The organism is uncultured Tateyamaria sp. (assembly GCF_947497045.1).
Classification (GTDB): Bacteria; Pseudomonadota; Alphaproteobacteria; order Rhodobacterales; family Rhodobacteraceae; genus Tateyamaria.
Window position 1 is genome coordinate 1 of sequence record NZ_CANMEU010000005.1, and the last position, 111709, is coordinate 111709.

The 111709-nt window shown below is 58.6% G+C and carries 106 protein-coding genes, 3 tRNA genes and 3 rRNA genes; 58 read left to right on the forward strand and 54 right to left on the reverse strand.

The genetic code is table 11. The annotated features are described in order from the left end of the window. Positions 1 to 198 precede the first annotated feature (198 nt). From Q0859_RS11885 to Q0859_RS11895, 3 genes are read right to left on the reverse strand one after another with little or no spacing between them, the layout of a single operon-like run. The gene (locus Q0859_RS11885; RefSeq protein ID WP_299151512.1) at positions 199 to 615 is read right to left on the reverse strand and encodes an NUDIX hydrolase; all 417 of its coding nucleotides are present in this window, start codon (positions 613 to 615) and stop codon (positions 199 to 201) included. After that, positions 612 to 1508 carry a DMT family transporter gene (locus Q0859_RS11890; RefSeq protein ID WP_299151515.1) on the reverse strand — a complete coding sequence of 299 codons (897 nt, stop codon included), beginning with the start codon at positions 1506 to 1508 and terminating at the stop codon, positions 612 to 614. Before Q0859_RS11890 ends, Q0859_RS11885 begins: the two co-directional genes overlap by 4 nt. Next, a complete protein-coding gene (locus Q0859_RS11895; RefSeq protein WP_299151518.1) occupies positions 1505 to 2443 on the reverse strand; it encodes a DMT family transporter in 939 nt (312 codons plus the stop codon). The genes Q0859_RS11890 and Q0859_RS11895 overlap by 4 nt, the downstream gene beginning before the upstream one ends. A gap of 100 nt (positions 2444 to 2543) precedes the next feature. Here Q0859_RS11895 and Q0859_RS11900 point away from each other — a divergent pair, with 100 nt between their 5' ends. Further along, positions 2544 to 3014 (forward strand): Lrp/AsnC family transcriptional regulator, encoded by a 471-nt coding sequence (locus Q0859_RS11900; RefSeq protein ID WP_299151520.1) that lies wholly within the window; start codon positions 2544 to 2546, stop codon positions 3012 to 3014. Positions 3015 to 3066: 52 nt separating this feature from the next. Here the strand turns inward: Q0859_RS11900 and Q0859_RS11905 are convergent, their stop codons facing one another. From Q0859_RS11905 to Q0859_RS11915, 3 genes are all read right to left on the reverse strand, one after another. Then, entirely contained in the window at positions 3067 to 3867 is an 801-nt protein-coding gene (locus Q0859_RS11905) for an MFS transporter (RefSeq protein WP_299151522.1), read from the reverse strand. A 179-nt stretch (positions 3868 to 4046) separates the two neighbouring features. Then, positions 4047 to 4745 (reverse strand): PspA/IM30 family protein, encoded by a 699-nt coding sequence (locus tag Q0859_RS11910; protein ID WP_366523198.1) that lies wholly within the window; start codon positions 4743 to 4745, stop codon positions 4047 to 4049. 53 nt (positions 4746 to 4798) lie between these two features. Beyond that, a complete protein-coding gene (locus tag Q0859_RS11915; protein ID WP_299151524.1) occupies positions 4799 to 5404 on the reverse strand; it encodes a TetR/AcrR family transcriptional regulator in 606 nt (201 codons plus the stop codon). A 186-nt stretch (positions 5405 to 5590) separates the two neighbouring features. Here Q0859_RS11915 and Q0859_RS11920 point away from each other — a divergent pair, with 186 nt between their 5' ends. The 8 genes from Q0859_RS11920 to Q0859_RS11955 all read left to right on the forward strand — a co-directional run bounded on the left by Q0859_RS11920 (position 5591) and on the right by Q0859_RS11955 (position 12445). Next, positions 5591 to 6667 (forward strand): hypothetical protein, encoded by a 1077-nt coding sequence (locus Q0859_RS11920; protein ID WP_299151525.1) that lies wholly within the window; start codon positions 5591 to 5593, stop codon positions 6665 to 6667. 3 nt (positions 6668 to 6670) lie between these two features. Next, positions 6671 to 6814 carry a hypothetical protein gene (locus Q0859_RS11925; protein WP_299151528.1) on the forward strand — a complete coding sequence of 48 codons (144 nt, stop codon included), beginning with the start codon at positions 6671 to 6673 and terminating at the stop codon, positions 6812 to 6814. 21 nt (positions 6815 to 6835) lie between these two features. After that, complete coding sequence (locus tag Q0859_RS11930; RefSeq protein WP_299151531.1) at positions 6836 to 7951, forward strand: hypothetical protein; 1116 nt, start codon at positions 6836 to 6838, stop codon at positions 7949 to 7951. Between the two features lie 69 nt (positions 7952 to 8020). Beyond that, positions 8021 to 9955, forward strand: coding sequence for an ATP-binding protein (locus Q0859_RS11935; RefSeq protein WP_299151533.1), 1935 nt, complete (start codon positions 8021 to 8023; stop codon positions 9953 to 9955). Beyond that, a complete protein-coding gene (locus Q0859_RS11940) occupies positions 9955 to 10170 on the forward strand; it encodes a hypothetical protein (protein WP_299151536.1) in 216 nt (71 codons plus the stop codon). Before Q0859_RS11935 ends, Q0859_RS11940 begins: the two co-directional genes overlap by 1 nt. A 13-nt stretch (positions 10171 to 10183) precedes the next feature. Next, entirely contained in the window at positions 10184 to 11518 is a 1335-nt protein-coding gene (locus Q0859_RS11945) for a DUF6638 family protein (protein ID WP_299151541.1), read from the forward strand. A 3-nt stretch (positions 11519 to 11521) separates the two neighbouring features. Continuing rightward, positions 11522 to 11785 carry a hypothetical protein gene (locus Q0859_RS11950; RefSeq protein WP_299151543.1) on the forward strand — a complete coding sequence of 88 codons (264 nt, stop codon included), beginning with the start codon at positions 11522 to 11524 and terminating at the stop codon, positions 11783 to 11785. 12 nt (positions 11786 to 11797) lie between these two features. Beyond that, the gene (locus Q0859_RS11955) at positions 11798 to 12445 is read left to right on the forward strand and encodes a DUF1523 family protein (RefSeq protein WP_299151544.1); all 648 of its coding nucleotides are present in this window, start codon (positions 11798 to 11800) and stop codon (positions 12443 to 12445) included. A 35-nt stretch (positions 12446 to 12480) separates the two neighbouring features. On the opposite strand, the gene Q0859_RS11960 is transcribed toward Q0859_RS11955, so the two are convergent. Next, the gene (locus Q0859_RS11960) at positions 12481 to 13611 is read right to left on the reverse strand and encodes a class I SAM-dependent RNA methyltransferase (protein ID WP_299151546.1); all 1131 of its coding nucleotides are present in this window, start codon (positions 13609 to 13611) and stop codon (positions 12481 to 12483) included. A 46-nt stretch (positions 13612 to 13657) separates the two neighbouring features. Continuing rightward, positions 13658 to 15235, reverse strand: coding sequence for a DUF5928 domain-containing protein (locus Q0859_RS11965; RefSeq protein ID WP_299151547.1), 1578 nt, complete (start codon positions 15233 to 15235; stop codon positions 13658 to 13660). 141 nt (positions 15236 to 15376) lie between these two features. Between Q0859_RS11965 and Q0859_RS11970 the strand changes: the two genes are divergently transcribed. Continuing rightward, positions 15377 to 16195, forward strand: coding sequence for a sulfotransferase family protein (locus Q0859_RS11970; protein WP_299151549.1), 819 nt, complete (start codon positions 15377 to 15379; stop codon positions 16193 to 16195). Positions 16196 to 16270: 75 nt separating this feature from the next. On the opposite strand, the gene Q0859_RS11975 is transcribed toward Q0859_RS11970, so the two are convergent. Then, positions 16271 to 16951, reverse strand: coding sequence for an SGNH/GDSL hydrolase family protein (locus tag Q0859_RS11975; RefSeq protein WP_299151552.1), 681 nt, complete (start codon positions 16949 to 16951; stop codon positions 16271 to 16273). Between the two features lie 111 nt (positions 16952 to 17062). Here Q0859_RS11975 and smpB point away from each other — a divergent pair, with 111 nt between their 5' ends. From smpB to Q0859_RS11990, 3 genes are all read left to right on the forward strand, one after another. Then, a complete protein-coding gene (gene smpB / locus Q0859_RS11980; RefSeq protein ID WP_299151555.1) occupies positions 17063 to 17536 on the forward strand; it encodes an SsrA-binding protein SmpB in 474 nt (157 codons plus the stop codon). 68 nt (positions 17537 to 17604) lie between these two features. Further along, the gene (gene sseA, locus Q0859_RS11985; RefSeq protein WP_299151558.1) at positions 17605 to 18459 is read left to right on the forward strand and encodes a 3-mercaptopyruvate sulfurtransferase; all 855 of its coding nucleotides are present in this window, start codon (positions 17605 to 17607) and stop codon (positions 18457 to 18459) included. Beyond that, positions 18459 to 19640, forward strand: a complete 1182-nt coding sequence (locus Q0859_RS11990; RefSeq protein ID WP_299151560.1) for an amino acid aminotransferase — start codon at positions 18459 to 18461, stop codon at positions 19638 to 19640. The genes sseA and Q0859_RS11990 overlap by 1 nt, the downstream gene beginning before the upstream one ends. A 128-nt stretch (positions 19641 to 19768) precedes the next feature. On the opposite strand, the gene Q0859_RS11995 is transcribed toward Q0859_RS11990, so the two are convergent. Together Q0859_RS11995 and Q0859_RS12000 are read right to left on the reverse strand one after the other, a co-directional pair. Beyond that, entirely contained in the window at positions 19769 to 21106 is a 1338-nt protein-coding gene (locus tag Q0859_RS11995; RefSeq protein ID WP_299151563.1) for an ammonium transporter, read from the reverse strand. Between the two features lie 27 nt (positions 21107 to 21133). Beyond that, positions 21134 to 21472, reverse strand: coding sequence for a P-II family nitrogen regulator (locus Q0859_RS12000; protein ID WP_299151566.1), 339 nt, complete (start codon positions 21470 to 21472; stop codon positions 21134 to 21136). 253 nt (positions 21473 to 21725) lie between these two features. On the opposite strand from Q0859_RS12000, the gene Q0859_RS12005 reads away from it, so the two are divergent. Further along, complete coding sequence (locus Q0859_RS12005; RefSeq protein WP_299151569.1) at positions 21726 to 23912, forward strand: PBP1A family penicillin-binding protein; 2187 nt, start codon at positions 21726 to 21728, stop codon at positions 23910 to 23912. Positions 23913 to 23914: 2 nt separating this feature from the next. Here the strand turns inward: Q0859_RS12005 and Q0859_RS12010 are convergent, their stop codons facing one another. Both Q0859_RS12010 and Q0859_RS12015 read right to left on the reverse strand, forming a co-directional pair. Further along, entirely contained in the window at positions 23915 to 24502 is a 588-nt protein-coding gene (locus Q0859_RS12010) for a phospholipid-binding protein MlaC (RefSeq protein WP_299151570.1), read from the reverse strand. Between the two features lie 2 nt (positions 24503 to 24504). Further along, positions 24505 to 25272 carry a VacJ family lipoprotein gene (locus tag Q0859_RS12015; protein WP_299151572.1) on the reverse strand — a complete coding sequence of 256 codons (768 nt, stop codon included), beginning with the start codon at positions 25270 to 25272 and terminating at the stop codon, positions 24505 to 24507. Between the two features lie 163 nt (positions 25273 to 25435). Between Q0859_RS12015 and Q0859_RS12020 the strand changes: the two genes are divergently transcribed. From Q0859_RS12020 to Q0859_RS12045, 6 genes are all read left to right on the forward strand, one after another. Then, a complete protein-coding gene (locus tag Q0859_RS12020) occupies positions 25436 to 27172 on the forward strand; it encodes a type I secretion system permease/ATPase (protein WP_299151574.1) in 1737 nt (578 codons plus the stop codon). Then, positions 27172 to 28470 carry an HlyD family type I secretion periplasmic adaptor subunit gene (locus Q0859_RS12025; protein WP_299151576.1) on the forward strand — a complete coding sequence of 433 codons (1299 nt, stop codon included), beginning with the start codon at positions 27172 to 27174 and terminating at the stop codon, positions 28468 to 28470. The genes Q0859_RS12020 and Q0859_RS12025 overlap by 1 nt, the downstream gene beginning before the upstream one ends. Positions 28471 to 28544: 74 nt before the next feature. Next, positions 28545 to 29003, forward strand: coding sequence for a RidA family protein (locus Q0859_RS12030; protein ID WP_299151580.1), 459 nt, complete (start codon positions 28545 to 28547; stop codon positions 29001 to 29003). Next, a complete protein-coding gene (locus tag Q0859_RS12035; RefSeq protein WP_299151582.1) occupies positions 29000 to 29767 on the forward strand; it encodes a glycerophosphodiester phosphodiesterase family protein in 768 nt (255 codons plus the stop codon). Before Q0859_RS12030 ends, Q0859_RS12035 begins: the two co-directional genes overlap by 4 nt. Before the next feature lie 51 nt (positions 29768 to 29818). Continuing rightward, complete coding sequence (locus Q0859_RS12040; protein ID WP_299151584.1) at positions 29819 to 31030, forward strand: GNAT family N-acetyltransferase; 1212 nt, start codon at positions 29819 to 29821, stop codon at positions 31028 to 31030. Continuing rightward, positions 31027 to 31323, forward strand: a complete 297-nt coding sequence (locus Q0859_RS12045; protein WP_299151586.1) for a 4a-hydroxytetrahydrobiopterin dehydratase — start codon at positions 31027 to 31029, stop codon at positions 31321 to 31323. Before Q0859_RS12040 ends, Q0859_RS12045 begins: the two co-directional genes overlap by 4 nt. 42 nt (positions 31324 to 31365) lie before the next feature. On the opposite strand, the gene Q0859_RS12050 is transcribed toward Q0859_RS12045, so the two are convergent. Beyond that, positions 31366 to 32085: a hypothetical protein gene (locus tag Q0859_RS12050; RefSeq protein WP_299151587.1), complete on the reverse strand. Its 720-nt coding sequence runs from the start codon at positions 32083 to 32085 to the stop codon at positions 31366 to 31368. A gap of 203 nt (positions 32086 to 32288) precedes the next feature. Beyond that, positions 32289 to 32777 carry a peroxiredoxin gene (locus Q0859_RS12055; RefSeq protein WP_299151589.1) on the reverse strand — a complete coding sequence of 163 codons (489 nt, stop codon included), beginning with the start codon at positions 32775 to 32777 and terminating at the stop codon, positions 32289 to 32291. Between the two features lie 87 nt (positions 32778 to 32864). On the opposite strand from Q0859_RS12055, the gene Q0859_RS12060 reads away from it, so the two are divergent. Genes Q0859_RS12060 through Q0859_RS12070 form a run of 3 tightly spaced genes read left to right on the forward strand, consistent with a single transcriptional unit; the run spans position 32865 to position 35105 of the window. After that, positions 32865 to 34067 (forward strand): FAD-dependent oxidoreductase, encoded by a 1203-nt coding sequence (locus Q0859_RS12060; RefSeq protein WP_299151592.1) that lies wholly within the window; start codon positions 32865 to 32867, stop codon positions 34065 to 34067. Further along, complete coding sequence (rsmD, locus tag Q0859_RS12065; protein WP_299151594.1) at positions 34064 to 34621, forward strand: 16S rRNA (guanine(966)-N(2))-methyltransferase RsmD; 558 nt, start codon at positions 34064 to 34066, stop codon at positions 34619 to 34621. The genes Q0859_RS12060 and rsmD overlap by 4 nt, the downstream gene beginning before the upstream one ends. Continuing rightward, entirely contained in the window at positions 34608 to 35105 is a 498-nt protein-coding gene (locus tag Q0859_RS12070) for an N-acetyltransferase (protein WP_299151597.1), read from the forward strand. The genes rsmD and Q0859_RS12070 overlap by 14 nt, the downstream gene beginning before the upstream one ends. Before the next feature lie 19 nt (positions 35106 to 35124). Here the strand turns inward: Q0859_RS12070 and uraH are convergent, their stop codons facing one another. After that, positions 35125 to 35484, reverse strand: a complete 360-nt coding sequence (gene uraH, locus Q0859_RS12075) for a hydroxyisourate hydrolase (RefSeq protein ID WP_299151601.1) — start codon at positions 35482 to 35484, stop codon at positions 35125 to 35127. 71 nt (positions 35485 to 35555) lie between these two features. On the opposite strand from uraH, the gene puuE reads away from it, so the two are divergent. The 5 genes from puuE to Q0859_RS12100 all read left to right on the forward strand — a co-directional run bounded on the left by puuE (position 35556) and on the right by Q0859_RS12100 (position 40981). Further along, entirely contained in the window at positions 35556 to 36968 is a 1413-nt protein-coding gene (gene puuE, locus Q0859_RS12080; protein WP_366523201.1) for an allantoinase PuuE, read from the forward strand. Beyond that, on the forward strand, positions 36965 to 37768 hold the full coding sequence (locus tag Q0859_RS12085; protein ID WP_299151607.1) for a bifunctional allantoicase/(S)-ureidoglycine aminohydrolase: 804 nt from the start codon (positions 36965 to 36967) through the stop codon (positions 37766 to 37768). Before puuE ends, Q0859_RS12085 begins: the two co-directional genes overlap by 4 nt. Then, complete coding sequence (locus Q0859_RS12090; protein ID WP_299151610.1) at positions 37755 to 38243, forward strand: ureidoglycolate lyase; 489 nt, start codon at positions 37755 to 37757, stop codon at positions 38241 to 38243. The genes Q0859_RS12085 and Q0859_RS12090 overlap by 14 nt, the downstream gene beginning before the upstream one ends. A 44-nt stretch (positions 38244 to 38287) precedes the next feature. Beyond that, positions 38288 to 39607, forward strand: a complete 1320-nt coding sequence (locus tag Q0859_RS12095; protein ID WP_299151611.1) for a nucleobase:cation symporter-2 family protein — start codon at positions 38288 to 38290, stop codon at positions 39605 to 39607. A 459-nt stretch (positions 39608 to 40066) separates the two neighbouring features. Further along, positions 40067 to 40981: an AraC family transcriptional regulator gene (locus Q0859_RS12100; RefSeq protein ID WP_299151612.1), complete on the forward strand. Its 915-nt coding sequence runs from the start codon at positions 40067 to 40069 to the stop codon at positions 40979 to 40981. 75 nt (positions 40982 to 41056) lie between these two features. Here the strand turns inward: Q0859_RS12100 and Q0859_RS12105 are convergent, their stop codons facing one another. Next, on the reverse strand, positions 41057 to 41749 hold the full coding sequence (locus tag Q0859_RS12105) for an alpha/beta hydrolase (RefSeq protein WP_299151613.1): 693 nt from the start codon (positions 41747 to 41749) through the stop codon (positions 41057 to 41059). A 690-nt stretch (positions 41750 to 42439) separates the two neighbouring features. Here Q0859_RS12105 and Q0859_RS12110 point away from each other — a divergent pair. From Q0859_RS12110 to rmuC, 4 genes are all read left to right on the forward strand, one after another. Then, positions 42440 to 43342, forward strand: coding sequence for an AraC family transcriptional regulator (locus Q0859_RS12110; RefSeq protein WP_299151615.1), 903 nt, complete (start codon positions 42440 to 42442; stop codon positions 43340 to 43342). Positions 43343 to 44014: 672 nt separating this feature from the next. After that, complete coding sequence (locus Q0859_RS12115; protein WP_299151616.1) at positions 44015 to 45223, forward strand: urate hydroxylase PuuD; 1209 nt, start codon at positions 44015 to 44017, stop codon at positions 45221 to 45223. An 88-nt stretch (positions 45224 to 45311) separates the two neighbouring features. Continuing rightward, positions 45312 to 47120 (forward strand): DNA mismatch repair endonuclease MutL, encoded by a 1809-nt coding sequence (gene mutL, locus Q0859_RS12120; RefSeq protein ID WP_299151617.1) that lies wholly within the window; start codon positions 45312 to 45314, stop codon positions 47118 to 47120. After that, positions 47117 to 48352 (forward strand): DNA recombination protein RmuC, encoded by a 1236-nt coding sequence (gene rmuC, locus Q0859_RS12125; protein ID WP_299151618.1) that lies wholly within the window; start codon positions 47117 to 47119, stop codon positions 48350 to 48352. The genes mutL and rmuC overlap by 4 nt, the downstream gene beginning before the upstream one ends. 17 nt (positions 48353 to 48369) lie before the next feature. On the opposite strand, the gene Q0859_RS12130 is transcribed toward rmuC, so the two are convergent. From Q0859_RS12130 to Q0859_RS12160, 7 genes are all read right to left on the reverse strand, one after another. Continuing rightward, entirely contained in the window at positions 48370 to 48990 is a 621-nt protein-coding gene (locus Q0859_RS12130; protein WP_299151833.1) for an inositol oxygenase family protein, read from the reverse strand. Further along, complete coding sequence (locus Q0859_RS12135; protein ID WP_299151619.1) at positions 48990 to 49868, reverse strand: phytanoyl-CoA dioxygenase family protein; 879 nt, start codon at positions 49866 to 49868, stop codon at positions 48990 to 48992. The genes Q0859_RS12130 and Q0859_RS12135 overlap by 1 nt, the downstream gene beginning before the upstream one ends. A 136-nt stretch (positions 49869 to 50004) precedes the next feature. Beyond that, positions 50005 to 50742 carry an SDR family NAD(P)-dependent oxidoreductase gene (locus Q0859_RS12140; protein WP_299151621.1) on the reverse strand — a complete coding sequence of 246 codons (738 nt, stop codon included), beginning with the start codon at positions 50740 to 50742 and terminating at the stop codon, positions 50005 to 50007. Then, positions 50739 to 51317, reverse strand: coding sequence for a DUF3833 family protein (locus Q0859_RS12145; RefSeq protein ID WP_299151623.1), 579 nt, complete (start codon positions 51315 to 51317; stop codon positions 50739 to 50741). Before Q0859_RS12145 ends, Q0859_RS12140 begins: the two co-directional genes overlap by 4 nt. A 1-nt stretch (position 51318) precedes the next feature. After that, complete coding sequence (locus Q0859_RS12150) at positions 51319 to 52554, reverse strand: MFS transporter (RefSeq protein WP_299151624.1); 1236 nt, start codon at positions 52552 to 52554, stop codon at positions 51319 to 51321. Further along, a complete protein-coding gene (locus tag Q0859_RS12155; protein ID WP_299151625.1) occupies positions 52551 to 53309 on the reverse strand; it encodes a DUF1365 domain-containing protein in 759 nt (252 codons plus the stop codon). Before Q0859_RS12155 ends, Q0859_RS12150 begins: the two co-directional genes overlap by 4 nt. Further along, complete coding sequence (locus tag Q0859_RS12160) at positions 53306 to 54637, reverse strand: FAD-dependent oxidoreductase (RefSeq protein WP_299151626.1); 1332 nt, start codon at positions 54635 to 54637, stop codon at positions 53306 to 53308. Before Q0859_RS12160 ends, Q0859_RS12155 begins: the two co-directional genes overlap by 4 nt. Positions 54638 to 54837: 200 nt before the next feature. On the opposite strand from Q0859_RS12160, the gene Q0859_RS12165 reads away from it, so the two are divergent. Together Q0859_RS12165 and Q0859_RS12170 are read left to right on the forward strand one after the other, a co-directional pair. After that, positions 54838 to 55362, forward strand: a complete 525-nt coding sequence (locus Q0859_RS12165) for a sigma-70 family RNA polymerase sigma factor (RefSeq protein ID WP_299151834.1) — start codon at positions 54838 to 54840, stop codon at positions 55360 to 55362. 8 nt (positions 55363 to 55370) lie between these two features. Beyond that, positions 55371 to 56027 (forward strand): ChrR family anti-sigma-E factor, encoded by a 657-nt coding sequence (locus Q0859_RS12170; RefSeq protein WP_299151627.1) that lies wholly within the window; start codon positions 55371 to 55373, stop codon positions 56025 to 56027. Positions 56028 to 56054: 27 nt separating this feature from the next. On the opposite strand, the gene Q0859_RS12175 is transcribed toward Q0859_RS12170, so the two are convergent. From Q0859_RS12175 to Q0859_RS12195, 5 genes are all read right to left on the reverse strand, one after another. Then, entirely contained in the window at positions 56055 to 57197 is a 1143-nt protein-coding gene (locus Q0859_RS12175; protein WP_299151628.1) for a saccharopine dehydrogenase C-terminal domain-containing protein, read from the reverse strand. Between the two features lie 75 nt (positions 57198 to 57272). Beyond that, positions 57273 to 58328 carry a saccharopine dehydrogenase gene (locus Q0859_RS12180; protein ID WP_299151629.1) on the reverse strand — a complete coding sequence of 352 codons (1056 nt, stop codon included), beginning with the start codon at positions 58326 to 58328 and terminating at the stop codon, positions 57273 to 57275. Further along, positions 58328 to 58936, reverse strand: coding sequence for a glutathione S-transferase family protein (locus tag Q0859_RS12185; RefSeq protein ID WP_299151630.1), 609 nt, complete (start codon positions 58934 to 58936; stop codon positions 58328 to 58330). Before Q0859_RS12185 ends, Q0859_RS12180 begins: the two co-directional genes overlap by 1 nt. Before the next feature lie 12 nt (positions 58937 to 58948). Next, a complete protein-coding gene (locus Q0859_RS12190; protein ID WP_299151631.1) occupies positions 58949 to 59602 on the reverse strand; it encodes a histidine phosphatase family protein in 654 nt (217 codons plus the stop codon). Positions 59603 to 59703: 101 nt separating this feature from the next. Next, a complete protein-coding gene (locus Q0859_RS12195) occupies positions 59704 to 60747 on the reverse strand; it encodes an AbrB family transcriptional regulator (RefSeq protein ID WP_299151632.1) in 1044 nt (347 codons plus the stop codon). Positions 60748 to 60897: 150 nt separating this feature from the next. Here Q0859_RS12195 and fdhF point away from each other — a divergent pair, with 150 nt between their 5' ends. Together fdhF and Q0859_RS12205 are read left to right on the forward strand one after the other, a co-directional pair. Then, on the forward strand, positions 60898 to 63663 hold the full coding sequence (gene fdhF, locus Q0859_RS12200) for a formate dehydrogenase subunit alpha (RefSeq protein ID WP_299151634.1): 2766 nt from the start codon (positions 60898 to 60900) through the stop codon (positions 63661 to 63663). A 105-nt stretch (positions 63664 to 63768) separates the two neighbouring features. Next, positions 63769 to 64956, forward strand: coding sequence for a hydantoinase/carbamoylase family amidase (locus tag Q0859_RS12205; RefSeq protein WP_299151635.1), 1188 nt, complete (start codon positions 63769 to 63771; stop codon positions 64954 to 64956). Here the strand turns inward: Q0859_RS12205 and Q0859_RS12210 are convergent. The 4 genes from Q0859_RS12210 to Q0859_RS12225 all read right to left on the reverse strand — a co-directional run bounded on the left by Q0859_RS12210 (position 64947) and on the right by Q0859_RS12225 (position 68598). Continuing rightward, on the reverse strand, positions 64947 to 65669 hold the full coding sequence (locus Q0859_RS12210; RefSeq protein WP_299151636.1) for a hypothetical protein: 723 nt from the start codon (positions 65667 to 65669) through the stop codon (positions 64947 to 64949). The two genes, Q0859_RS12205 and Q0859_RS12210, sit on opposite strands and share 10 nt — an antisense overlap. An 81-nt stretch (positions 65670 to 65750) precedes the next feature. Beyond that, the gene (locus tag Q0859_RS12215) at positions 65751 to 65975 is read right to left on the reverse strand and encodes a WGR domain-containing protein (RefSeq protein ID WP_299151637.1); all 225 of its coding nucleotides are present in this window, start codon (positions 65973 to 65975) and stop codon (positions 65751 to 65753) included. A gap of 26 nt (positions 65976 to 66001) precedes the next feature. Beyond that, positions 66002 to 66703, reverse strand: coding sequence for a response regulator transcription factor (locus Q0859_RS12220; RefSeq protein ID WP_299151638.1), 702 nt, complete (start codon positions 66701 to 66703; stop codon positions 66002 to 66004). After that, entirely contained in the window at positions 66700 to 68598 is a 1899-nt protein-coding gene (locus tag Q0859_RS12225) for a PAS-domain containing protein (protein WP_299151639.1), read from the reverse strand. Before Q0859_RS12225 ends, Q0859_RS12220 begins: the two co-directional genes overlap by 4 nt. A gap of 202 nt (positions 68599 to 68800) precedes the next feature. Between Q0859_RS12225 and Q0859_RS12230 the strand changes: the two genes are divergently transcribed. Next, positions 68801 to 70756: an AMP-binding protein gene (locus tag Q0859_RS12230; protein ID WP_299151835.1), complete on the forward strand. Its 1956-nt coding sequence runs from the start codon at positions 68801 to 68803 to the stop codon at positions 70754 to 70756. A gap of 131 nt (positions 70757 to 70887) precedes the next feature. On the opposite strand, the gene Q0859_RS12235 is transcribed toward Q0859_RS12230, so the two are convergent. Further along, entirely contained in the window at positions 70888 to 71055 is a 168-nt protein-coding gene (locus tag Q0859_RS12235) for a hypothetical protein (RefSeq protein ID WP_299151640.1), read from the reverse strand. An 85-nt stretch (positions 71056 to 71140) separates the two neighbouring features. Here Q0859_RS12235 and Q0859_RS12240 point away from each other — a divergent pair, with 85 nt between their 5' ends. From Q0859_RS12240 to Q0859_RS12255, 4 genes are read left to right on the forward strand one after another with little or no spacing between them, the layout of a single operon-like run. Then, the gene (locus tag Q0859_RS12240; protein ID WP_299151641.1) at positions 71141 to 71959 is read left to right on the forward strand and encodes an ABC transporter ATP-binding protein; all 819 of its coding nucleotides are present in this window, start codon (positions 71141 to 71143) and stop codon (positions 71957 to 71959) included. Beyond that, positions 71952 to 72404, forward strand: a complete 453-nt coding sequence (locus tag Q0859_RS12245) for a hypothetical protein (RefSeq protein ID WP_299151642.1) — start codon at positions 71952 to 71954, stop codon at positions 72402 to 72404. The genes Q0859_RS12240 and Q0859_RS12245 overlap by 8 nt, the downstream gene beginning before the upstream one ends. Beyond that, on the forward strand, positions 72394 to 72981 hold the full coding sequence (locus tag Q0859_RS12250) for a hypothetical protein (RefSeq protein ID WP_299151643.1): 588 nt from the start codon (positions 72394 to 72396) through the stop codon (positions 72979 to 72981). Before Q0859_RS12245 ends, Q0859_RS12250 begins: the two co-directional genes overlap by 11 nt. 32 nt (positions 72982 to 73013) lie before the next feature. Continuing rightward, positions 73014 to 74045 carry a branched-chain amino acid ABC transporter permease gene (locus Q0859_RS12255; RefSeq protein ID WP_299151644.1) on the forward strand — a complete coding sequence of 344 codons (1032 nt, stop codon included), beginning with the start codon at positions 73014 to 73016 and terminating at the stop codon, positions 74043 to 74045. A gap of 36 nt (positions 74046 to 74081) precedes the next feature. Here Q0859_RS12255 and Q0859_RS12260 read toward each other — a convergent pair whose 3' ends face one another. Continuing rightward, complete coding sequence (locus tag Q0859_RS12260) at positions 74082 to 74414, reverse strand: SHOCT domain-containing protein (protein WP_299151645.1); 333 nt, start codon at positions 74412 to 74414, stop codon at positions 74082 to 74084. A gap of 191 nt (positions 74415 to 74605) precedes the next feature. Between Q0859_RS12260 and Q0859_RS12265 the strand changes: the two genes are divergently transcribed. From Q0859_RS12265 to Q0859_RS12285, 5 genes are all read left to right on the forward strand, one after another. After that, complete coding sequence (locus tag Q0859_RS12265) at positions 74606 to 75682, forward strand: branched-chain amino acid ABC transporter permease (protein WP_299151646.1); 1077 nt, start codon at positions 74606 to 74608, stop codon at positions 75680 to 75682. An 80-nt stretch (positions 75683 to 75762) separates the two neighbouring features. After that, positions 75763 to 77040 (forward strand): ABC transporter substrate-binding protein, encoded by a 1278-nt coding sequence (locus Q0859_RS12270; protein WP_299151647.1) that lies wholly within the window; start codon positions 75763 to 75765, stop codon positions 77038 to 77040. A gap of 75 nt (positions 77041 to 77115) precedes the next feature. Further along, positions 77116 to 77940 carry an ABC transporter ATP-binding protein gene (locus Q0859_RS12275; protein WP_299151648.1) on the forward strand — a complete coding sequence of 275 codons (825 nt, stop codon included), beginning with the start codon at positions 77116 to 77118 and terminating at the stop codon, positions 77938 to 77940. A 40-nt stretch (positions 77941 to 77980) separates the two neighbouring features. Beyond that, entirely contained in the window at positions 77981 to 79186 is a 1206-nt protein-coding gene (locus tag Q0859_RS12280) for a phenylacetate--CoA ligase family protein (RefSeq protein ID WP_299151649.1), read from the forward strand. A 207-nt stretch (positions 79187 to 79393) separates the two neighbouring features. Then, a complete protein-coding gene (locus Q0859_RS12285) occupies positions 79394 to 81040 on the forward strand; it encodes an iron ABC transporter permease (RefSeq protein WP_299151836.1) in 1647 nt (548 codons plus the stop codon). A gap of 7 nt (positions 81041 to 81047) precedes the next feature. Here Q0859_RS12285 and Q0859_RS12290 read toward each other — a convergent pair whose 3' ends face one another. The 3 genes from Q0859_RS12290 to Q0859_RS12300 form a co-directional block, all read right to left on the reverse strand. Then, on the reverse strand, positions 81048 to 81533 hold the full coding sequence (locus Q0859_RS12290) for an aggregation factor core (RefSeq protein ID WP_299151650.1): 486 nt from the start codon (positions 81531 to 81533) through the stop codon (positions 81048 to 81050). A gap of 144 nt (positions 81534 to 81677) precedes the next feature. Beyond that, positions 81678 to 82550: a glutathione-dependent disulfide-bond oxidoreductase gene (gene yghU / locus Q0859_RS12295; RefSeq protein WP_299151651.1), complete on the reverse strand. Its 873-nt coding sequence runs from the start codon at positions 82548 to 82550 to the stop codon at positions 81678 to 81680. Positions 82551 to 82638: 88 nt separating this feature from the next. Continuing rightward, entirely contained in the window at positions 82639 to 83511 is an 873-nt protein-coding gene (locus tag Q0859_RS12300) for a LysR family transcriptional regulator (RefSeq protein WP_299151652.1), read from the reverse strand. Between the two features lie 98 nt (positions 83512 to 83609). On the opposite strand from Q0859_RS12300, the gene Q0859_RS12305 reads away from it, so the two are divergent. Further along, positions 83610 to 84671, forward strand: coding sequence for a sodium-dependent bicarbonate transport family permease (locus Q0859_RS12305; protein WP_299151653.1), 1062 nt, complete (start codon positions 83610 to 83612; stop codon positions 84669 to 84671). 132 nt (positions 84672 to 84803) lie between these two features. Here Q0859_RS12305 and Q0859_RS12310 read toward each other — a convergent pair whose 3' ends face one another. The 3 genes from Q0859_RS12310 to Q0859_RS12320 form a co-directional block, all read right to left on the reverse strand. After that, positions 84804 to 85250 (reverse strand): hypothetical protein, encoded by a 447-nt coding sequence (locus tag Q0859_RS12310; RefSeq protein WP_299151654.1) that lies wholly within the window; start codon positions 85248 to 85250, stop codon positions 84804 to 84806. Between the two features lie 186 nt (positions 85251 to 85436). Further along, a complete protein-coding gene (ykgO, locus tag Q0859_RS12315; protein WP_005850168.1) occupies positions 85437 to 85562 on the reverse strand; it encodes a type B 50S ribosomal protein L36 in 126 nt (41 codons plus the stop codon). A 107-nt stretch (positions 85563 to 85669) separates the two neighbouring features. Beyond that, positions 85670 to 85744: transfer RNA gene (locus Q0859_RS12320), tRNA-Val, on the reverse strand. 168 nt (positions 85745 to 85912) lie between these two features. Between Q0859_RS12320 and Q0859_RS12325 the strand changes: the two genes are divergently transcribed. Next, positions 85913 to 86773 (forward strand): N-formylglutamate amidohydrolase, encoded by an 861-nt coding sequence (locus Q0859_RS12325; RefSeq protein WP_299151655.1) that lies wholly within the window; start codon positions 85913 to 85915, stop codon positions 86771 to 86773. A gap of 1 nt (position 86774) precedes the next feature. Here Q0859_RS12325 and Q0859_RS12330 read toward each other — a convergent pair whose 3' ends face one another. Beyond that, positions 86775 to 88028, reverse strand: coding sequence for a DNA polymerase IV (locus Q0859_RS12330; protein WP_299151656.1), 1254 nt, complete (start codon positions 88026 to 88028; stop codon positions 86775 to 86777). A 56-nt stretch (positions 88029 to 88084) separates the two neighbouring features. Here Q0859_RS12330 and Q0859_RS12335 point away from each other — a divergent pair, with 56 nt between their 5' ends. Beyond that, positions 88085 to 88519 carry an NUDIX hydrolase gene (locus Q0859_RS12335; protein WP_299151657.1) on the forward strand — a complete coding sequence of 145 codons (435 nt, stop codon included), beginning with the start codon at positions 88085 to 88087 and terminating at the stop codon, positions 88517 to 88519. A gap of 245 nt (positions 88520 to 88764) precedes the next feature. Here the strand turns inward: Q0859_RS12335 and pyrF are convergent, their stop codons facing one another. Further along, the gene (gene pyrF / locus Q0859_RS12340; RefSeq protein ID WP_299151658.1) at positions 88765 to 89463 is read right to left on the reverse strand and encodes an orotidine-5'-phosphate decarboxylase; all 699 of its coding nucleotides are present in this window, start codon (positions 89461 to 89463) and stop codon (positions 88765 to 88767) included. 205 nt (positions 89464 to 89668) lie between these two features. Next, the gene (locus Q0859_RS12345; RefSeq protein ID WP_299151659.1) at positions 89669 to 89980 is read right to left on the reverse strand and encodes an orotidine 5-phosphate decarboxylase; all 312 of its coding nucleotides are present in this window, start codon (positions 89978 to 89980) and stop codon (positions 89669 to 89671) included. Between the two features lie 443 nt (positions 89981 to 90423). Between Q0859_RS12345 and clpB the strand changes: the two genes are divergently transcribed. Beyond that, positions 90424 to 93039 carry an ATP-dependent chaperone ClpB gene (gene clpB, locus Q0859_RS12350; protein ID WP_299151660.1) on the forward strand — a complete coding sequence of 872 codons (2616 nt, stop codon included), beginning with the start codon at positions 90424 to 90426 and terminating at the stop codon, positions 93037 to 93039. A 51-nt stretch (positions 93040 to 93090) separates the two neighbouring features. Here the strand turns inward: clpB and Q0859_RS12355 are convergent, their stop codons facing one another. Next, on the reverse strand, positions 93091 to 93579 hold the full coding sequence (locus Q0859_RS12355; RefSeq protein ID WP_299151661.1) for a fasciclin domain-containing protein: 489 nt from the start codon (positions 93577 to 93579) through the stop codon (positions 93091 to 93093). 282 nt (positions 93580 to 93861) lie between these two features. On the opposite strand from Q0859_RS12355, the gene Q0859_RS12360 reads away from it, so the two are divergent. Continuing rightward, positions 93862 to 95325, forward strand: coding sequence for an FMN-binding glutamate synthase family protein (locus tag Q0859_RS12360; RefSeq protein WP_299151837.1), 1464 nt, complete (start codon positions 93862 to 93864; stop codon positions 95323 to 95325). A gap of 74 nt (positions 95326 to 95399) precedes the next feature. After that, positions 95400 to 96305 carry a protein-methionine-sulfoxide reductase catalytic subunit MsrP gene (gene msrP, locus Q0859_RS12365; RefSeq protein ID WP_299151662.1) on the forward strand — a complete coding sequence of 302 codons (906 nt, stop codon included), beginning with the start codon at positions 95400 to 95402 and terminating at the stop codon, positions 96303 to 96305. On the opposite strand, the gene Q0859_RS12370 is transcribed toward msrP, so the two are convergent. Beyond that, a complete protein-coding gene (locus Q0859_RS12370) occupies positions 96302 to 96664 on the reverse strand; it encodes a DUF2306 domain-containing protein (RefSeq protein ID WP_299151663.1) in 363 nt (120 codons plus the stop codon). The two genes, msrP and Q0859_RS12370, sit on opposite strands and share 4 nt — an antisense overlap. 67 nt (positions 96665 to 96731) lie before the next feature. Between Q0859_RS12370 and msrQ the strand changes: the two genes are divergently transcribed. From msrQ to rrf, 6 genes are all read left to right on the forward strand, one after another. Beyond that, entirely contained in the window at positions 96732 to 97355 is a 624-nt protein-coding gene (gene msrQ / locus Q0859_RS12375) for a protein-methionine-sulfoxide reductase heme-binding subunit MsrQ (RefSeq protein ID WP_299151664.1), read from the forward strand. 788 nt (positions 97356 to 98143) lie between these two features. After that, positions 98144 to 99603: ribosomal RNA gene (locus Q0859_RS12380) — 16S ribosomal RNA — on the forward strand. 137 nt (positions 99604 to 99740) lie between these two features. Continuing rightward, positions 99741 to 99817: transfer RNA gene (locus Q0859_RS12385), tRNA-Ile, on the forward strand. A 25-nt stretch (positions 99818 to 99842) separates the two neighbouring features. After that, positions 99843 to 99918 (forward strand) — tRNA-Ala (locus Q0859_RS12390). Between the two features lie 439 nt (positions 99919 to 100357). Beyond that, positions 100358 to 103186, forward strand: a 23S ribosomal RNA gene (locus Q0859_RS12395). Positions 103187 to 103302: 116 nt separating this feature from the next. Then, positions 103303 to 103417 (forward strand): 5S ribosomal RNA (gene rrf / locus Q0859_RS12400). Together the 16S, 23S and 5S rRNA genes with 2 tRNA genes alongside form the textbook arrangement of a ribosomal RNA operon. Positions 103418 to 103685: 268 nt before the next feature. On the opposite strand, the gene Q0859_RS12405 is transcribed toward rrf, so the two are convergent. The 8 genes from Q0859_RS12405 to truB all read right to left on the reverse strand — a co-directional run bounded on the left by Q0859_RS12405 (position 103686) and on the right by truB (position 111645). Beyond that, positions 103686 to 104669, reverse strand: coding sequence for a glycosyltransferase (locus Q0859_RS12405; RefSeq protein ID WP_299151665.1), 984 nt, complete (start codon positions 104667 to 104669; stop codon positions 103686 to 103688). A gap of 201 nt (positions 104670 to 104870) precedes the next feature. Continuing rightward, entirely contained in the window at positions 104871 to 107006 is a 2136-nt protein-coding gene (pnp, locus tag Q0859_RS12410; protein ID WP_299151666.1) for a polyribonucleotide nucleotidyltransferase, read from the reverse strand. Between the two features lie 184 nt (positions 107007 to 107190). Beyond that, the gene (locus Q0859_RS12415) at positions 107191 to 107709 is read right to left on the reverse strand and encodes an ASCH domain-containing protein (RefSeq protein WP_299151667.1); all 519 of its coding nucleotides are present in this window, start codon (positions 107707 to 107709) and stop codon (positions 107191 to 107193) included. Between the two features lie 170 nt (positions 107710 to 107879). Beyond that, positions 107880 to 108149: a 30S ribosomal protein S15 gene (gene rpsO / locus Q0859_RS12420; RefSeq protein WP_108839422.1), complete on the reverse strand. Its 270-nt coding sequence runs from the start codon at positions 108147 to 108149 to the stop codon at positions 107880 to 107882. A gap of 148 nt (positions 108150 to 108297) precedes the next feature. After that, positions 108298 to 109311 carry a calcium-binding protein gene (locus Q0859_RS12425; RefSeq protein WP_299151668.1) on the reverse strand — a complete coding sequence of 338 codons (1014 nt, stop codon included), beginning with the start codon at positions 109309 to 109311 and terminating at the stop codon, positions 108298 to 108300. Between the two features lie 115 nt (positions 109312 to 109426). Continuing rightward, the gene (locus tag Q0859_RS12430) at positions 109427 to 109933 is read right to left on the reverse strand and encodes a DUF1643 domain-containing protein (protein ID WP_299151669.1); all 507 of its coding nucleotides are present in this window, start codon (positions 109931 to 109933) and stop codon (positions 109427 to 109429) included. A 110-nt stretch (positions 109934 to 110043) separates the two neighbouring features. Beyond that, positions 110044 to 110547: a hypothetical protein gene (locus Q0859_RS12435; protein ID WP_299151670.1), complete on the reverse strand. Its 504-nt coding sequence runs from the start codon at positions 110545 to 110547 to the stop codon at positions 110044 to 110046. Positions 110548 to 110739: 192 nt separating this feature from the next. Then, positions 110740 to 111645: a tRNA pseudouridine(55) synthase TruB gene (gene truB, locus Q0859_RS12440; protein WP_299151671.1), complete on the reverse strand. Its 906-nt coding sequence runs from the start codon at positions 111643 to 111645 to the stop codon at positions 110740 to 110742. Positions 111646 to 111709: the final 64 nt, after the last annotated feature.

Consider the following 111709-nt stretch of genomic DNA (forward strand, 5'->3'; position numbering starts at 1 on the left):
GGACACATGACTGCTTCTGACAAATGCGCAAATCTGATCAAATATGTCTTGCTATGCAGGAGCCATCCACACATGACCTTTCGACGTGACGGTTGTGTGGCAGCTTTGTCCCGCACACCGGACCTCCATCGATTGGCTGAGCAACGACTGCAACCGGGACAAACTTGCCATTTATCTTCATGGGTTGAGTGACTGCATTCAGGGATCGACAACGAGGTGAACGACGCTATCGACATGCCTACTGCACGCGACCTGATTGCACAAAACATCTGCAACCGGCCACCAGCGGGCTTCACTTACATCGTCCTGTGCGATGGGTTCGCCGCACACGTATTCGCAAAGCACCGCTGCGAGTAGGAAGTGGAACTTGACAACACCCGTGTCGTCGCTCTCGATCACATCCACATTGGTCAGGTAGCGGACGGGACGGGCAACGATGGTTGTTTCTTCGCGAAGTTCGCGGATGGCTGCATCCATCGCGGTCTCGCCCAGATCGACGTGACCGCCTGGAAAGCCCCAGAGGCCAGCGTCAGGTTCGTTGCGCCGCTTGACGAGCAGGACCATGCCATCCCAGATCACAACAGCGAGTGCCGCCAGTTTGGGATGATCCGTCATGAGGCCGCCCTTTCCGGGCGCGGCTGAGAGAGGAACCCGGCAGCAACGATGATGAGAATGCCAACCAGAGACAGCAATACGGGCAGCTCGCCAAAGAAGATCAGGCCCCACCCCAAGCTGAAGACGAGATAGCTGTAGTCGAAGGCGGCCACAGTCGCGGGTGGTCCATTCTGGTACGCGATAGCCGCACCGACACTGCCGACTAAGATCACAGCGGCCAGCGCCGCGACCACGCCAATCAGTGCAAGATCGAGTGTCTGCCAAGGTCCGAAGATGAAGGACCCTTCCTGCCCCGAAAATAGACCAAGGCACGCACCCGCAACGATGAATGCGACATTCAGCGCAAGAGCGAGCGCGAACGGATCGTCGTCACGACATTTTCGGGCCGTCAGCACCATTGCACAGGCATAAAGAAACGCCGCCAACAGGGGAAGAAGCGTTGCCAGATCGAAGCCGGAGGCGTCGGGGCGCAGGATCAGGACAACGCCTGCGAAGCCCAGGAAGATCGCAAGTAAGACGCGGGGCACGGGCCAACGACAGGCGAGAAACGAGGCGACGAGAGTGATGAGAATTGGCGAGGTATAGTAAGCTGCCGCCGCAAGAGAGAGTGGCATCAGCGGCAACGCGGAATAATAGGCAAGCCACATGGCGACCAGCAGGGCACTGCGCAGGATGACCCAGCCAGGCGAGCCAAAACGCTTTTGCCTTTTTCGCCGCAAAAGCCACCAGAGCGGCGGAACGACAAGTGCGGAGCGCAGGATATACATTTGCCACAGAGGGAGATCGAGGCCGGTGGCCTTGATGATCGCATCGCCGAGCGACAGCGCAAGGACGGCGATGACGACCGCGCCGACGGCCAGGCCGGTACGGTACTGCGGTAAATCTCTCGTCATGTCTTTGCGGCCTTTCCTGTGCTGCGCCTCGCTCCGCCGAAGGCGGCGAGAAGTGCACCTGCGAAGTAGATCGCAAGGCCGTTCATCGTTGCGGGGGCATAGTCTACGCGACTTTCGACAATCTGGAACAGAAAGACAAACAGCGGGCCAAGCGCCGTAATGGCGGCAAGCGTGAGCGTGGACATCAGCGAGATCGCCTTTTGCATTGCGAAGACGGGGAATGCCATGATGATGAAGCCGATCAGTATGACGATGAGAAATTCCTGCAGTTCGACCGGGTCTTTCGTGTCGAGGCCGAACCCGGCTGCCACCAACGCGACGACCACATAGAGCGGAAAGCGCAGCCCGTATTGCGCAACGGGCGCAACGCCGAGGCGGTCGAGCCGCTGGCTGTAAATCATCATGGCCGCAAGACTGACTGCCGACACTCCGGTGAGCAGCAGCCCGCCAAGGGCAACCATCCAGCCGCCCCGGACGAAACCCGACTGCCCGAGCAAAGTGATTGCCGCAAGATAGATGACTGCGATTATGACAATGACGAGGCCAGCACCTTCAATCCTGTTCCGAAGCGGGGAGGCTTCCGGGACACCGAGGGCTGAAAAGATCAGGATCGCGACCGGGATCAGGCCGGAGAAGATCGTGAAAACGACTGCCGGTTCGATCACCTGGAGCGCGAAGAAATACGCAACCCAGACGAAGGCGGTCGAGAGGTTCAATCCCAGAAGGGCATGACCGTTGTTCCATGCGATGAGCAACTGATCCGGGTACCGAAAGTGTGTCCAGGCAAGCGTCCCAACTGCCGTGAAGCCGAAAACGGACGCTCCGATCAGGAAAGAGTCATAGTCCTGAAACACGCCGCCGAAGAAGACGGCCTGTGCAGCTTCGAGGATCACAAAGGAGAAGGCCCAGATCAGACCGAGGGTCGCGTTGTTCATCTTGAAATCCTGTCGTTTTCCAGATCCTTACGACATAATTGGTGGACGATGCGGTCAAATTCTCCGAGAATGTGGAGGAATGGACCATTCGAGAGGAAAAATGGACGCACTGGACTTTCGGATCGTTGCCGCCCTTCAGGAGGAAGGCAGTTTGACCAAGGCAGAGCTGGCCGAAGCAGTGGGATCAACGCCATCAACATGTCTGCGACGGGTTGCCGAGTTGCGGCGCTCATGCGTGCTTGCAGGCTGTGTATTTCTCGCTGATCCGGCGAAGCTTGGGCGCGGCATTCGCGCCATCATCGCCGTGACAACCCGCGACCACACCAAAGAGCTACGCACTTCATTCGCCAACCGCATCAACGAAGAGCCTGCAATCCTGCAAGCCTATGGCGTGACCGGGGAGCTGGACGCCGTTCTGATCGGAGTGTTTAGCGACATGGAAGAGTATCAGGCGCTCTGTGACCGACTGTTCGACAGCGACCCCGATGTTGTGCGCTATACGACATTGTTCGCTGTCGAGACCTATAAGGAGACAACGGCGATTACACCTGCAGATGGCGGTCGAGCGTGACGAAGAGTCAATTCGCTGCACGCGCTCCAATGACCGCTTCTCTTTGTCGGCTCTAAATCACTTCTCGCCTCAGCCACGCCGCGTAAACAGCGAACAATAGAGCCAGTACTGAAGCAGCGAGCATTAATAGCAGCAGCGCAAATGCACCGTTGGTCGGTGGCACGAAGTTGCCTGTCGCTGCAGTTAGAATAGCACCTCCCGCAACGATAAGCGCGCCGCTCAGCCCTGCTGCGCTTCCGGCAAGATCAGGTCGAACCGACATGGCACCAGCATTGCTTCCAGGCATGGTAATTCCGTTTCCTAAGCCCACGAAGATCGTACTCGCAAAGAATAGTTCTGCTGACGTTATCCCTGAAGAGAGGAACCCCAATCCACCGGCAAGACCCACACAGGCCACAACTCTTCCGGCAATCATCATGGTCGTAGGTTCGAAGTTCTTCCCAACTCGACCGGCCAGAAAGCCGCCGATCATGAAGCCAACGGTGATTGTCCCAATGTAGAAGCCAAGTTCGGCGGTCGTGACATTGAACGTGGACTGAGCAACAAGAGGAGCGCCCGTCAAAAAGATGTAGAACGCGCCGACGGAAAGCGTGCTGCAGAGCGCGTAAGCCCAGAACAACGGCTCACGGATCAGCGTCGTTGTACCCGGCACTGGCGCAGCGGCATCTGTTGCCCTTTGCGGCTTTGTCTCTCCAAGGTCGAACCAGCACAGACAGAGCAATCCGAAGCCCGCAACAGCATAGAAACCAAAGACGGATCGCCACCCAAAGAAGGTGTCCAGCACGCCTCCCAGCATGGGACCGATCATCGGGGCGATTGCCATTGCCATCCCGATGTAACCGATCAGGCTCACGGCCTCGCGCTCGGTCCTCGTGTCGCGCACGATTGCCAGTGAAAGCGCATAGATACAGCGACAGGGCGAGCAGCGCATAGGCGGCAACAACGCCCGCCAGGTTGAACATCATAATCACGGTGTTGTCGGATTTGTCGTTGTGCATTGGTGTATTCCTTTTTTGTAGTTTTGAAGTCGTGTTACTTGGTCAAACGGTCCAGCACATCGCGCGCCGTCACCTTGGTTGAGGGGCCAAAGCCGGCCTCTGCCATGCGATCCTCAAGCCCGGTGTGATCCAGGCCCGCGTTTATGTCCGCGAGGATCTCCGCCTGTTCCAGTGGGTCGTCCTTGCCCACAACACGGTCAATCAATGCCTGCGCTTCATCCGCTGCCGACTGCCCTTGGGCCGTGGTGTGCAGTTGTGATTGCATGGATTGTTCGCGGCGCATGGCACGGGCCTGCAAGGCTCCTTGCTTGAGGTCGATGACCTTGCGATGGCCGCGCTCGACGGAACTGCGCAAACGGGTGCTTTGGGTGTCCAGCCGATCAATCGTGCCCTGACGGACAAGGCTCTCGTTCTCCATTTCTGCAATAGCGTTGGCAGCCTCTTGGGCCAGCTCATCGTGCCCGGCCTTGATGGCCTCCTGTGCCCGCCCGGTCAGCGTCGCGGTTCGGGTGCGCAACATATCCAGCAGCTTTTGTTCTGACCTGCGCCGTTGGATCAGGCTGGCAAGCGTGGCCTTGGCGGCGTGAACCTGCCCTTCGGTCTCACGGATTTTCTGGCGATAAGCTCGATGGCATAGACATCGCGCACGCGGTCTTCGGCGCGTGCATTTGCCCCGGCAAAGAGTGTTCGGAACGTAGATAACATGGCATTTCCTTTTTTGAACATCGTTCACAATGGGATATAGGATAGCCTTGAACGCCGTTCAAGAAAAAATATGAACAACGTTCAAAATGCTGTGTTTCCAGTTGCAGAACGCAGCATCATTGCAATCATGCGGTGGATTTGGTCGCGTGGCACGCCGCTGATCCGGTTTTCGAGCCCGAGCATGACGATCCCGTGGATTGATGAAAACAGTGCTCGTGTCATCAGCCGCACCTCGCTTTCGTCCAAGGATGGAAAACACTCGCGGACTGGGTCATCGATGTAGTCGAACAATTGCCCCAGCTCGGCCAGGTACCATTCTGGCACGTCCATGTCCGTCGACATACGCAGATCAAACAGGGCGCGCCACAGCCGCAGGTGCATCACCGCATAGTCCAGATAAGCATAAGACATTTCGATCAGCCGGTCCGTCGCGGGCAACTCCTCTTTGCCTTGCAAGGCGGTTGCCACATGCTGGCCCAGCTTACCGAATGTGCGGCCGTTCACTGCAATTACGATATCTTCGAGGTCGTCAAAGACGTTGTAGATCGCACCCACCGAACATCCCGCCTCTTCAGCCAAGGCGCGCGCTTTGATCGCGGCAAGCCCGCTTGCTTCGATCTGTGTTTCGGCAACGGTGATCAGCGTATTGCGCAATGCGCTGCGACGTTCTGCGACCTTGGATCCCATGATTGCCCCTGTGTGAACTGCGTTCAAGCCATACAGGCCTGGGCAAGACACGAAAACCCCGGCTTGCCGCTTTATTTCTCGGCATGGTTTTGCAACAGTTCGGGGGAATTCGGGGCAGTAGGTGATGTAAATGCGTGTTACATCGCCTATATGTTTCTCAACACATTGATACGAGGGGAGAATTTTATGGCCGATTTTGACAGTCAGGTGCGCGAGTCCCAAGCCCAGGTGGCCGAGGCGCAAACCAAGATTGCCGAACTAACCAGCCGGATCAAAGCGGCGCACGCCAAGATGGAGGCGGGCAGCGATATCACCATGGACATCGAAAACGCCACGCTCGATGAGGTGCATGCCCATACCGACGTGATGAACGCCAATATCGCCGAGCTGATCATGGGACTTGATGACGTCACCGCAGCCTTCTCCAAAGACTTTGACGAGATGCGCAACAAGACGGGAATGGAATCCTTTATCGGGATATTCTCCAAGGCGAAATCGGACAGCATGCGGCAGGAACGGGTACGCACCGCGTCCATTGATGACAAGTTGCAGGACCTGATTTCGAAATCGGACGTGATTGTGCAGTTGTTGCAAGGTCAGTTGACCATGCTCGAAGAGCAGAAGGTGAAGGTCGAAGCCAACCTTACTGAAACGCTGGATGAGCGTGAGATGACGGTGCAGGAACTGGCCGCCTTGCAAAGTGACATTCAGGGGATGGACCCAAAGATCATCACGCTGGAAAACCAGATCGCGTCCGAAACCGATGCGGCCAAACGCACAGCGCTCGAGACTGAGCTGGCAGAGATGAACAGTGCCTATAACCAGATGGTGCAGGACGAACAGGTCAAGCTTGCCAAGTCCCAAACGCTGGAACGCTACATCGAAAAGGGCAAGACCTGGATCGACTCGTTGCAGAACCAAGCTGCGACCCAGATGGTGCTGATCAACAAGTTGCAGACGGACACCAAGCAGCGCGTGGTGCTCTATGACGCTCTCACCAAATCGCTGAAAACCGCGCAGCAGCAGGATGTGGCCCACCGCATCAACGAGATCGGCGTTCAGACGGACCAAGAGGCGCAGACGGCTATGGCCGGGATCGGTGCGGCCACCAACAAGCGGATGGCCGACATGCTTGAGGCGCACGAGGATCACATGGTGTTCGCCCGTGAGGTGCTGGAACAAAAGGCCAAGGCGGATGAACGCTTTGCCCGCCGCTTTGCCCAGATCGTCGAGAAACATGACAGCAACGCATACGGAGGCTAGGCCATGAAACTGGGTCTGATCTGCGTTGCGGTTTCGGTGTTGTGCCTTGTGGGGTCGATGGCCTTTGGCGCGCCCTTGTGGATGAACGGTGTAGGGCTGGTGGCCGGGGTTGCCGGGCTGTTTCTGCTCAGCCGGGGGCGCAAATGAGCGTGCAGGATCGTCATTGATATGACCAAATCCGAGACGATTGGCCTGACGGATCTGTTCGCCTCGCGCCGCTATTTCCGCAAGTTCGAGACTATCATCTCACATCTTGGCCGGGTTGCAGGCGTGATGGAAGCGGAGGGGGATCTGGACCGAGGTGAGGTCAAGATTCTGACCCGTTATATCGCCGAACTGACCTTTACGTTTCGTGCGCTCAGCCAGAAATACCTGCTGGTGGGGCGCGATACAGGCCGCTTTTTCGGATCACTGTCGATTGATGCCCACGAAAGCGGTTTTCCAGCGGCTGACGAGATCATCACCATGGCCAGCGACGCCCAACAGGCGGAGCGGCATTTGGCGGGCGTGCCCTCGGCCGACGCGTTGAAAAAGCAAATGGTCGAGGTAGTTGTCGGCGAACGCGCTGTGCCCACCAAGCTGCAATTTGCGATGTCACAACGGCTTTACTACGAGGAATTGCTGCGCGGGCAGTTGTTCTGGCCGCGCAATGATCCGCAGGCGGTCTGGACAGGGAATATCTCGGAAGAGCGGCGAACATTCCGGCTGCACTGGGCGGTCTATGACAGTCAGGTCAATCTGCCCGTGATCTACATGATGGAGGTCGAGGACAGCGGGCGCACTGCCTTGCCCAAGGATCAGCGCCGCTGGCCCGAGGCGCAGGCCCATCTGATGGCGCAGGCGCTTGGTGGGCTGAAGCTGGTGACGATTGCCAAAGGGTTTGACGAGGACTTTGACGACCTGCACCCCAAGCGGTTGCGCCGGTTTCATGTGGGGCCAATGTATTCCTCGGCCTTTACCAAGCAATCAGGGCCGATTTCGCAAGTGCTTGAGGCGGCGCGTGCGCCTGAAGGGCAGGATTGGTCGCTGGTCTGGACCGAAGAGGATTTGCTCTCCGAACGGGTTATGACCGAACGGTCTGGCTGGTTTTCATCCGTTGAACGAGAGGTCTTTGCGCTGGACCCGTTTGCGGGTCGCGGTGCCGAAACCGGTACGACCCGGATGGAGCGCAGCATCGTGTTGCCGGCACGCCCCTATCAGGCACTGGAGGAATTGAACCCGCCGGGGTTCGCATCGGTGCGTAAATTTGTGGTCAGCCCCGCAGGCCGGGTGTTGCGATATTGAAAGGGTGCGACGGCCGGGATGCAGAGCCTCCGGCGGGAGTATTTGAAGAACAATGAATGAGGAACAGAAATGAGCCAGACGTCGGATCAGATGGAGTTGCGCGAGGCGGAGATCGTTGCGCATTACCCGGTGGCTTTGGCGCTGTTGCAAGGGTTTGATCATGCGCCGCGGATCGGCAAGGCAGAGGTTGCTGCCGCGCCTGAGCGGTCGTCGGGCATCGGGACGCGCCGCCGATTTCGGACCACGACACCGGGTTTGGTGACCCGTCGGTCGGTTCCCACGGGTGCGGTGCAATTGATGGCAACAATTGAGGGCGCGGATGATGACGACGCCTTGATCTCTGCGGTGCAGGCGACGGTTTTGACTGCGCTGCGCCGGGCGGTGTCGATTGCGCTGGCTGTGGCCGAGAACTATGCGTCGGTGTCCAGGTTGGGTGATCTCAAACGCGCCAATCTTGAGGGGGCTTTGCCTGCCGCACGCAAGGCTGAGTTTGCCGAATTGCTGGCGGCGGAGGCGTTGATCACCCTTTATGTCTTTGCCAACGCAACCGCTTATCTGCTGTCGACACACCAGTCTGAAACGATCGTAGAGGTGGGCGAGGTCGAAGAGGTGCTGACCGACAACGGCCAAACCGCCCTGCATGGAGCCTTGTGGGAACTTGACCGCGATATTGAAACCCATGCGCCGGATGACGTGCATCTGGTGGCTTGCGTGGCGGCCTATGCCGAGGCGTTGATGGAAAAGGTTTCCTTGCGCGCCCAGACCGCCCCCCGGCTTGAGGCATTCCTGACTGCAAGCTGGCATGTCGAGGCGGATGATTTCACCGTTCAAGGGTTTTCGCCTGCCTCAAAGGCAAAGTCATCCACCCTGACCATGACCTTCAAGAAGCCCCACGAGGTCGTGGGCAACCACATCGCCAAATATCAGGCCATGAAACTGGCCAAGATGCTGATGGCCTACGATTTTGGTCGCCGTCTGAACCCGTTTGCGGAACTGGGCGGGTTCATCTTTACCTTCATGGGCGATGGCAAGCCGGGCACGGGCAAGACGACGCTGATCCAGATGATGGCCGGGTTGTTGAACGACTACTGTCAGGTCGCCGGCTATCCGTTTCGCTATCAGAACCTGTCAACCGACAACATTGACAGCTATCAGGGCAAGTCGGGTCAGAATGCCAAGGCGTTCATCAATAATGTGCTTGATCCGTCCGTGATTGGCTTTGGTACGATTGACGATATCGACCAGCTTGCGGGTAAGCGGGGGGACCGGCAATCCAGTGCCGGGCAACTCGAAATCACCGCTGTGCTGATGGAAAGCTTTGCGGGGGCCAACACCGTTGTGCGCGGCAATTGCACCTTTGGCATGTTCTCGAACTATCCCGAAAATGTAGATGATGCGCTGCGCCAGCGGGCCGGGGCGCGGTTTCTGGTCGACGGGCCGCAAACGCGTGAGGACTACATCGATATCCTCTATCTGTTGATGGGCAAGAACCACGACATCCCCTTGGGCGCGCATGAGGTATTTTCAGCGCAAGAGATCAAGAAGGCGGTCGCCGCCAGTTTTGACTCGCATTCCCGCCCGCATGAGCCGGGGTTGATGGAGGTGTTTGATCGGGTGGATGCACAGATTGGCACGCTTGATACGATTGCGAAACTGGGCACCTACCTGAAGGCGATCCAGGAAGCGGATGAACGGTTCACGGGCCGCGCGATCAAGAACATCACGGATGCAGTCAAGGTCAGGGCCATGGACTTTGAGTTGCCTGACGAGTGGATGGAGGACCCCGAGCTGTTCCTGTTCCGCGATTATGACACCAAGAAGTCAATGATTTCCGAGCTGCGGGTGCCAATTACCGTCGACATGGTGGTGCAGGAAATCAACCGCTACGCCGACAGCGAATTCCGCTATGCGGACAAGTCGGATGAGGTGGCGATTGATGCAATGGTGCGCGACTTTGGGCGGCAGGAAGAGGCGAAGAAACGGTGGCTGGGGGGCAAGGCGTGATGTCTGACTATGCGCTGCTCGCAGGTGTGACAGTTGCCGGCAAACAGGGGGCAAATAGAAAGACTGATCGCTTGTGGTTGCAATCGGGGTTCTGGGCCAGTGTCGGTTTTGCGGTATTGTACTCTGGCTTTCTATCACTGACGACCTTGATCCCGGTCGCTATCTGTTTGTCGCTATCTATTTTGCCGTTGAGATTGTTGAGCCCGGCAAAATGAAAGAATTTTCCAAATGATCCGCCTCATTCAATCCGGCCTGATGTATGGCAACCTGTTCCACGTCGCTTCGCCTGCTTTGGTGGACCGCTATAACCGTGCCCTCAAGCATCTGACGGGGCGGACAACCACGCTGACCGATTTCTATATTGATATCTCAGGCTTTTCGCCTGAGGTGGGGAATGATCTGAACGATCCGCTGTATCTCAACCACAATGGGGTCAATCGACAGTTCATCCTGCTGAGCACGGAGCAGCACAATTGCCCGCTGCTGGATGCCAAATTCTCGACCTCTCTGCCAATCCTGCAACGGTTCATTGCGGAAAATGAGGCAGCGTTGTTCGCGCTTACGGCCCGCGATGCAGTGGCCGGAGAGTTGATCAATTCGGTCTATGACCTGAAGGATCCCAAGCGGTTGTTTGACATTCGCGCCATCACGGTGGAGGCGGATACGACCATGGGCACGGTGCGCAATGCGGCTGATCTTGCGGCCAAGGTCGACACGTTTCTGACCGAAGAGGATGCGTGGTTTGACGATGTGCTGATCGGTGAGATGATCACGCTTGCGGGTCAAACCGGGGATGTGACGCGCAATCCTGTGAAGCTGAAACCGCTGAAGGTGGAGCAGGGTAATTTCTGGACGGCGCATTTCGGCGGGCTTTATGTGTTCCAGTCGGTTGATCACCCGGCCACCATCGCAGTCGGGGACAAGCCCGAGGACCTGCCCACCAAGTACACCTTCGATCTGACCCAGCGGAACCGGATCGCCAAATTCCTTGAGTTCAACGATCTGGTCGAGCCCGTGGTCAAGGCGCGCGGCATTGATGGGGCGGCGATCCTGCGCCAGAAGATGGACTTTATCCTTGTCGCGACCGTGACGGCGGCGGGTGTGGATCTGGCAGGCACCGCGCGGCGCGATATGCGGATGTTGGCGCGACGGTACTCGGATCTGTTGCCAGAGGCGTTTCACGGGTTGGCCGCGCTGGTGAACTGGGCGGAAAACGGTGGGTCGTGGCCGCGCATTTCCTCCGATCACCCGGCCTATTTCTATACGCTGCGGGCGGCGGATACGCCGGATCATGCGCTGGTGAACATGTTGTTGTCAGAGTTGTCACCGCTTGATGTGCGGCAGTTGTTCATCTGCCACAAACAGGCATTCTATGCGGCCTATGCCACATGGCCCGAGCGGCAGAAGGAATATGTCGCGCGCTATCTCGAAGCCGAGTACAAGGCCGACAAGGCGGGTGCGCGCGAGGCGTTGTTCGGTCACGACGCGCCTTTGTCGGAACCGCAACCCAAGTCTCGGGACCTGATCGAACGCGTCGGGCCATGGGGCGCTGTGAGGAGGTAGGATATGGCTTTGATCCGATTGTTTTTTATCGCCTTTGTGGTGCTCAGCATCGTTTACCTCAGCCTGTCGCTGTATTCCCGATCGCGGGCGCGTGACCGGCTGGAGGGTGAATGGGACGAAAGTGACAAGACTATGCCGCGCGACGCCTTTGTGCGCGAAGGTTTGCAGGACTATGACGGATCACTACGCCGTAAACTGATTTGGGGGGTTTATATCGTGCCTATGGCGCTGGTGTGCCTTACCATCTATCTCGTGAACTTTGCCTGATTGGGGACGTTGATGCGCTACATCGGTTGGACTTTGCTGATTATTTTCTGGGTCGGGTTGGGGGCATTTCTGCATTACACGCTGCCGCAGCGCGATATCGTGCGCTTCGTCAACACTTATGAGGAACGCCAGGATCTAAGCGATTGGACCCGCATGTTCTGGTCGCGCCCGGACGAACAGTCTGACACGCTGGTCAACCGCGATGTTCAGTTCCTGCAAGCGGTTCGTGCCAATGGTCAACCTGTTGTCTATCGCAACGAGGACACGGGCTGGAGCTGGCCGCCCTATTTCAAATTCGACACCGCCAACCTTTATACCGAGGCCAATGATGCGGTTTCGACGCGTGCTGCCCCGGAATGGTACGTCATCACCCATTACGGGTGGCGCAATGAATTCCTGACGGTGTTTCCCAATGCGATTTCGATCCGCGCGGTGGAAGGGCCGGATGCGTCCAAGGGTATCCTATGGGTGAACATTATTGTGCTGACCCTGCTGGCGGCCCTGTTCTATGGCATTTGGGTGCGTTGGCGTCGGTTCCGCCGCGCGCGGATCGACCCAAAGATTGAGGAATTGCAGGACAGTTGGGAGGCCGCAGGAGACGCGGTTCAAGATCGGCGCGGTCGGTTCCGTCGCTGGTTGGGGACGTGGCAATCCAAGTGACTGATGTGGGCGGAGGACACCTCCGCCTTACGGGTCTAGGGCAGTGGATCGGTGCGATACAATCGCACCCGCAAGCCGCCATGTGCGATTGTCGGCCCGTCCGGCAAGAACGGCAGATCGGTCGCTTTTGCCAGTCCGCCCTCGCTGGTTACGATACCAATCCGCCAGCCGCTGAACCGTTCGCGCAGAACTTGCCCGAGGCGTCCGTAAACGGGATACAACGCTTTTTTGTTGCCGATCCGCGCACCATAGGGCGGATTGACGATCACGATGCCGCGCGGCCCTTCAGGTGGGGTGATGTCGCCCGCGTTGGCGGTCTGGAACGTGACCAGATCAGAGACCAAGGCCCGTTCAGCGTTAGACGTGGCCATGCCTATGACACCTTGATCGCGGTCTGATCCGTAAAACCGCGCCTGCGGTGTGTTGCGTCGGTTGTGCATGCGCAGCGATTCCAATGCGGTGGGATCAAAGCCTGCGAACTGCTCAAACGCGAAGCTGCGTGCGCGGCCTGGCTGAAGGTTTACCGCCATCTCTGCCGCTTCGATTACGAATGTGCCGGACCCGCACATCGGATCAAACACGGGTTGTGTGCCGTCAAAGCCGCACTGGTGCAGGAACATCGCGGCCAGCGTTTCGCGCATCGGGGCCTTGCCCACCGCCGTTTTGTGGCCGCGCTTGTGCAGCGGGTTGCCGGACGTATCCACGCTGAGGATTACGCGATTGTCGTCAATGCGGATTTTGAGCGTCACGGGTGCATCCGCTGCGACCTGCATTCCGGCGGTTTCGATCAAGGCGGTTTCGATCCGTTTGGTTGCTGCACCTGCGTGGTAGATCTTGGACCTGCGTGAGGTTGCGACCTCGACCCGGATGGGGATATCTGCGCGCAGCACGTCACTCCACGGAAACTTGCGTGCGCGTTTGTCGAGCTGGGCCAGGTGAAAGGCCATGAAATCACCGATCCGCACAAGAATGCGGGTGGCACCGCGCAGCTCAAGGTTGGCGCGCCAGACCTCGGGCCAGCCCCCAACCAGCGTGACTCCGCCAGGGGTGATATCGCGAACATCAAAGCCTGCGGTGCGGGCCTCGTCAGCCAGCGTGCCCTCAAGGCCAGGCAAGGTGATCGCAAACAGGGTGAGGGGCGCATCAACAGACATGAGCGTCTGCATAAAGCGTCATGCGGCGGGGTTCGAGCGGTTTCTGGACCCGTCTCGGTCAGTCCGAAAACAGATAATCGGCTGATGCAACCTCGTGTGCCTTGTCGTCCGGCATCGTCAGGAAATTGGCCAACGCCTTGGTGTTGTCCTCAATGTCTGCGGATTCGCGGATACGGTTGAAATGTTCGAAATCGGCGTCGCGGATCCGGTCGGATTCAAACACCATGTCGTTGCGGATCGTTGGCAACAGCCGCTCAAGCGTTTCTTGCGAGGTCTGTTCGCCCGCCAGGCCGACGCGCATTGCATGGCCCACAAGGTAGTCGTCGCTAAAGTCGCACTGGATTTCGAGCATGCGCGTGATGGATCGGTCGCCTGCAAAATCCTGCAACAGATCAAGGTTGCTGGGGTCCATGCACACGATCAGGCGGTCGGTTTCGTAATAATCAAACAACATCCGCATCAAAGCGCGCCGGTGCCGGGTACGTTTTTCAAGTGTCTTTTGGATGCCGCCCAGATCGGGCAGGGGCGTGTGCTCTTCGTTAAAGAGATACTCCATCGCGGGCACATTCGTAACCTGCCGGATACGTTCCAACAGGCGTTTGGCGACGTGCCACTTCTTGCAAATGATCACCAGCAGCTCGCGTTCACGACCCAACGTGCTTTCGGTTTCCCAGAATCGAGTGGCAAAGCGACGCCCGATCCGGCCCCGCCCGGTGAGGAACTTGAACAGGCTCGCGCCCTCGTTCGAAATCTGGAACTGCACATTTTCGGCCGCATAGAGCAGGCCAAGACGACGCTTGAGGTCATTGCTTTCGGCGCTGATCTTGCGGGCGAACAGGAAGTCCTGACTGAGCAGCAGGTCGTAGTGATCGTCGTAAAACGTCACGGGCATCCCGTAATCCGTGAACAGTAAAAAAGTCAGGGTGCGAGTGCGGATTTCGTCTTCGGGCACCACATGGCGCACGATGGTCTGAAAGAATGTCTCGTCCGGAATCCAGGTGCTGCGAAAAAACCGCATCACGTCGCGGCGCTGGCGGGTGAATTCCAGGACCCATTCGATGGTACGGCGGCGCAGGCACCACCATTGGCTGCCGATCTGCACCTGAATGTCCGCCGGGATGTCACGGGTCAGGCCAAGGCGTCGTTGCGCGTTGAAGGCGGCGTAAAAGCGGCGCTTTTGGGTGCGTTCGTTGAAGAAATGGCGGTAGATCAACCGCTCTTCCTTCATGCCGGTCTTGATCCAGTCGCTTTCGAAATAATCAAAGCTCTCGATAAAATCGGCATCGTTTTCATCAAGAAACTGGTGGGTGTATTCGGCGGATTTGATAGCCATGCAGTCGCCCGACAGCATGTAAAAATGGGTCGCTCGCGGGAACGCCTCAACCGCGCTTTCGACGGCGTAAAGGGTGGCCTGCACCAGGCTCCACTCTCCCCAGCCACATCGGATGCGACGGTGGGCAAAAGTGACGTTGGCGTTGTCCTTGAGGGCGGCGTGGATCTTGGCAAACTGGGCACTGTCAGAGCGTGCATCGAAGTGGATCGACATGTAATCGCCGGCTGTCGTCAGCCGTTCCGCCTGTTTGATAATGGCGTCCGGGTCTTTGTGACACAGAAGGATATAGGCGATTTTTGCCATTTTGGAAACTTAACTGCCTCTTTACCTGCTATTGTCTACGTAGATAAAGCTAAGGAGAGATTGAATAAACCAGATTTCTTTGGTTTTTTGCGATCAGTGAAAGTCACACAGGGATGTGACGGTGTAAAAGGGACGAGCAGTATGGGATTTCCCGGCACTTGGATGACGGAAAGCGAGAGCGTAGTGTACCGGGTGGTGCCTAAATGCGCTTGCTCGACCATCGGGCAGATCATGTATTATTCGGATCATGGCACGTTTTTCGACGGTGACATTCACGATGCCAAGGGCGGCATGCACAAATGGGCTCTCGAGCAGAGCCAGCCGATCATCACCGAAAACGTGAAGGCCCACGAAAGCTACTCTTTCACCTGTGTGCGCAACCCCTACACGCGCATCCTCAGCTCGTTCTTTGATAAGATTTGCGGCATCCAGCGCAATGGCAAACGGTATCGGGGCAACCTTGTCCCGCTCTTGATCCAAAAGTACGGGATCGAAGTGGGCGGGGACGATGGCAAGCAGGAGTTTGATCAGGTCAAATCCTTCCGCCGGTTCCTGCTGTTTGCCCGTGACACCATTCGTTGGCGTCGCCCGATGGAGCCCGACATTCACTGGTCAGCCATGTCCGGCCATGTATCGACGTTCATCGTGAACGGTGGGCGCTATGACAAGATCATCTGGACCGAAAAGTTCAACGAGGGGATGGAGGATGTGATGTCTGCCATTGAAACACCGCACAGTGTGAACATCGCCGACATTCCCCGTTTCAATGAAAGCGAGGGGCACGGGCCCAAACGGGCCCATCCGGTCGAAGATTACTTTGACGATCTGTCGATGCATCTGGTCTATGAAATCTTCAAACGTGATTTCGACCTGTTCAAGTACGACTTTGAAGACCCCAGCAACAAGATGCCGATTGGCGAGATTGATCTTGAGGAAGTGCACAAGAAACTGGGGGATTAAGGCGTGAGACCGGGCGGACGACACGTCCGCCTTACGCGCCACATCAATCTGTAAGGCGGACGTGTCGTCCGCCCTCTAGGGTGCTGATGTGATGGTCGCCGCGATCCGCGCCGCGATTGCCGCACTGCCCTTGTGTGAGGGGTGGATCAGGTCCGGTCCGTGAAAACTGCGGTCCCCGTTGGGCACAAGATCGGCCATCGACACAAACCAGATACCACCGTCTTGGGCGGCCATGCGGGCCAGACGTGCCTCAAGAGCATCGCCATAGGCTTTGCAGTGGTCAATCGATGACGGCACACCCGGCGTGCGCAGATACCCTGCATAGACGACCTTCGCGCCCCCCGCCCGCGCGGTTGAGACCACATCGACAATCTCGCCCGTCTTTCCATCTGCCGAGATGAGCCGGTCAAGCTTGGCATTGCAGGCCCGGCATCCGCAGGTCAGCCACAGATCGTTGCCCCCGCCGTTGATGATCACCCAGTCCCAATCGCTGGCCTGATATTGCCGCCCAATGCGCAATCCAAGGCTCCCGCTGATCGGAAGTGCGTATAGATATTGTGCCCCGGACACGGATCGATCGACCACCGCTTCGCCCAAGCGCGCCTCAAGTTGGTGTGCAACGGATTTACGCGACGCGCCGTGGATTGCGAACATGCTGTCGCCCATCATCAGAAACCGGGCATTTGCATTGCTCGACACGCTTTCGGTGCACCCGGCCAAAGCTAGAAATACCAATAAACTCACCCAAACTCGCATCACATCGTCCCTTTTCCTGTCGCGGCCCAGTATCGCGCCAATATTCCTGCGATTCGGTAAAACCGCCGCAGCCCTTGCGTGCTCAAGGCCCACCCCCTACATCCCATCCCCATGGCCCAAGGTAAATCAGACCCCAACTACAAGATCGCCGCCGAAAATCGACGTGCGCGCTTTGATTATGCGATCGAGGATGATCTGGAATGTGGGATTATCCTTGAAGGCTCCGAGGTCAAGTCATTGCGCAAAGGCGGGGCGAATATTGCCGAAAGCTATGCCGCCGTCGAGGATGGTGAGTTGTGGCTCGTGAATTCCTATATCGCGCCTTATGAACAGGCCAAGATGTTCAAGCACGAAGAACGCCGCCGCCGCAAACTTCTGGTCAGCCGCAAGGAACTGGCAAACCTGTGGAATGCGACCCAACGCAAGGGCATGACCCTTGTGCCGCTGGTCCTTTATTTCAACCACAAGGGCATGGCCAAAATCAAAATCGGGATCGCGAAGGGCAAGAAATTGCATGATAAGCGCGACACCTCGGCCAAGCGCGATTGGGGTCGCCAAAAGCAGCGTCTGCTCAAACAGGGCTAAGCCCTTGCCTCAACCGTGCAGCGGCGTTACCCAAGGGCGTTTTTGTACCGCCCGAAGGGACTGCCCCGATGTCCGATGATCCTAAAACTCTTGTCTCAACTGACTGGCTTGCCAACCATCTCAAGGATCCCGATTTGCGGGTGCTGGATGCGTCGTGGTATCTTCCGGACGCTGGACGTGACGCTCGCGCCGAATATCACGCGGCCCACGTCCCCGGCGCGCGGTTTTTTGACATCGATGAGATCAGCGATGCCCGCTCGGACCTGCCCCATATGGCCCCACCGGTTGAAAAGTTCATGTCGCGGATGCGCCGCATGGGCGTGGGCGATGGGCACCAGATTGTCGTCTACGATGGTGCCGGATTACTGAGTGCCCCGCGCGTGTGGTGGCTGTTCAAGCTGATGGGGCACCGTGATGTGGCTGTGCTGGATGGTGGCTTTCCCAAATGGCAGGCCGAGGGGCGACCCACCGAAGACCTCGCCCCCGTTGTTAAGGATCGCCACCTGACTGTGCGCTATCAGAACCAGCTTGTGCGCGATGTGACCCAGGTCAGCCAGGCCTCCAAACTGGGCACCACCCAGATCGTCGACGCCCGCGCTGCCGCCCGTTTCCGGGGCGATGCGCCAGAGCCGCGCGAAGGCTTGCGGGCCGGTCACATCCCGGGCGCGCGAAATGTCCCGTTCAATACGCTTTTGAATACCGATCAGACCATGAAATCGCCCGATCAACTGCGCACCGTTTTCGAGGGCGCAGGCGTTGATCTGAGCGCACCCGTGATCACAAGCTGCGGGTCCGGGATCACAGCCGCGATCCTCGGCCTCGCCCTTGAACGGATCGGCCATGATCGCTGGTCACTTTATGACGGCAGTTGGGCCGAATGGGGCATGTTTCCCACCGTGCCCGTCGCAACCGGAGATGCCTGATGTTTGAACACCTGAGTGCCCAGAAACCCGATGCTATCCTGCAATTGGTGCAGATGTACCGTGACGACCCGCGCGACCAAAAGGTCGACCTTGGCGTCGGGGTCTACAAGGATGCGACCGGGAACACGCCTGTGATGCGCGCCATCAAGGCGGCGGAACAACAGTTGTGGCAGGCTGAAACCACCAAAACCTATGTGGGGCTCGCGGGTGATCCGGCCTTTGGCGATGCGATGGTGAAACTGGTCCTTGGCGCCAGTATCGCGCGCGACAAGGTTGCCGCGGCTGCCACCCCCGGCGGGACGGGTGCAGTGCGTCAGGCGTTTGAGCTGATCCAGATGTCGAACCCGGACGCGCGTGTGTTCGTGTCCAACCCCACATGGCTCAACCATTTGTCCATCCTCAGCTATCTGGGGATCGAGACGGTCCTTTATCGCTATTTCGACGACGCCACCCGCGGCGTTGATTTCGACGGCATGATCGAAGATCTGAAGACGGCCAGACCGGGCGATGTCGTGTTGCTGCATGGATGCTGTCACAACCCCACGGGCGCGAACCCGACGATGCCACAATGGCACGAGGTGATCAAAGTCCTGCAAGACACGGGCGCGACGCCCATGATCGATATCGCCTATCAAGGTTTTGGCGACGGTCTTGACGAAGACGCAGCTGCGACGCGCGCGGTCGCGGCGGCCATGCCTGAATGTCTGATCGCGGCAAGCTGCTCCAAAAATTTCGGGATTTACCGTGAGCGTACGGGAATCTTGATGATGGTGGCGAACGGCACTGACAAAGGAATTGCGCAAGGCACGCTGGCATTCCTCAACCGCCAGAATTTCTCCTTCCCGCCTGATCACGGGGCGCGGCTGGTCACCATGATCCTGAATGATGACACGTTGCGCGCCGATTGGCAGGCCGAGCTGGAAGAGGTCCGGCTGTCGATGCTGTCCCTGCGCGAACAGCTTGCACACGCATTGCAACAGCGCGCCGGGTCGGACCGCTTCGGGTTTCTCGCGCAGCACCGGGGCATGTTCTCGCGCCTTGGCACCACGCCCGAGATGGTGAAAAAGATGCGCGAAGATCACGGGATCTACATGGTTGGGGACAGCCGTATGAACATTGCCGGATTGAACGCACAGTCCGTGCCGATCCTTGCGGATGCGATCGTTCAATCGGGTGTCTGACCCTTTCATTGTTCCAGTAAATACTTAAAAAGCCCGGCCTGCCTATCTGCGCAGGTCGGGCTTTTCGCATAAAAGGACCGGGCGCGAACGCCCAGTCAGGTTTGTCTCTAAGGTTGAGAGGAAGGAGCTCAGCCTTTGGAGAATTCAGGATAGGCTTCCATGCCCAGTTCCGACATGTCGAGGCCGTTGATCTCGTCCTCTTCGCTAACCCGGATGCCAATGGTCATCTTCAGGATGAACCAGATGATGCCCGAAGCCACGACGGTGAACACGCCCACCACGAGGATCGAATAAAGCTGCACGCCGAGCGACGCATCACCATTGGTCAAAACGACCGCAATCGTGCCCCAGATCCCTGCGAAAAGGTGAACGGGGATGGCCCCGACCACATCGTCGATCTTGAGCTTGTCGAGGAATGGCACTGCAAAGACTACGATCACACCACCGACGGCACCGATTAGGGTCGCGGCCCCCAAAGACGGTGTCAGCGGTTCGGCTGTGATCGACACGAGGCCCGCAAGCGCGCCGTTCAGTACCATGGTGAGGTCCGGCTTCTTGTAGAGGAGCTGTGTCAGGATCAGTGCCGCAATCGCACCACCGGCAGCGGCGGTGTTGGTGTTGGCAAAGATGCGCGACACGTCAGCCACATCACCCACAGTACCCATCGCAAGCTGCGAACCACCGTTGAAGCCGAACCAACCCAGCCACAGGATGAATGTACCAAGTGTGGCCAGCGCCAGGTTCGAACCGGGCATCGGTACAACGCGACCTTCCTTGTTGTATTTGCCGATACGGGGGCCAAGGATCAGCGCGCCCACAAGCGCGGCCCAGCCACCAACCGAGTGCACGACAGTCGAACCGGCGAAGTCGAGGAAACCCATTTCGTCCAGGAAACCACCGCCCCATTTCCAGCTGGCTTGCAGCGGATAGATCACGGAAGTCAGCACGATCACGAAGATCAGGAAGGGCCACAGCTTGATCCGCTCAGCCACGGTGCCCGACACGATAGATGCCGTGGTGGCACAGAACATCAACTGAAAGAAGAAGTCCGAGCCGGTCGAGGCATAGCCGTAGTCGTCAGCCGCATCGGCTGTCACGCCAACCGCTTCCAGAACCCCGGGACCCCAGACGCCAGACAGTACGCCTTCCATCATCCATGTCCCAAGGGGGTACATGAGGTTGTAGCCGATCAGGTAGTAAAAGATCGCCGCCAGTGAAAAGAGCGCAATGTTCTTGGTCAGCTGCATCGTCACGTTCTTGCTGCGCACAAGGCCAGCCTCGAGCATGGCGAACCCGGCCGCCATCCAGAACACCAGAAAACCACCGATGAGGAACAACAGCGAGTTGAAGATGAAGACGCTGTCGGTCGAAGCGTTCACTCCGGGTGTTGGCCCGTCCTGAGCAAGCGCCAGCGTTGGCAGTGCGGTCAAGCCTGCGCCAACGAGGAGAGATGTCGTAAGTTTCATTGTCCGTTTTTCCCTTTGTTGGAGCGCTTAGATGGCGTCTTCGTTGGTTTCGCCGGTGCGGACGCGCACGGCCTGTTGCACATCAAGGACAAAGATCTTGCCGTCCCCGATTTTGCCCGTCTGGGCCGTTTTGGTGATGGTCTCGACGATCTGGTCGGCCATGCTTTCGGCGACGACGATCTCGATTTTGATCTTGGGTACGAAATTGACCGCGTATTCGGCACCGCGGTAGATTTCGGTGTGACCCGATTGTGACCCGAACCCTTTGATTTCCGTGACCATCATGCCGCGCACACCGGCTTCGGTCAGCGCTTCGCGGACCTCTTCCAGTTTGAACGGTTTGATCGTTGCAATGATGAGTTTCACCTCGTGTCCCCTTCTCGTAAGCAGGCTGTGCTGCAATATGGTTCGCAAAAGAGGGCATTGCGGCGGGCAGGCAAAGATTGGGCAGGTGAATATGGGCGCTGCGATCCGATGGCGTGCATAAAAAATGCGCAAACCCGCCTAAGTGCTTAAAAAGTAATCACCCGGGAATCGTCTATTGTTTGAATGCAGGACGTGGCAATGCGTCACAAACCCGATATGGTAAGCAAAACAAAAGGCCGGGCAGGGGTCAAAGATGAGTGATACAAGAAAAGGCAAACGGCCTTTGGTGGCGGATCGGCGCTATCCCAAAACCCGTGCCAAACCCACCGCGAAAAAGCCCGCGCCCAAGCGGCGCAAGGCGGCCAAACCCAAGCGTTCGGGCAATATTCTGACGCGGGCGTTTCGGTGGATGTTGCGCCTGATCTGGAAGATCACCTGGCGTGTCGCGTTTGTCGCCTGTGCGGGTCTCGCCTTGGCTGTCGGTTATTTCTGGACAACGCTACCGGATGTGGACCGCCTGCTGGATGGTCGTGCGCGCGGCTCTGTGACCTTGATGGATCAGGACAACGCGGTGTTTGCATGGCGCGGTGACCAGTTTGGCGGGGCTGTGACGACCCAGACTGTCGCACCGGGCTTGAAAAATGCTGTTGTGGCGACCGAGGATAAACGGTTCTACCGCCACTTTGGCCTCAGCCCGCGTGGGATTGCGAGCGCGGTGCGCATCAACCTGTCCGAAGGGCGGGGTGCGTTGCAAGGCCATGGCGGGTCCACGATCACGCAACAGACGGCCAAGTTACTGTGTCTGGGCGTGGAATATGACCCGCCCGAATGGAAAACCGAAGCGGCTTATGTGGCTGATTGTCGTCGTGGATCGCTGGCCCGCAAGGCCAAAGAGGCGGTGTATGCGCTGGCGATGGAGGTCAAGTATTCCAAGGACGAGATCCTCTCGATCTATATGAATCGCGCTTATATGGGCGGTGGGGCCTATGGGGCCGAAGCCGCCTCGCAGCGTTATTTCGGCAAACATGCCGCCGAGGTCACGCCCGCCGAAGGGGCGATGCTGGCTGGCCTGCTCACCGCGCCGTCGCGGCTTGCACCCACATCCGACTTGCAACGCTCGCAAGACCGCGCCGCAACTGTGCTGCGCCTTATGGGCGAGCAGGGGTATCTGTCGGATGCCGACGTGGCGAAATGGCAGGCCAATCCGGCCGTGCTGTCCGCTGCTGCGCGGCGTCAGGCGGGGGGGTATTTTGCAGATTGGGTCATGTCGACCGGCCCTGAGTTTTTTACCCGCAACACCACCGAAGACGTGATCATTCGTACGACCCTTGACCAGCGGATCCAGCGTAGCGCCGAAGAGGCGTTGAAATTCGTATTCGAAAACAAGGTGCGCGAAGGATCCAAGGCACAGGCCGCCATCGTGGTGATGAGCGCGGATGGCGCTGTGCGTGCCATGGTTGGCGGGCGCGAAACCCGCGTGTCCGGCGTGTTCAACCGGGCCATTCAGGCCGAACGCCAAACCGGGTCTGCGTTCAAGCCGTTTGTCTATGCCGCCGCGCTTGAGTTGGGGTACTCCCCTTATGACACGGTCGAGGACGTGCCTATGACCCTTGATATTCCCGGTTCGGGCCCCTGGTCGCCGCGCAACTACGACAACAAGTTCCGAGGTCGCGTGACACTGATGGACTCGCTGGCGCAATCGCTGAATATCCCCACCGTCAAGGTTTCCGAAAGTGTGGGGCGCGATCTTGTGCGGCGTGTGGCCAGTGACTTTGGCATTGAAAGCGATCTGGCCGCCGGGCCTGCACTGGCGCTTGGGGCATCTGAAAGCACTTTGCTGGAAATGACCGGGGCCTATGCGGGCATCCTGAATGGTGGATTCTCAGTGACGCCTTATGGCCTGATTGATCTGCGCCTTCAGGGGGATGATCAGCCGTTGATGGGCACCGGGGGTGGCATCGGTGAGCGGGTCATTCAGGAAAATGCCGCCGCCGAGCTGATCTGGATGATGGAAAAGGTTGTCAGCCAGGGCACCGGCGGGCGCGCCCAATTCGGCGGACGCGAGATTGCGGGCAAGACTGGTACGACACAGGCGGCGCGGGATGCGTGGTTCATCGGGTTCACGGCGGATTATGTCACCGGAGTCTGGATGGGCTATGATGACAACACCCCGCTGACGGGTGTGACGGGCGGTGGCCTTCCGACCGAGATCTGGCGCGAAACAATGGTGCGTGTGCATGACGGGTTGCCTGTGCACCCCTTGCCGATGCAGGCACCTGCGGGTGTTGCACCCCAACGGCAACAACCAGCTCCCAGCTCGCAACAGCGTGATGTCCCCCGCTCGACCGAGGGACTGATTCAGATGTTGTTGAACGATATTCTGGGTGGCGGTGGCGGCGGGTCCCGGACCAACGAAAACCGATCCGGGTCTGACCGTTAGTCTCAGCCCAGCTTGCGCAAATCCGCGATCATCGCGTCGATGTCGCCGCCATTGCGGTCGATCAGCGCGCCCACTTCTGTGCGCTCGGTCAGCAGCAGGTTCACCCCTTCGATAAACATGTTGAAAAACAGCTCTTTGCCGGAGCGGTCGGACACGTGGAATGTGACCGTAAACGGGGCCTCGCCGCGCAGGAAAGCGGTGGTTTCAACCTCGATCCAGTTCTTGACGATTTTGGCCCCTTTGACCTCAAGCCGCCCGCCGATGAATTCACGGAACCGTTTGCCGTATTTGCGCGCGATATATCCCTGAAAGGCAGTCGAAAAGGCCCGTTTTTGGGCCGCAGTGGCGCGCCGCCCGTCAACACCCATCGCATAGGCGGACACGTAGGATGTATCGCTGTAGCGGGCAAAGATCGCCTCGAAATCGCGGATCATCGCTGCTTCGCCCTTACCAGAGGCGATCACACGGTTGATCTCACCCACCAGTGCGTCCACGAGGTTGCCCGCACCCGCTTCGGTGAGGGCCAAAGCGGGGATTGCGGGCATAACCGCGCTGGCCCCGGTCAGTGCTAGAAAATGGCGTCGTTGCATCGTCAAAAACCCCTTGTATCCAGCGCAAACGGATCGATCTCCTGCGCCTGCGCTGACTGGTTATCACCCAATTTGAACCGACGGTTTTGCAGATATATCAGCCGTGCCTGTGCATAGCTGTCTGCACTGTCGTACAAGATCGAATCCACTGTATCGGAAAACCGCCCTCGCGTCCCAAGGCCGGCTGCCACACCTGCGATCGTGCCGTAATATGCCTCGGGACTGTCGAGGACATATGTGAGCGGGTTGGTGAACAGATCGACAACCTTGCCCACCGTGTTGCGGCTGGTCGAGGGGCCCAGCACAGGCAACTCAAGATAGGCCCCCTCGCCGACACCCCAGACAAACAGTGTCTCGCCAAAGTCGGTGTCATGCGGTGGCAGTTTCAACTCGGTTGCGGCATCAAAAAACCCAAGAAGGCCGATGGTTGAATTCGTCAAAAAGCGCACCGTCGAGACACCCGCACCGCGCAAATCCCCCTGTAATAGCGAGTTTACTGCGACGGAGGGCTCGCCCAGATTGGCCGCAAAATGGCCAATGCTGTCTTCGACTTCGTCCGGCAGTGCGGCGGAATATCCGATGGCGGCGGGCCGCACGATATTGCGGTCAAGGTTCCGGTTGAACCGGTGAACGCGGCGGTTGCGGTCCTCATAGGGGTCATAAACGCCGTCCACCACGCCCGGCCCGCTGTCGGGCACAGCACAGGCTGCAACCGACAGGCTGACAACACACAACAAGGCCACGCGGCACATACGAGTAAATAGAGGCACTTAAAATCTCCGAAACCAATTCATGCTTTACCTAAACCGTCTGCGCGAAATGCCCAGAGAAACCGACATAGAATTCATAGTTGTGGCAGTTGCGCGACAGGCAGAATACGCGGTTGGCGCGTGATGCCCAGCCAGACTGCTGCCCCAAGCAAAAAAGGTGCCGATGCAAAGCGATCCTAGACATACAGGCCGGGCCGAATTGCACGCCGCCCGAGCAGCAAGTCGTGGGCTATACTGGATCGTCGGTCTGTTCAGCCTGTTCGCAAACCTGCTAATGCTGACCGGACCGATCTATATGTTGCAGGTCTATGACCGCGTGTTGTCCAGCCGCAGCGAAGAGACGTTGATCGCGCTGTCGTTGTTGGTGGTGTTTTTGTACGGGGTCATGGGGATCCTTGACTTTGCACGGGGTCGCATCATGGCCCGCGTGGGGGCTCGGTTTCAGGCCGATCTTGACCGACGGGTGTTCGATGCAGTTGTGCGCAAATCCGCCCTGTCCCCTGATATGCAGTCGCAATCGGGCCTTTCCGATCTGCAAGCGGTGCAGCGTTTTCTGACCTCTCCGGTGTTGTTGGCACTGTTTGATCTGCCGTGGACGCCGATTTTCGTCGCGGCCATCTTTGTATTCCATCCGATGTTGGGGTGGCTGGCCGTGGCCGGAGGCGGGGCTTTGGTCTTGATCGCACTGGCCAACCAATTGCTGTCACGCAGGCCGCAGCAAATGGCCAATGATGCGGGTCAGTGGGCCAATACTCTGGCGGACGAAATCCGCAGCGAGGCTGAAATGGTGCAGGCCATGGGGATGCGTCAAGCGGCGTTTGATCGTTGGCAAAAGGCGCGGGGTGCCGCGCTTGAGGCCCAGATTGAGGCGACGGATGTCGGAGGCGGATTTTCGTCGCTGACCAAGACACTGCGTCTTTTTCTGCAAAGTGCGATGTTGGGGCTTGGGGCCTTTCTCGTGCTGCACAACGAGATGACACCGGGCGCGATGATTGCGGGCTCCATTCTGCTGGGCCGGGCGTTGGCCCCGATTGAAGCGATGTTGACGCAGTGGCGTGTGGCACAGCGCGCGGCTCAGGGGTGGACGGCGCTGGCGGATCTGCTCAGGGTGGTGCCACCTGAGGCGGCGCGCACGTCGCTGCCGAAACCAAAGGCGCATTTGAGCGTCAAGGACATGAGTGTGGTGCCGCCGGGCGAACGGTTGCCTGCGCTCAAGGGGGTGAGTTTCGAGTTGTCAGCCGGGCAGGCGCTTGGGGTTATCGGCCCATCTGGCGCGGGCAAATCCACCTTGGCGCGGTGCCTGACGGGGGTGTGGCGACCGGCTGCCGGGGCGATCCGGCTGGATGGTGCCGCGCTCGATCACTATGCGCAGGACGTCTTGGGGCGACATATCGGCTATCTGCCGCAGCGGGTACAATTGTTCGAAGGTACGATCAGCGAAAACATCGCACGTCTGTCGGGCACCCCCGACCCGCAAAAAGTGGTCAATGCGGCGCAGAAAGCGGATGCGCACAAGATGATCCTGTCGCTGCCGGAGGGCTATGACACCCGGATTGCGGCCACATGCCAGCGCTTGTCAGGCGGTCAGATGCAGCGCATCGGCCTTGCGCGTGCCCTTTATGATGATCCGGTGATCCTGGTGTTGGACGAACCCAATTCCAACCTTGATACGGCGGGTACGCAAGCGTTGAACACTGCAATCCGGGGGGCCAAGGCGGATGGGCGGTCCGTTGTAATCATGGCGCATCGCCCGGCCGCCATTCAGGAATGTGATCTGCTGCTGGTTATTGAGGCTGGGGTGCGATCCGCATTTGGTCCACGCGATCAGGTCCTGCGCTCCATGGTCAAGAATCATTCCGACATCAGCAAAGTGCCCGCCGACGCCCGGGGGGCTGCATGATGACGGGGCGCTGGTCAGCAAGGGTACCGGTTTTGGTCGGATTGCTTGGCTTGATTGGTCTGTTGGGCGGCATGATCCTTTGGGCAATGACAACCCAGATCGCCGGAGCGATTATTGCACCGGGACATGTCGAAGTGGATCAGAACCGCCAGATCGTTCAGCACCCTACGGGCGGCGTTGTCTCCAGCATTCTGGTGAAAGAAGGGGATGTGGTGCAGGCCGGTGATCTGCTGATCCGGCTGGATGATACACAGATGCGTACGGCTTTGGGGATCATTGAAGGACAGCTTCGTGAGTTCATGGCCCGCCGTGCCCGGCTTGAGGCTGAACGCGATGGGCGCGATACGATCACCTTTGATCCCGACCTGACACGGGCGCAAACCACGCGCCCCGAAGTGGCAGAATTGGTGACAGGACAACGCAATCTGTTCACCGCGCGGCGCGATTCGCTTGCAAGCCAGGCCAGTCAGTTGGGAAGGCGCAGCGCGCAGATCGAAAACCAGATTGTCGGGGTCACTGCGCAGGAACAGGCCTTGGCGCGCCAGCGGGGCCTGATCCAATCCGAATTGGATGCCCAGCAAAGCCTGCTGGAACGTGGGCTGACCCAAACCTCGCGCGTGCTGGCTTTGCAGCGCGAATCCGCGTCGCTGGATGGCCAGATTGGCGAATTGGCGGCCTCCAAGGCCGAGTCCGAACAGCGGCTGATCGAGATCGAGATCGAAGTGCTGCGGCTGACCACGGCGCGCCGCGAAGAGGCCATCACCCGGCTGCGTGATCTGCGTGCGCGTGAGATGGAGCTGGTGCAGGAACAGCGCGCCCTGCTGAGCGATATCGAGCAAATGACCCTGCGCGCACCGGTGTCGGGCATCGTTTACAATATGCGCGTCCAGACCATGCGTTCGGTCGTGCGTGGTGCCGAACCCGTCCTGTTTATCATCCCCCAGGACCGCCCACTTGTGATCGCCGCCCGCGTCGATCCGGTGCATGTCGATCAAATCGTGTTGGGCCAGCTGGTGAACGTGCGGTTTTCCGCGTTGGATCAACGCACTACCCCTGAATTGGTGGGGCGGGTGGTGTTGGTGTCTGCGGATGTTTTTGACGATGAGGCAAGCGGCGTGCGGTTCTACCAGATCGAAATAGCGCTGAACTCTGGCGAACTTGGCAAGCTGGCAAAGGGGCAGGTTCTGATCCCCGGTATGCCGGTCGAGGCGTTCTTGCGCACGGCAGACCGCTCGCCAATGGCATATCTGATGCAGCCGATGGCGGATTATTTCAATCGGGCATTTCGCGAATCCTGATCTTGGGCCTTTTACCTTTGCGCGCTGCGGTCTAGCGTCGGCGCAAACGCACAATCCACGAAAGGGATCGCCCCATGTCCATTGAAACCCGCCTTGCCGATCTTGGCGTCACATTGCCCGACGCCCCCGCGCCTGCGGCCAACTATGTCCCCTTCGTCCAGATCGGCGATATCGTCTATGTGTCGGGTCAAATCTCGAACGGGCCGGATGGGTTGGTCACCGGGAAGTTGGGCGCGGATATGGATATCGAGACGGGTGCCGCCGCGGCTCGCCTGTGCGCCATCAGTCTGCTGGCACAGGTCAAGGCGGCCTGTGGCGGCGATATCGACCGGCTGGTGCGTGTTGTAAAACTGACGGGTTTCGTCAATTCCACCGCCGATTTCACCAATCAGCCACAGGTGATCAACGGTGCGTCCGACTTTCTTGTCGAGGCTCTTGGGGATGCGGGCCGTCATAGCCGCTCGGCGGTGTCGGCGGCGTCGCTGCCTTTGGGTGTTGCGGTCGAGATCGAAGGCATCTTTCAGATCAAATGAGCCCGCGCTCGCCTGCCGATTTCCTCAGCGCCCCTTTGGCGCATCGTGCCCTGCATGATGTGACCGAAGGGCGCCCGGAAAACAGCCGCGCCGCGATCCGCGCGGCGATCAGCCACGGGTATGGCATCGAAATCGACGTGCAACTGAGTGCCGACGATCAAGCGATGGTGTTCCACGACTATGCGCTTGAGCGGTTGGCGGACGGGTCGGGACCTGTACGCGCGGTCGCCGCAAACGCGCTGTCTCAGGTGTCGCTATTGGGTGGTGCCGAAGGCATTCCAAAGCTGGACGAGGTTTTGCAGATTATTGCAGGTCAAGTACCCCTGCTGATCGAGATCAAGGATCAGGACGGTGCGATGGGTCCCGATATCGGCCCTTTGGAGGCGGCAACCGCCAAGGCGATCACCAGCTATCAGGGTCCGATTGCGGTCATGTCCTTCAACCCGCACGCGGTCGCGCGCATGGCAGAGTTGTGCCCGCACATCCCGCGCGGTCTGGTCACCAGCAGCTATGATCCCGATAATTGGCCGCTGCCTGTCGCCACATGCGAACATCTGCGCAAGATCCCCGACTTTGACCGGGTGGGTGCCACATTCATCAGCCACGAGGCCGCAGATCTGAAGCGTCCGCGCGTGGCGGAGCTGAAAACGTGCGGCGCGAATGTCTTGTGTTGGACCATCCGTTCGGCGCAACAAGAGGTTGAGGCCCGCCAGGTTGCTCAAAATGTGACCTTTGAGGGGTATCTGCCTCTACAGCCCGGTTGAACCTGTCCGGATTCGACACACATTCAGTCATCCAAGACAAGGAAGCCCCGCGTGCAGGATCACGAAACGGATCAACCCGCCGAGCAAGAGATCGAGATCCGGGTGCTGCCGTCACTGGACGCGATTGATGCGGCCACGTGGGATGCTTGTGCGTGCCCCGAGGCGGCGCAAGGGGGCCGCCCCAACGATCCCTTTACCACGCATCGGTTTCTCAAGGCGCTTGAGGACAGCAATTCGGTGGGGCCTGGCACAGGCTGGCAGCCGCAATACCTACACGCCAAGATCGGTGATCAGACCATTGGCGTGGCCCCGATGTATGCCAAGGGGCATAGCCAGGGCGAGTACATCTTTGATCACAACTGGGCCCATGCCTTTGAACGTGCGGGGGGGCGATATTATCCAAAGTTGCAAATTGCCGTCCCGCATACACCCGCTACGGGACGGCGGTTTCTGACCCATCCCGATTTCGCGCAAACGGGTTTGTCGGCCTTGGTGCAGGGCGCGGTGCAACTGGGCGCGACCAACAAGCTGAGTTCGCTGCATGTCACGTTTTGCACCGAAGCCGAGCGGGATGCGGGGGCCGCATTGGGCCTGATGCCACGCGCCACGCAGCAGTTTCACTGGCTGAACGCGGGGTATCACGACTTTGATGGGTTCCTGGCCACCCTCAGCAGCCGCAAGCGCAAGAATATCCGCAAGGAACGACGCCAGGCGCAGGGTTTTGGCGGCTCCATCCACACGTTTACCGGTGATGAATTGTGCCCCGAACACTGGGATGCGTTCTGGCGGTTTTACCAGGATACAGGCGCACGCAAATGGGGCACGCCGTACCTGACGCGCAGGTTTTTCGACATCGCCCAAGAGACCCTGCGCGATGACATGGCGCTGGTTCTGGCCGAGCGGGATGGGCAATATGTGGCCGGTGCGCTGAATTTTATCGGCGCGGGGTCCCTCTATGGCCGATACTGGGGATGTAGCGAACATCACCCCTGTCTGCATTTCGAACTGTGTTATTACCGCGCCATCGACATCGCGATCGCATATGGGTTGGACCGGGTCGAGGCGGGCGCGCAAGGCGAGCACAAGCTGGCGCGTGGGTATTTGCCAACGCAAACCCACAGCCTGCATTGGGTGGGCGATCCGGGCTTTGCCGATGCGATTGCGAGCTACCTTGAAGCCGAACGTGAGGCGGTGGAAGAGGAGATTGAGATTCTGACAGACTATGGCCCCTTCAAGCGGGTGCAAATCGAGGAACAGGAATGACCGAAAAGCTGAGTGATGAGACACGCGACACCCTGCTTGGTCCATTGTTGGACACTGGTTGGGCTGTGGCGGATGGGCGCGATGCGATCCATAAAACCTTTGAGTTTGCCAATTTTGTGGAGGCGTTCGGCTGGATGACCCGCGTCGCGATCTGGTCGGAAAAGTGGGATCACCATCCCGAATGGTTCAATGTCTACAAACAGGTCGAGGTCACGCTGACCACTCATGATGTGGGCGGGGTCAGCACGCTAGATCTGAAGCTTGCGCGCAAGATGGACAGCCTTGTGGGCTAGGGTGGGCCGGAACCCGAACGTACGCCGGGTTCCTCAGGGTGGCTATTTGGCGGCAGCCTTCTCGTATTTTTTGTTCTTCTTGAAGAACGCCTTGACGTATTTCCACCCTTCGAATTTCGGGTTTTTCGGCTTGCCCTTCATCCGCGTCAGTTTGGCGTAGTGATGCAGGCAGTCTTGGGTGAACTTACTGCCAGTTTCTGCTTTCTCGAATTCGATGTGGAACGGATCGCCGCCGTCTATTTCGAACTTCGGCTTGCCTTTGTGATTGTTCACACCCTGTTTTTTGAACGCTTTGCCAAACTCGATGACAAACCGTTCGTAAAGGACCGGGAAGTCCTTCTTGAGCATCTTTAGCCCGCCCGTATCCCACTTTTTGACGCCGTTTACCGTCAATTGAACGTGCCGCGCAGCGCCGATCATATGCGCAGATCGGCATGAGGACGTCTGCCCTGGTTTCGTGATGATCAATTCGGCCTGCTTTTTCGGTGTACGCTTGTTGGCGACGTCTGATTTTGAGACGACAACGCGCACGGTCGGATATTCTTTGAGCTTGTCGAATATGCCCGGCCCCTTGCTCTTGTCCGCTTTGCCACTTTCGAACAGGTCATAGACCGTGCCCATTCCTCCCTTGGGTCGTTTCTTGCTTTTGAGCCGGTCCTTGAGGGCGAGGAACTGGTTGAGGTCTTCGACCTTCATGGCGGCGTTGATGTCGTTGGCCATCAGGTTTGCAGCGGCATCAATGTCCTTTTCCACGGAAGCCATGTGCGATTCTCCTGTCAAATGAATTGCTGAAAATGTCTTTGTGTGCAGAGCCGGAAAATAACGACCCCATGATGGCAACAGCTTAGACTTTGCACGCATAGCGTGTCAGGTCTTGAATTCCCCACCTTTACAAGTCTTCCGAAGATCGCACAAAAAAGGCCCCCCGGTTACGGGAGGCCCAATCTGCGTGACAATGCCGGCGTTTACATCGCGGCAAGCAGTCCTTCACCACCCGATACGTCGCAGACGCCGGGGTTTTCTTCTTCCTGCAGCAGCGTGATCGTGCCGTCCTCGACCACCATCGCATAGCGGGTTGAGCGGTTGATCAGCCCCACGGGCGGTGCCGAGAATGTGCGCCCCATGGCGGTTGTGAACTCCGCCTCTGCGTCACCCAGTATGGTGATCCCGGCGTCACTGGCCCCGGTTGATTTGTCCCATGCGTCCAGCACAAACGGGTCATTGACCGACACGCAGATAATCTCGTCCACGCCCTTTTCGGCAAACTGATCCTTGGTGCGGATAAAGCTGGGCACGTGGGCCGTGCTGCACACGCCTGTGTAGGCCCCGGGCAGGGCAAAGATCACGACTTTGCGCCCTTTTGTCTTTTCGCTGAGTTTGATCGTGGCCGGGCCTTCGTCGCCCATATGAACCAGAGTTGCGTCGGGAAGTGTGTCACCTTGGGAAATTGCCATGGGATCGGGCCTTTCTTGGAATTGCGTGTGTCTTGGTCCGCGATATAGGTTGTTGATCGGAAAAGGGCGAGACCAAAGGGAAAAAATATGAGCCATGTTGTGGTGATCGGTGCGGGTCAGGCAGGTGCATCCTGTGTTGCAAAGCTGCGCAACGCGGGCTTTGAGGGGCGTGTGACCCTGATTGGCGCCGAGGCTGTGCCGCCTTATCAACGCCCCCCATTGTCCAAGGCCTATCTGATGGGCGATATGCCGCTGGAGCGGATGTTTTTGCGCCCCGAAGCCTTTTATGGCGAGCATGATATCGACCTGCGGTTGGGCCGTGTGGTGCGGCATGTCGATACAGCCGCACAGACCGTCGATCTGGGGGATGAGGTCTTGGAATATAGCGACCTCGTGTTCGCGACCGGGTCCGTTCCCCATCGGTTGCCTGCCGCCATTGGCGGTGATTTGGGCGATGTGTTTACAGTGCGCGATCTGGCTGATGTGGACGGTATGGCCCCGCGCTTTCGCCCCGGTGCATCCGTTTTGATCGTTGGCGGTGGCTATATCGGGCTGGAGGCCGCGGCCGTTGCCTCCAAACTGGGTCTGAATGTGGTCTTGGTCGAAATGGCGGAGCGCATCCTGCAACGCGTCGCGGCCCCTGAAACCAGTGCGTATTTTCGCCAGCTTCACACGGGCCACGGCGTCGATATTCGCGAAAGGGTCGGGCTTGCCCGGTTGTTAGGTGATGGGGATGTCACCAGCGCCGAATTGACGGACGGCACCACGCTTGAGGTTGATTTCGTGATTGTCGGCGTGGGCATCACGCCGGGCACCACTTTGGCCTCACAGGCGGGCATTGTCCTCGACAACGGGATTGCCACCGACGCACAGGGCCGCACGTCCGTGCCACATGTCTGGGCCGCTGGCGATTGCGCTTCGTTCCCCTATCAAGGGCGGCGTATCCGGCTCGAAAGTGTGCCCAATGCCATTGATCAGGCGGAAGTGGTTGCTGAAAATATCATGGGTGCAGGTAAGGATTACATCGCCCGTCCGTGGTTCTGGTCGGATCAGTTCGATGTCAAATTGCAGATTGCAGGGCTGAATACGGAGTACGACCGTGTCGTGACCCGCGATGGGGGCAAGGCCGTATCATTCTGGTATTACAGGGGGGATCGGTTGTTGGCTGTCGACGCGGCCAACGATCCGCGCGGTTATATGATCGGCAAGCGGTTGATCGAGGCGGGTAAAAGCGCGCCGCCCGAGTTGATTGCGGATCCTTCCAGCGATCTCAAGGCGCTTTTGAAGTGAGGATCATTGCAGGGCGATGGCGCGGCGTGCCTTTGGTCAATGTGGGCAAGGGGGACGTGAGCGCCCATCTGCGCCCCACGCCGGATCGCGTCCGTGAGGCCTTGTTTTCGATGCTTGGCAGTCGTGGTGCTGTTGAGAGCGCGCGCGTGCTTGATCTGTTTGCTGGGACGGGGGCCTTGGGGCTTGAGGCTTTGTCGCGGGGTGCAGCGTCGGCTGTGTTCGTGGAAAACGGGCGTGTCGGGCAGCGGCTGATTGCGGAGAATATCGCCAAGCTGGGTGCGGGGGACATCACCCATGTGTGGCGCAGTGATGCGACCAGGTTGGGTGCGTTGCCATCACCCTCTTTTGACCTCGTGTTCCTTGATCCGCCCTATGGCAAAGGTCTTGGTGCGCCGGCGTTGCAAGCGGTGCACGGGTCGTTGACCCTTGGTGCCCTGATTGTGTGGGAAGAAAGTACGACCATGCTGCCCCCGCCCGGATATGTGGCTGTCGATACCCGCAAATTCGGCACCGCCCATGTTACCTTGCTGGAGGCGACAAATGATCATCCGTGACGAACGGCCCGAAGAGATCAACGCCATCTACGACCTGACCCAAACCGCCTTCGCGCCCATGTCCTACAGCGATGGCAGCGAAGGTGGGATTATCGACGCGTTGCGCGCTGACAACGCGCTGACGCTGTCACTGGTCGCGATCGAAGGGGACGAGATCATCGGCCACGTGGCCTTTTCTCAGGTCATGGTAGATGGGCAAGACGGGCCGTGGTTTGGCTTGGGTCCCGTTGCGGTTGCCCCTGCCCATCAGTGCCAAGGAGTTGGCAGCGCGTTGATCCGCACTGGGCTGGAGCGCTTGAAGGGTATGGATGCTGCGTGCGTATTCCTGCTTGGCAATCCCGATTACTACGCCCGCTTTGGGTTTCAGGCAGTGGAGACGCTGTGGTATGGAGATAGACCCAGCCCCTATTTCCAGCGGCTTGTGCTGTCGGGGGCAGAACCGCGGGGACAGGTCGTCTTTCACACCGCATTTGAGTGCAGCTAAGGCGCAGGACACCTGCGCCTTAGCTGCCGCGATAAGTGGAATAGCCATAAGGCGACAACAGAAGCGGCACATGATAATGCGCCTCACCATCCGTGATCCCAAAGCGGATCGGAATATCCTCAAGGAATTTGACCGCATCGCCGCTTAGCCCATGCGCGTCCAGATACGGGCCACAAAAGAACACCAGCTCGTAGTGCCCAACCTCCATCTTGCCTGCGGGCAAAATCGGGGTGTCGGTCCGCCCGTCCGCATTTGTCTCGGCCTCGGCAATCTTACGATGGGAATTACCCGACACCCGATAGAGCGCGATCTTGATCCCCGCTGCGGGCATCCCGCGCGCCGTGTCCAATACATGTGTCGTCAGATAACCCGCCGCCATTGCATATGCCCCCCGTATCTTTCAAATTGCGCGCATCTCACTCTGATCTCAAAGGGAAGTCCATGGCCGAAATGCCGCCTCGTTATCCGCGCGACTTTTACGGGCACGGACCTGATCGCCCCGATGCGGCTTGGCCCGGTGGTGCGCGCATCGCAGTGTCCTTTGTGCTGAACTACGAAGAGGGGGGCGAGAACAATATCCTGCACGGTGATCCGGCCTCCGAGGCGTTTCTGTCCGAGATTGTCGGGGCAGCTCCTTGGCCCGGTCAGCGGCATTGGAATATGGAAAGCATCTATGACTACGGTGTCCGCGCCGGGTTCTGGCGATTGCATCGGTTGTTCGCCGAAACCCGGGTGCCTGTGACGGTGTATGGGGTTGCGACCGCCCTGGCGCGCAGCCCGGCGCAGGTTGAGGCGATGCAGGATGCGAATTGGGAAATCGCGAGCCACGGGCTGAAATGGATCGACTACAAGGACCACACCGCCGGGGATGAGGCCGCTGATATGGACGCGGCCATCGTGTTGCACACCGAGGTGACAGGCTCTGCGCCAAAGGGCTGGTACACGGGTCGCTGCTCGCAAAACACGGTCGCGTTGGCAGCCGCACGCGGGTTCGATTGGATCAGCGACACCTACGATGATGATCTGCCGTATTGGGCGCAAATCGACGGGCGCGATCAGTTGATCATTCCCTATACGCTGGATTGCAACGACATGCGTTTTGCCACGCCGCAGGGCTTCAACGCGGGCGATCAGTTTTTTGCCTATTTGCGCGACAGCTTTGATGCGCTTTATGCCGAAGGCGGGGCAGGGCGGCCTGCGATGATGAGCATTGGCTTGCATTGTCGGTTGGTGGGACGCCCCGGTCGGGTGCAGGCGTTGCGCAAGTTTATTGACTATGTGCAGGGGCATGAGGGTGTTTGGTGCGCGCGCCGTGCTGATATTGCGGCACATTGGGTCGAGGCTCATCCACCTCAACCGCGCACCAATTGGCACCTGCTGGACCGCGACGCATTTGTCGCCAAATTCGGCGGCATCTTTGAGCATTCCGCCTGGGTGGCCGAGGGTGCACATACGCTTGAACTTGGTCCCGCCCATGACACGCCTCAGGGACTTCACAATGCGCTGTGCCGTGTGTTTCGCGCGGCTCCTGAGGTCAAACGGATGGAGGTACTGCGTGCCCACCCTGACCTTGCCGGGAAGTTGGCCGCGGCCAAGCGCCTTACCGAGGACAGTACAGTAGAGCAGGCCAGCGCGGGCCTCGATGCGCTCACGGATGATGAACGCCACCGCTTTGACACCCAGAACAGTACCTATGTGGCCAAGCACGGCTTTCCCTTCATCATTGCGGTCAAGGATCATGACAAGGCGGGCATCATGCGCGCCTTTGATCGGCGCATCACCAATGATACCGCCACCGAATTTGCCGAGGCCTGCAAACAGGTCGAACGTATCGCCCGCCTGCGATTGGAGGCTTTGAGATGACCTATGCTTTCCCCCCTGGCGGTTTGCCGGATCAGACCGTATCGCCCGAGGGCAAAGCCGTGTTCACCACGGCCTATGCGGTGATCCCGGCGGTCACACAGCGCGATATCGTGACCTCATTCCTGCCCGGATGGGACGGGATGCGCATGTGGGTGCTGGCCCGCCCCCTGTCCGGCTTTGCCGAGACCTTTTCGCAATATGCGGTGGAATTGACGGCAGATGGCGGCAGCGAGACCCCGGAGGTGGACGAGGCCGCGCAGTCGGTCCTGTTTTTCGCCAGGGGTACGGCCACCCTCACCATCGGCGGGGATGTTCATTCTGTTGAGGCGGGCAGTTATGCGTTCATCCCGGCAGGGACGGATTGGGCCGTGCGCGCCGGTGGCGATGGCTGCCAATTCCATTGGGTGCGCAAGCGCTATGTGGCGGCGACGGAGGTTGCTGCACCGACGCCTTTTGTGACCCATGACCGCGATGTCCCGCCCACTGTCATGCCCAACACCGACAAATGGGCGACAACCCGCTTTGTCGATCCAGCGGATCTGCGCCATGATTTTCACGTCAATATCGTGACCTTTCAGCCGGGTGGGCGCATTCCCTTTGCCGAGACGCATGTGATGGAACACGGGCTTTATGTGCTTGAAGGGACGGCGGAGTATTTGCTGAACACCGAGTGGGTCAGTGTCGGTCCTGGTGATTTCATGTGGCTGCGTGCGTTTTGCCCGCAGGCCTGCATCGCAACCGGTGACGGGCCGTTTCGCTATCTGCTTTATAAGGATGTGAACCGGCATGTCCCTCTCTGAAATCCGCTGCCAACCGCTGACTGTTGCGAGTTTTGCGCCCTTTGGGGACGTGCTCGAATGTGCGGGTTTTCCTGACAAGATGATCAATGGCGGGATGTGTGGTCGTTACCATGATCGGGCACGGCTGGATTTTGGGGATGCGCGCGGCGGGATCAGCCTGTTTCAGGCGCGTCCGCGCAGCCTGCCCTACACCCTTGATCTGCTTGAGCGGCATCCCGAGGGCAGTCAGGCCTTTATCCCAATGTCCGAGCATGGGTTTCTGGTGACCGTCGCCCCGGATATGGATGGCAAGCCGGGTCAGCCGCAGGCGTTTCTGAGTACGCCGGGCCAAGGCATCAATTTCCACCGTGGCATGTGGCATGGGGTTTTGACCCCGCTGCATCTGCCCGGCTTGTTTGCGGTGGTGGATCGGATTGGTGAGACACCCAATCTAGAGGAGTTTTTCCTTGATCCGCCATATGTTGTGGTCTCATAGTCGCTGCCAGCCGCATCAAGACGGCTGAGAACAGGGACATATCCATGACTGATTTGACGACCGGGGCCTTTTCGGACCCCAATGACACGCCCCCCCTGCACGAAGCCGTGCCTCTGGGGTTGCAACATGTGTTGGCGATGTTCGCCTCAAATGTGACCCCATCCATTATCGTGGCGGGTGCGGCAGGTCTTGCCTTTGGCGGCCCTGAACAGGTGTACCTGATCCAGATGGCGATGCTGTTTGCCGGTGTCGCGACGCTGTTTCAGACCGTTGGGATTGGCCCCGTGGGCGCGCGTCTGCCCATCATGCAAGGCACAAGTTTTGCGTTTGTGGGCGTGCTGGCGGGAATCGCTGCGACCCAAGGGATGGGTGTCGCGTTGACCGCCTGTCTGATTGGCGGCGTGATCCACTTTTGCCTCGGTGCGTTCATTCAGCATCTGCGTTGGCTGTTTCCGCCACTGATCACCGGCCTCGTCATTCTGGCCATTGGTCTGTACCTGATACCGGTGGCGATCAAATATGCGGCAGGCGGGGCTGCCAGTTTCCAGATGGAGGCCGAGAGCTTTGGCTCGCTCATGCATTGGTCTGTCGCGTTGAGTGTGGTCATTGTTGCGCTGCTTTTGAAATTCTTCACCAAGGGCATTGTCAGCAATGCGGCGATCTTGATCGGGTTGGTCGTTGGCTACATCCTTGCGATGATCTTTGGGATGGTGAATTTTTCGGCGGTGGGCAATGCGGCGCTGTTTCTGGCACCACAGCCCTTGCCCTATGGGTTCGAATTCAGCCTTGGCGCTGTGATTGCCGTGACGCTGGTGTCCATTGTCTCCGCAATTGAAACGGTGGGTGATGCGTCGGCCACGACCAAGGCGGGCGCGGGGCGTGAAGCCACTGACAAAGAGATCGCAGGTGCCACCTATGCCGATGGTCTGGGTACTGCGGTGGCCGCGGTGTTTGGTGGTCTGCCCAACACCTCCTTCAGCCAGAACGTCGGTATTGTCGGCATGACCGGCATCATGTCGCGCCATGTGGTGACCATCGGCGCGCTGGTGCTTATCCTGTGCGGTTTGATCCCTAAGGTGGGGGCTGTGATTGCCTCGATGCCATTGCCCGTGCTGGGTGGCGGTGTGATCGTGATGTTTGGCATGGTGGCGGCCGCCGGTCTGAACGTGCTCAGCGAGGTCAAAATGAACCGGCGCAACATGGTCATCATTGCGGTGTCTCTGGCGGCGGGTCTGGGTTTGAACCTGGTTCCCACGGCGGTGCAGTACCTGCCCGGTGTTGTCAAAACGCTGATGACAAGTGCGGTCGCCCCGACGGCGATGGTTGCGATTTTCCTCAATCTGGTACTGCCGGACGAGGTGTGATCGCCTGTGGCAGGCGTTGACCGGGGGGCCAGCCCCCCCCCGCGGTATTTTCGGTCAAAAGAAGCAGGGCGCTTGTTCTGCTTCTTTTTTTATTTGAGCTGTTTGGCCAATCGGCGCTGTTGCCACAGCAGGGTTCGACCGCAAGTGTTCGGGCCGACTGCTTTCTAAGGGAAGTTATCTTTTTGCAGTCTGCGGGTGCCGCAGATATAGTGGAAATGAAACTTGGCGGCGGGCCTGACGACACAATCCGCCCCATCTCAAGGCAGGTGATGCAGTCGAACGCCTTAACCATCAGGTTTTGCCCGTTCCTGGCATATAGACACAAGAAAGCATAAAAACCGCACAAATTTGGAATCCGCATCAGTTACCGAGATGATACGGTTGGCTAGAATAAATAGGAATTCAGATATTATGAAATTTGAATGAGACCAGTTAAGCCGTGATCAGGACTTAAACCAGATGTACAACAAGCTCATAACCCCAAAGCACGCCAACGAAACCGGCAGTGCGGAGAACGTTCTCAGATATGGCGGTCCGGATGTCCGGATGTCGACGTCTCTGTCCGAAGGTCGAACGTGGTCTGGTGAGGGCCTGACGGTTGGCATCAGTTCCGCCTATAAACTGAGAGAGATTCATTTTTCAGCAGACACAGACATCGTGGTGTTTTTGCAACCGGGATATGGTGGCCAGCGCGCGGTCAACTCTGACAAAATTGAAGACTTCAAGATGGCGCCAAACGATCTTTATTGGCTGCCGACCGGCACCGATTTTTATTCACTCAGCACGAACGCCAAACCGCTCCTGTTTATCAATTTCGACCGTTCGATCAGGCAGCACTTTATCGATCAGGCGTCTGGTGGAACTCACCTTGATGAGGCGATTACACCGATCAGCAATCTGACACATCATGCACCGCTCTCCACATTGCTTCGCGATTTTGTCGAATCCGACGGGCTTGGTGGGCGGCTCCGGGCCGAAGCTCTTCTCAACGTAATCTTGTTTGAGATCTGCTCTCATCGCAGCGGCAACAAACCTCCGGAAGTAACCCGTACACTCGGGCATTCCGGTTTGGAGGATGTGACCGCGTTCATTGAAGAGAACCTGGATGCAGACGTATCACTCGAAGCTCTCGCAAGGCTTGCAGACACCGGCGTGTTTAATTTCTGCCGGATTTTCAAGAACACGACAGGGCAAAGCCCGCATCAATATGTGAACAAGCGCAGAGTTGCCCGGGCTCAGGAATTGCTCACGACAACGCAAGCCGGTATTGCAGAAATTGCCTACGAAGTCGGCTTCTCCTCTCAGAGTCATTTGACGACGGCATTTAAGAAGGCCACGGGAACGACGCCCGCGAAGTTCAGAAAATCACTCTGAGCTGATCCTGGCCTTCATCAAAAGTGCCCTGAGGTGTTTGGGGCAATGTGGAAACCTGTCAGGTCAGACATCAACCTATTTTTTCAGGAAGGGTAAAGCCCAGGACGCGATCTCGGTGCCAATATTTTGCGCGTCACTCGGGCACGACATCATGTGATCCAATGTGTCGACCGGCAAAAGCTTTTTTGGTTCCCGCGCGGCATCGAACAAGTCCATCGCATTATCGAAATCGACTACCTCATCAGCCAGGGAATGCACGATTAGATAGGGCTTATTGAGATAAGACAGTTGATGAGACAGTGACACTTTCAGGGCGCGTTCCACATTCAGGCGGACTTTATCCTGCTCTTCAGACTCGGTTTGCGCAACACCGAACAGATGCGAAATATGCGCCGGGTCAGCAGGCGCAGCTATCGTTGCAATAGCGGCAACATTTGGCATGTGTTGTGAGGCCGTCAAAACCGCAACACCAACAATCGAGTGACCGATAAGCAGAATTTTCGTTTCGTAATTTCTGCTTAAATACTCATATGTCATAATCAGGTCTTGGATGTAATCAGAGAGCATGAACGACTGGTGTGACGCATCGACGTGGTTGAAGTCGGAGAGGTTGATACAGAGCGTCGAGATATCCGCCTGCCCCAATTCGGCAGTGATCGCATGCGCTGCGCAATTTTCTTCCGAGCAATTGAAGGAATGAGCGAAAATTGCAAAATATTCTCCCCTTTCATAGGGGTAGGTAAGATGGGCAACGATTTTGGTATTCATGCGTCCTGGAAAAGATACCTTTCGGTTTGGCCTTGGCTGGGTCATTTAACCAGCCTCCGGGTTTCGCGATGATCTGCATTAGGCTGTTGCCTCGAAACCTGACCTGCCAATCGAGAACCTGTCGGCCTTTCAGGAGAACGCCTGAAGGCTGAAGGTTCCAAGAAGCTGAGCTCATTGTGTGGCCGACCCGAGAGACCGTTGATGCCGAAAACCGGGCTCCCGACGTTTTCACTGGAACACATGTCGAGGGGGTAGCGACGGGTCATTTTTAGCTCCTACCGTATGCGCAATGTCGAAACTGATTGTGACACCGGAGCCTGTGCCTTGATTTCAATATCGTGGAGTTCTTAACAGAATCCCCGGACAAATTTGGCTTGATAGGGTTACGTCGACTTCGACTCGGGGCGCGCGATTGAGGAAATTGTACCCAATCGGCTTTCGATGAGTTCACGCCAATGTGTAGCATTGAGTTGACACAAAAAGTGTAGCATGAAGTTGACACATGGTGCGGTACGATAGTATTTCTGACCTTCTCAGAGATGCTACGATGTTATCGAATAGGTAATGTTGGCAAGCGCTTGACGGTCTGGCCCAGGATATAAGGAGGCTAACATTTTCCGTTCCGTGTTGGTGGACGCTCGCGCGACTGATCAACGATCAGTGCGGCGGCGAAGGATGTAGCGATTAAATATGACAGACTTAATGATACACAGCCGCGGGTCAGATCATGCCGTTCGTTATGGCGATGCCGTGACAAAGCAGCATGAGTCTTTCTCGCAGGGCCGAAGCTGGTCAAGCGATGGGATCACAGTCGGGATTAGTCCACCATGCGGCTTTTGGGAACTGCATTTCAAGGCCGATACAGACATCATAGTCCTGCCCAAGGCAGGTTACGGTGGGCGACGAGCAATTAACTCGGACAAAGCGGCAGAATACGAAAATGCGCCGAATGATATGTATTGGTTGCCTACCGGAACGGACCTTTATTCGATTGGTCAGTCTGCGAAAGAAGTTGTGTATATCAATTTCGATCGCTCAGTCCGAATGGCATTTCTTGAAACGGTTCCGGAAGCCCCAAAACTTGATGATTCAATCACACCGATCAAGAATGTGCTTCGGCATCAGATCTTTACACTTTTGTTGATGAATTTCGTTAGCACAAAGGGAGAGTTCGGGGGGCGGCTTCAGGCTGAATCCCTGATCAATCTACTCTTGCTGGAAATTTGTATGTTCAATGGCATGCGAAGCAAAAGCGATGTGGCAAACCCGTTGTCCAAGCCAGTGTTGGCGCGGGTAAACGCCTTCATCGATGATAATATTGACGCAGATCTATCTCTTGCCGCGTTGGCTGACGTGGCTGGGATCAGCAAGTTCCATTTCTCGCGGATGTTTATGGCGGCAACTGATTTGTCCCCCCACAAATATATCATGCAGCGCAGAATCGTCCGGGTTCAGGAGAGTTTGGCAAACACGAATGAGTGTTTGTCCCAGATTGCTCTCGACAAAGGGTTTTCGTCGCAAAGTCATATGACTTCGGCTTTCAAGAGGTTGCTGGGTGTCACTCCGAACAACTACAGAAGATCGCTAAAGTGACCGGGAAATCAAGGTTGATGATCAGCAAACCCTTGGTCCAAAGGGCAAAATAGAATAGGGGCTCCGCTCGGGCCGACCGTTTCCCGAAGGGCGCTGCCCTTTTGCCGGTCTGCTAATTCTGCGGATACCCCCTGTCATATCGAGACCTAAGCGGAGGCTCTGACGGAAGGTGAGATCACGGTCGACTCCGTGACGATCTATCGTCGGGTTCAGAAATTCGGGCCCGTGATCCGCAAACGTACCTATGGTAGATGGCGGTCCTGACACGGCCCGCATTGGGATGTGTAAGCGACACACGTGCGGGTGAACGCCAGATGGTGCTATCTTGGGCGAGCGGTGGATCGGCGGGGCAGCTGATCGATTTTCGCCTGACTGCAATGCGACCCTTGCTACTACCTCTCAATAATCGGGTGAGGCAGGTCGCGCCGCGCTGAAACAGGGGTTCTGAGCGAAGCCGCATTTGTTGAAAACCTATTCAAGTGGTCATGTGACCCACACCAAAAAGCGCACTCCCCGTACCAAAATCATGCACTCAGCAAAGCCGTTTCTTTTGACCATAAATACCGCGGGGGTGAGCGCGCATGCGCGAGGGGGCTGGCCCCCTTCGTTCCCACCTTTCCCTTCCCGCACGCCGCCTCTATCCTGGCCCCCGGGACATAGGGGACTGGTGAGATGTACGACTTGGCCGCATTCGGAGCATGGATCGAATTTGCCGTGCGCTGGCTGCATGTGATCACGGCCATCGCATGGATCGGCTCATCGTTCTACTTCATTGCGCTGGATCTCGGATTGTACCGCGACCGCAATCTGAAGTCCGGCGCAGACGGAGAAGAGTGGCAGGTTCACGGCGGCGGTTTCTACCACATCCAGAAATACTTGGTCGCGCCCCAAGGCATGCCTGACGGGCTGATCTGGCACAAATGGCAAAGCTACTGGACGTGGATCAGTGGTTTTGTGCTGCTGGTGCTGGTCTACTACCTTGGGGCCGAGTTTTACCTGATCGACCCCGGCGTGATGGAACTGACAACGCTGCAAGCGGTTGGCATATCCTTGGCATCGCTGATCTTCGGATGGCTGATCTACACCCAATTGTGCAAATTGTTCGTGGATGCGGACCAGACAATCTTGATGATCGCGCTGTTTGCCGTCTTGATCGCTATGGCGTGGTTTTACACCCAGGTCTTCACCGGCCGTGCTGCGCTTCTGCATCTGGGCGCATTCACGGCTACGATCATGTCTGGCAACGTCTTTTTTGTCATCATCCCGAACCAGAAAATCGTTGTGGATGACTTGATGAACGGGCGCACGCCTGATGCGAAGTACGGAAAGATTGCGAAGCAACGATCTACACATAACAACTATCTGACATTGCCCGTGATCTTCCTGATGCTGTCCAATCACTACCCCTTGGCCTTCGCGAGCGAGTGGAATTGGGTGATCGCGAGCCTCGTGTTTCTGATGGGCGTCACGATCCGGCACTGGTTCAACACACATCACGCGCGCAAGGGCAATCCGCATTGGACGTGGGGCGTGACGGCGCTGCTTTTCATTGCGATTGTCTGGCTCAGCACCGCACCCATGGCCCAACGGGAAGCATCAGTTGTCGCCCGGTTTGCAGCAGCAGACGGGTTCAGCGAGGTGCATGATATCGTTCAGGGCCGGTGCAGCATGTGCCACGCTGCCGAACCGGTCTGGGCCGGGTTGTTGTGGGCACCCAAGAATGTGCGGCTCGAAACCGAGGCGGATCTGACCCGCAACGCACGCGCGGTTTATCTTCAGTCGGGCGTCGGCCATGCCATGCCCCCCGCCAATCTTAGCTATATGGAAGAGGACGAGCGGGCCGCCATCGTAACCTGGTATCGCGCCGCAATCGGTGGCTAGGCCACGTTGCGCTCATCCGTAAGGCGGACGTGTCGTCCGCCCGCTTTGCGGTGGTCGAATCGCGCCAGATCATGCTAGGTTTTGTGGCATGAACGACCAGACCCCCAACATAAGACCTGTGATCCGTCAATTGGACGATGCCGCCGTCAACCGTATCGCGGCGGGTGAGGTGGTGGAACGTCCGGCATCTGCGGTCAAAGAGCTTGTGGAAAACGCCATTGATGCGGGGGCACGGCGGATCGGCATCGACATCGCGGGCGGGGGCAAGACGCTGATCCGGGTCACGGACGATGGGTGCGGTATTGCAGCCGCCGACCTGCCCCTCGCGCTCAGCCGCCATGCGACATCGAAAATCGATGGCAGCGATCTGCTGAACATTCACACGTTCGGGTTTCGGGGCGAAGCGTTGCCCAGCTTGGGTGCGGTTGGGCGGCTCACCATTACCAGTCGCGTCCCCGGCGATACAGCGGCCGAGATTGTCGTGACCGGCGGTCAAGTCGGTGTTGTCAAACCTGCGGCACTGAACGGCGGCACCACGATCACATTGCGTGATCTGTTTTATGCGACGCCTGCACGGCTCAAATTCCTGCGCACGGATCGCGCCGAAACCCAGGCCATTTCGGATGTGATCAAACGGCTGGCCATGGCTGAACCCTTCATCCGGTTTGAGTTGCGCGATGTCTCTGACGCCCCGCGCACGATCTTCAGTGTCGAGGGGCAAAGCGGCGATCCAATGGTGGCGCTGCGCGGGCGTTTGGCTGACGTCCTAGGGCGTGAATTTTCTGAAAACAGCATTGCCATTGACACCATGCGCGAAGGGTTGCACCTGACCGGATATGCAGCCCTGCCGACCTATTCCCGTGGCGCGGCTGTCGCGCAATTCCTGTTTGTGAACGGTCGCCCGGTCAAGGATCGGGTGCTGATTGGCGCTTTGCGCGCCGCCTATTTCGACTTTCTGAGCCGGGATCGTCACCCGGCGGCAGCCCTGTTTGTGGATTGCGACCCGCAATTGGTGGACGTCAACGTGCATCCGGCAAAGTCCGAGGTGCGGTTTCGTGATCCGGGTCTTGCGCGCGGTCTGATCGTGTCGGGCCTGCGTCATGCGCTGGCGGATGCCGGGCACCGCGCCTCTTCGACGGTGGCGGGCGCGACCTTGGGTGCGATGCAGCCGGAACCGGCCCAGCCACGTGTCTATCAGATGGATCGTCCAAGCCTTGGCCCGCGCGTCCCCATGCCCGGCTTTGCCGACATGGCGCAAGATTTCAGCGCGCAGGTTGTCGACACCGGCGATGTGCCGGATGTCGTTGAGCCGACGGACCTGCCCCTTGGCGTGGCGCGCGGGCAGGTGCATGAAAATTACATCGTGGCGCAAACCGCGACCGGGATGGTGATCGTCGATCAGCACGCCGCCCACGAGCGGCTGGTCTATGAAAAACTGAAACGCCAGATGGCCGAGAACGGTGTGGCGGCACAGGCCCTGCTGATCCCGGAAATCGTGAGCCTGTCCGCGTCCGAATGCGCCCAATTGATGGAGATTGCTGAGGACCTGCACAAGTTGGGTCTGGGCATCGAACTCTTTGGTGGCGACGCCATTGCTGTGCGCGAGACTCCTGCGATCCTGGGCGAGGTCGATGCTTCTGCGATGTTGCGCGACATTCTGGACGAACTCAGCGATCTGGGGTCAAGCCAATCGGTGCAGGCCCGGATTGAAGCCATCCTGAGCCGGGTTGCGTGTCACGGCTCCATCCGGTCTGGCCGGTGGATGCGCGCCGAGGAAATGAATGCCCTTCTGCGCGAGATGGAGGCAACACCTCATTCCGGCCAATGCAACCATGGCCGCCCAACATATGTCGAACTTAAACTGGCCGACATTGAACGGCTGTTCGGGCGCACATGATCCAGGTGGGTGATATGGTTTTCGATCCAAGCAACCCGCTTGCCGTGGCCGCTTTGGTCGGAGTGGTCGTCGCCATTCTGATCGTCGTATTGCTGATCATGGCGCTGCGCGCGGCGGGGCGATCTGCCCGTGCCACCGAGCCTTTGGCGCAGCAATTGGGCTATCTTGGACAGCATGTGCAGGGGTTGGCCGAGGGGCAGGCGGGCTTGAGCCAATCCCTCCAGATCGTTTCCGATACGGCCACGAATGGGCAGGCGCAATTGACGCAAATGGTTGAACAGCGCCTCGCCAGTGTGCAGCAGAATATGCAGGATCGGCTTGCTGATAACGCGTTGCGCAGCCAGAGGGGCCTGACTGAGATGCAGGAGCGGATGCGCGAAACGCTGCATGGGTCCAGCAAACAGACAACCACGAGTCTGACGCAGTTGCAGGAACGTTTGGCGGCGATCGACAAGGCGCAAGACAACATCACCAAACTGTCCGGCGATGTGCTGAGCCTGCAGGATATCCTGTCCAACAAACAAACCCGTGGGGCCTTTGGCGAAATCCAGCTGCGCGATATCGTGGGCAAGGCCCTGCCCAATGACAGCTACGCGTTGCAACATACGCTATCGAATGGTAAGCGCGCGGATTGCCTGATCCACTTGCCCAACCCGCCCGGTCCCATCGTGATCGACAGTAAATTCCCGCTTGAGGCCTATGAGGCGTTGCGTGCTGCGGATACGGATCATGCGCTGAAACAGGCCGTCGCGCAGATGAAGGTCGCTGTAAAAAAGCACATCAGTGACATTTCCGACAAGTACATCATCGAAGGGGAAACCGCGGATGGCGCGCTGATGTTTTTGCCCTCCGAGGCGGTCTATGCCGAGTTGCACGCAAATTTTCCCGACCTTGTCCGCGCCGGGTTTGACGCCCGTGTCTGGATCGTGTCACCCACCACCTGCATGGCGACCCTGAACACCATGCGCGCCATCCTCAAGGATGCGCGTATGCGCGAGCAGGCCGGTGCGATCCGCAAGGAACTGGCGCTGCTGGTGGGCGATGTGGATCGTCTGGGCACCCGCGTCGGCAATCTGGACCGCCATTTCTCCCAAGCCTCCAAAGACATTGAAGAGATCAAGATCAGTGCGGACAAGGCAGGAAAACGCGCGCATCGCCTCGACAATTTCGACTTTGAAGAGATTGAAGAGTCACCCGCCAATGTCGTTCCGCTTGAGCGACCCGAGGGCTAGGCGCACACAAGTGCACCTTACGTGATCCGCTCTGACGCGGTGTTTGCATCGAGCAGGGAGACCCTCATCCCCGGTTGGATGACGTTTGGATCGTAAGGGGTGCGCGCAAAAACCTGACGCACCATCTGGCGGAAATGATCCAGCGGCAGCGTGTCGTAGACGGGGTCAAAACTGGTCTGATCCCATCGCTCACAGAACGCGGCACAATCGTCGAAATAGATATGGTCCCGGTACGCGTCGCGCTTGTGCGGGTCCGCCCCGACATGTGCGCCGTAATAGATCAGTTGGAAATCGCCATGCTTTTCCACGACCCATGTGCATTGTTCGCGCACAAAGGGTTTCAGGATGCTGGCCGCATATTCGTCGTGATTGTAGGGTGCGAAAATGTCGCCGATATCGTGCAACAGGGCGCAAACCACCCAATCTGTATCTGCCCCATCCCGCCATGCCCGCGTCGCGGACTGAAGCGAGTGGCCAAGGCGGGTGACCTGATATCCCGACAGCCCTTCATCCAGCGTTTCCAGTGCGGTCAACAGCCGGTCTGCGGTGCCTTTGGTATAGGCGACCTCGTGTTCGGTCAGGAAATCGTAGTCCTGTTTGTCGCCGTCTTTCATGGCGGTGAATTTCACGTGGTCCATCATGTGTACATCTCGGTTTGGGCCGCTGCGCCTTTCATCGTCACCTTGGCTTGGGCAAGGCGGACGTCCTCATATTGCCTGAGCGCGCCGGGACTGAACAAGGTTTCAGGTGCGTCGATATGGTCGAAGTTGCCGTGCCGGTCCGCGCCGCGTGCCAGCATTGCATAATCCTTGTCACCGACCTGCTGTGCGATATCGGGCCGGATATAACGTACAACGCAGGCGATACGCCGATCATCCGATCTGTTCGGCCCGGACCCGTGGATCGTCAGCCCGTGATGAAGGCTCATCTGGCCGGGATGGATTTCAATGGCCGTCTTGTCGGAGGGCGCGACATGCACCTTTACCTCCTGTCCTCGGCTGAGCAGGTTGTTTGGATCAAAACTGTCCTCGTGTTCAAGGATCGCGTTTTTGTGGCTGCCAACAACAAAGTCCATGCATCCCGAGGCCGGGGTGGCGGGCGACAGGGCGACCCAGGCGGTGACCAGCCCGGCAATGGCCCCGAGCCCCCAATAGGTCAGATCCTGATGCATGGATACGATATGGCGGGTGTTGGGTTCCTTGATGAAGAATTCAGTCGAATAGATCAGAATGTCGGGCCCCAGTATCGCCTCAACCACGTCCAGAATGCCGGGGTCGCGCGCGATCCGGGCTGCCATTGGTATGACGATATGCGCGTTTACCCGTTTGTAGGTGTTCAGAGGTTGCGGCAGATCGGCAGTTTGCCACTTGGCCTCGATCTCTTCGAGTTCGGCGCGTGCTGTGCGGGCGGCATCGGGGTCAAGTGCGGGGACGGGAAACAGAAAACCGTCGTGCCAATACTGATCAACCAGTGCTTTGGGCAAGGTGCCCGCATCAAGAGGGAGAGACGGCAGCATGGATCGCCTTTGTCTGGGGGATACTGACGTCAGGGTCGGATTAAGCGGCGGTGCGATCTAGCGTGGCTGCGACGGGAATTGTGTCGGATTTTGGCGATATGTGTCTGTGTAAGGCGGAGGTGTCCTCCGCCCCGGTTCAGGAAAATATACGATAATACAGCCAGTCGGGTAGAAACTGGGACCCTCGAAACAGCAGGGAAAACGCTGTCGGAAAGCTCTTTTTGAAGTTGTCCGTCAGCATCAACTCGAACATCTCGCGGGCCGCATCCTCGGGTTCCATGATGAACGGCATCTTGAAGTCGTTCTTTTCGGTCAGCTGCGTCTTGATGAACCCGGGATTGGCGACCTGAACGCGCACGCCTGTCTGGCGCAGATCAGCATGCATGCACTCGGCCAATGACATGGTTGCAGCCTTGGACGCAGTATACCCGATCGAGCCGGGCAACCCTCGGAAGCCGGTCAGTGATGAGGTGATAACGATATGCCCCGCGTCGCGCTCAACAAAGCCGGGGACGACTTGGCCCAAAACGCGCATGAAGCCGGTGAAGTTGATATCAGCCATGGCGATAGCCTGATCCGCGTCCCATTCCTTGGCCGAGAATGGCCAGTAAACGCCCGCAAGCAAGACCAGCCCGTCAATCTCGCCCACCGCTTTGGCGGTGGCTTTGACGCTGTCGGCGTCCGAAATATCCACCGTTTGGTAGGACGCCTTACCAGGCAGTTCGTCGACCAATGCGGCGAGTTTGTCCTCGCTTCGGGCAGACACAACCACCTCAACGCCTGCGCGGCTGAGACAATGCGCCAACGCCTTGCCCAACCCGTCGCCAGCGCCAACCAGCCAATACCGTTTTCCATTCAGGCTGATGTTGCTCATACTGCTTTCTTCAACCTCGCCGGGGCCGGGCGCATGGTTGCGACCAGCTCTGCAACCTTCAAACCGTATTTCCGGAATTGTGACCGATTCACGATGGATCCGTTCGGGGCCAGATACATCCAGTCGACCGTATTCAGCACATGCCCGCCCGACGCTTCGGGCAGGCGGAACCTGTACTTCAGTTGTACTGAGTTGCCCCTTTGCTGCCCCGTGCCCTCGCCCACAACGTCGTTGGCCAGGGCCTTGATCCGCCCGTCATTGCCAAGCGTCAATTCCCACGCGCGCACCTGTTCGGACCCATCGTCATAGGTGAACACCTCGCGCATGGTGCCGCGATTGCCCTCCCATTGGCAGTCAAATTCGCCCACAAACCGCGAGGAGACTCGTCCCGTTGGCCCGTAAATCACCCCTTCACATAGGATAGGTCCATTGAGATGGGTGCGGATGTCAAACTGCTCGGCGGTGTTGGCATAGTCCTCGGGCACCTGCGCAAGAAACCCGGCATAGCGGGTCCACGCCCAGTTCAGCGCACAGACCAATGCGGCCCCGATCACCACATAGAGGATGCTCTCCATCTTAAATCTCCTTTAGATTGGTCGTGGCCAACAGCATAATCGCCACGACCTTCAGGGCACACGGTACAGCCGCGTAAAGCAGCGCAAGCAGGGCCAGCGCTTCGGGTGGATTGCGGGTGGCCGTGCTGTCAAATCCCGCGCGATCCAGCGCGGGCAACAAGGTGACAGCGGCAAAGGCCAACGTGAATTTCGACACGAATGACCACAGGCCAAACCCTTCGGCGGCGGAGGGGCTGATGCGCGCCATGCGGGTTGCGAACACCGCTGGCAACAGCGTCAGATCAGCCCCTAGGGTCGCCCCCGAAATCACGCAGATCACCGCAAAGGCGATCCAGTCACCTGGGCCAAGCGTCACCGCCCATCCAAAGCCCGCAATTGCCAGCAGCATCGCGCATACCAAAACGATTTTGGTGCCAAATCGTTCGGCCAGCGTGCCCCAAAGAGGCGCGGCCGCAGTTGCACTCAGAAAGAACACAAGCAGCAATGGTCCTTCTTTGCCCGGTGCCTCAAGACGGCTTTCGACAAAGAACAGAAACAGGGTCGAGCTGACAGCGACAGGTGCCGCGTTGACGAGCGCGATCAAAAGCAATTTGCGTGCCACCCCGTCGCGTAGCACGACCCCAAAGCCGACCGACGGTGGCAGCCCATCGCTGACCCATTCGCCGCGCATCATCAACACCGCGACGCCCGCCAGCACTGCAAACCCGATTGCAAACCCGGCAAAGGGTGCGCCCATGAACGCGCCCAGCATCACCGGTGCGATGGCTGCGACGCACACGCCAAGCAGTGCGCCGGTCTCGCGCCAGCGCGCCAACTTGAGGTGCCCGTTGCCGGGCAGACGGTCGGCCTTGACCACGCCTTGGGCATAAAAGTTGATCGTCAGAAAACTGAAGGCTGAAAACACCCCCGTCAGCATCAGCCCGAACCAGATCAGCGGTGGCAGTGGCGGGGTCACCGCAAACAGTCCAAGCATACAGGCGGCCATAATCGCGCAGCCGATGACCACACCCGCGCCCCGGTTGTTGCGCAGTGCTTCGCTCAGCCGCCCAAACAGTGGGTCCTGCACCACATCCAGCAGCCGCAGCCCAAACAGAACCGCACCCAAAGCGGCGAGCGATACCCCGTACTCGTCCACGTAAAACTTGGGTGCGTGGATATAGATCGGCAGGCCAGCCGCGGCGATCATTGCGGCGAAAACTGCGTAGCCGGACAGGCGTTGAGGCTGAGCATCCGTCATCGCGAGACCTCGTCTGTGGGGGGCAGAGGCCGCGCACGATAGGTGGCGCGTTTGATCCACAGCTTGAGCGCCTGCCAATGGATCAGTGTCAGTACACGGCGCGACCCGAACGGGCGGCGTAGGACAGACCGCAGGATCGACCCGTTCGACAGCGCACGCCGCTTGCCGGTCAGGGTGGCGATCAACCCGCCCTGGCCGCGCGAATAATCGATCCAGATTCCGATCCGATCTGCGCGAATATCAAACCGAAATTCATACCCACCTTCGACGGGTTGAAACGGAGAGACGTGGAAAATCTTGGTCGCGGTCAACTTGTCTTGGGCCGCGATGGGCCGCAGGTCGGGATGATGCACAAGATAGTTGTGGCGATCCCCGAATGTGTTGGAGACTTCGGCGATCACGGCAATCAGTGCGTCATTTTCGCGGCGACACAACCAGAAACTGACCGGGTTGAACACGTGGCCAAAGACCTTGGGTTGGGCCAGCAATTCGATCCGGGCCACCCCTGTGATTTGATGCGTGCGCAAGACATCGCGCACCCAAACTGCACCGGTGCCAGCCTTGGGTGCGCCGCCATGATCGATATCATCAAGCGCCATCACACCCAGGCCATTGCGTGCAAAAAGGCGCGGGGTATCGACCGCAGCCTCCGCATCCAGCAGCATGTAATCCACGGAATAGCGAAAGGCGTTGTCTATCGCCCCCTTGCGCCCGTGATAGGTGGTGCCTGCGATATGATCGATGCGGCGGTTCACGCGGCGGCCACCTCGACCGTGGGGGCTTCAAGGATGGCGCGCGCCACATCCAGACCGCTCGACAAACCATCCTCGTGGAAGCCATGGCGCATCCACGCTCCGCAGAACCATGTGTTGTTTGACCCGTTCATCGCCCGCACCGTGTCCTGTGCGGCCAGCGCGGCCAGATCGTAGACCGGGTGGCGCAGCATCGTCTGGTCATAGATCATCTCGTCAGGGATCGCCCGTTTGGTGTTGAGGGTCACAAAGTGCAGATCATCATGGGGGATGGGTTGCAGCGAATTGAGCCAATAGGTGAGGTCGATCCGGTCATTCTGCGCGTTCTTGTCCTCGGTATAGACCCAGCTTGACCACGTTTGGCGGTGACGGGGCATGATGGAGGCGTCGCGGTGCAGAATGATGTCATTGGGCTGGTATTTCACCGCGTCCAGGGCGGCGCGTTCATCGGGGGTCGGGTCCTGGAGCATGGCGAGGCTGTCGTCGGAATGCGTGGCAAAGACGACGTCGTCAAACTGTTCCCAATCGCCCCCCCACGCCTTGATCTGCGCACCCGCCGGGGTGCGTCGGACCGACTGCACTGCTGCGCCAAGGCGTATATCGACGCCATGCCCAAGCAGTGCTGCCTCCAGACGGCGCACATATTGGATGGACCCGCCATTTACCGTGTACCACTGATGCTGGCCCGTCGCGCCAAGCAGCGCGTGGTTCTCGAAAAACTGGATCATCGCGTGGGCCGGGAAATCCATGATCTTTTCGGTGGGGGTGGACCAGATCGCTCCGCTTAGCGGCAAAAGGTAATAGTCGCGAAACCACGTGCCGGTGCCCAGTACCTCCAGGAACTGCCCGACCGTGCGGGTGCGGTCCGCATTCGCAACGCGCAATGCGTTTTTATTGAACCGCAGGATGTCGCGGACCATGCCGAGGAACCGGGGGCTCAGCGCGTTGACGCGTTGTGCAAAAAGCGCGTTGAGGCTGGCCAGCCCGTATTCCAGCCGCCCTCCGTCGATTGAGGCTCCAAAGCTCATGTTGGATTTGACGACCGGCACGTCGAGATCGGCAAAAAGGTCGGCCATGTTGGGGTAGTTGGCGTAGTTGAACACCAAAAACCCGGTATCGACGGGCTGATCGCCGCGTTTGCCAGCCGTGACGGTGCGGGCATGACCGCCCAGACGGGGCTCTGCCTCGAACAGGGTTACATTGTGATGTGGGGAAAGTGTGTAGGCGGCACCCATCCCGGAAATCCCGCCCCCGATCACAGCAATGCGTTTGCGGGCGGTAGATATCATTTCAAGCGGCATAAAGTTCTGGAATCCAAGTTGGTTGGGCATTTGTAGTCTTTACGGCGCGCGCATGGAAACGGATGCACATTTCATAGAAGTTTATTTTTGATCCACGGCGCTTGCAGGGGCGTAGACTGTGTATGTTTGCGGGATTAGAAATGTCAGGAGCAGAAGTGCCCCGACCCCTAGGGGTAGATCTGGGTGCGGTGTCAGGACCATCGATTATGAATGCAAACAACGGAAAGCGGATGCTGTGGGTCGACCACATGTACCGCATCCGGGATGATCAGGATCAGCAGGCCTTTGCCGAGCTGTTTGGTCATTTTGCCCCCAGGGTGAAGGGATTTCTGATCAAGTCCGGTGCGGACGGTTCGCTGGCCGAGGAGTGTGCCCAGGAGGTGTTGGCGACGTGCTGGCACAAGGCGCATATGTTCGACCCCGCAAGGGCCTCTGTTGCGACGTGGATTTTCACCATCGCACGGAACCGCAAGATTGACGTGCTGCGCAAGCAGCGTCGCCCCGAACCCGAGGATTTGGGCTGGGGCCCCGAAGAAAATCCTGATCAGGCCGATGTGATGGCCTTGCAGCAGGAAAGCGAACAGTTGGGCCGCGCAATCGCAGAGTTGCCTGCCAACCAACGCGAGTTGATTGAGAAGGCGTATTTCGGGGATCTGTCCCACAGCGAAATCGCCGAACAAACCGGTCTGCCGCTTGGCACGATCAAATCAAGAATACGGTTGGCGCTGGAACGGCTGCGCCACGCAATGAAGTGAAAAAGATGATGGAACACAGCATTAAACACCATCTGACGGATGATATTCTGATCGGATATGCGACAGGCACGCTGCCAGAGGCCTTCAATCTCATGGTGGCCGCGCATCTGTCGCTTTGCGACACATGTCGCGCTCAGGCAGAAAGTTTTGATGCGGTCGGTGGCGAGATTTTGGACCTCGCGCCAAGCAACGACATAGTCCTTGAGCCGGGCAGCTTTGCGGCGACGATGGCGCTGATTGCTGGCGGTCCGGTGGACGAAATTCAGGTGCCGCGTGTCTCTGGGTCCGTTTTGCCGGGTCCCTTGCAGGATTATGTCGGTGGCGATCTGGCAGACGTGCAGTGGCGCGGCATTGGCATGGGTGTAAAGCAGGCGATCTTGCCCACATCCCGCGACGCCTCTGCCCGTTTGCTGTTCATTCCTGCGGGTGCTGCCATGCCGGATCACGGCCACAAGGGGATTGAGATGACGATGGTCCTGCAAGGTGCATTTCAGGACGAGGATGACTATTTCGCGCGCGGTGATGTTGAAATTGCTGACAGCGACATGCATCACACGCCCGTGGCTGATATTCACGAGGATTGTATTTGCCTTGCGGTCAGCGACGCACCCCTCGAATTTCAGGGCCTGTTGCCCAAGATCGTCCAACGCTTCGCCCGGATCTGATGGTGTGGGGCGGAGGACACCTCCGCCTTACAGGCTGTCTGTCATGTGGTCGACGATATTGAGGTGTTGTGCGAGCCGGTCGATTTCGGCCATCCAGTTTGCCACCATTTGCAGATCGTTCGGAGCGGCGTGGACGCCCGGCTTCACCGCGCCGGATTGTGCGGCCTGAACAGCAAGCGAAACGGGAATCGACACCAGTCGCGCCATCGCCGTGCCTCTTGCGTCCCCCCACGCATCCATCGCGTAGGTTTGGTGCCAGATGGTGCCTGCGTCGTTTTCGGCCTTCAGGTCCACACACATGATCACCCGGTCGGGCTCGCCCGGTCCGTAGCTGTTTTCGGCCAGCAGTGAATCCGACATCTCCTGCAACCGCGCATCTGTGGGGTTCGCTTCGATCTCGGTGAACACGTCACGCCACGCATCGGCCCATCCGTTCAGCCGCAAGGTTCCGCGCACGAATTCCTTCACCTGCCATTTGGGATCAAAATGGTATTCGGCCATGAAGGGCAGGCTGTCGCGGTTCGGATAGACCTCGAAGGTTTCGGGTGTGGGCAGGGGCGCATCATAGCTTGAGACTGCATCCCAAGGCCGTGCCACGTCGAATTCCTGTCCTGCCCGGATGGATTTGGAGGGGGAGCGCAACGCCTTGAGCACCCCCACGGGGGCCCAGCTGAATTTATAGCGGAACGGGTTGGCGTGTTTAGGCACCCCGCCGCAATAGGATGTGAAGCTGATCGTGTTTGCATCGTCGTATGCGCTGGAGGTGCGATAGGCCGCGACCAGGTGATGCGCCATCAGGTGATCGATGCCCGGATCCAGTCCGACTTCGTTCATCAGCACCACACCCGCCTCTTTGGCTGCCAGATCGAGCGCGCGCATCTCGGGCGCGATATAGCTGGACGAGACAAAATGTGCGCCCGCCTGAATTGCAGCCTGCGCCAGTGGCACGTGCCAATCCCCGGGCAGCATGGAAACGACCGTATCGCCTTGGCGTAATGCGTTGCTGAGTGCGCCCTGATCGAAGGGCCGGATGTCGGTTGTGTCGCTGCCAATGGCCTCTTGTGCCTTGGACACCGTGCGGTTCCAGACCGTCACCGGATAGCCAAGTTCGATCAATCGTTTCAGGCCGGGGATGGCGGAAAGCCCGGTGCCGCACCAGTGGATCGTCATAGGTCGGTTTCCTTTGTTTTGAGGGCGGACTGGGGCGCTGCCCCAGACCCCGCGGTATTTTTGGTCAAAAGAAAGTTAAAGCGCGTTTATTGCAGCGTCGAATGTGGATTTGGCCCTGCTCCAGACGGTTGTGCCTGTCGCGCCAAGTGACAGGAGGCTGGGCAGCAGTTGGTCGGCGTAGTCTTCGGAGGATTCAACGGGCAGCATGGAGGGCAGGTTGTCGATGGCTGTCACGTCGAGCGGGGGGGTGTCGTGGACGCGTAGCGCGGGGGCCTCCCATGTTGTCGTGCGGTCATAGACCTTGATGGGTGAAAAGTCGCTGTCGGGGTCGCATGCGATATCGCCGATCACGCTGAGTTTGCGTGTCTTGTGGGGGGCGTCCGCAGCCACGAATACCGGCGTACCCGGGCGCGCAAGGATGCAGTTGAAGAAGATATCATGCCTCAAGATGTCCGGGAACGGCCCGCCGCCGGCGGTTTCGGCCATGTCCCATTTCGTCGTTGCAACCCCCATCACGGTGCACAGATCGCCCGCCCCGGTGCCGACCCGCCCCAATGCGCCGATGATCAATGCGGTGGGCCGGTGTGTGCCTGTACCCACAAGGTCTGATTGCAGATCGGCCAACAGGTGGTTGGAGCTGGCATAGGGCACAACTGGTCCCGCGATCTGTCCCTTTTGCTGGGCGATCCAGCATTTCAGTGCAACGGCGGCCCCCGCGTAGCCTGCCCAGTACCCAAAGGCGGCGACCCGTTTGCTGTCTGTATCGACCAGGTATTCGAGGTCATAAAGCGTGCTGCCTCCGGCCTTGAACCGTTTGAGCAGTGTCTTACCTGCGGGCTGTCCTTTGAAGGCGTGCCCGAACATGATGTGGTCGTGGGCCAGCGCTGTGCCGTCATCGGGCAGTTCCTTGAGCCCGAAGACGATCGCATCCTGCGGTGCGGAGGGCCAGGTGTTTTGCGCGGCTATGGAGGCCCCTGCGGCCTCGTACCGGTCCGTGGGAATGCAGCGGGTGTTGCTGTCCTCGACCGTGACCTTGATCCCGGCGGCGATCAGTTTGGCCGCCCCCTGAGGGGTCAACCCGACCCGTGTTTCGTTGTCGCGCTGTTCGGCGCGCACCCAGAGGTGGGTCATCACAGCATGCCTTTGGCGCGAACCGCCTTGACGCTTGGTCGATCTTCCATCGCGTCCATGAAGGTGCGGATGCGTGGGAAGGGGGCCAGATCGACCCCATCACCGGGCAACCATGTGCAGACCATGAACAGATAGGCGTCCGCAATGCAGGGGGTGTCCCCCAGAACGTAGGGGCCTTCGAGGCACGCGTCTTCGACATATTGCGCGGAGGCCATCATGGTTTCGGGTACTTTGGCGGTCATGTCCTTATGGCTCGCTTCGGCATTTGCCCATCGGTGCCCGCGCATCTTGTGGGCGTGGTTCACGTGCATGGTTGAGGCGAGGTAGTACATGACGCTGCGCGCGCGTGCGGCCTGGATCGGATTGGTGGGCATCATCATCGGGGATAGGGCTGCGATATAGTCGAGGATCGCGCCGGTTTCGGTCAGCACGGTCCCTTCGGTTTCCAGCGCCGGTACCCGGCCTTTTGGGTTGATGGCGCTGTATTCGGCTGACTGCTGGTCGCCTTTGGCGAAGTCGAGCTGGTGGGTGTCATGGTCCAGCCCTGCTTCTTCCAGTGCGATGGCTACGGCGATTGAGATCGTGCCGGGGGCGAAATGCAGTTTCATGGACTGTCCTTTTCAGAAATGGGTTTGGGCGTGGTGCCGATCAGGCATCTCAAGATGGGGCACGGCGTTGAACATGACAGGTGCCCATGTGCCACCAATTGGATAAAATCGGTGAACTGACGTGTTCATAATCGCCAGTGCCACATTGGCCATTGCCTTGATTGACAAATCAAGATGTTGGCGCATCGCCATTGAGATCAGCCCACCGGAGGTGACAACCAGCGCCGGGCCAGTACCTGCCGTGATCTCGCTCAGGGCGTCGCGGACGCGGGTTTCGAATGCGCCAAACGTTTCAGGTGCACCTTCGAGGATGCCGTCCGCCCATGCGGCGAACACGCGCGGCAGGTGTGCTGCGAAATGCGCCTGTTCGGTGGGTATCGCGACCCCGTGTTCGGTTTCAAGCGCTGTGGCCAGCGTGAAGTATTCGAGTTCGTTTAGGCGTGGGTCTTGGGTCGGCGTGAGGCCGGTGTTCATGCCTTGGGCTGTTTCGCGGTGCCTGCGTAAGGTGCCCGTGTAGAGCCGCCTGTGATGCTGGTTGGTGGCCGTCAGATGCGCCCCCAGCCACCGCGCCTGCTGGTGCCCGAGGGGGCTGAGTTGATCGTAACTCGCCTCGTCTTTGGCCTGGTTGTTGGCCTGACCGTGCCGGATAAGAGTGATGTGGGACATGGGTGCCTTTGGCTGGTGTTTGGTGTGTTTTATGGCAGGGGTGTGCGCGTGGAAAGTCCTTGACCCTGCGGGGCGAGTTTATTTGGCAAGATGAAGGTGGATCAGGGGTGGTTTATCCGACCAACGAAGGTGGGCAACAGGATGGTGAGGAAGAGAAGCCGCGCGACGTGGCATGCTGCAACAAAGCCCGGGTTCGCTCCGAGAACGATCCCCATTGCGATCATCGTCTCCAACCCGCCGGGGGCAAAGGCCACCAGCACATGTGTGGATGCGAACCCTAGCGCATAGGCGACCGGCAGTGCGGTGAGCAGCGTCATCGCGATGGTGAGTGTCGTCACAATCAACCCGGCACCAAGCGACTGCATCAGGCTTGCCCGTGTGATCCCGTTGAACCGTGCCCCGATCAGGGTGCCCACAGCCATCAGCCCCGCATACCCGAGCCATGGGTGCATGACCCCTGGCGTGATCTCGGTCGCGTGCCCGAGGCTTGAGGCCACCATCCCCCCGATCAGCAGTGGCGCGGGCAGGCCAATCCGGTCAAGAATGTAGCCGATGCCAAGCCCTGCCAGCAGAAGGGTTGCAAGGTGTACCCATGCGAGTGCCGCCCCGGTGGGCATGACCGGTCCGGAGAGGTCGATGCCGAACGCCGCCGCCAGGGCGGGCACGGTGAGCGTGAGCGCCAGGAGCCGCACCGATTGGATTACGATGATCCTTGTGCTGTCGAGGTTCAGCCCCATGGACAGGCTGATTACAAAGCTGAGGTGTCCCGGGGCGGCTGCCAGATAAGCGCTGCGTCTGTCCATCCCGAAGCCGCGTCGCAACAATTGTGCGCAAAGCCAGAGCGTTGCCCAGAGCATCACCCCGAGGGCCGCAAAGGCGAACGGCCAGCGCAGCATCGCTTGGGTGGCGGAGGCATCGACCCCGCTGCCGATGCTGACTCCGACCAGCAGGAACACGAGGTTGCGGATGGTATCATCAATGCCGGTGCGTATCCCGGTGACAGCAGCGAGGCTGACCAGCACCGCAGGGCCGGTCAGTACTGCGATAGGTGCATTGATCACCTCGGCCAAGGCCGCGCCGATTGTGCCGATGATCAAGGTCTGGCCAGTGATCCGTAGCGCGGTCAGAGAGGGGCGGGCAAGCATGTCCCATGGCTAGTCCATGTTGCATGAGCGGCGCAATGGTTGCGCATCGGAAACGGGAGGGACGCAAAATCAAGGCCTGGTGTCGGGAATGGGAGTCCTTTTGTGCTGTGTGTCGGGCTAGAACGGAGCAGGATTGCAGGGAGATGTGCGATGACAGGCAAGGTGACCTTCATGCTGGATGGGGCACAAGTCGAGGCCGACGCCGGGATGACCATCTGGGAAGTGGCCAATGGCCGTGGCCTTGTGATCCCGCATCTGTGCCACAAACCTGCGCCGGGCTATCGCCCGGATGGCAATTGCCGCGCCTGCATGGTCGAGATCGAGGGCGAGCGGGTGCTGGCGGCCTCGTGCATCCGCGAACCTGCCGAGGGGATGGTTGTCACCACCAACTCCGCTCGCGCCGAGAGTGCGCGCAAGATGGTGGTCGAGATGTTGGTGGCGGACCAGCCCGAACGCGATGTGGCGCATGATAAATCCGCCCATTTCTGGGACATGGCAGAGGCCAATGATGTCTCGGAAAGCCGCTTTCCCAGGTTGGAAGAGGAGCGCGTCCCGCTGCTGGATGACAGCCACGTGGCGATGTCGGTGAATATGGATGCGTGCATTCAGTGTGGGCTGTGCGTGCGCGCCTGCCGCGAGGTGCAGGTCAATGATGTGATCGGGATGTCGGGACGGGGCCATGACAGCTATCCGACCTTTGATATGGCTGACCCGATGGGTGAGTCCACGTGTGTGGCGTGCGGCGAGTGTGTGCAGGCCTGTCCGACAGGCGCGCTTCTGCCTTCGACCGTGGTGGACGCGGCGCAGGTGGGTGACAGTGCGGATTTTGACTCTGAGGTCGAAAGCATCTGCCCCTTCTGCGGGGTCGGCTGCCAGATTTCACTGAAGGTGAAGGACGGCAAAGTCAAATATGTGGAGGGCATCAATGGCCCCGCGAATGAAGGGCGGCTGTGCGTCAAAGGGCGTTTCGGCTTTGATTACATCCATCACGACCACCGTCTGACCAAGCCGCTCATCCGCCGCGTGGATGCCCCCGCCAAGGGGTTGAACGTGGACCCGGGCAACTGGTCGGACGTGTTCCGCGAGGCAAGCTGGGACGAGGCGCTTGATTTTGCCGCCAACGGTCTGAAAGGACGTGGGCGCGAGGTGGCGGGCTTTGGCTCGGCCAAGTGCACGAACGAAGAAGCCTATCTGTTTCAAAAGATGATCCGGCAGGGCTTTGGTCACAACAACGTCGATCACTGCACGCGGCTGTGCCATGCGAGTTCGGTGGCCGCCCTGATAGAGAATGTCGGCTCGGGCGCGGTCACAGCGACCTTCAACGAGATCGAGAATGCGGATGTGGCCATTGCCATCGGCTGTAATCCGATTGAAAACCACCCCGTTGCGGCCACCTATTTCAAGCAGTTCACCAAGCGGGGCGGCAAGCTGATCGTCATGGACCCGCGCGGCCAGGCGCTCAAGCGGTTTGCATCCCACATGCTGCAATTCCGCCCCGGTGCGGACGTGAGCATGTTGAATGCGATCATGCACACCATCGTCGAAGAGGGGTTGTACGATCAGCAATACATCGATGCCTACACCGAGAATTGGGAGGCCGAGAAGGAACACCTCAAAGGCTTCAGTCCCGAGAAGATGTCGGAGATTTGCGGCATCGAGGCCGAGGTGCTGCGCGATGTGGCCCGCACCTTTGCCGGGGCCAAGTCCGCGATGATTTTCTGGGGCATGGGTGTCAGCCAGCATATCCACGGCACCGACAATTCACGCTGTCTGATTTCGCTGGCGCTAATGTGCGGGCAGATCGGGCGTCCCGGCGCGGGCCTTCACCCGTTGCGCGGTCAGAACAATGTGCAGGGTGCCTCCGATGCAGGCCTGATCCCGATGTTCCTGCCGGACTATCAAACAGTGACGGATGATGGTGTGCGCTCGGCCTTTACCGATGTGTGGGGGTCCGGGGATTTTTCGAGCGAAAAGGGCCTGACCGTGACCGAGATCATGGACGCGGTCCATACCGGGTCGATCAAGGCGATGTATGTGTTGGGCGAGAACCCGGCCATGTCGGACCCGGATGTTGAACATGCCCGCGCGGCGCTGGCCAAACTGGATCACCTCGTGGTGCAGGATATTTTCATCACAGAAACCGCGAATTATGCGGATGTGATCTTGCCTGCCTCGGCCTTTGCCGAAAAGTCCGGCACCGTGACGAATACCAATCGACAGGTCCAGATGGGCCGCCCTGCGGTGCCCCCTCCCGGCGAGGCGCGCGAGGACTGGTGGATCGAGGTGGAACTGGCCAAGCGGTTGGGACTGGGCTGGGACTATGCCAGCCCGGCGGATGTGTTTGCCGAAATGAAGCTGAACATGAAATCGCTGACCAACATCACATGGGATCGTCTTGAGCGGCAGAATGCGGTGACCTATCCGTCGCTGACCCCTGACGATCCGGGGCAGCCGATTGTCTTTGGTGATGGTTTTCCTCGTCCCGAGGGTCGTGCGCGGTTTACGCCTGCGGCTGTGATTGCACCTGATGATGTGCCGGATGCGGACTATCCGATGATCCTGACCACGGGGCGTCAGCTTGAGCATTGGCATACAGGGTCGATGACCCGTCGTGCGAGCGTTCTGGATGCGGTTGAGCCTGAGGCGAATTGTTCGCTGCACCCGTCGACCTTACGCAAACTGGGCGTTGTTCCGGGTGGGCTGGTGCGGCTGACAACCAAGCGCGGATCGATCAAGATCATGGCCCGTGAGGATCGCGCCGTTGCGCCGGATATGGTATTTCTACCCTTTGCCTTTGTCGAAGCGGCGGCCAATATCCTGACCAACCCGGCAATTGATCCTTACGGTAAAATCCCGGAGTTCAAGTTTTCCGCCGTGCGGGTTGAGGCTGGGACGGAGGCTGTCGCTGCGCAGTGATCTTGTGGAATGCCCTGTCGGGCATACGCTATCCATTTTGATTGATGAGGGGCTTTGCCCCTCAAACTCCCCACGGTATTTTTGGTCAAAAGAAGGGGTAAGCCCATGCTGAGTCCCGAGCGGTTTTTGTCTGATTTGCACGCGCTGCGTCAGTTCGGTGCGCAGGGGACGGGTGTCGTGCGTCCTGCCTATTCGGACCCGGACATCGAGGCCCGCGATTGGTTGGCGCAGCGAATGTCTGCGGCGGGTTTGACGCCTCGCTTTGATGCAATGGGCAATCTTTTTGGGCTGGCGGAGGGGCCTTCGCTGTTGCTCGGCTCCCACTCGGACAGTCAGCCGGCGGGCGGCTGGCTTGATGGCGCGTTGGGTGTTGTTGCGGCGTTGGAAGTGGCGCGCGCAGCGCGGGAGACGGGTGGGCCTGCGATATCCGTGGTGTCCTTTCAGGATGAAGAGGGTCGGTTTGGGGTCACGACCGGGTCAGCCGTCTGGTCGGGTGGATTGTCCCTGGTTGAGGCGGACGCGTTGCGTGACCACAACGGGGTGCTGTTGTCTGACGCCCGCCATGCTTTCGGGGAGCGCGTTGGTGGCGAGGTGGATCCTGCCCAATTCACTGGGTTTATTGAATTGCATATTGAGCAGGGCCCGACGCTGGATGCGTGCGATGAGCAGATTGGGGTTGTGTGCGACATTGTCGGGATTCGCGACCGGGTTGTCACATTACGTGGCCAGCAGAACCACGCGGGCACCACCCCGATGGCTTTGCGCCGGGACGCGTTTCAGGGACTTTCCGCGTTCAACACCGCTTTGAATGATCGGTTGCGCAATGTGGTGACGCGGCAAAGTGTGTGGACGATCGGACATGTGTCGATATCGCCCAATGCGTCCTCGATTGTGCCCGGTGAGGTACGGTTTTCGATGCAGTGGCGCGATGGGGACGCAGCCCGTCTGGACCGGATGCAGCAGGTGATCGAGGCTGTGTTGAGCGAGATCGTTCAGGATATGGGGCTGGAGGTTGAATTGGGCCCGCTGTTGGGATTGGATCCGGTTGCGATGGATCCGAGGCTGCGCGCACGCCTTGAAGCAGGGGCAGAGGCGGTGGCACCGGGCAAATGGCGCATGATGCCCTCGGGTGCCTTGCATGATGCGACCAATGTGGCCCGGCGTATGCCTGTTGCGATGTTGTTTGTTCCGTCGATCAATGGGATCAGCCACGCTTTTGAGGAAGACACGCGCGAGGCTGATCTGGTGGCGGGCTTGCGCGTTCTGGCCCATGCCGCAGGTGTTCAGGGGTAGCGGCCATGGCGCAGCAGATATGTGCCAAGCGTCAGCCGTTCGAAAACCCACGCACTGGTGCTGACGACAAGCCAGATCAGGATGATCCCGATCACCCACAGGGCAATTTGCACGATCCCGACGACGCTTGCGGCCAGATTGCGACGTGCATCTGACAGGGCCTGAGCGCGGGCGCGGAACTCGCGGGCCTGATTGCGAAAACTCTCGGCAAGGGGCTTGAGTTTGTTGACCTCACTTAGTGTTTCATCAACCGCATCGCCAATTTTCTGGAACTCGCGGCGTGGCACTTCGAAGGATTTGCTCAGGCCTGCGTTGATCACGTTTCCGATGCCCTTGAACACATCAATCGAGCCGACACAGTTCGAGAGTTTGGTGACCTTGCAGTTTTTGAAATTGGGGATCGGGATGCTCAGTGCGGGAATCGAAATCTTGAAGTTGGTCAGCGGTTCTACCAGATTTTCGACCGATTGGGCCGCTGCCGCCGCATTCGTCTGGACCAGTTTGGCGGTCGCATCGACGGTGCGCGCCGCCTCTTGTGCGTGACTGGCAAGCTGGCGTGCGTCATCGATCAATTGGGTCACGGGCGGTTCGAGCTCGGCCTTGAGCGTGGCATAAAGTGTGTTCAGAAATAGCCCTAATCCGATAATCAGCACAAACGGCAGGACGGTGTTGATAATAAGGGCAAACCCTTTGAAGCGGAGAGAGTAAGACATAAACGATCCCTTTTTGGGGGCTGCAAATGCCTTAGTTTAGGCCGCATAGCGTGCGCGGGTTAGTCTGGAATACCTTGCCCGTCAGACCCGCGCATAGCCGCGCTGGATCGCCCGTTTGCGATACCGATCTGCCGCATGGGATGCGGCGCGCAAGTCACCGTGGCAGGAGACGCGGCGATTGGGTTGGCCGCCGCTCAGGCCCCATTCCACGATCACGGATGCCTCGGCAAAGAGGTTCATCGCGATCTCGACCCTGTAAAACCAGAGCCGTCTGCGACCGGGGCGATAAAGAAGTGCTTCGACCATGACGAGAAAGTGCCATGCCCGTGCGCTCAGGTCCAGCGCACATCGCCCAGAAAGATGTAACCCGCCCCGTAGATCGTCTTGATCAGACGCGGGTTCTTGGGGTCTTCCCTCAGCTTGGTGCGCAACCGCGAAATACGCACGTCCATGGCCCGGTCAAAACTGTCGCCCGCCCCGCCCCCAAGGTTTTCCTGCATCTGGGCGCGGCTGATCAGCCGCTTGGGGGCATCCAGAAACAGGCGCAATACCTCGCCTTCGGCATGGGAAAACGGTGTGTTCTGGCCAGCCTCGTCTGTGAGGGTGTAACTGTCAAAAGATGCGGTCCAGCCGTTGAAGACCGCAACCTGCCCTTTGGTCTGGGCCGCCTTGGGGCTGCGCAGGCGCACCCGGATGCGTGCCACGACCTCGGCGGGATCAAAGGGTTTGATGATGTAGTCATCGGCCCCTAGCTCAAGACCTGTTATCTTGTCCTGTACCTGCGCGCGCCCGGAAATAATGATGACTGTTGCGCCCTGTTCCAGCGCAAGGCGGTGAACAAGCGCCAGACCATCCGTGTCGGGCAAGCCCAGATCCACGAGGCACACATCGGGTTTGTGGTTGTTCAGTGCCGCCTCGAATGCGGCGGCACGTGAAAAAGACAAGGTGCGAAATCCGGCCTCTTGCAGAGCATCCGACAGGATGGTGCGAATGGCCGGTTCATCGTCAAGGATGGTGACAAGAGGAACGGTCATGCGGCGACCTGTGTGCGCAACAGGACCAGCAGGTCGCGCGCTTCGAAGGGTTTGTTGAGGACGGGTGCAGCTTGGGTTGCGGCGTGAAACAGCGGGTCCTGTGGGGGCAGCGATGTCATCAGGATTACAGGCACTGTACCTGTCAATTGGAGTGCCAGATCGACACCCGTGCGGCTGCCGCTGCCCAGGTTCACATCTGATAGCACCAGCGCGATATCGGGCAGGTCAGCCGTGAGTGCGATGGCCTCGTCCACCCCGGCTGCTTCGATGACCGAGTGGCCCGTATCGATCAGCATATCGCGGTAGTGTTCGCGCAAGGCCGCGTCGTCTTCGACCAGCAGGACCAGCCTGCCAGATACATCGGGTGCGTGGCGCAAGGGCAGTCGCAGGCGGACATGTGCGCCCGTTGTTCCGTTCCCCAGTTTCAGATCACCCCCCGCCCGTTTGGTCATGTCATAGACCATTGGCAGCCCAAGGCCCGACCCTTCGGCCCCCTTGGTCGTAAAGAAGGGATCACAGCCATGTTCAAGTGCATCCGACGAAAATCCGGGGCCGCTGTCGGTGACGATAAATTCGAGCCATGTGTCATGCACCGCCTGCGCGGTCAGCGTGATTTGTCCGCGCGTGCCACAGGCATCGCGTGCGTTCAGGATCAGGTTCAGCAGGCTGTCCTGAACCATGCCGGGGTCCAGCAGAAAGGCCCCTGAAAGCGGGCCCGGAGAGACGGCTAGTGTCAGACCGTCGGGCAAGGTCGAGCGCGCCAGTGTCTGCACGTCGCCGAGTAGCGTTTGAATGTCGGTCGCCGCAGGCCGCATCGCGCGTCCGGCGGTCATGTCGGCGATTGCGTTCAGCAATGCCCCGCCGCGCCGGGTGGCCGCAAGTGTGCCCTCAATCATCTCGGTCGCGGCCTCTGGCAGGTCAGGCAGGCGGCCCAGCTTGGATTGCAGCCCCAGAATGATGGTCAGCAGGTTGGAAAAATCATGGGCCAATCCGGACGTCATCTGTGCGGCAAGGGTGCGCCGCCGGGTCTGTTGCAAGGCGACGCGGGCCTGGGTTTCTTCGGTGATGTCCATCGACATGATATAGGCCCCGCCCGTCCCGTCGGGTGTGAACGAACCACGGATGCGCCGCGCGCTGGCGTTGTCGGTGAACTCGAACACGGACGCTTCGCCCTGATAGGCACTGGTCAGCGCAGGTGCGATGCGCCCATAGGCAAAGTCGCCCAAGGCGTCGGCTATGGTCATGCCGACAATGTCCGAAGGACGCCCCGGCATCACCGCATTCAGCTTGCGATTGGAAAAGGTATAGCGCCCCTCGGCATTCACATGGGCCAGATGCGCGGGCATCATTTCGGTGGTCAGACGGGTGTGCGCTTCGGTTCGGGTCAGTTGGCGCTTGGCTTCTTCCAATGCGGTGACTGTCGCAGCGAGTTGGCGGTTGGTCGCACTCAGTGCTTCGGCGTGATCCAGCACCTGCTGGCCAAGGTCCGAGGCGTGGGCACGCAACAGTGCCTCCTGTGCCTTGGTCTGGGAAATGTCGGTGTAGACGGTGACCCATCCGCCCTGGGGCAGAGGAGAGCCTTCGACGCTGATTGTGCGCCCGTTGGCGCGGGTGCGCTCCATATAATGCGCCTCAAAGTTGCGCGCCTGATCGACGCGTTCCTGCACAAAGCTGTCAAGGTCGTCGATAGGCCCGTATTCGCCGCGTACTGCCAGATGGGTGATCGTCTCGCGAAAGGAGGCACCCGGCGTGACGAGCGCATCCGGCAGGTCGAACATCTGCTGAAAGGGCGCGTTGCACACGGCCAGCCGCAGATCGTGGTCATAGATCGTCATGCCCTGGGCAATCAAGTTCAGGCCGGAGGCGGTCAGCGAAGGTGTTGCGTGCGGCTGCATGATCCATGGCTAGCACCCAGATGCGCGACCGCACAACGGTCCATGCCCGACTGTTACAATTCGTAAGGTTTGGGAAAACATCAGGAAAAAGTTGACCTTCAGCCTCAGCACAGCATCCTTATGGGGACAAAGAATCGTCGTAGCGATCATGCGTGACCCGAAAAGGGCGCGCGCGGGAGGATATAAGTTGGTTGAGACGCCCATGGGCGTAGGGGGCCTCGTGTCAATCCCTGCGCTTTTGCACCGCAATGCGACAGAATTCGGCAGTGCTCCGGCCTACCGGGAGAAAGAGTTCGGGATCTGGCAAAGCTGGACGTGGGCTGAAACCCGCGAAGAGATCGAAGCGCTCGCGCTTGGGCTGCTGGACCTTGGGCTGGCCGAAGGCGATTTTGTTGCCGTGATCGGGCGCAATCGGCCGCATCTGTATTGGTCGATGATGGCCGTACAGATGTGCGGTGCGATCCCTGTGCCCCTGTACCAGGACGCAGCTGCCGAAGAGATGGCCTACACCCTTGGTCATTGCGGCGCGCGGTTTGTGATCGCGGGCGATCAGGAGCAGGTCGACAAGGTGATCGAAGTGCAGGGCGAGTTGCCCGATTTCGAGCAGATCATTTATCTGGACCCACGCGGTTTGCGCAAATACGACCATTCCAAATTGCACCAATATTCCCACGTCCAGGAGGCGGGCCGCGCCAAGCGCGATGAGTTGTCCCCCGAAATGGCGCGCCGGATTGCCAAGCTGGATTACGACAGCACCTGCGTGATGCTTTATACGTCCGGGACCACGGGCAAACCCAAGGGGGTCGTGCTGTCCAATCGCAACGTGATCGAGACCAGCAAATCCTCGTCCGAGTTCGACGGCCTGCGCCAATCTGATGATATTCTGGCCTACCTGCCCATGGCATGGGTGGGTGATTTCATATTCTCCGTCGGTCAGGCGCTGTGGACGGGGTTCTGCACGAACTGCCCCGAAAGTGCCGAGACGATGCACATGAACCTGCGCGAGATCGGGCCGACCTACTATTTTGCCCCACCGCGCGTGTTCGAAAACCAGCTTACCAACGTGATGATCCGGATGGAGGATGCGAGCCGGTTCAAGCAGCGCATGTTCCACTATTTCATGGGTCACGCGCGCAAGGTTGGACCGGCCATTCTGGATGGTAAGTCGGTCGGTCTGATGGACCGGCTGAAATACGCTTTGGGCGAGTTGATGGTCTATGGCCCACTAAAGAATACACTTGGCTTCAGTCGGGTGCGCGTGGGCTACACGGCGGGCGAGGCGATTGGGCCAGAAATTTTCGATTTCTATCGATCGATGGGGATCAACCTGAAGCAGCTTTATGGGCAGACCGAAGCGACCGTGTTTATCACCGCTCAACCCGATGGCGAGGTGCGCTCGGACACGGTGGGTGTGAAATGCCCGGGCGTGGAGTTGAAGATCGCCGAGAATGGCGAGGTGTTCTATCGCTCGCCCGGTGTGTTTGTGGAGTATTACAAGAACGCCGAAAGCACGGCTGATACCAAGGACTCCGAAGGCTGGGTTGCGACGGGCGACGCGGGGTTCATCGAGGTTGATACCGGCCATCTGCGCATCATTGATCGCGCCAAGGACGTGGGGCAGATGGCGTCAGGCGCATTGTTTGCCCCTAAATATGTCGAGAACAAGCTGAAATTCTTTCCCAACATTCTGGAGGCCGTGGTCTTTGGAAGTGGGCGCGAGGAATGCACCGCTTTTATCAATATCGACCTGACGGCGGTGGGGAACTGGGCCGAACGCAACAATATCGGTTACGCGTCCTATCAGGAATTGGCCCAGCATCCGCAGGTGTTGTCGACCATCACCGCCCATGTCGAGGAGGTGAACACCTCGGTCGCCGAGGATGAAATGCTGTCGAGTTGTCAGGTGCATCGCTTTGTCGTGTTGCACAAGCAATTGGACGCCGATGATGGAGAGCTGACGCGGACCCAGAAGGTGCGCCGCCGCATCATCGAAGAGAAGTATGGGGATATCATCGCCGCGCTCTACGACGGGTCATCCGAGATTTCTACCACAACCGAGGTGACCTATGAGGATGGGCGCAAGGGATCCATTTCTGCGACATTGATCATTTGTGACGCCAAAGTGGTGCCGGTGCAGACCAAGATGGCGGCGGAATGATGATGGATCGACGTGTCGCAGCGCCATCGCCCCGCCCACCATCCCATGAGGTGTGCGCGGCTTCGGCATCCGTGTTTGGCCGACCCTCCGGGAGCGGCCGTTCGGCGACCGGGAAGCGGTTGGTTCGGGCGCTAGTCGGCGTCAAATACATTGCGCACCGCGCAGCGCACGCGATTGTCACCGGTAAAGGCACCGATCGAATTGCGCATGGTGATCCGGGTTTGTCGCGCACTCAGCCCTTTGCGGCGACATTCAAAGGCGAGTTTCAACAAGTAGCGGCGTTCAAGTGCATCAAACATCTTTGGCCCTCCTGCATGGCGTGGCTCAAAGGTGCGCAGAAAATAGTTAATTTCACGCCAACAGCACGCGCGACGGAGGTCATCCATGCTTGATCAGGCCGAAGGGTACACCACTGCGGACGGTCGCAAGATCGGCGCTGTGGTCATGGAGATGAAGAATATCACCCTGCGTTTTGGCGGTGTTGAGGCCATCAAGGACATCTCATTCGATATCCGGGAAGGTGAAATTCGCGCGATCATTGGCCCGAACGGGGCTGGTAAATCCTCGATGTTGAACGTCATTTCGGGGTTTTACGTGCCTCAGGACGGCGAGGTCTTCTACAAAGGTATGCCGCGCCCGCCGATGAAACCCTATCAGGTGGCCCGCCAGGGCATTGCGCGCACATTCCAGAACATCGCCCTGTTCGAGGGCATGAGCGTTCTGGATAACGTGATGACGGGCCGTTTGACCCATATGAAAACCGGGTTGTTTGCGCAGAGCTTTTGGAAGGGCAAGGCCGAGGCCGAAGAGACCGAGAACCGGGAAGTTGCTGAAAAGATCATCGATTTTCTTGAAATTCAGGCCATTCGCAAGACGCCCGTATCGCGCCTGCCCTACGGGCTGAAAAAACGGGTCGAGTTGGCCCGCGCCTTGGCGGCGGAGCCGTCCCTGTTGCTGCTGGACGAGCCAATGGCGGGGATGAATGTCGAAGAAAAGGAGGACATGAGCCGCTTTATTCTGGATGTGAACGATGAATTTGGCACCACGATTGCGTTGATCGAACATGACATGGGCGTCGTCATGGACCTGAGCGACCGGGTGGTCGTGATGGATTACGGTAAAAAGATCGGCGACGGCACACCCGATGAAGTGCGCGGCAATCAGGCCGTTGTCGATGCTTACCTGGGTGTTGCGCATGATTAAGCACCGCTTTTTCGTCGCAGTGTTGGCCTTTGCCGCGGTCGCTGGTGGCGCGCAGGCGGACACGGCCTGGGAGATGTTCGTGGCCCGTTGCCTTGATCCGTTCGAGCATCAGAGCGTGGCCATTGTGGATGGATTGGCCGCCCAACCGATTGACCAGATGCACGAAGCCCGCCGCGCCTTTGGTCCGAACGCGGATGGGTATGTGCTGGTCGTGGACAAAGCCCCGTCGGTGGGTGAGCGTGCGTGTGGTGTGGAGGCGGCTACCGCCGACCCGTCCACGGCCGAACGGGCGTGGCGCTATGCGCAACTGTCGGCGGGGCGGTACGTACCCGAAGGCGACTGGCTGGTCAGCAACGAATGGATTGAACCGCGCGTTATGGTGCGCTCGGACGTTTCGGGTGTGCGTGCATCCTATTGGATCGTGGAGACTGACCTTGAGAGTTAGAGCATTTGCGATATGTGCGGCCCTTTGGGCGGGTCCTGCGGTTGCAGAAGAGCCTCCGATTTGTGATGCGTCCCAGCCTGGCATGGCCGGATTGTGCGATGTGATCGAAACGCGCTGTCTGCCCTATCTGAATGATCCGGCCAGCCTGTCGCCCCGCGATATCATGGCTGTGCCGCGCACCTTCCGGCGGTATTTCGAAAGCACTCTCAATTCCTATGTTCTGGGCTATCAGGAAACCGATCTGGACCGCGCATTGGTCGTGTTCATGTATGACGAACCGGCCTGCGAGATCATCAGCCATGGTCTGAGTTACTCCGAACTGCTGGTCGCGTTTGAGGCGTGGCGTGCGGGTGCGGGTGCGCGTTTTGTGTCCACAACCGGGTTTGAGCCGGTAAGCCGGGTCACGATGGATCGCGCCTATGCGGCGGCGTTTCTGGCGGCACCGCGCCGCGATGGCCGGGTGACCGAGGTCACGCTGAACTGGAACCTCACATTCGAAGGGCTGACCCGGTTGCGCGTCAGCTATCAGCCGTTGCGCGATCATACGGCGGATTTGATGGGGGTTGCGGCGAAATGAGCGTGTGTTTTTTGAGATCGGAAGGGTAGGATATGCCAGACCAGTTGATCTATGCGATGGAGGTGTTCCTGAACGGGCTGATGGCCGGGGTGATGTATGCCCTCGTGGCCCTCGGTTTTGTTCTGATTTTCAAGGCGTCGGGCATCTTCAATTTCGCCCAAGGGGTGATGGCCCTGTTTGCCGCGATGACCCTTGTGGGTATTCAGACCGGGCAGGTGCCGTTCTATCACCTGATCAACGCGCTTTTTGGTACCAACATTCACTATTTCGGGTGGGAGCTGCATTCGATCATCGCGATTGTGCTGACCGTGCTGGTGATGATCGTGCTCGCCTGGGCGGTGCAGCGGTTCATTTTCAGCAAGCTGGTCGGGCAGGAACCGATCATCCTGTTTATGGCCACCATTGGCCTCGCCTATCTGCTTGAGGGTGTCGCGGACCTGATGTGGGGGTCCGAGATCAAGAAGCTGGATGTGTGTCTGGCGGATGGAGCCTGTCTGCCGCAAGGCATCAACCTCGCCATTGACGAGGTCACCTTCAACGTCTTCGGTTACGGGTTTTTTATCGACAATCTGGATATCACGGCGACGATCATCGCGGTTATCCTGGTCGCGGTGCTGGTGCTGTTCAGCCAATACACCAAGCAGGGCCGTGCGATGCGCGCGGTTGCGGATGACCATCAGGCGGCGTTGTCCGTGGGTGTTTCGCTGAACTACATCTGGATTTTGGTTTGGTCGGTGGCCGGGTTTGTCGCGCTGGTGGCGGGCATCATGTGGGGTGCGAAATCGGGCGTGCAGTTTTCGCTGTCGCTGATTGCACTCAAGGCGCTACCGGTGCTGATGCTGGGCGGGTTCACCTCGATCCCCGGTGCGATTGTCGGTGGCTTGATCATTGGTGTGGGCGAAAAGCTGTTTGAGTTTTTCATGTCCTCTGGAGATCTGGCAGGCGCGCTGTTCGGTTTTACCATGAACGCGACCGAGAACTGGTTCGCCTATGTGCTGGCGCTGATTTTCCTCGTCTTCCGCCCGCAGGGCTTGTTCGGGGAGAAGATCATTGAACGCGTCTGAACAAATCCGCTGCGTCGGCGGTGTCGGTACAGTTGGCTATCCGTCCAATTGGCGAAACAGCATGACCGTGAAGGCGGCAAGCACTGTGATCGCAAGTGTCGCGGACAGCATGATATCGCCCGTCAAAAGCAGGGCTGTTCCGACACAGATCGTCAGGATCAGCGCGCATAGCAACAACGTCTGCCCGAGGCCGGACCGTCTGGACACCTGTGGTGTCGGTTCGGCCTTTGGTACGACAGGTGCTGGTGCATCAGCGTCCGGCACCGCATCTATCAATGCGGCCTTTGCGGCTGCCAGATCGACAGTCGAGATTTCACCCCGCGCATGCGCGGCATCGAGACGGCGTATGCCGTCCAGAATAGCAGTCATTGGACCCACTCCATTTTCCCACCCGCAATGTGCCATGGCGGCGGGCGGGAAATGTGGCGAAACTGAGAAAGCTGGGCTTATGGTTAAGATGTCGGAGGGGGGCAGCCCCCCATCGGGCCTGCGGCCCAATGCCCCCCGCGGTATTTTTGGTCAAAAGAAACCTCGATTGGATCGAGTGGAGGAGCGCGCTGATGCTGTATCGTGAGGCCGGAGATTTTTCGACGACCTATCCGCAGGATAGCCAGACGTTTCCGATCAAGTTTGACCGCTATCGCTACTATGTGGTTCTGGCGGTGGCGGTGTTGGTGCTGCCGTTCGTAATGACGGACTATCTGGTCAACTCGATCTTTCTGCCTTTCCTGATCTATGCCATTGCCGCTATCGGACTGAACATCCTGACGGGGTATTGCGGGCAGGTCAGCCTTGGTACCGGCGGGTTCATGGCTGTGGGCGCCTATGCCTGTTACAAGCTGATGACGGCCTTTCCGGATGTAAACATCTTTTTCCACGTGATTTTGGCAGGCGGGATCACCGCGCTGGTCGGCACCGCCTTTGGCTTGCCGAGTTTGCGCATCAAAGGGTTCTATCTGGCCGTGGCGACGCTGGCGGCGCAGTTCTTCCTTGTCTGGCTGTTCAACAAGGTATCGTGGTTTTACAACTATTCGGCGTCGGGCCAGATCAACGCGCCCGAGCGCAGCGTCTTTGGTATCGAGGTCACTGGCCCAAACACCGAAGCTTGGGCGACTTATTTGTTTTGCCTGGTCTTTACGGTTGGGGCTGCGATCATCGCGCGCAACCTGACCCGTGGGTCGGTGGGCCGTCAGTGGATGGCGATCCGCGACATGGACATCGCTGCCGAGATCATCGGGGTGAACCCGCTCAAGGCCAAGCTGACGGCATTCGCGGTGTCGTCTTTCTTTGTCGGAATTTCCGGTGCCTTGTTCTTTGCCGTCTATCTGGGCGCGGTCGAGGTAGGTGAAGTGTTCGGGATCACCAAATCCTTCCTTGTGCTCTTTATGATCATCATCGGCGGATTGGGGTCGATTTTTGGGGCCTTTGCAGGGGCGGCGTTTCTGGTTGTTCTGCCTGTTTTGCTGAAGCTTGTGGGGGTCGATCTGCTTGGCTGGCCCACGGATATCGTCGCGCATTTTCAGCTGGTGATCGTGGGTGGTTTGATCATCGTGTTCCTGATCCTGGAACCGCACGGGCTGGCACAGCTGTGGCGCGTGGCCAAGGAGAAGTTGAGATTGTGGCCGTTCCCGCACTGACGGGCAGCGGCAAAATGTGGGGCGGGCAGCACTGCCCCTTCCGCGACATCGGACAAAACCAAAAGGGAGGAAATATACCGATGAAGATGAAACTAGGAACAATGGCCGTTGCAGGCCTGATGGCGGCAAGCCCGGTGATGGCGGACCTCGTCTTTCCAAGCCTGAGCTACCGGACGGGTCCCTATGCGGCGGGTGGCATTCCGTTCGCGGATGGCTATGCGGACTACTTCACTCTGCTGAATGAACGCGACGGCGGTATCGGCGGTATCGAGACCCGCGTGCTGGAATGCGAGACGGGCTATAACACCGAGAAGGGTGTTGAATGCTACGAGTCGACCAAGGGTGAGGGCTCGCTGATCTATCAACCCCTGTCCACCGGCATCACCTATCAGCTGATCCCCAAGACCACGGCAGACGGCATTCCGATGCACACGATGGGTTATGGGCGCACCTCGGCTGCCAATGGCGAAGTGTTCAGCCACACCTTCAACTATCCCGCCAACTACTGGAACGGGGCGTCGGGTGCGATCAACTATCTGATGAGCCAGGGTGACATCGCGGGCAAGAAGATCGCATTGGTCTATCACAACTCCGCCTATGGCAAGGAGCCTATCCGCACCCTTGAAGAGTTGAGCGAAAAGCATGGCTTTGAGCTGATGCTGGTGGCCGTGGATCACCCCGGTCAGGAGCAGAAATCGCAGTGGCTGCAAATTCGCCGCGAGCGTCCTGACAATGTCATCATGTATGGCTGGGGTGTGATGAACCAGGTCGCGGTCCAGGAGGCGGCCAACATCCGCTATCCAATGGAAAACTTCATCGGCATCTGGTGGTCGGGTTCTGAAAACGATGTGTTGCCTGCAGGTGATGCAGCCAACGGCTACAAGGCGCTGACGTTCCATGGTGTGGGCAGCGACTTCCCTGTGTTTGACGACATTCAGAAATATGTTGTCGATGCGGGTAAGGCCGCCGGATCCGGTGATCAGATCGGTACGGTGCTGTATAACCGTGGGCTTTATGCGGCGATGCTGGCAGCCGAAGCCGCCAAGACCGCACAGGAAATCCACGGGACTGCTGATATCACCCCCGCAATGATGCGTGACGGGATGGAAGCGCTCGAGATCACCGAAGCCAAGATGACCGAGCTTGGTCTGCCCGGCTTTGGCCCCGAGTTCAACGTGTCCTGTCAGAACCACGGTGGCCCCGGCCTCGTGGGTATGACGCAGTGGGATGCGTCTGCGGGCACGTGGTCGCTGGTTTCGGATTTCTCTGCATCCGACATGGAGGTCATCCAGCCGCTGATTGACGAAGACAGTGCCGCCTATGCCAATGAGAGCGGCATCGAGGCGTCCTGTAACTGAACCATGTCCCCCGGCGGCGCGTGACGTGGCCGGGGGATTTTTCGAGTATTTTGGAACAATGAAGGGCGAGGGGCCATGCTTGACGCTGAGGTGAAGGCCGAGACCGTTCTTGAGGTCAACAATATCGAGGTGATCTACAATCACGTGATCCTCGTTCTCAAGGGCGTGAGCCTCAAGGTGCCCAAGGGGGGTATCACGGCCCTGCTTGGCGGCAATGGCGCGGGTAAGACGACGACCCTCAAGGCGATTTCTGGGCTGCTCGCGTCCGAACGTGGCGAGGTTACCAAGGGCTCGATCCTTTATCATGGCGAGAACACGGCTGAGGCTGATCCGGCCGATCTGGTCAAGCGTGGCGTCGTACAAGTGATGGAAGGACGGCACTGTTTCGAACACCTCACCATCGAAGAGAACCTGATGACGGGTGCCTATACCCGGCGTGATGGCAAGGGCGCGGTCGCCGCTGATCTCGAGATGGTTTATGACTATTTTCCCCGGTTGCGTGAGCGGCGCAAATCCCAAGCGGGCTATACTTCAGGGGGCGAGCAGCAGATGTGCGCCATCGGCCGCGCGTTGATGTCCCGTCCTGAGACGATCCTGCTGGATGAGCCGAGCATGGGTCTTGCCCCGCAATTGGTTGAACAGATTTTCGAGATCGTGAAATCCGTGAACGAGAATGAGGGCGTCACGTTCTTGTTGGCTGAGCAGAACACCAATGTCGCTTTGCGCTTTGCCCACTATGGCTACATCCTAGAAAGTGGGCGCGTGGTGATGGATGGCCCTGCGGCTGAGCTGCGCGAGAACCCGGACGTCAAGGAATTCTATCTGGGCATGTCCGATGAGGGCCGCAAGTCCTTTCGCGATGTGCGCAGTTATCGGCGGCGTAAGCGTTGGTTAAGCTGATCTGCATCCCTCCTTCTATGATCTGATCAGGGCCAACATCATGCAAGACACGACATATTTCGACGACCTCGAAACCCGCAGCACGGATGCGCGGGCCACTGATCAATTGGCTGCCGTGAATGCGCAACTCGCACGGGTGGCCAGTGCCGCGGACAGTTGTCTGCCGGATGTGGGGACGCTCAAGGACCTCAGCGATCTGCGCCACTTGCCGGTGCTGCGTAAATCCGAACTGGCGAAATGGCAGGCCGATGCGCCACCCTTCGGTGGTCTGCCTGTTACGAACGCAGCCCACATTTTCCAGTCGCCTGGCCCAATCTATGAACCCGGTGGGATCAGCCATGACTGGTGGCGCATGGGGCGGTTCCTGCACGCCGTGGGGATCGGTGCCGATGATACCGTGCAGAACTGCTTTGGGTATCATTTGACGCCTGCGGGCATGATCTTTGAATCCGGCGCGCGGGCGGTGGGTGCGACCGTACTGCCCGCAGGGACGGGCCAGACCGAATTGCAGGTGACGGCGGCGCGGGATATCGGTACGACGGCCTATGCGGGCACACCCGATTACCTCAAGGTGATCCTCGACAAAGCGGACGAGATGGGCGTGGCCCTGCGCATCAAGAAGGCGGCGGTAGGCGGCGGGGCGCTGTTCCCGAGCTTGCGTGCGTTCTACACTGATCGCGGCATTACCTGCATGCAATCCTATGCGACAGCTGATCTGGGAAACATTGCGTATGAATCCAGTGCCCTCGAGGGGATGATCGTGGACGAAGGCGTGGTAGTCGAGATCGTGACGCCGGGCACCGGAAACCCCGTCGCGGCTGGCGAGGTGGGCGAGGTCGTCGTTACGTCGCTGAACCCCGACTATCCGTTGATCCGCTTTGCCACAGGCGATATGAGCGCGGTCCTGCCCGGCACCAGCCCCTGCGGACGTACGAACATGCGGATCAAAGGATGGATGGGGCGCGCCGACCAAACAACCAAGATCAAGGGGATGTTCGTGCGCCCCGAACAGGTGGCTGCCCTCGTGGCGAAACACCCCGAGGTCACGCGGGCCCGCGTGATTGCGAAACGGGACGGCGAACAGGACACGATGACCGTGCAACTCGAAAGCCCGGCAACGAACACGGCTGCCTATGAGCAAAGCGTGATGGACACGCTCAAACTCAAGGGAACGCTGGAACTCAAAGCGATTGATGCGCTGCCAAAAGACGGTTTGGTCATCGAAGATCAACGCAGCTACGACTAAGCCCCCCTTCTTCTTCCTTTCGCCTTAAATACCTAAAGCACGTGCGGTCCCCAGAACGATCTTGTGCAAACCGGACGCAAACACTGGCAAACATCTGTAAGGCGGAGGTGTCCTCCGCCCCGCCGCATCGAAGGGCTGGAAACCCGATAGAAAAACTAGGATAACGGCACAGCATGTTGGCAGGGTGGTGCTGTGACGCAAACTGATATCCTTCGCCCCACTCAAAGGGCCAAGCGGCGCGCGCCTGCGTCATTGTCCGGCCTCGCGTGGTTGGTCGCGGCGATCTGTTTGTTGCCGATGGTGGCGGTGGCGATTGCGGCCCTGTCCGGTGGTACCGACACGATCGTGCATCTGGCTGACACCGTGCTTGGGCGGTATGCGGCAAATACGGTCCTGCTGGTGGTTCTCGTCTCGTTCGGGACCTTCGCGATCGGGGTCGGGGCGGCCTGGCTTGTAACCATGACCCGCTTCCCGATGGTCAAGATACTCGAGGTCGCGCTGGTGCTGCCGCTGGCCTTTCCAGCTTATGTTCTGGCCTATGCCTACACCCACATGCTCGACCATCCGGGCATTGTGCAGACGACGTTACGTAGCCTTATGGGCTGGGGGCCGCGGGACTATTGGTTTCCCGAGATCCGCAGCCTTGGCGGGGCGGCGGTGATGCTGATCCTCGTGCTTTACCCATATGTCTATCTTCTGGCGCGGGCCTCGTTCCTGCAACAAAGCGGGTCGACTTTCATGGCCGCCCGCGCGCTTGGTTCGCGGCCGTGGGTCGCGCTGTGGCGGGTCAGCTTGCCACTCGCACGTCCGGCCATTGCGGCAGGTGTCCTGCTGGCGGTCATGGAAACCATCGCCGATTTCGGCACGGTCGCCTATTTCGGCGTGCAGACATTCGCCACGGGCATCTACACAAGTTGGTTCTCTCTCGGGGACCGGGCCGGGGCGGCCCAACTCGCGCTTTGCCTGCTGAGCTTTGCGCTGCTGTTGGCGGTGCTCGAAAGGGTCCAAAGGGGCCGCGCAAAGTATCACGACCCAACCCGCACCCAAAAACATCACCCGCCGATCACGCTGAAAGGGTGGGCGGCGGCGGGGGCCGCGCTCCTATGTGGCATCCCCGTGTTTTTCGGGGCCATCATCCCGGTGATCGCCCTGTTCAGCCTCGGGATCGGATCGGAGCAAGATCTGCTCAGTCCCCGCTACCTCGGCTTCATCCGCAATTCACTGCTGTTGGCGTCGATTGCGGCGGGGCTGACCCTTGGGGCCGCGATCATCCTTGGGTTCTACCAGCGCACACAGCCCGGGCGGGCGGCTTCGACGTCCGTCTATGCGGCGCGGTTGGGTTATGCAGTGCCGGGTGGGGTCATTGCCGTGGGATTGCTGGTGCCCTTCGCGGCCTTTGACAACGTGCTGGATGCGTGGATGCGGGCGACATTTGATATCTCGACCGGGTTGCTGATCACCGGGTCGATCTGGCTTTTGGTCTTTGCTTATATGGTACGGTTTCTGGCCGCGGCCCTTGGGGCCTATGAAGGGGGACAGGCGTTGGTGCATGCGAATATGGATGCGGCCAGTCGATCCTTGGGCAAGGGGCCGTTTGCGACGCTGCGGCGCGTACATTTGCCCATCCTGACGCCCAGCCTGCTGACCGCGCTGTTGATCGTGTTTGTGGACGTGATGAAAGAATTGCCCGCGACCCTCATCCTGCGCCCGTTCAATTATGACACGCTGGCGGTGCAGGCCTATCGCCTCGCCTCGGACGAACGCCTTGACGGGGCTGCCGTGCCCAGCCTTGTGATCGTGGCAGTGGGTCTGCTGCCGGTGATCCTGATCTGTCGTCAGGTCGGGCGAGAATAGCGCAAGGTCAGGACCGGCAGGCGGGGGATGCGATTTGTGCAACACCTGTGCCATCAAACAGGGCCTCAGCCCCGCCCAAACGCAACGTCGCGCCCGCCATTTCGGACCCATCGACGGTGATTTGTCGCGTGCTGGTGGTGTCATCAATGTCGATGGTAAAGGCGAATGTGTCACCCGGTGCGACCTGATCCAGTGACACAGTCAGCGCGGTATCCCCATCCGTCACGTCTGAGGTGCGCGCGGTTCCTGTCACCCATTCGAGGGGTTGAAAGACTTCGACACCAGCCCCCGTGCCCGTTGTATCAAAGATCAACCCGGCAGGGGCGGTGCCCAGATCGATCCGCACATCCATCGCCTCAATGACGCAGTCCCCCGAATAGATCAGCGTGAACCGGTCCTTGGGCGCGCCGTCCTGAAAGGACACCGAGATCATGGCAGTCGCAGCCAAAGGGGCAAAAGCGAGGGTAGATACGAGAGTGGTGGTCAAGCGCATGATATATCCCCCGTGACGTCAGCGTTGATGGGTATCTAGCGCGATCCGGCTCCAAAGCAATGCGCCCCCGACGATGGATATCGGGGGCGGGTTTGGTCATAACCAAAGATACACAGTCTACGTAAGGCGCACGTGTCGTGCGCCTTAGTCAGATGTGCCGATCTTGTCCTGCGTTTGAGTGTCAAAGTCGGACGCGTCATGGCGTTCATGCAACTGCAACTCCGGCTCGCCAAAGGCGCGATTGACCATCCGCCCGCGCAGCGTCGCAGGGCGGGCATCGATCTTTTTCGCCCAGGCCATCACGTTGGCATAGCTTTCGACATCCAGGAACTCAGCCGCATCATAAAGCCGTCCCAGACACAACTGGCCATACCACGGCCAGATCGCCATATCCGCGATGGAATAGTCGTCGCCCGCAATGAAGGGCTTGTTGGCCAACTCGCGGTCGAGCACGTCCAGTTGCCGTTTGCTTTCCATGGCATAGCGGTTGATGGGGTATTCGAACTTTTCCGGCGCATAGGCGTAAAAGTGGCCAAAGCCGCCGCCCAAAAACGGGGCGGACCCCATTTGCCACATCAACCAGTTGAGCGTTTCGGTGCGTGCCGGACCGTCTTTGGGCAGGAAATGCCCGAACTTCTCGGCCAGATGGATCAGGATGGACCCGGATTCAAAGACCCGCAGGTCCGCATCTCCCGAGCGATCCACGAGGGCCGGAATCTTGGAATTCGGATTCGCGCCGACAAAGCCTGACCCAAACTGGTCGCCCTCTCCGATGTTGATCAGCCACGCGTCATATTCGGCATCTGTGACCCCGGCTTCCAGCAACTCTTCGAACAGCATGGTGACTTTCACGCCGTTGGGTGTTGCCAGCGAATAAAGTTGAAAGGGATGCTTGCCCACGGGCAGGTCCTTGTCCGCCGTCGGGCCTGCGATGGGGCGGTTGATGGAGGCGAACCTGCCGCCGCTTTCGGCGTCCCATGTCCATTTTGCGGGGGGGGTGTAGGTGGGGTCGGTCATGCAAACGCCTTTTGATATGAAGTCGTGGTGAAACCTATCCCTGATGGGGCGGGACGCAAGGGGGGCATCTGTGCATCAGTGGCGTGCCTTATGTGCTTTGATCCGCCAGCAGGGTGGCCAGCATTGGGTGCGGAAAGGTGCGCGGGGTGGTAACCGCATAGAAATTTTCGACGATCCCAAGATCGAAGGGCGCGGTGCGCAGCGTGCCATTTGCGATTTCATCCGCCAGTACGACGGAAGGGGCCAGCGCCAGCCCGGCCCCTTCGCGCGCCAGCAGGCGTACCATCGCCATGTCGTCCACGTCCGCGACGATGTGGGGCTTTACATCCAGCCTTGCCGTCAGGCTGTTGAACCCGGTACGGATCGAACTTTCGGTCGGCACGATCACAGGCTCGTTGGCCAGCAAGTCGCGCAACGTCGCGTGCCCCATCCGCGCGGGCGTGCCGTGCAGGGAAACCGTCTGTTCGGCAAGCCTGTGCGCGATGAAATCCGAGCCCGCAGCGCTTGGCGGAGTTTCCGTGCTCAGCACCACATCGAATGCAAGTGCGGACAGGGCAGTCAGCAATCGGTTGTTGCTGCCCGATTTCAACACAATATCGAGGTCAGATTGCCCTAAGACGGGCCGCAGGAATTGCAGTTGAAAGTTGCGTGACAGCGTCGACAGGGCTCCGATGCGCAGGGGTGGCGTATGATCCGCACTGCGGTTCAGGGTTTGCAGCAACTCCTGTCCGGTGCCAAAGATGCGATCCGCATGATCAAGCGCAATGCGCCCCACCTCGGTCAGGACCAACTGCCGTCCCTTACGCTCGAACAGAGGCAGGCCAAGGCGACCCTCAAGGCTGCGAATCTGGGTTGAGAGTGCGGATTGCGACAGGTTGAGCCGCTCGGCGGTACGGGTGAGGGTCCCGTCGTGGGCGACTTCGCGAAAATATCGTAGGTGGTGATAGTTCAATTGATCCATGGTTCTCTTTAATAGAACGATAGGGCGGAAAAGATATATTTTTTATGTAAAACGTGATGCGCTATCTGAGGCCCAGGACATTCGCGAAGGGGCCTGTCATGGACTTTGTTATCGACATCACATCTACCATTCTGACGCAAATGCAGAAACCTACGCTTGCGTTCTTGATTGGGGGCATGATGCTCGCCGCTTTGGGCAGCAAGCTGGACGTGCCCGGGCCGGTTTATAAATTCATCGTTATCCTGTTGTTGCTCAAGGTGGGTATCGGCGCGGGCATGTCGGTGCGCGAGGCGAATTTTGCCGAGTTGGCCGTGCCCGCCTTGCTGGCTGCCGGGGTTGGGATCGCCATCGTTTTGATCGGCAAGGTGACTCTGGCGCGCTGGAAAGGCGTGGCGCAACTGGATGGCATGGCCACCGCAGGCCTGTTCGGCGCAGTCTCCGCCTCCACTCTGGCGGCTGGTATGGCAGTGTTGGATGATGAGGGCATCGCCCACGAAGGGTTCATCGGCGCGCTGTATCCCTTCATGGATGTGGCCGCGTTGGTCACTGCCATTGTGCTGGCCCGGCTCGCGGCGGTGCGCAGGGCGGCAACGGTCAGCGGCGGCACGATGACCATGGATGTTGGTACGGTTGGTGGTGGTCTTGGTGATGCGGTGGAGGGCGGTCTGATCAAGAGCATCCTTGTCGACACGCTGCGCAGTCCCGCGATCTCGGCCCTGTTGCTTGGTTTGACGCTTGGTTTGTTCGCGCGGCCCGATACGGTCTATGTCAGCTTTTACGAACCCCTGTTCAGGGGGCTGCTGTCCGTGTTGATGCTGATTATGGGGATGGAAGCATGGTCGCGGTTGTCTGAACTGCGCGGGGTGGCCCACGCCTATTTGATCTACGGGATCACAGCGCCGCTGGTGCACGGTGCGCTTGGGTTCGGTGCTGGCCTGATTGCGCACGGGTTGACCGGGTTTTCCGCAGGGGGCGTCGTGTTGTTGTCGATCATGGCGGCGTCCAGCTCGGATATCTCTGGCCCGCCGACGATGCGCGCGGCCCTGCCCGAGGCGAACCCGTCGGCCTATGTGGGCACATCCACGGGCCTTGGTACGCCGGTCGCGATCCTGAGCATCCCGCTGTTCATGGCGCTGGCGGACTATTTCATCGGGTTCTGAAAGACATGAACTCTGTCGCACCGCAGAAGGTTTGCTTTTGCGGTGCGATGGAGCGGTTTGCGGTAATGGAGCAAGGTCGGGTTGGGGTCCATTAGCCCATTTTTTCTAGTTCAATTCTAATCAATGAAACTCTCAGTCTTGAATAGGGATTTCGCCCCAGACTGACGCAATGTGACCTGCTGTGACTTGAGTGACCAAGGCGACATACTCACATTGCAAAAAGAACTGATAATCAGATTGGCCTTGTGTCTCATTCTTGAATTGCTCGCACCGCTTCGGATCATATTGACGTGCAATCGCTTCGGCCTGTCGATGCGAATTGTATAGCGGCAACAAGAGCTTCAACTCTTTGACGCTCTGCTCAAGGCAAGGTTCGTAGTAGTCATCAAACACTTGGATCGCGCAGAACTCTATCGCTTCCTCATAACATTGATCGGCTTTACGAAAGTCAGGCTTGCTTTGCTCGACACAGTGCTGCGCCTTGTTCAAAGTCTTGCGCCACAATGCTGGATCAATGCCGTCGGCTAATGCCGAACTTGCCAAAACTCCAAATTGAACAACCACCATCAATGAGCGCATGACTGTCTGCCTTCCAAATATTGTCCTGCTAGTCTCGTCGTTTAAACCAATATTGGTTGAACCTTAGCTGAGTCCGGGAAGTTCTCACATCCAAAGTTATTACGTGCTCATTCCAAACATTTGCCCTACCCACGAAAAAGGCCGCCCCGAAACGGAGCGGCCTTGTGGTATTCTATGCTGCGGGGCTTAGCCCTGGCGTGCTTTGAACCGGCGTTGCGTCTTGTTGATGACGTATACGCGGCCCTTGCGACGCACGACACGGCAATCACGGTGCCGGTTTTTCAGCGAACGGAGCGAGTTGCGAACCTTCATGGCGCTTCTTCCTCATTTGATGGCGCGAAGCAGCGCCTGGGTTTCAATTTGGCACATCAGTGCCGGTTTGGATGCCGTGGGGCGCGAGGCCCGTTGGCGGAATGCGGTGGTGCGAGATACAAGGATCGAACTTGTGACCCCTTCGATGTCAACGAAGTGCTCTACCGCTGAGCTAATCCCGCACTTTACCGTGCCCGGATGCCTTGCCCGCGCCAAAAGTGGAGATCCACAATGAAAGCGGGCGCGGAAATCCGCGCCGGGTGAGGGGCGTATAAAAGGAGTCGGAGGCATGATCAAGGGGTTTTGGCCCGGGGCCTTCCTGCGCTATGTTCACCCCAAGAGGAGAACACATGTCACCTGTCGCCTACGAGGTCTCTTACCCCGAGAAACGCACATCCTGCGTGGTATTTGCGTCACCTCATTCGGGCCGTGACTATCCGTGGAGCTTTCTGCGCCGCTCGGTTCTGGATGAACGCACGATCCGCTCGTCAGAGGATGCTTTTGTGGATCAATTGTTCGATATCGCGCCACAAATGGGTGCCCCATTGCTCAAGGCGGGCGCGCCGCGGGCCTTTGTTGATTTGAACCGAAGTGTGGACGAATTGGACCCGGCGGTGATCGAAGGTGCGCAGCGGCAGGGGCACAATCCGCGGATCGCCAGCGGCCTTGGCGTGATTCCCCGCGTGGTTGCAAATGGCCGCGCCATTTATCGCGGCAAGATCACCCAACGCGAGGCGGAGCGTCGGTTGGAGGTCTATTGGAAACCCTATCACGATATGCTTCAGGCCTTGCTGGATGAGGCGCATCAGTCCCATGGGCAGGCGGTCTTGATCGATTGCCATTCGATGCCGCATGAGGCGATGGACGGGGTCGCGCGCGGGGGCATGATACGTCCTGATGTGGTGTTGGGGGATCGGTTCGGGGCTGCCGCGGACAGTGCCATTGTCGAGCAGGTCGAGGCGGCGTTTGCCAGTGCCGGGTTCACAGTGGCGCGCAATGCGCCCTTTGCGGGGGCTTACGTCACCCAGGCCTATGGCCGCCCGTCGCGTCATCAACATGCGGTACAGGTCGAAATTGACCGCGCGCTTTATATGAACGAACGCACGATCCGGCCCAATCGCGATTTTCATACGGTGCGCGCCCGGTTGCAATCCGTGGTCGCCGAGATTGCGACCATCGGGCAGATGCGGGTGCCCTTGGCGGCCGAATAACCTAGCGCAGCGACCGCCCCTTTAGGATGGCTGCCCTGCCGAAACGGTCGCGGATGGCGTCGGCCGCCCGTTCTGCCTTGCCCCTTTTGTGCGCGTCCGGGTCGAGCAGGTCGCCTGATACTTCGGCGGCATCCGCATTGCAAAGATCGCTGATCCCGCACCCGAGCAGCCGGTAGGGGCCCTCGTCGCCCACCTGATCAAACAGGCCGCGCGCTGTGCGATAAATCGTGTCGGCTAGTTGCGCCGGTTCGCGCAACGACACCCGCCGCGTGAGCGATGAATGATCGTGCCGCTTGAGTTTCAGGGTGACAACCCGCCCGGCCATATCCTTGGCCTTGGCCCGGTCGGCGACCTTTTCGGCCATCCGCCACAGGTGACCGTCCAGTATATCGGGATCGCTTGTATCCTCGCCAAAGGTGGTCTCGTTGCTGATGGACTTCATCGGCGCGTCCCGCGACACTCGCCGTTTGTCCTGACCGCGCGCAAGGTGATAAAGCCGCTCGCCCATGGACCCAAACCGGGCCACAAGGTCTGTCCGCTCCCACCGCAACAGATCGCTGAACGTGCGAATGCCCGCCTTGTCGAGCGAGGCCTGTGCTGCGGGTCCAATCCCCCAGATCATCCGCACAGGCTTGTCGCGTAGGAAATCGCCCGTTTCGGCCTGCCCAATGACCGAAAACCCATGTGGTTTCTCCAGATCTGAAGCGACCTTGGCGAGAAATTTGTTATGGCTGAGGCCGATGGACCCGGTCAGCCCCAATTCGTCCCGCATCCGTTTGATGAGGCGGGCCAGCATCACCGCTGGCGGGGCGCCGTGCAGGCGGGTGGTGCCGCGCAAGTCCAGAAACGCCTCGTCCAGTGACAGGGGTTCGATGGCTGGCGTCATCTCTTCCATCATGGCGCGGATCGCGCGCGAGGCTTCGACATAAGCCGCCATCCGGGGTTTGATGATCACTGCGTCCGGGCACAGTCTGAGAGCCTGAAACATCGGCATTGCCGAGCGCACGCCCCGGATACGCGCCACATAGCACGCCGTTGACACGACGCCCCGCCGCCCGCCACCAATGATGACGGGTTTGCCCTCAAGGCTGGGATTATCCCTCTTTTCCACAGAGGCATAGAACGCATCGCAATCCATATGTGCGATGGACAGGTCAAACAGTTCGGGATGGCTGGCAATACGGGGGCTTCCGCAGGCCGGGCAGCGCCGGGCGGCATCAAAATCGGTCAGACAGTCGCGGCATATGCTGGGCATGGCGGGGTGAATTAGCTAGTCCTTGCCAACCTAGCACGCAAACGGAGCGTTTGGATATGGCAGGACAGGTGATCGGGGCAAAGCTGGCCCTGTTTGTAGGGGATAAGCTGGTCTCGTTGCAACGCGATAACACGCCCGGTCTGTTATGGGCAGGGTACTGGGATTTGCCGGGCGGCGGGATTGAGCCCGGCGAGACGCCGCTTGCCTGTGTCTTGCGCGAAACCGACGAGGAGTTGACGCTGTCAATTGCCGCTAACCAGATTTTGTGGGGGCGATCCTATGGCACATCGAGCGGCGACATCTCATGGTTCTTTGCGACGCGCCTGGACGCACAGGTGGCTGGCGACATTGTTCTGGGGGATGAGGGGCAAGGCTGGAAACTGATGACGGTGGATGCGTTTCTGAGTGACGCAATGGTCGTGCCGCAATTCAAGTCGCGTTTGGTGGACTATCTTGCAGGCGTGCCTGCTGCACCGGATTTCGGGGGCTGAAACGAAAGGCCCCCCGCGCTGAGCGGGGGGAGGTGACGAACCTCAGGAAGAGACGGTTCGTCGGGGAGTATCACCTGTCATCAAGCATACCACCTAAACGGGTTGACGTTAAGTAAGGAAAACCTGACTAGGCGATATAGGGTATTCTGTTGCCGTGAAGGCACAACTGATGGGGTCGCCATGCGGGTGTATTGGCCCGCGGCACAACCTTAAATTTAGTAGCCCGGTCAGAGGCTTGAGGTGTGTCAGCGGGCGTTTGCCATGTCGGCGGTGATATTTTGAGCAGTTGCGCGCGGATTTTCTGATGTCCAGATGGGACGCCCGACAACGATATGATCCGCCCCGTTTTGGATGGCATTTGCGGGGGTCGCCACGCGCTTTTGGTCACCCTTGTCAGCACCTGTGGGGCGCACGCCTGGGGTCACGATCAACCGCCCTGCCGCTTCGGGCAGCGCGCGAATGGCGGCGGCCTCTTGCGGCGATGCGATCACGCCGTCCGCGCCTGCGTCAAAGGCAAGGCCTGCGCGGGTGCGCACCAGATCCGCAATATCGCCGGGCTGGATCAGACAATCATCAAGGTCATTGCGGTCCAGCGACGTCAGGATGGTCACGGCGAGGATTTTCATGTTGCTGCTTGCTGCCCCTTCCTTGGCCGCGCGCACCACATGGGGGTCGCCGTGTACCGTCAGAAAATCGAGGTCGAATTGCGCAAGGCCGCGCACTGCCGCCTCGACCGTTGCGCCGATATCAAACAGCTTCATATCCAGAAAGATCCGTTTGCCATGCTCTTGCTTGAGCTCATTGGCGAGGGCGAGGCCGCCCCCCGTCAGCATGCCCAACCCGATCTTGTAGAAACTGACCGCGTCGCCCAGTTGTTCGGCCAGTGCAAGACCTGCCACAGCGTTCGGCACATCCATTGCCACGATCAATCTGTCATCTGCCATGTGAGGCCCCCGTTTGTCTGGCACCGGGTGTAGGGCAGAGGCAGTGCGAAAGTCCATGAACGAAAAAGACCCGGATGTGGGAGCACATCCAGGTCAGTTGATCAGAGACGACAGCAGGCAGGCGCTGGCTCTGGCAGCTCTGCGGCAAGCGGTAACGCGGGGGACAGATGGCGTTAGCGCGTCGGCGGCAGAGTAAGGGGTCGCTTTACGCGGCGCGTGGTGCCTGCGTTGCGAAACGGTCAATGGTCATCCGGCGCAGGCCTGCAAGGCGGCCCGCCCGTTGCGGCACGGCGGCAGCGGGCATGATAGCCGCATCAGAGCGTCCATGCGTGTGGCGGCGCATCGCCTGGGTCGCAAGACCTTGAGCGGCATCCTCGAATTCCATCGTGATGGGAGCATCAATGGAACAGGCATAACTGCGTGCTCCGGATTGGTCGTGTACAGTCACCAGCGCGTCAAAGGATTGTGTTGCCGCGTTGTAAATCACGTCGGTCAGTTGCAATGGGACAGTCTGCATTTTGTTCACCTACATCTTGTGGTTCTGCTCTTGTACCGATCAAGGTGGGTATTGAGTTCCACACAAAAAAGGGGAGCTGGATTCACGGTGAATCACGCCGTCGTGCACCGTATGGTCGGGATAAAACCTCGAAATACGCTAAGTCATTGTTAATAAATGAATGTACCTTGAAATATCATGCGAAGTTCTGGGTATCGGGCCAGGTGTAGATTCGGCGGATTTCCGCCGTAATCCGTTGTTATGGCGGTGAAATAGTGGCTTTACCCCCCTCGATCTGGCCGTCGTTTCTCATGTCTCGCGGTGCTGATGTTGGCTGTTTTTTACTGCGCTTGTCCCTCTTGCGAAGTAAACGGATTATTCCCATTTCATCTGCATAAGGCCCAACGGGCCCGCGAGCCTCTTTTGGGCGTGGGACAGACGGGCGCTGCAAAAGGAGAAACACCATGGACTTGAGCAAGTTCACGGAGCGGTCGCGCGGGTTCGTGCAGGCCGCACAGACCATCGCGACACGCGACAGCCACCAACGGCTGACCCCCGAACATCTTTTGAAAGCCCTGATGGACGATGATCAGGGGCTGGCCGCCAACCTGATCACCCGCGCGGGTGGCGATCCCGGTCGCGTGCTGGCCTTTGTGGATCAGCTGTTGGCGAAAATGCCCAAGGTGACGGGTGATGCGGCGCAGGTTTACCTTGATAACGCCACGGGCAAGGTGCTGGCCGAAGCCGAAGCGCTGGCCAAGAAGGCAGGTGATAGTTTTGTTCCGGTCGAACGGCTGCTGATGGCCCTTGGCATGGTCAAGTCCGGTGCAAAGGATGCGCTTGAGGCGGGCAAGGTGAGTCCGCAGGCGTTGAACACTGCCATCAATGACATTCGCAAGGGCCGCACCGCCGACAGCGCCAGTGCCGAAGACGGCTATGATGCCCTCAAGAAGTACGCGATGGACCTGACCGAGCGTGCCGAGGCAGGCAAGATTGATCCCATCATCGGCCGCGACGAAGAAATTCGCCGGGCCATGCAGGTTCTGAGCCGTCGCACCAAGAACAACCCCGTTTTGATCGGTGAACCGGGCGTAGGTAAGACCGCAATTGCCGAAGGCCTCGCCTTGCGTATCGTCAATGGTGACGTGCCCGAGTCCCTGCGCAACAAACGTCTGCTTGCGCTCGACATGGGTGCGCTGATTGCCGGTGCGAAATATCGCGGTGAGTTCGAGGAACGGCTCAAGGCTGTCCTGACCGAAGTGACCGAGGCCGCGGGTGAAGTCATCCTGTTCATCGACGAGATGCACACCCTTGTCGGTGCCGGTGCGTCCGAAGGGGCGATGGACGCGGCCAACCTGATCAAACCTGCGCTTGCGCGGGGTGAGTTGCACTGCGTTGGGGCCACGACCCTCAACGAGTACCGCAAATATGTCGAAAAGGATGCGGCCCTTGCCCGCCGGTTCCAACCCGTCATGGTCGAGGAACCCACGGTCGAGGATACGATCAGCATCCTGCGTGGGATCAAAGAGAAATACGAGTTGCACCACGGTGTGCGGATTTCCGACAGTGCCTTGGTGACGGCGGCGACGCTCAGTCATCGCTATATCACCGACCGCTTTCTGCCCGACAAAGCCATCGACCTGATGGACGAGGCGGCCAGCCGCTTGCGGATGGAGGTGGATTCGAAGCCCGAAGAGTTGGACGCGCTTGACCGTCAGATCCTGCAAATGCAGATCGAAGTCGAGGCATTGCGCCTTGAGGACGATCAGGCGTCCAAAGATCGGCTTGGGACGCTGGAAAAGGATCTGGCTGATCTGTCCGAACGCAGCGCCGAAATGACAGCGCAGTGGCAGGGAGAGCGGGACAAGCTCGCCTCGGCCCGTGATATCAAAGAGCAGTTGGATCAGGCGCGTGCTGCCCTCGATATTGCCAAGCGCGAGGGTAACCTCGGCAAAGCGGGTGAGCTGTCTTATGGTGTCATCCCCGATCTTGAGCGCCAGCTTGTTGAGGCCGAAGGGCTTGAATCGGACGCGATGGTCGCCGAGGCTGTCCGTCCCGAGCAGATCGCGAGCGTGGTCGAGCGGTGGACGGGCATTCCCACGTCCAAGATGCTGGAAGGCGAGCGTGACAAGCTGTTGCGCATGGAGGATCAGTTGCATGCCCGTGTGATTGGTCAGGACAGTGCCGTGCGCGCCGTGGCCAATGCGGTGCGTCGCGCACGGGCGGGCCTGAATGACGAAGGGCGGCCTTTGGGCTCGTTCCTGTTCCTTGGGCCGACGGGGGTCGGCAAGACCGAGTTGACCAAGGCCGTCGCCGAGTTTCTGTTTGATGATGACAGCGCGATGGTGCGCATCGATATGTCGGAGTTTATGGAGAAGCATGCGGTGGCGCGCCTGATCGGTGCCCCTCCGGGCTATGTCGGTTATGATGAGGGCGGCGTGCTGACTGAAGCAGTCCGCCGTCGCCCCTATCAGGTCGTGTTGTTTGATGAGGTCGAAAAGGCGCACCCGGATGTGTTCAACGTGCTGTTGCAGGTTTTGGACGATGGGATGCTGACCGATGGTCAGGGCCGCACGGTTGATTTCAAACAGACGCTGATCATCCTGACCTCGAACCTAGGCTCGCAGGCGCTGAGCCAGTTGCCCGAAGGTGCCGATGCCGCAACGGCCCGGCGGGACGTGATGGATGCGGTGCGCGCACATTTCCGCCCCGAATTCCTGAACCGGCTGGACGAGACGATCATCTTTGATCGGCTGGCCCGCGAGGATATGGACGGGATTGTCGATATCCAGATGGCGCGTCTGCTGAAACGGCTTGCGGCGCGCAAGATTATGCTGTCGCTGGACGAGGATGCGCGCAAGTGGCTGGCGGATGAAGGTTATGACCCCGTGTTCGGGGCGCGCCCGCTGAAACGGGTGATCCAGAGTGCGTTGCAGAACCACTTGGCCGAGATGCTGTTGGCAGGTGACGTCAAAGATGGCGACACGGTCGAGGTATCGGCGGGCCCAGAAGGGCTGGTGATTGGTGGGCGACTGAGCGCGTCGAACCGTCCCCGCCCGGATGACGTGGTGGTGCATTAACAAGAAAGGCCCGCAGAGATGCGGGCCTTTCCGGTCTATATAGTATCGCGATTAGCTGTCAGCGCCGGGCAGGATCACGGTGTCGATCACGTGGATCACGCCGTTGGACGTTTCGATGTCGGCGCTTGTCACGGTTGCGTTCTCGATCATTACGCCGTTGTCGAGGTCGATTGTGATCGCTTCACCCTGAACAGTTGTTGCTTCCATGTCGTCCGAGAGGTCTGTCGACATCACTTTGCCGGGCACGACGTGGTACGTCAGGATCGATACCAGCTGCTCTTTGTTTTCGGGCAGCAGCAGCGATTCAACAGTACCTTCGGGCAGCGCGGCAAAGGCGGCGTCGGTTGGGGCGAAGACGGTGAACGGGCCGTCACCTTTCAGCGTGTCGACCAGATCGGCGGCTTGTACAGCAGCGACCAGAGTTTCGAACGAACCTGCGCTCACGGCCGTATCAACGATATCTTTCTTGGCCGCGCCGGCGACGGCGGATGTGGCGAAGGCAATTGCGGCGGCTGTGGCGAAAAGTGTCGAGCGGATCATGGATAGTCTCCCTTAAGATTACAGTTTCGATACCCGAGTTCGGTATCACAGGGGAAACGTGCGACGGGCTGGCTTAGATCACGTGGAAATTTTTCCCACACAATATTGACCGGCGGTCTGAGCGCCCTAAGCCAAGGCCAATTTTGCTTTCCATTCACGACTTTGTCAGCCGGGCAGAAACCCGCCGCCGCCTTGCGTCTGTGCGCGCGCGCCCGCAGAGTGTGCCGATACGAGGTTAACAGGGATTGGTCGATGGATTTTGCGTTTCAGGTGCTTGAGGTTATGGTCCTCGGGTTTTTCATCGCCCTTGGTTTGACCACGGCGGCGGTGGTCATCATGTTCATCATCGACAAAACCCAGACCGATGACGCGATCCGCCGCAACTACCCGGTGATCGGGCGGTTTCGAAAACTGTTTTCCAGCTTGGGTGAGTTCTTTCGTCAGTATTTCTTTGCCATGGACCGCGAAGAGCTGCCGTTCAACCGCGCCCAACGGGAATGGATCAATCGTGCAAGCGAGGCGGCCAGCAATACGGTTGCTTTTGGATCAACCCGCAACCTGAACGTTGTGGGCACGCCGATCTTTGTGAACGCGGCGTTTCCCCCACTGGAGGATCAGTTCGCCCGTACCGCCCTCATGGTCATCGGCGGTGGCACCCGCCTGCCGTTCACGGCCATGTCGTTCTTCAACATCTCGGGCATGAGCTATGGCGCGATTTCGAAACCTGCGGTGCAGGCCCTTAGCCGGGGTGCCAAAGAAGCGGGCGTTTGGCTGAATACGGGCGAAGGTGGCCTCAGCCCTTATCACCTTGAGGGCGGGTGTGATGTGGTGTTCCAGATTGGCACTGCCAAGTTTGGGGTGCGCGACCATGACGGCAACCTCAGTGACGAGAAGCTGCGCGAGGTTGCGGCCCACAAGTCGGTGCGCATGTTCGAGATCAAGCTCGCCCAAGGGGCCAAACCGGGCAAGGGGGGTATTCTGCCCGCCGCCAAGGTCAACAAGCAGATCGCTGAAATTCGTGGGTTGAAGGTTGGGCAGGCCGGGATTTCGCCCAATCGCCACGCCGAGGTTGATGACTGGGACGACCTGTTGAATCTGATCGGGCATATTCGCGAGGTCACGGGCAAGCCGGTTGGCATCAAGACGGTGGTCGGGGCCGAAGAACCCATCGCCGATCTATTTGCGACCATCAACGCGCGCGGTGCGGACTGCGCACCCGACTTTATTACAGTGGATGGCGGCGAAGGGGGCACAGGTGCTGCCCCTATGCCCCTGATTGATCTGGTTGGCATGTCGATCCGCGAGGCATTGGTGACGGTCGTGGATTTGCGCGATCAGGCGGGATTGAAGGAACGTATTCGCATCATCGCCTCGGGCAAACTGGTCAATCCCGGTGATGTGGCATGGGCGCTGGCGGCAGGGGCGGACTTTATCACCTCGGCGCGTGGGTTCATGTTCAGCCTGGGCTGTATTCAGGCCCTGAAATGCAACAAGAACACCTGTCCGACCGGCATCACGACCCATGACAAACGGTTTCAGGGTGGGCTGGTCGTGGAGGACAAGGAAAAGCGGGTGGCCCGCTATGCCCGCGAGTTGATCCACGAGGTCGAGACCATCGCCCATTCCGTCGGTGTGGCCGAACCCCGTCTCATGCGCCGTCGCCATGTGCGTATCGTGCAGGATGATGGGCGGTCATTGCCAATGAACAAAATCACCCCAAGTTACAACCCGGTGACAAGCCCGTGACCAGATATCATTTTGCGCGGGTGTCATGCCCATCTATGAGCCAACACGAGATTTAACCGCTGGAGTAGACCAATATGGCCCACCGCTGGAAAAACGACCTGACCCGTGCCGACGCGACCCCTTATGATGCCTTTGTGAATCGGCGTCAGGTGATGGGCGGGGCATTGGGTCTTGGCCTGATCGGCGCGGCCGGAATGGGGCGTGCGCAAAGCGCCGCGCCGGAACCCAACAGCTACGAAGATATTACGCAGTACAACAACTATTACGAGTTCGGGACGGGCAAGGGCGATCCCGCCCGCAACGCTCACACCCTGACGACCGAACCGTGGACTGTCGTGATTGACGGGATGGTCGACAATCCCGGTGACTATTCGATGGCCCAGATTTTCGAGGCCATGACAATCGAGGAACGTATCTATCGCTTCCGCTGTGTCGAGGCATGGTCGATGGTGATCCCGTGGAACGGGTTTGAGCTGGCGGATCTTTTGACCCTTGCCGGCGTGCAGGAGGGCGGCAAATATGTCGCCTTTGAAACCGCGCTGCGCCCCGATGAGATGCCCGGTGTCCGCTTTCCGGTTCTGGACTGGCCCTATGTCGAGGGATTGCGGCTGGACGAGGCGATGCACCCGCTCACCATTATGGCGACCGGTATCTATGACAAGCCGATCCCAAACCAGAACGGTGCGCCGATGCGTTTGGTTGTACCGTGGAAATATGGCTTCAAGTCGATCAAGTCGATTGTGCGCATCACCGTCACGGATCAGGAACCGCCGACCAGCTGGAACAAGGCGAACGCGGGCGAATACGGCTTCTATAGTAATGTGAACCCCGAAGTGGATCACCCCCGCTGGAGCCAGGCCACGGAACGCCCCATTGGCGGTGGTCTGTTTGCCAAGCGCCAGCCGACGCTGATGTTCAATGGATATGAGGCCGAGGTCGCAAGCCTGTACGAGGGGCTGGATCTGCGTGCGAATTTTTAACCAAAGAGGACCGCGTTCATAATCCGCCCCGGCAGCAGGGTGAACAGCCCCGCCCCGATCAGCGCCACGAAGACAAGGGAACGCATGTACTGGCGATGCGTTTCAAAATTGCGGGCCCGTGCGGCCCTCAACCCGAAGAACAGTGAGAAGAGTGTATAGACCGACAACAGGTGGATCGGTCCGAATGGCCCCACCCATGCAAAGTCACTGATCCAGAAACTGCTGATGGCGACAACCGCCATCAGTGACAGCCAGAGATACCCGACCACCTTATGTCTTAGCCCCGCTTTGATCAGCACAAGCTGGGACAGACCCAAAACAAGTGCCGCAAGTGCTGCGAAGGCGTGCGCGGTGATCACAGGCCCGGAAGCAAAGAGTGGCGCAAAGGACATAACTGTACCACTCTGGTGGAGAGGAGTTGCACGGATGATTGCGTTTACATTGGACCGACTTGTCGACATCATCAACCGTGCCGCGCGCGCGATCCCCACATGGGCTGTCTATATAGTGTACCTGATCCCGGTACCTGTCCTTCTTTATCTGGGGATGACCGGGGGTCTGGGACGAGAGCCGATCCGCGCGCTGGAACATGAGTTGGGCGAGATCGCGTTGCAGTTACTGATCATCGGTCTGTGCCTGTCACCCTTGCGGCGCTTTGCCGGGATCAACCTGCTGAAGTTCCGGCGTACCATAGGGGTGCTCGCCTTTACCTATGTGGTGCTGCACTTCACCGTCTGGGCTGTGCTGGATGTGCAGGCGCTGGATCGTGTGTGGCAGGATATTGTTAAACGCCCCTATATCACGATCGGTATGGCGGCATTTGCTTTGATGATCCCGCTTGCAGTGACATCAAACAATCTGGCGATGCGCCGCATGGGGGCAGTGTGGCGCAAGCTTCATCTGCTGACATATCCGGTGGCCTTGCTGGCGGCGGTTCATTTCGTTTGGCTCAGCAGAGGGTTTCAGCTTGAGCCGCTGATCTATCTTGCGATTGTTCTGGGGCTTTTGGCGCTGCGCGTTCCGGGATTGCGTAAGAAAGCGACAGCCTGAGAGGCGTAACGCCCGGAATCAGGCGATCCAAAGATGGCGAGTCGCAAAGGAATCGCTTTGATCCCGGGTTCGCCGCAGAAATTTTTGGAAAATTTCAGGACCGACTCGCTGAATCGGCCGACTCGAGTCGGCGACTCGGATGCGATTCACGGGTGATTTGGGGCTGGGATGATCGAGTCTTGGGGGTAAGACTGTGGATAACCCCATATGTAGGGATTGGAGGGAGTATCACCGGGCGAGGGATGCGTAATTTTCTACCGATTTGACCTAGGGTCCATGAAATATGATTGCCTAAAAGCATGTTTTTAATGGAAAAATAGGGTTTTTTGGAAAAAGATGCGTTTTCTTCAAAAAAGCACTTGCGGGTATCAGCCACTAACCGTAGAACCCACCTCACCGGCGGCGCAGAGATGCACCAACGGGGCGCCAGACGGGCGGGACACAGCGGAAACGCAACGGACCGAAACGAGACGCAACGATAAAATCAGAGGTAATTGAGGCGGGGCGCGCCAAAGAAGTTAGGGCGCATCCAGTCACTTTTGTCTCTACGCTCTTTGAAATTGATATTACTGAAGAGATATGTGGGCGGTTTGGTTCATTTCGATGGATCAACGTCTGTATATCGCGCTAGTAGGGGCAACCCGATAATCTAGTGTCAGCTTCACTGTTTGGACGGTTTCTTGTTTTCTTATGAAAACCTGAAGCACAACAAACAGAGACTGTCCCATTTGAACAATGGGACGATGTGCAGAGGTTCGAACGTCAAGGATATGGTCGCAAGATCATTTCAACTTGAGAGTTTGATCCTGGCTCAGAACGAACGCTGGCGGCAGGCCTAACACATGCAAGTCGAGCGCACCCTTCGGGGCGAGCGGCGGACGGGTTAGTAACGCGTGGGAACATACCCTTCTCTACGGAATAGCCATTGGAAACGATGAGTAATACCGTATACGCCCTTCGGGGGAAAGATTTATCGGAGATGGATTGGCCCGCGTTAGATTAGATAGTTGGTGGGGTAACGGCCTACCAAGTCTACGATCTATAGCTGGTTTTAGAGGATGATCAGCAACACTGGGACTGAGACACGGCCCAGACTCCTACGGGAGGCAGCAGTGGGGAATCTTAGACAATGGGCGCAAGCCTGATCTAGCCATGCCGCGTGTGTGATGAAGGCCCTAGGGTCGTAAAGCACTTTCGCCAGGGATGATAATGACAGTACCTGGTAAAGAAACCCCGGCTAACTCCGTGCCAGCAGCCGCGGTAATACGGAGGGGGTTAGCGTTGTTCGGAATTACTGGGCGTAAAGCGCACGTAGGCGGACTATTAAGTGAGGGGTGAAATCCCAGGGCTCAACCCTGGAACTGCCTCTCATACTGGTAGTCTTGAGTTCGAGAGAGGTGAGTGGAATTCCGAGTGTAGAGGTGAAATTCGTAGATATTCGGAGGAACACCAGTGGCGAAGGCGGCTCACTGGCTCGATACTGACGCTGAGGTGCGAAAGTGTGGGGAGCAAACAGGATTAGATACCCTGGTAGTCCACACCGTAAACGATGAATGCCAGTCGTCGGGTAGCATGCTATTCGGTGACACACCTAACGGATTAAGCATTCCGCCTGGGGAGTACGGTCGCAAGATTAAAACTCAAAGGAATTGACGGGGGCCCGCACAAGCGGTGGAGCATGTGGTTTAATTCGAAGCAACGCGCAGAACCTTACCAACCCTTGACATCCTGTGACAACTCGAGAGATCGAGCGTTCCTTAGGGACACAGTGACAGGTGCTGCATGGCTGTCGTCAGCTCGTGTCGTGAGATGTTCGGTTAAGTCCGGCAACGAGCGCAACCCACATCTTTAGTTGCCAGCAGTTCGGCTGGGCACTCTAAAGAAACTGCCCGTGATAAGCGGGAGGAAGGTGTGGATGACGTCAAGTCCTCATGGCCCTTACGGGTTGGGCTACACACGTGCTACAATGGCAAGTACAGTGAGTTAATCTCCAAAACTTGTCTCAGTTCGGATTGGGGTCTGCAACTCGACCCCATGAAGTCGGAATCGCTAGTAATCGCGTAACAGCATGACGCGGTGAATACGTTCCCGGGCCTTGTACACACCGCCCGTCACACCATGGGAGTTGGTTCTACCCGACGGCCGTGCGCTAACCTTTTGGAGGCAGCGGACCACGGTAGGATCAGCGACTGGGGTGAAGTCGTAACAAGGTAGCCGTAGGGGAACCTGCGGCTGGATCACCTCCTTTCTAAGGATGTTCTTAGCCATTGATGTTCGCATCAATCATGGAACACTTAGCAAGAGACGCAAACAAAGCGTCTCAAACATCAGGACCGAGCCGTCCTCATATCTCTTCAGACAAAGAACACGGGCTACCGCCCGTATGGGTCGGTAGCTCAGGTGGTTAGAGCGCACGCCTGATAAGCGTGAGGTCGGAGGTTCAAGTCCTCCTCGACCCACCATGCATTTCGCGCTGCGAAATACTCTGGGGCCTTAGCTCAGCTGGGAGAGCGCCTGATTTGCATTCAGGAGGTCAGGAGTTCGATCCTCCTAGGCTCCACCAAAACCCGCAGAACACATCTGCAAGCATTCAGTTGAGTGTTTGGACGTCTGTTCTGCAGACGAATTGACATCGTTTAGAGAGATACAAGTTACTTTGAGAGCAATCTCATAGTAACAATCAACACTGTTTGATCGCGCCGAGTGTGGCGATGATCTCAGTCTGGTTCCACCCTCGGGTGGAAGGCGACTTGTCGGAGTGCTTCCTCGCTCTGCTTGACGTATCCCTGCTGAAACAAACAGAGTTGTCCAAGTCAAGTACACTAACCAGAGCAGTCTTGCTGGCCTCCCGCACGGATGGTCAGCGTATAGGTCTGTTCAAATGTCAGCGCGCATACAAACGTGCTGGCGGGAAAAAGTATACTTTTGATCCCAGAAGAAGACTGCATTTAGTTACCAGCTGTGCAGTCGTGTTAGGCGCAAGTCTTTCTTTTTCTGGATCAAATCAAGCGCGAGAAGGGCGTTTGGTGAATGCCTTGGCAGTAAGAGGCGATGAAAGACGTGATACTCTGCGATAAGCCATGGGGAGCTGAGAATAAGCTTTGATCCATGGATTTCTGAATGGGGCAACCCACCTGACAGTTTCATATTGTTGCGCAAGCACTCAATATGTCGCTGAAACAGGTACTTATAGACTGAATACATAGGTTTATAAGAGCAAACCCGGGGAACTGAAACATCTAAGTACCCGGAGGAAAGGAAATCAATTGATACTCCCCTAGTAGCGGCGAGCGAACGGGGACCAGCCGAGCCGAAATTGTGATTAGAACAACCTGGAAAGGTTGGCCATAGCGGGTGACAGCCCCGTATAAGAAGCATGATCGGACGTATTAAGTAGGGCGGAACACGTGAAATTCTGTCTGAAGATCGGAGGACCACCTTCGAAGGCTAAGTACTCCTTACTGACCGATAGTGAACCAGTACCGTGAGGGAAAGGTGAAAAGCACCCCGACGAGGGGAGTGAAACAGCTCCTGAAACCGAACGCCTACAATCAGTTGGAGGGCCCTTGAGGCCTGACAGCGTACCTTTTGTATAATGGGTCATCGACTTGGTCTATCTAGCAAGCTTAAGCCGTTAGGTGTAGGCGCAGCGAAAGCGAGTCTTAATAGGGCGAATGAGTTAGGTGGATCAGACCCGAAACCGAGTGATCTAGGCATGACCAGGATGAAGGTAAGGTAACACTTACTGGAGGTCCGAACCCACACCTGTTGAAAAAGGTCGGGATGAGTTGTGCCTAGGGGTGAAAGGCCAATCAAACTCGGAGATAGCTGGTTCTCTGCGAAATCTATTTAGGTAGAGCGTCATCCGAATACCCCCGGGGGTAGAGCACTGGATGGGTAATGGGGCCCCACAGGCTTACTGATCCTAACCAAACTCCGAATACCGGGGAGTACTAGATGGCAGACACACGGCGAATGCTAACGTCCGTCGTGGAGAGGGAAACAACCCTGACCTACAGCTAAGGCCCCTAATTCATGGCTAAGTGGGAAAGCAGGTGGGACGACCATAACAACCAGGAGGTTGGCTTAGAAGCAGCCATCCTTTAAAGATAGCGTAACAGCTCACTGGTCTAAATAAGTTGTCCTGCGGCGAAGATGTAACGGGGCTCAAGCCATGAGCCGAAGCTTAGGATGCACATAGTGCATGGTAGCAGAGCGTAGTGTGACATAACTCCAATCCTCTTTTGCACCGTCGGGTGTAGCGGAGGATACGGAGTTTTCTGTGAAGCCGGCGTGTGAGCGATCCGGTGGAGAGATCACTAGTGAGAATGATGACATGAGTAGCGACAAAGAGTGTGAGAGACACTCTCGCCGAAAGTCCAAGGGTTCCTGCTTAAAGCTAATCTGAGCAGGGTAAGCCGACCCCTAAGGCGAGGCCGAAAGGCGTAGTCGATGGGAACCAGGTTAATATTCCTGGGCCATGGAATGGTGACGGATCTCGAGGGTAGTTCATCCTTATTGGATTGAATGGGCTGCTTAGAGGTTCCTGGAAATAGCCTTCCTATAAGATCGTACCCTAAACCGACACAGGTGGACTGGTAGAGAATACCAAGGCGCTTGAGAGAACTATGTTGAAGGAACTCGGCAAAATACCTCCGTAAGTTCGCGAGAAGGAGGCCCGGTTCCTAGGCAACTAGGGGCTGGGGGCACAAACCAGGGGGTGGCGACTGTTTATTAAAAACACAGGGCTCTGCGAAGTCGCAAGACGACGTATAGGGTCTGACGCCTGCCCGGTGCCTGAAGGTTAAAAGGAGGGGTGAGAGCTCTGAATTGAAGCCCAGGTAAACGGCGGCCGTAACTATAACGGTCCTAAGGTAGCGAAATTCCTTGTCGGGTAAGTTCCGACCTGCACGAATGGCGTAACGACTTCCCCGCTGTCTCCAACATAGACTCAGCGAAATTGAATTACCTGTCAAGATGCAGGTTTCCCGCGGTTAGACGGAAAGACCCCGTGCACCTTTACTACAGCTTCACACTGGCATCAGGCCAAGCATGTGCAGGATAGGTGGTGGGCTTTGAAGCAGGAACGCTAGTTTCTGTGGAGCCTCCCTTGAGATACCACCCTTGCTTTGCTTGATGTCTAACCGCGGTCCGTTATCCGGATCCGGGACCCTGTGTGGCGGGTAGTTTGACTGGGGCGGTCGCCTCCTAAAGCGTAACGGAGGCGCGCGAAGGTTGGCTCAGAGCGGTCGGAAATCGCTCGTTGAGTGCAATGGCAGAAGCCAGCCTGACTGCGAGACTGACAAGTCGAGCAGAGTCGAAAGACGGCCATAGTGATCCGGTGGTCCCGAGTGGAAGGGCCATCGCTCAACGGATAAAAGGTACGCCGGGGATAACAGGCTGATACTGCCCAAGAGTCCATATCGACGGCAGTGTTTGGCACCTCGATGTCGGCTCATCTCATCCTGGGGCTGGAGCAGGTCCCAAGGGTACGGCTGTTCGCCGTTTAAAGAGGTACGTGAGCTGGGTTTAGAACGTCGTGAGACAGTTCGGTCCCTATCTTCCGTGGGTGTAGGATACTTGAGAGGAGTTGCCCCTAGTACGAGAGGACCGGGGTGAACGATCCACTGGTGGACCAGTTGTCGTGCCAACGGCAGTGCTGGGTAGCTATGATCGGACAGGATAACCGCTGAAGGCATCTAAGCGGGAAGCCCCCCTCAAAACAAGGTATCCCTGAGGGCCGAGGTAGACCACCTCGTCGATAGGCCAGAGATGTAAGTGCAGTAATGCATTCAGTTGACTGGTACTAATTGCCCGATAGGCTTGATTTGATCCAGTAAAAGCGAGATTTAGATCCCGTGATGAACGATAATCAAAAGCATACACAACTCAGATAAGTCGTACGCGACTTGGACAGCATGTTGAGGAATTCAAAGCTCTTTTTTGGTTTGGTGATCATAGCGCAAGCAAAACACCCGGTCCCATCCCGAACCCGGCAGTTAAGTGCTGTAGCGCCGATGGTACTGCGTCTTAAGGCGTGGGAGAGTAGGTCATTGCCAAACCTAATAAGATCTTTGATTTTCAGTAGCTCTCTGCCGATGCATCATCCCAATTAAACTTTATTGCGCGAAGCAAATAATTTCGCCCGTAAGTCGTTGTGGTAACGACCCGGATAAACAAAAATCACATTTCAGCCCCCGTAAATGGTGCGCTACGTGCCGCGAGATCGCTCTGCCGATGTGGCGAACGACGATTAACGTCCTACCAGATCAATTGATGACGCGTAGGCCGTTGGTTTGACGCTGTTGCTGGGGTTTCCAACAATGCGCCTCAGTCCCCAGTCACCCTGCGATAAAGTTCGGATCGCCGACCAAACAGCGCCTGAACACGGCCTGCCATCCATCCGGTGGTGCGCACAGCGTCCAACAGCGTGTGACCGCGCGTAAAGGGTAACGCGATGATCAGGCCTGCGACAATCACGATCTTGATGGGAATACTCCCCAACACGCTGAACCGCGCGGCGGATGATCTTTCAAGCTTGCGGTGAAAGTTGGTCGATGATTGATCACGTCCACGGCGAAATTGATAAGCTATTGAAAGCCGCTCCAACGGGATTTCTTCGTACACAGCTGCTGTTTCTGCCCACGCAGTTGGCAGGTTCGCGGCCTTCACCTCGGCATATAGTTTGGAATCCGTGCCCCCGGTGAACCGCATTTCTTCATCGAACCAGATACTGTGACCGGTAAAAATCGCTGTTTCGCCAAGCCAATTGTTTGTCACGATGGTGACGCCGGGTGTCCCATTCAAATCAGCCTTACGCGCGGCGCGGCGTTCTTTTTGTTCGTATCGGCGCACGATGCACCTTTCCATCAGCCTATCTAGCATCGACAGGTCACGCTCCGCCGGTTTTACCCGCAATGGCCCACCAATCAGCACAGCCGCGCTGTCGCGGTAGGCACCCACAATCTCGGTCAGCCAGTCCACGGCGACCACTTCATCATCATCCACATAGGCGAGCAGATCAGCCCCAAGCGCGATGGCCTCCTTGGCGGCACGATTGCGGCCAAAGGGAATGCCCAATTCGGGCTCATGGACATAGATGACATCCACTCCATTCGCGAGCTGCGAATAGGCGTTCACGACGCCCGCACTCGCAGGCGTATCATCATTTTCAACGATCATGCATTGAACGTGTGTGCTCGCGGGCACTTCCATTTCACCAAATGACCCCAACAACGCCTTAAGCATTTCAGGACGCCCGCGCGTCAGGGCAGAGACCACGATGTGAAGATTTTTCTGTCTGTCAGAGCTCATAGGATCTGTGATCACCTGCGTTGCGAAGAGTGTGTATCCCCTTCGAAATAGTAAGAGGCCAACGTGCGAAATGCACCGTCTTAATCTGTTGATATCCGGTCAGTCACAGATACAAACCCCATACCCCAGAATTTCAACAAAGAAAAAGCGCCCCATCCTTTCGTGAACGGGGCGCTCTTTATGGTGCGATCAGTGCGAGGGTTACTCGTCTGCCGCCTCTTCTTTTTTGACTTCTTCGCCGGTTTCCTGATCGACAACTTTCATCGATAGCCGAACCTTGCCGCGGTCATCAAAGCCAAGCAGCTTGACCTTGACCTCCTGGCCTTCCTTCAGAACGTCTGATGGATGGTTCAGGCGGCGGTTTTCGATCTGGCTGACGTGCACGAGGCCATCGCGTTTTCCAAAGAAGTTCACGAAAGCACCGAAGTCGACGATCTTGACCACTGTCCCGGTGTAGACCTTGCCCTCTTCCGGCTCTGCCACGATCGAGTGGATCATGTCGTAGGCTTTCTTGATGGCTTCGCCGTTGGGCGAGGCGATCTTGATGATGCCGTCGTCGTTGATGTCGACCTTGGCACCGGACACTTCCACGATTTCGCGGATCACTTTACCGCCCGAGCCAATGACTTCACGGATTTTGTCCGTGGGCACCTGCATGGTTTCGATGCGGGGCGCGTGGATCGAGAAATCGGCAGCGCCAGTAATCGCTTTGCCCATCTCGCCCAGGATATGCATCCGGCCCGCCTTGGCCTGCTCCAGCGCTTTTTCCATGATCTCGGGCGTGATGCCTGCGATCTTGATGTCCATCTGAAGCGAGGTGATCCCGTTTTCGGTCCCGGCCACTTTGAAATCCATGTCGCCAAGGTGGTCTTCATCACCCAGGATATCCGACAGGATCGCGTAGTCGCCGCTTTCCTCTAGGATCAGGCCCATGGCCACACCGGCCACAGCCGATTTCAGCGGAACGCCCGCGTCCATCATGGACAGGGACCCACCACAGACTGAGGCCATCGAGGACGAGCCGTTCGACTCGGTGATCTCTGATACGAGGCGCACGGTGTAGGGGAAGTCAGTGCTTGCGGGAAGAACCGCTTGCAGGGCGCGCCATGCAAGCTTGCCGTGACCGATTTCGCGGCGACCAGGAGGGCCCACGCGACCGGCTTCACCTACCGAATAGGGGGGGAAGTTGTAGTGCAGCAGGAAGTTCGATTTGAAGTTGCCGTGCAGCGCGTCAATGAATTGTTCGTCGTCGCCGGTGCCAAGCGTGGTCACGACCAAACCTTGGGTTTCACCACGAGTGAACAGGGCCGAGCCGTGGGTCCGGGGGAGCAGACCCGTTTGACACACGATGTCGCGGATTTCGTCGGTTTTACGACCGTCGATCCGTTTGCCGGTTTTGACAACGTCGCCACGCAGGATCGACGCTTCGAGCCCCTTCATCGCAGAGCCAAGGTTTGGGTCTTCTTTCTGCTCGTCCGTCAGCGCGTCCATGATCGCGGTGCGTGCGTCGGAAACGGCAGTGGTACGCTCTTGCTTGTCGGAAATCGCAAACGCGGCACGCATCTGCTCTTCACCAGCGGCCTTCACAGCGGCCGAAAGATCGGAGTAATCGGGGGCCTGGAAATCAAACGGCTCTTTGGCAGCATCTTCGGCCAGATCGATGATCAGGTCGATCACGGGCTGGAACTGTTCGTGAGCGAATTTTACCGCGCCCAGCATTTCCGCCTCGGAGAGTTCATAGGCTTCGGATTCGACCATCATCACGGCGTCTTTGGTACCGGCAACGACCAAATCAAGGCGCTGTTCGGGGTTCAGGCGCAGGTCCTGCATGTCGTCCACGGTAGGGTTCAGGATGTATTCGCCATCCTCGAAACCGACGCGGCAGGCACCGATGGGGCCCATGAAGGGCGCGCCGGAAATGGTCAGCGCGGCACTGGCGGCAATCATAGCAACCATGTCTGGGTCATTGACCAGATCGTGGGACAGCACGGTACACATCACCAGCACTTCGTGCTTGAAGCCGGAGACGAACAGAGGCCGGATCGGACGGTCGATCAGACGGGCGGTCAGGGTTTCCTTTTCGGTGGGCCGGGCCTCACGCTTGAAGAAACCGCCGGGGATCTTGCCCGCCGCATAGTATTTTTCCTGGTAGTGGACGGTCAGCGGAAAGAAGTCCTGACCGGGCTTGGGCTTTTTCGCGAAGGTCACATTGGCCATGACGCTGGTTTCACCAAGCGTGGCAATGACGGAGCCGTCTGCCTGACGCGCAACCTTGCCAGTTTCCAGTGTGAGCGTCTCTTCGCCCCACTGCATCGATTTTTTCGTCTCGTTAAACATCTAAGTTTCCTAAGTTGGCCCGTTTGGCCATTTGCATAGGGGGCGTATTCCCCCTGACCTCGGCATCTGGGATGCCATCCAATTTCGGGCGCTGAGGTCCGGGCGCCATGCGTTCAGATTGTGCGCGCATACAGCAGTTTTGCCTGAATTGAAAGCGCTGTGGGCTGTGGCGTTTCCGCCCGTATCACCAAGGCTTGCGGGGCGGTTTTTCAAATCGGATCGGCGCGTCTGGAAAAAGGTCGTGACTGGCCTTGTCCGCGCTTGGCGTGCCCCAACGCGTCATCCATTTTGCAGGCGGTGCGATGCGGCCACCCGCCGCCCATTCGAAATAGCCAAGCGCGCCCGGGCAGGGGATTGGATCGCATGGTTCCGGGTCGCTGAGCGTGAGCCCAGCCACGCCGCCAAACCACGTGCTGCTTGAGTCGGTGATGATGCCGGTGACGGTGACACTGCCAATGATACAGCCCCGTGGCAGGTCGAGCGGGTTGGGGCAGCGCACCCCGTGTTTGTCCAGACGCCAATGGAGGTATCGAAATTCGTCTTCTTTCAACCCGGCGCTTGCATGAATGGCGATGCGGCCTGGCACCATGCGCCCCGCGCGGATCGACCCCATCGTGCGGTTTTCGATGGGTTTGTGCCCGGCAATGATAGCCCATGCCGATGGCTGACGGACGGAAAGGGCAAGGTGGGGCAGGTTCTGCATGTGTGAAGAGGATAGAGCAGGGATAACAACGGTCCAGACTGCAACTGGGTCATTGGCAGGCGGCAGATGGCTCTGTTTGCTGCGCAAATGCGCCCACCCGCCGACCCCGGAAACGCAAAAGACCGCGCAGATGATGCGCGGCCTTTGTTGGCTTTCGTTTGGGTATGCGCTTAGCGGCGCAGGCCCAGACGTTTGATCAGATCTTGGTAGCGCGCCTCGTCTTTGGCCTTGGTGTAGTCCAACAGCTTGCGGCGTAGGGCGACCATTTTCAGAAGGCCGCGGCGGCCGTGGTTGTCTTTTTTGTGGGTCTTGAAGTGCTCGGTCAGGGTCGCGATGCGCGAGCTGAGGATGGCAACCTGAACTTCGGGCGACCCGGTGTCGCCTTCCTTGGTTGCGAATTCCTTCATAACGCGGGCTTTTTCTTCGGCAGTGATCGACATCGGGTTCTCCTTTGCAGGTTAGAGTTGAGACGCCGCCGCCCGGGATGTCGTCCAGTGCGAGGCCAAATACACTTCCGGCACAGACCGGAGATGCGGGCGTATAGGAGAGATTCGCGGCGATGGCAAAGGTAAAGTGTCAATATTCCTGTCAGAGCGGGGCCATGCCCGACGACTGCGCTATGCTCAACGGCATGAGCGCGATGTCGTCGATGGTGATTTCAGCGCCGTAAAGTACGTTGGCCACGTTGACGCCATTCATCATCACCTGCGTTATACTCGAATCCTCGGGGTTCGGTTGCAATGCGATGTCAGGTTCGCCGTCTGCATCATCATAGACCAGCAGGATCGTGTCATCTTCGGTGTCGAAATCAACGATATCGGCTGCTTGCCCTTCGGTGATCCAAGAGCCGGCAACGATTGTGTCGGCACCGTCCCCGGATGTGACGACGTCATTCGCGCCTGCGATGATAACGTCCTCGCCGCCGCCACCGTTCAGGTAATCGCTTTCGTCCGTGTCATCGAAATCAGCCGTGTCAGGGTCGTCTTCGACCCCGTTGATGATGTCATTGCCCCAACCGCCGAACAGGCTGTCACTGCCCGACCCACCCGACAAGGTATCATCGCCAAGGCCACCCTGCACCGCGTCATCACCTGCGCCCCCATCGGCGACGTCATCGCCTGCGGATCCATGCAGGTAGTCGTCGCCGGTCCCGCCGATCAATGTGTCGTTGTCGTTATGTCCGTACATGACATCGTCGCCATCGCCGCCGTACATGAGGTCATTTCCGTCTTCACCATGCAGCGTGTCGTCGTCGCCCAAGCCGGAAATCGTATCATCCCCGTCCTTGGCATAGAGGGTGTCGCTGCCTTCGGAACCGGTCAGATCATCGCTGTCATCCGTGCCGAGGGGTAGCGTTTCTGGGATATCGTTGAGCGAGAAAGATGTGGGCGCAGGAATGTCGTCTACCGTGTCTTCATCTGTTTCGCTGTCTGGTGCCGATGACCCGCTCACCAAATCTTCGCCGTTTTCGGTGGCGTCATCTGTGTCCGCCCCTTCGGACGCCGGGTCGGTGTCATCATCCTGATCCTGGGCAGGGGTCATATCCATAACACCGACGGCACCAACGGCCATCACACCCAACAATCCCGCAAGCCACAACATCACGCTACCCCACACACCGGGCACAACAGCCCAAGCGAGAGATAACGCGACTCACCGCGACTGATCAAAGCGTTTTCGGATAATTGGTTAACGCCAGGTTAATGCAATCCAAAAATCAGGTCCAGATTTCGGGCTGCTGTGTGTATGGCAGGTAAAGAGGGTGTTTGGGGTGCCCCGCTTTGGACAGCCCCAAATGGAACACTCGCTTGTCCAAGCCGCGCAACAAGGCCCCGACCTGTGCGCCGCGATCCAGATGTGCGCCGTGGGTGCCCCATGCGGCAACCACATCGGTTGCCCACTTCGCCCGATCCAGAATGGCAGCGTCATTGTCCGGGCCAATCGGATCGGGGGCTGCACGCATTGCCCTGGGATCGGTGTCGCGCCACGCAAAGATATTGGTGACCGCAAAGCTGCCATAGCCTAAGGCGCGCGCCCGTCGTTCGCAGCGCTCCACCGTTGGGTCGTTTTGTACCTCGGTTGCGGTCGAGGGGTTCAGCATCACGAAATTCACCCGTTTGCCGTCGGGGTCCCATACCCGTGTCAGGCTATAGCGATAGCGTTCACAGTCCGAATAGATCGCGGTCGAGGGCGCGTCGCCTTTGGTATGGGTGCGGGTGATCATGGCCTGTATGTGCCAGCGCATCCCCCTTGGTGCAATGCCAGCCAGACCCAAAAAAAGAGGCCGCCATGACAGCGACCTCAAGTTCAGCGTGAGTGGTGGTCTTCTTATTGTTATTCGGCGGGCACAGCGACTGGATCCCGGCGCAGGTCAAACACGGCCCCTTTGGCTTCGATGATCGCAGCGGCAACGAAGGCGTAGACGATGTGACCCCACAGGGCGACCCACGTGATCCCGGTCCACCCGAGGAAGGGTTTGTTGCCGGTCACGAGGTGCGCCATGACATAGAGGGCAAAGACCCAGAGCGCGACGCCGTAGGCGACGGCTGTCACCGACCAGTGCAGGCGGGGCGCGACCATCAATTGAATGGGGCGGACGATGGCAAAGTAGCCAGCCGCGTAAAAGATCAGGCCGGTCAGGGCGTGCAGCAGATGCGCCGCACCCGGCGGGTTGGTCCCCAAGATCGCCTTGAGCGAAGCCCCGGCAAGCCCGACGGGGGCCAGTTTCGTGTATCCAAACAGCGGGCTCAGGGCCTGGCCGAACGCGTCGAATGCGATTGTGGCAAAAGCGCCTGCGGTCAGGACTGTGCCAACGGTGCGAAGTGTCACTTGGGTCATTGTGTCGTCTCCTAAAGACTGGACGTCTATTGTTCGATGACATCAATATAGACCGATTGGTTCCAATTTGCACCCAACCTCACGGAGGGCTTACCGGGAGTGCCGAATTTGTAATAATATGGGGTGGGACGTAGGGCCGAATTGCGCTTCGTTACTGGAATCCGAACAAATGGATGTAACATTCAGGCCGATCTAGAGGTTGAACACACGGGCGGGGTGCAATTCGCCGGACTTGTAGCGGCCCACCGCGACCGGAATCCCATCCAATGAGGCCCAGCACTCGTCCCCGTATTCAACGTCCGTGGCCAGCACCATGCCCGGATTTCCATTGCGCATGCGGGTGGCACCTTCGGGCGTGGCGCGGACTTCGGGCAAATTGCTCAGGCCCTCGGCCACCGGGCGCAGGTGTGCGTCCAGATCCGGGGATTGGGCCATCGCCTCCACCTGTTCCATGCTCAGCCCATCAGCGACCTCAAAGGGACCGGACCAAATGCGTCGCAGCTCGCGTACATGCCCGTAACACTCCAAGGCCTCCCCCAAATCGCGCGCGATGGAGCGTACATATCCGCCCTTGCCGCAGATCATCTCCAGCGTCACGTGATCCGGGTCGGGGCGATCTGTCATCACCAGCTCCTCGACCCACAAAGGACGGGCCGCGATCTCCACATCCTCACCATCGCGCGCAAGTTTGTAGGCGCGTTGCCCGTCGATCTTAACGGCAGAGAATTTGGGCGGGATCTGCATGATGTCCCCGACAAAGGGGGACAGGGCGTCCTTGATCTGTTCATCTGTCGGACGGATGTTGGAGGTGACCAGCACTTCGCCTTCGGCATCATCGGTGTTGGTGGCTTGACCCAAACGCACTGTGAACTGGTAGGCCTTGAGCGCGTCGGTAATGTAGGGAACCGTCTTGGTTGCTTCCCCAAGGGCGACCGCCAACACGCCCGTCGCATCCGGGTCGAGGGTGCCCGCATGCCCTGCTTTCTTTGCGCCCATGGCCCACCGCACCTTGTTGACCACAGCGGTCGAGGTGGGGCCGGCCGGTTTGTCGATCACCAACCAGCCGGAAATGTCGCGCCCTTTGCGTGTGCGGCCCATGACTTGCCCCGTCTGTTTATCAGAGGTGCCGGGTAGCCGAGCGTGTGTGACCTTGTCAATTGCG

What these genes read in the sequence shown, in the direction of transcription:
- Q0859_RS11900 (WP_299151520.1), top strand. Translation starts at nt 2,544, where the DNA reads ATGGACGCACTGGACTTTCGGATCGTTGCCGCCCTTCAGGAGGAAGGC.
- Q0859_RS11930 (WP_299151531.1), top strand. Translation starts at nt 6,836, where the DNA reads ATGACCAAATCCGAGACGATTGGCCTGACGGATCTGTTCGCCTCGCGC.
- Q0859_RS12275 (WP_299151648.1), top strand. Translation starts at nt 77,116, where the DNA reads ATGCTTGACGCTGAGGTGAAGGCCGAGACCGTTCTTGAGGTCAACAAT.
- Q0859_RS11885 (WP_299151512.1), bottom strand. Translation starts at nt 615, where the DNA reads ATGACGGATCATCCCAAACTGGCGGCACTCGCTGTTGTGATCTGGGAT.
- Q0859_RS12265 (WP_299151646.1), top strand. Translation starts at nt 74,606, where the DNA reads ATGCTGTATCGTGAGGCCGGAGATTTTTCGACGACCTATCCGCAGGAT.
- Q0859_RS12235 (WP_299151640.1), bottom strand. Translation starts at nt 71,055, where the DNA reads ATGTTTGATGCACTTGAACGCCGCTACTTGTTGAAACTCGCCTTTGAA.
- Q0859_RS12415 (WP_299151667.1), bottom strand. Translation starts at nt 107,709, where the DNA reads ATGCAGAACCTGCCCCACCTTGCCCTTTCCGTCCGTCAGCCATCGGCA.
- Q0859_RS12245 (WP_299151642.1), top strand. Translation starts at nt 71,952, where the DNA reads ATGATTAAGCACCGCTTTTTCGTCGCAGTGTTGGCCTTTGCCGCGGTC.
- Q0859_RS12175 (WP_299151628.1), bottom strand. Translation starts at nt 57,197, where the DNA reads ATGACGATCCACTGGTGCGGCACCGGGCTTTCCGCCATCCCCGGCCTG.
- Q0859_RS12130 (WP_299151833.1), bottom strand. Translation starts at nt 48,990, where the DNA reads ATGGACCACGTGAAATTCACCGCCATGAAAGACGGCGACAAACAGGAC.
- Q0859_RS12430 (WP_299151669.1), bottom strand. Translation starts at nt 109,933, where the DNA reads ATGATCACCCGCACCCATACCAAAGGCGACGCGCCCTCGACCGCGATC.
- Q0859_RS12205 (WP_299151635.1), top strand. Translation starts at nt 63,769, where the DNA reads ATGCTGAGTCCCGAGCGGTTTTTGTCTGATTTGCACGCGCTGCGTCAG.
- Q0859_RS12435 (WP_299151670.1), bottom strand. Translation starts at nt 110,547, where the DNA reads ATGACCCAAGTGACACTTCGCACCGTTGGCACAGTCCTGACCGCAGGC.
- Q0859_RS12020 (WP_299151574.1), top strand. Translation starts at nt 25,436, where the DNA reads ATGCAAAGCGATCCTAGACATACAGGCCGGGCCGAATTGCACGCCGCC.
- Q0859_RS11945 (WP_299151541.1), top strand. Translation starts at nt 10,184, where the DNA reads ATGATCCGCCTCATTCAATCCGGCCTGATGTATGGCAACCTGTTCCAC.
- pnp (WP_299151666.1), bottom strand. Translation starts at nt 107,006, where the DNA reads ATGTTTAACGAGACGAAAAAATCGATGCAGTGGGGCGAAGAGACGCTC.
- Q0859_RS12190 (WP_299151631.1), bottom strand. Translation starts at nt 59,602, where the DNA reads ATGTCCCACATCACTCTTATCCGGCACGGTCAGGCCAACAACCAGGCC.
- Q0859_RS11990 (WP_299151560.1), top strand. Translation starts at nt 18,459, where the DNA reads ATGTTTGAACACCTGAGTGCCCAGAAACCCGATGCTATCCTGCAATTG.
- Q0859_RS12360 (WP_299151837.1), top strand. Translation starts at nt 93,862, where the DNA reads ATGGTCCTCGGGTTTTTCATCGCCCTTGGTTTGACCACGGCGGCGGTG.
- Q0859_RS12255 (WP_299151644.1), top strand. Translation starts at nt 73,014, where the DNA reads ATGCCAGACCAGTTGATCTATGCGATGGAGGTGTTCCTGAACGGGCTG.
- Q0859_RS11895 (WP_299151518.1), bottom strand. Translation starts at nt 2,443, where the DNA reads ATGAACAACGCGACCCTCGGTCTGATCTGGGCCTTCTCCTTTGTGATC.
- Q0859_RS12045 (WP_299151586.1), top strand. Translation starts at nt 31,027, where the DNA reads ATGACCGAAAAGCTGAGTGATGAGACACGCGACACCCTGCTTGGTCCA.
- Q0859_RS12260 (WP_299151645.1), bottom strand. Translation starts at nt 74,414, where the DNA reads ATGACTGCTATTCTGGACGGCATACGCCGTCTCGATGCCGCGCATGCG.
- Q0859_RS12325 (WP_299151655.1), top strand. Translation starts at nt 85,913, where the DNA reads ATGTCACCTGTCGCCTACGAGGTCTCTTACCCCGAGAAACGCACATCC.
- Q0859_RS12330 (WP_299151656.1), bottom strand. Translation starts at nt 88,028, where the DNA reads ATGCCCAGCATATGCCGCGACTGTCTGACCGATTTTGATGCCGCCCGG.
- Q0859_RS12220 (WP_299151638.1), bottom strand. Translation starts at nt 66,703, where the DNA reads ATGACCGTTCCTCTTGTCACCATCCTTGACGATGAACCGGCCATTCGC.
- uraH (WP_299151601.1), bottom strand. Translation starts at nt 35,484, where the DNA reads ATGGCGGCGGGTTATCTGACGACACATGTATTGGACACGGCGCGCGGG.
- Q0859_RS11970 (WP_299151549.1), top strand. Translation starts at nt 15,377, where the DNA reads ATGGGATTTCCCGGCACTTGGATGACGGAAAGCGAGAGCGTAGTGTAC.
- Q0859_RS12095 (WP_299151611.1), top strand. Translation starts at nt 38,288, where the DNA reads ATGACTGATTTGACGACCGGGGCCTTTTCGGACCCCAATGACACGCCC.
- Q0859_RS11965 (WP_299151547.1), bottom strand. Translation starts at nt 15,235, where the DNA reads ATGGCAAAAATCGCCTATATCCTTCTGTGTCACAAAGACCCGGACGCC.
- msrQ (WP_299151664.1), top strand. Translation starts at nt 96,732, where the DNA reads ATGATTGCGTTTACATTGGACCGACTTGTCGACATCATCAACCGTGCC.
- Q0859_RS12170 (WP_299151627.1), top strand. Translation starts at nt 55,371, where the DNA reads ATGGAACACAGCATTAAACACCATCTGACGGATGATATTCTGATCGGA.
- Q0859_RS12005 (WP_299151569.1), top strand. Translation starts at nt 21,726, where the DNA reads ATGAGTGATACAAGAAAAGGCAAACGGCCTTTGGTGGCGGATCGGCGC.
- truB (WP_299151671.1), bottom strand. Translation starts at nt 111,645, where the DNA reads ATGGGCCGCACACGCAAAGGGCGCGACATTTCCGGCTGGTTGGTGATC.
- rpsO (WP_108839422.1), bottom strand. Translation starts at nt 108,149, where the DNA reads ATGTCGATCACTGCCGAAGAAAAAGCCCGCGTTATGAAGGAATTCGCA.
- clpB (WP_299151660.1), top strand. Translation starts at nt 90,424, where the DNA reads ATGGACTTGAGCAAGTTCACGGAGCGGTCGCGCGGGTTCGTGCAGGCC.
- Q0859_RS12110 (WP_299151615.1), top strand. Translation starts at nt 42,440, where the DNA reads ATGACAGACTTAATGATACACAGCCGCGGGTCAGATCATGCCGTTCGT.
- Q0859_RS12425 (WP_299151668.1), bottom strand. Translation starts at nt 109,311, where the DNA reads ATGTTGTGGCTTGCGGGATTGTTGGGTGTGATGGCCGTTGGTGCCGTC.
- Q0859_RS12035 (WP_299151582.1), top strand. Translation starts at nt 29,000, where the DNA reads ATGAGCCCGCGCTCGCCTGCCGATTTCCTCAGCGCCCCTTTGGCGCAT.
- puuE (WP_366523201.1), top strand. Translation starts at nt 35,556, where the DNA reads ATGCCGCCTCGTTATCCGCGCGACTTTTACGGGCACGGACCTGATCGC.
- Q0859_RS12240 (WP_299151641.1), top strand. Translation starts at nt 71,141, where the DNA reads ATGCTTGATCAGGCCGAAGGGTACACCACTGCGGACGGTCGCAAGATC.
- mutL (WP_299151617.1), top strand. Translation starts at nt 45,312, where the DNA reads ATGAACGACCAGACCCCCAACATAAGACCTGTGATCCGTCAATTGGAC.
- Q0859_RS12010 (WP_299151570.1), bottom strand. Translation starts at nt 24,502, where the DNA reads ATGCAACGACGCCATTTTCTAGCACTGACCGGGGCCAGCGCGGTTATG.
- Q0859_RS12150 (WP_299151624.1), bottom strand. Translation starts at nt 52,554, where the DNA reads ATGACGGATGCTCAGCCTCAACGCCTGTCCGGCTACGCAGTTTTCGCC.
- Q0859_RS12030 (WP_299151580.1), top strand. Translation starts at nt 28,545, where the DNA reads ATGTCCATTGAAACCCGCCTTGCCGATCTTGGCGTCACATTGCCCGAC.
- Q0859_RS12280 (WP_299151649.1), top strand. Translation starts at nt 77,981, where the DNA reads ATGCAAGACACGACATATTTCGACGACCTCGAAACCCGCAGCACGGAT.
- Q0859_RS11950 (WP_299151543.1), top strand. Translation starts at nt 11,522, where the DNA reads ATGGCTTTGATCCGATTGTTTTTTATCGCCTTTGTGGTGCTCAGCATC.
- Q0859_RS12305 (WP_299151653.1), top strand. Translation starts at nt 83,610, where the DNA reads ATGGACTTTGTTATCGACATCACATCTACCATTCTGACGCAAATGCAG.
- Q0859_RS12145 (WP_299151623.1), bottom strand. Translation starts at nt 51,317, where the DNA reads ATGGAGAGCATCCTCTATGTGGTGATCGGGGCCGCATTGGTCTGTGCG.
- Q0859_RS12135 (WP_299151619.1), bottom strand. Translation starts at nt 49,868, where the DNA reads ATGCTGCCGTCTCTCCCTCTTGATGCGGGCACCTTGCCCAAAGCACTG.
- Q0859_RS11925 (WP_299151528.1), top strand. Translation starts at nt 6,671, where the DNA reads ATGAAACTGGGTCTGATCTGCGTTGCGGTTTCGGTGTTGTGCCTTGTG.
- Q0859_RS11940 (WP_299151536.1), top strand. Translation starts at nt 9,955, where the DNA reads ATGTCTGACTATGCGCTGCTCGCAGGTGTGACAGTTGCCGGCAAACAG.
- Q0859_RS12215 (WP_299151637.1), bottom strand. Translation starts at nt 65,975, where the DNA reads ATGGTCGAAGCACTTCTTTATCGCCCCGGTCGCAGACGGCTCTGGTTT.
- Q0859_RS12140 (WP_299151621.1), bottom strand. Translation starts at nt 50,742, where the DNA reads ATGAGCAACATCAGCCTGAATGGAAAACGGTATTGGCTGGTTGGCGCT.
- Q0859_RS11995 (WP_299151563.1), bottom strand. Translation starts at nt 21,106, where the DNA reads ATGAAACTTACGACATCTCTCCTCGTTGGCGCAGGCTTGACCGCACTG.
- Q0859_RS12090 (WP_299151610.1), top strand. Translation starts at nt 37,755, where the DNA reads ATGTCCCTCTCTGAAATCCGCTGCCAACCGCTGACTGTTGCGAGTTTT.
- Q0859_RS12300 (WP_299151652.1), bottom strand. Translation starts at nt 83,511, where the DNA reads ATGGATCAATTGAACTATCACCACCTACGATATTTTCGCGAAGTCGCC.
- Q0859_RS12165 (WP_299151834.1), top strand. Translation starts at nt 54,838, where the DNA reads ATGCTGTGGGTCGACCACATGTACCGCATCCGGGATGATCAGGATCAG.
- Q0859_RS12160 (WP_299151626.1), bottom strand. Translation starts at nt 54,637, where the DNA reads ATGCCCAACCAACTTGGATTCCAGAACTTTATGCCGCTTGAAATGATA.
- Q0859_RS12225 (WP_299151639.1), bottom strand. Translation starts at nt 68,598, where the DNA reads ATGCAGCCGCACGCAACACCTTCGCTGACCGCCTCCGGCCTGAACTTG.
- Q0859_RS11920 (WP_299151525.1), top strand. Translation starts at nt 5,591, where the DNA reads ATGGCCGATTTTGACAGTCAGGTGCGCGAGTCCCAAGCCCAGGTGGCC.
- Q0859_RS11890 (WP_299151515.1), bottom strand. Translation starts at nt 1,508, where the DNA reads ATGACGAGAGATTTACCGCAGTACCGTACCGGCCTGGCCGTCGGCGCG.
- Q0859_RS12055 (WP_299151589.1), bottom strand. Translation starts at nt 32,777, where the DNA reads ATGGCAATTTCCCAAGGTGACACACTTCCCGACGCAACTCTGGTTCAT.
- Q0859_RS12355 (WP_299151661.1), bottom strand. Translation starts at nt 93,579, where the DNA reads ATGATCCGCTCGACACTTTTCGCCACAGCCGCCGCAATTGCCTTCGCC.
- Q0859_RS11915 (WP_299151524.1), bottom strand. Translation starts at nt 5,404, where the DNA reads ATGGGATCCAAGGTCGCAGAACGTCGCAGCGCATTGCGCAATACGCTG.
- Q0859_RS12195 (WP_299151632.1), bottom strand. Translation starts at nt 60,747, where the DNA reads ATGCTTGCCCGCCCCTCTCTGACCGCGCTACGGATCACTGGCCAGACC.
- Q0859_RS11960 (WP_299151546.1), bottom strand. Translation starts at nt 13,611, where the DNA reads ATGCAGACGCTCATGTCTGTTGATGCGCCCCTCACCCTGTTTGCGATC.
- Q0859_RS12025 (WP_299151576.1), top strand. Translation starts at nt 27,172, where the DNA reads ATGACGGGGCGCTGGTCAGCAAGGGTACCGGTTTTGGTCGGATTGCTT.
- Q0859_RS12405 (WP_299151665.1), bottom strand. Translation starts at nt 104,669, where the DNA reads ATGAGCTCTGACAGACAGAAAAATCTTCACATCGTGGTCTCTGCCCTG.
- pyrF (WP_299151658.1), bottom strand. Translation starts at nt 89,463, where the DNA reads ATGGCAGATGACAGATTGATCGTGGCAATGGATGTGCCGAACGCTGTG.
- Q0859_RS12310 (WP_299151654.1), bottom strand. Translation starts at nt 85,250, where the DNA reads ATGCGCTCATTGATGGTGGTTGTTCAATTTGGAGTTTTGGCAAGTTCG.
- Q0859_RS12335 (WP_299151657.1), top strand. Translation starts at nt 88,085, where the DNA reads ATGGCAGGACAGGTGATCGGGGCAAAGCTGGCCCTGTTTGTAGGGGAT.
- msrP (WP_299151662.1), top strand. Translation starts at nt 95,400, where the DNA reads ATGGCCCACCGCTGGAAAAACGACCTGACCCGTGCCGACGCGACCCCT.
- Q0859_RS12230 (WP_299151835.1), top strand. Translation starts at nt 68,801, where the DNA reads ATGGGCGTAGGGGGCCTCGTGTCAATCCCTGCGCTTTTGCACCGCAAT.
- smpB (WP_299151555.1), top strand. Translation starts at nt 17,063, where the DNA reads ATGGCCCAAGGTAAATCAGACCCCAACTACAAGATCGCCGCCGAAAAT.
- Q0859_RS12100 (WP_299151612.1), top strand. Translation starts at nt 40,067, where the DNA reads ATGTACAACAAGCTCATAACCCCAAAGCACGCCAACGAAACCGGCAGT.
- Q0859_RS12085 (WP_299151607.1), top strand. Translation starts at nt 36,965, where the DNA reads ATGACCTATGCTTTCCCCCCTGGCGGTTTGCCGGATCAGACCGTATCG.
- rmuC (WP_299151618.1), top strand. Translation starts at nt 47,117, where the DNA reads ATGATCCAGGTGGGTGATATGGTTTTCGATCCAAGCAACCCGCTTGCC.
- Q0859_RS12210 (WP_299151636.1), bottom strand. Translation starts at nt 65,669, where the DNA reads ATGTCTTACTCTCTCCGCTTCAAAGGGTTTGCCCTTATTATCAACACC.
- Q0859_RS11955 (WP_299151544.1), top strand. Translation starts at nt 11,798, where the DNA reads ATGCGCTACATCGGTTGGACTTTGCTGATTATTTTCTGGGTCGGGTTG.
- Q0859_RS12050 (WP_299151587.1), bottom strand. Translation starts at nt 32,085, where the DNA reads ATGGCTTCCGTGGAAAAGGACATTGATGCCGCTGCAAACCTGATGGCC.
- Q0859_RS12185 (WP_299151630.1), bottom strand. Translation starts at nt 58,936, where the DNA reads ATGAAACTGCATTTCGCCCCCGGCACGATCTCAATCGCCGTAGCCATC.
- Q0859_RS11935 (WP_299151533.1), top strand. Translation starts at nt 8,021, where the DNA reads ATGAGCCAGACGTCGGATCAGATGGAGTTGCGCGAGGCGGAGATCGTT.
- Q0859_RS12115 (WP_299151616.1), top strand. Translation starts at nt 44,015, where the DNA reads ATGTACGACTTGGCCGCATTCGGAGCATGGATCGAATTTGCCGTGCGC.
- Q0859_RS12070 (WP_299151597.1), top strand. Translation starts at nt 34,608, where the DNA reads ATGATCATCCGTGACGAACGGCCCGAAGAGATCAACGCCATCTACGAC.
- Q0859_RS12290 (WP_299151650.1), bottom strand. Translation starts at nt 81,533, where the DNA reads ATGCGCTTGACCACCACTCTCGTATCTACCCTCGCTTTTGCCCCTTTG.
- Q0859_RS12060 (WP_299151592.1), top strand. Translation starts at nt 32,865, where the DNA reads ATGAGCCATGTTGTGGTGATCGGTGCGGGTCAGGCAGGTGCATCCTGT.
- sseA (WP_299151558.1), top strand. Translation starts at nt 17,605, where the DNA reads ATGTCCGATGATCCTAAAACTCTTGTCTCAACTGACTGGCTTGCCAAC.
- Q0859_RS12345 (WP_299151659.1), bottom strand. Translation starts at nt 89,980, where the DNA reads ATGCAGACTGTCCCATTGCAACTGACCGACGTGATTTACAACGCGGCA.
- Q0859_RS11975 (WP_299151552.1), bottom strand. Translation starts at nt 16,951, where the DNA reads ATGCGAGTTTGGGTGAGTTTATTGGTATTTCTAGCTTTGGCCGGGTGC.
- Q0859_RS12270 (WP_299151647.1), top strand. Translation starts at nt 75,763, where the DNA reads ATGAAGATGAAACTAGGAACAATGGCCGTTGCAGGCCTGATGGCGGCA.
- fdhF (WP_299151634.1), top strand. Translation starts at nt 60,898, where the DNA reads ATGACAGGCAAGGTGACCTTCATGCTGGATGGGGCACAAGTCGAGGCC.
- Q0859_RS12180 (WP_299151629.1), bottom strand. Translation starts at nt 58,328, where the DNA reads ATGACCCACCTCTGGGTGCGCGCCGAACAGCGCGACAACGAAACACGG.
- ykgO (WP_005850168.1), bottom strand. Translation starts at nt 85,562, where the DNA reads ATGAAGGTTCGCAACTCGCTCCGTTCGCTGAAAAACCGGCACCGTGAT.
- yghU (WP_299151651.1), bottom strand. Translation starts at nt 82,550, where the DNA reads ATGACCGACCCCACCTACACCCCCCCCGCAAAATGGACATGGGACGCC.
- Q0859_RS12105 (WP_299151613.1), bottom strand. Translation starts at nt 41,749, where the DNA reads ATGAATACCAAAATCGTTGCCCATCTTACCTACCCCTATGAAAGGGGA.